Source organism: Acinetobacter sp. YH01022 (genome assembly GCF_013420235.1).
Classification (GTDB): Bacteria; Pseudomonadota; Gammaproteobacteria; order Pseudomonadales; family Moraxellaceae; genus Acinetobacter.
This window is the reverse complement of record NZ_VOYP01000009.1, coordinates 1-106,175: the sequence shown is the minus strand read 5'-3', so window position 1 is coordinate 106,175 and position 106,175 is coordinate 1. Positions and strand designations below refer to the sequence as shown.

The 106,175-nt window shown below is 40.7% G+C and carries 100 protein-coding genes, 5 pseudogenes and 1 riboswitch; of the genes and pseudogenes, 51 read left to right on the top strand and 54 right to left on the bottom strand.

The genetic code is table 11. The annotated features are described in order from the left end of the window. Positions 1-97: transposase domain-containing protein (locus FTT87_RS05030; RefSeq protein WP_004785112.1), on the top strand; the 97-nt coding region annotated here is incomplete at its 5' end. Between the two features lie 336 nt (positions 98-433). Here the strand turns inward: FTT87_RS05030 and FTT87_RS05025 are convergent. From FTT87_RS05025 to FTT87_RS05005, 5 genes are all read right to left on the bottom strand, one after another. Then, positions 434-919 carry a GNAT family N-acetyltransferase gene (locus FTT87_RS05025; RefSeq protein WP_180043951.1) on the bottom strand — a complete coding sequence of 162 codons (486 nt, stop codon included), beginning with the start codon at positions 917-919 and terminating at the stop codon, positions 434-436. A 102-nt stretch (positions 920-1,021) separates the two neighbouring features. After that, complete coding sequence (locus FTT87_RS05020; RefSeq protein ID WP_180081639.1) at positions 1,022-2,221, bottom strand: acyl-CoA dehydrogenase family protein; 1,200 nt, start codon at positions 2,219-2,221, stop codon at positions 1,022-1,024. Positions 2,222-2,245: 24 nt separating this feature from the next. Continuing rightward, entirely contained in the window at positions 2,246-3,532 is a 1,287-nt protein-coding gene (locus FTT87_RS05015) for an acyl-CoA dehydrogenase family protein (protein WP_180081643.1), read from the bottom strand. Between the two features lie 236 nt (positions 3,533-3,768). Beyond that, on the bottom strand, positions 3,769-5,142 hold the full coding sequence (locus FTT87_RS05010) for an AarF/ABC1/UbiB kinase family protein (RefSeq protein WP_180081637.1): 1,374 nt from the start codon (positions 5,140-5,142) through the stop codon (positions 3,769-3,771). A 266-nt stretch (positions 5,143-5,408) separates the two neighbouring features. Then, positions 5,409-5,714, bottom strand: a complete 306-nt coding sequence (locus tag FTT87_RS05005; RefSeq protein ID WP_180081636.1) for a hypothetical protein — start codon at positions 5,712-5,714, stop codon at positions 5,409-5,411. A 201-nt stretch (positions 5,715-5,915) separates the two neighbouring features. Here FTT87_RS05005 and FTT87_RS05000 point away from each other — a divergent pair, with 201 nt between their 5' ends. The 6 genes and pseudogenes from FTT87_RS05000 to FTT87_RS15965 all read left to right on the top strand — a co-directional run bounded on the left by FTT87_RS05000 (position 5,916) and on the right by FTT87_RS15965 (position 11,611). Further along, the gene (locus FTT87_RS05000; RefSeq protein ID WP_180081634.1) at positions 5,916-6,281 is read left to right on the top strand and encodes a lysozyme inhibitor LprI family protein; all 366 of its coding nucleotides are present in this window, start codon (positions 5,916-5,918) and stop codon (positions 6,279-6,281) included. Between the two features lie 103 nt (positions 6,282-6,384). Then, complete coding sequence (gene prmB / locus FTT87_RS04995; RefSeq protein ID WP_180174513.1) at positions 6,385-7,395, top strand: 50S ribosomal protein L3 N(5)-glutamine methyltransferase; 1,011 nt, start codon at positions 6,385-6,387, stop codon at positions 7,393-7,395. A 12-nt stretch (positions 7,396-7,407) separates the two neighbouring features. After that, the gene (gene aroC, locus FTT87_RS04990) at positions 7,408-8,502 is read left to right on the top strand and encodes a chorismate synthase (protein ID WP_180043960.1); all 1,095 of its coding nucleotides are present in this window, start codon (positions 7,408-7,410) and stop codon (positions 8,500-8,502) included. 152 nt (positions 8,503-8,654) lie between these two features. Beyond that, positions 8,655-9,200 carry a GNAT family N-acetyltransferase gene (locus FTT87_RS04985; RefSeq protein ID WP_180043962.1) on the top strand — a complete coding sequence of 182 codons (546 nt, stop codon included), beginning with the start codon at positions 8,655-8,657 and terminating at the stop codon, positions 9,198-9,200. A gap of 175 nt (positions 9,201-9,375) precedes the next feature. Then, positions 9,376-9,465, top strand: a riboswitch (glycine riboswitch). Positions 9,466-9,613: 148 nt separating this feature from the next. Then, positions 9,614-10,857, top strand: a pseudogene (locus tag FTT87_RS04980) (D-amino acid dehydrogenase). A 394-nt stretch (positions 10,858-11,251) separates the two neighbouring features. Beyond that, positions 11,252-11,611, top strand: coding sequence for a hypothetical protein (locus tag FTT87_RS15965; RefSeq protein WP_257221673.1), 360 nt, complete (start codon positions 11,252-11,254; stop codon positions 11,609-11,611). Positions 11,612-11,679: 68 nt separating this feature from the next. Here FTT87_RS15965 and FTT87_RS04970 read toward each other — a convergent pair whose 3' ends face one another. Continuing rightward, complete coding sequence (locus tag FTT87_RS04970; RefSeq protein WP_166171805.1) at positions 11,680-12,330, bottom strand: hypothetical protein; 651 nt, start codon at positions 12,328-12,330, stop codon at positions 11,680-11,682. 99 nt (positions 12,331-12,429) lie between these two features. Between FTT87_RS04970 and ispF the strand changes: the two genes are divergently transcribed. Then, positions 12,430-12,921, top strand: coding sequence for a 2-C-methyl-D-erythritol 2,4-cyclodiphosphate synthase (ispF, locus tag FTT87_RS04965; RefSeq protein WP_086197430.1), 492 nt, complete (start codon positions 12,430-12,432; stop codon positions 12,919-12,921). Here the strand turns inward: ispF and FTT87_RS04960 are convergent. From FTT87_RS04960 to FTT87_RS04950, 3 genes are all read right to left on the bottom strand, one after another. Beyond that, positions 12,909-13,433, bottom strand: coding sequence for a hypothetical protein (locus tag FTT87_RS04960; RefSeq protein WP_180043968.1), 525 nt, complete (start codon positions 13,431-13,433; stop codon positions 12,909-12,911). The genes ispF and FTT87_RS04960 overlap by 13 nt on opposite strands. Before the next feature lie 62 nt (positions 13,434-13,495). After that, the gene (locus FTT87_RS04955) at positions 13,496-14,587 is read right to left on the bottom strand and encodes a 3-deoxy-7-phosphoheptulonate synthase (protein WP_143222737.1); all 1,092 of its coding nucleotides are present in this window, start codon (positions 14,585-14,587) and stop codon (positions 13,496-13,498) included. 127 nt (positions 14,588-14,714) lie between these two features. Continuing rightward, the gene (locus FTT87_RS04950) at positions 14,715-15,605 is read right to left on the bottom strand and encodes a sulfite exporter TauE/SafE family protein (RefSeq protein ID WP_086197427.1); all 891 of its coding nucleotides are present in this window, start codon (positions 15,603-15,605) and stop codon (positions 14,715-14,717) included. A 629-nt stretch (positions 15,606-16,234) separates the two neighbouring features. Here FTT87_RS04950 and lpxB point away from each other — a divergent pair. Beyond that, positions 16,235-17,428, top strand: a complete 1,194-nt coding sequence (gene lpxB / locus FTT87_RS04945) for a lipid-A-disaccharide synthase (protein ID WP_180043970.1) — start codon at positions 16,235-16,237, stop codon at positions 17,426-17,428. Positions 17,429-17,431: 3 nt separating this feature from the next. Here lpxB and FTT87_RS04940 read toward each other — a convergent pair whose 3' ends face one another. Continuing rightward, positions 17,432-18,355: an AraC family transcriptional regulator gene (locus tag FTT87_RS04940; RefSeq protein WP_180043971.1), complete on the bottom strand. Its 924-nt coding sequence runs from the start codon at positions 18,353-18,355 to the stop codon at positions 17,432-17,434. 191 nt (positions 18,356-18,546) lie between these two features. Here FTT87_RS04940 and FTT87_RS04935 point away from each other — a divergent pair, with 191 nt between their 5' ends. From FTT87_RS04935 to ybaK, 3 genes are all read left to right on the top strand, one after another. Continuing rightward, complete coding sequence (locus FTT87_RS04935; protein ID WP_180043974.1) at positions 18,547-19,749, top strand: alkane 1-monooxygenase; 1,203 nt, start codon at positions 18,547-18,549, stop codon at positions 19,747-19,749. Positions 19,750-20,271: 522 nt separating this feature from the next. Beyond that, positions 20,272-20,736, top strand: coding sequence for a MarR family winged helix-turn-helix transcriptional regulator (locus FTT87_RS04930; protein WP_086197423.1), 465 nt, complete (start codon positions 20,272-20,274; stop codon positions 20,734-20,736). Positions 20,737-21,190: 454 nt separating this feature from the next. Continuing rightward, on the top strand, positions 21,191-21,658 hold the full coding sequence (gene ybaK / locus FTT87_RS04925) for a Cys-tRNA(Pro) deacylase (RefSeq protein WP_180043976.1): 468 nt from the start codon (positions 21,191-21,193) through the stop codon (positions 21,656-21,658). Positions 21,659-22,131: 473 nt separating this feature from the next. On the opposite strand, the gene FTT87_RS04920 is transcribed toward ybaK, so the two are convergent. After that, the gene (locus tag FTT87_RS04920; protein ID WP_180044403.1) at positions 22,132-22,314 is read right to left on the bottom strand and encodes a hypothetical protein; all 183 of its coding nucleotides are present in this window, start codon (positions 22,312-22,314) and stop codon (positions 22,132-22,134) included. A gap of 605 nt (positions 22,315-22,919) precedes the next feature. On the opposite strand from FTT87_RS04920, the gene FTT87_RS04915 reads away from it, so the two are divergent. The 11 genes and pseudogenes from FTT87_RS04915 to FTT87_RS04865 all read left to right on the top strand — a co-directional run bounded on the left by FTT87_RS04915 (position 22,920) and on the right by FTT87_RS04865 (position 29,565). Next, the gene (locus FTT87_RS04915) at positions 22,920-23,108 is read left to right on the top strand and encodes a type II toxin-antitoxin system HicA family toxin (protein WP_086197411.1); all 189 of its coding nucleotides are present in this window, start codon (positions 22,920-22,922) and stop codon (positions 23,106-23,108) included. 2 nt (positions 23,109-23,110) lie between these two features. Beyond that, entirely contained in the window at positions 23,111-23,497 is a 387-nt protein-coding gene (locus FTT87_RS04910; RefSeq protein WP_180044405.1) for a type II toxin-antitoxin system HicB family antitoxin, read from the top strand. 56 nt (positions 23,498-23,553) lie between these two features. Next, a complete protein-coding gene (locus tag FTT87_RS04905) occupies positions 23,554-23,730 on the top strand; it encodes a hypothetical protein (RefSeq protein WP_180044407.1) in 177 nt (58 codons plus the stop codon). Beyond that, positions 23,720-24,157: a hypothetical protein gene (locus FTT87_RS04900; protein ID WP_180044409.1), complete on the top strand. Its 438-nt coding sequence runs from the start codon at positions 23,720-23,722 to the stop codon at positions 24,155-24,157. Before FTT87_RS04905 ends, FTT87_RS04900 begins: the two co-directional genes overlap by 11 nt. Next, positions 24,117-24,593 (top strand): annotated as a pseudogene (locus FTT87_RS04895) (putative metallopeptidase); the annotation flags it as partial. The gene FTT87_RS04900 and the pseudogene FTT87_RS04895, both read left to right, overlap by 41 nt. After that, a pseudogene (locus FTT87_RS04890) lies at positions 24,592-25,565 on the top strand (terminase); the annotation flags it as partial. The pseudogenes FTT87_RS04895 and FTT87_RS04890, both read left to right, overlap by 2 nt. A 439-nt stretch (positions 25,566-26,004) precedes the next feature. Then, positions 26,005-26,616, top strand: coding sequence for a 2'-5' RNA ligase family protein (locus FTT87_RS04885; protein ID WP_180081613.1), 612 nt, complete (start codon positions 26,005-26,007; stop codon positions 26,614-26,616). Continuing rightward, positions 26,613-27,131 (top strand): bifunctional adenosylcobinamide kinase/adenosylcobinamide-phosphate guanylyltransferase, encoded by a 519-nt coding sequence (cobU, locus tag FTT87_RS04880; protein ID WP_180044413.1) that lies wholly within the window; start codon positions 26,613-26,615, stop codon positions 27,129-27,131. The genes FTT87_RS04885 and cobU overlap by 4 nt, the downstream gene beginning before the upstream one ends. Beyond that, positions 27,131-28,183: a nicotinate-nucleotide--dimethylbenzimidazole phosphoribosyltransferase gene (gene cobT, locus FTT87_RS04875; RefSeq protein WP_180044415.1), complete on the top strand. Its 1,053-nt coding sequence runs from the start codon at positions 27,131-27,133 to the stop codon at positions 28,181-28,183. Before cobU ends, cobT begins: the two co-directional genes overlap by 1 nt. A 27-nt stretch (positions 28,184-28,210) precedes the next feature. Further along, the gene (locus FTT87_RS04870; RefSeq protein WP_180044417.1) at positions 28,211-28,819 is read left to right on the top strand and encodes a histidine phosphatase family protein; all 609 of its coding nucleotides are present in this window, start codon (positions 28,211-28,213) and stop codon (positions 28,817-28,819) included. Continuing rightward, a complete protein-coding gene (locus FTT87_RS04865) occupies positions 28,816-29,565 on the top strand; it encodes an adenosylcobinamide-GDP ribazoletransferase (RefSeq protein ID WP_180044419.1) in 750 nt (249 codons plus the stop codon). Before FTT87_RS04870 ends, FTT87_RS04865 begins: the two co-directional genes overlap by 4 nt. Before the next feature lie 67 nt (positions 29,566-29,632). Here FTT87_RS04865 and FTT87_RS04860 read toward each other — a convergent pair whose 3' ends face one another. Next, positions 29,633-30,325, bottom strand: a complete 693-nt coding sequence (locus tag FTT87_RS04860; protein WP_180044421.1) for an LrgB family protein — start codon at positions 30,323-30,325, stop codon at positions 29,633-29,635. Between the two features lies 1 nt (position 30,326). Continuing rightward, on the bottom strand, positions 30,327-30,761 hold the full coding sequence (locus tag FTT87_RS04855) for a CidA/LrgA family protein (protein WP_180044423.1): 435 nt from the start codon (positions 30,759-30,761) through the stop codon (positions 30,327-30,329). Between the two features lie 96 nt (positions 30,762-30,857). Between FTT87_RS04855 and FTT87_RS04850 the strand changes: the two genes are divergently transcribed. Then, positions 30,858-31,757 (top strand): LysR family transcriptional regulator, encoded by a 900-nt coding sequence (locus FTT87_RS04850; protein WP_180044425.1) that lies wholly within the window; start codon positions 30,858-30,860, stop codon positions 31,755-31,757. A gap of 284 nt (positions 31,758-32,041) precedes the next feature. Here the strand turns inward: FTT87_RS04850 and FTT87_RS04845 are convergent, their stop codons facing one another. Genes FTT87_RS04845 through tusD form a run of 4 tightly spaced genes read right to left on the bottom strand, consistent with a single transcriptional unit; the run spans position 32,042 to position 33,435 of the window. Then, the gene (locus tag FTT87_RS04845) at positions 32,042-32,353 is read right to left on the bottom strand and encodes a TusE/DsrC/DsvC family sulfur relay protein (RefSeq protein ID WP_180081641.1); all 312 of its coding nucleotides are present in this window, start codon (positions 32,351-32,353) and stop codon (positions 32,042-32,044) included. Between the two features lie 13 nt (positions 32,354-32,366). After that, positions 32,367-32,651 (bottom strand): hypothetical protein, encoded by a 285-nt coding sequence (locus tag FTT87_RS04840; protein WP_180044427.1) that lies wholly within the window; start codon positions 32,649-32,651, stop codon positions 32,367-32,369. A 20-nt stretch (positions 32,652-32,671) separates the two neighbouring features. Continuing rightward, entirely contained in the window at positions 32,672-33,022 is a 351-nt protein-coding gene (locus FTT87_RS04835; RefSeq protein WP_086197063.1) for a hypothetical protein, read from the bottom strand. Between the two features lie 44 nt (positions 33,023-33,066). Continuing rightward, positions 33,067-33,435 (bottom strand): sulfurtransferase complex subunit TusD, encoded by a 369-nt coding sequence (gene tusD / locus FTT87_RS04830; RefSeq protein WP_166171770.1) that lies wholly within the window; start codon positions 33,433-33,435, stop codon positions 33,067-33,069. A gap of 562 nt (positions 33,436-33,997) precedes the next feature. On the opposite strand from tusD, the gene FTT87_RS04825 reads away from it, so the two are divergent. The 6 genes from FTT87_RS04825 to FTT87_RS04800 all read left to right on the top strand — a co-directional run bounded on the left by FTT87_RS04825 (position 33,998) and on the right by FTT87_RS04800 (position 40,073). Further along, positions 33,998-34,456, top strand: coding sequence for a DUF2147 domain-containing protein (locus FTT87_RS04825; protein WP_180044429.1), 459 nt, complete (start codon positions 33,998-34,000; stop codon positions 34,454-34,456). Between the two features lie 446 nt (positions 34,457-34,902). Next, on the top strand, positions 34,903-35,703 hold the full coding sequence (locus FTT87_RS04820; RefSeq protein WP_257230566.1) for an SDR family NAD(P)-dependent oxidoreductase: 801 nt from the start codon (positions 34,903-34,905) through the stop codon (positions 35,701-35,703). A 355-nt stretch (positions 35,704-36,058) separates the two neighbouring features. Beyond that, entirely contained in the window at positions 36,059-37,066 is a 1,008-nt protein-coding gene (locus FTT87_RS04815; RefSeq protein WP_180042601.1) for an SDR family NAD(P)-dependent oxidoreductase, read from the top strand. A gap of 134 nt (positions 37,067-37,200) precedes the next feature. Further along, positions 37,201-38,595 carry a class II fumarate hydratase gene (gene fumC / locus FTT87_RS04810; protein WP_180042600.1) on the top strand — a complete coding sequence of 465 codons (1,395 nt, stop codon included), beginning with the start codon at positions 37,201-37,203 and terminating at the stop codon, positions 38,593-38,595. 101 nt (positions 38,596-38,696) lie between these two features. Then, the gene (locus FTT87_RS04805; protein WP_180042599.1) at positions 38,697-39,188 is read left to right on the top strand and encodes a hypothetical protein; all 492 of its coding nucleotides are present in this window, start codon (positions 38,697-38,699) and stop codon (positions 39,186-39,188) included. Between the two features lie 282 nt (positions 39,189-39,470). Beyond that, positions 39,471-40,073, top strand: a complete 603-nt coding sequence (locus tag FTT87_RS04800; protein ID WP_086196991.1) for a nitroreductase family protein — start codon at positions 39,471-39,473, stop codon at positions 40,071-40,073. A gap of 90 nt (positions 40,074-40,163) precedes the next feature. On the opposite strand, the gene FTT87_RS04795 is transcribed toward FTT87_RS04800, so the two are convergent. Together FTT87_RS04795 and FTT87_RS04790 are read right to left on the bottom strand one after the other, a co-directional pair. Continuing rightward, positions 40,164-41,369 (bottom strand): MFS transporter, encoded by a 1,206-nt coding sequence (locus FTT87_RS04795; RefSeq protein ID WP_180042598.1) that lies wholly within the window; start codon positions 41,367-41,369, stop codon positions 40,164-40,166. Further along, the gene (locus tag FTT87_RS04790) at positions 41,366-41,803 is read right to left on the bottom strand and encodes a MarR family winged helix-turn-helix transcriptional regulator (RefSeq protein WP_180042597.1); all 438 of its coding nucleotides are present in this window, start codon (positions 41,801-41,803) and stop codon (positions 41,366-41,368) included. Before FTT87_RS04790 ends, FTT87_RS04795 begins: the two co-directional genes overlap by 4 nt. A gap of 231 nt (positions 41,804-42,034) precedes the next feature. Here FTT87_RS04790 and FTT87_RS04785 point away from each other — a divergent pair, with 231 nt between their 5' ends. After that, a complete protein-coding gene (locus FTT87_RS04785; protein WP_180042596.1) occupies positions 42,035-42,148 on the top strand; it encodes a DUF2474 domain-containing protein in 114 nt (37 codons plus the stop codon). 127 nt (positions 42,149-42,275) lie between these two features. Here FTT87_RS04785 and FTT87_RS04780 read toward each other — a convergent pair whose 3' ends face one another. Then, positions 42,276-42,830, bottom strand: a complete 555-nt coding sequence (locus FTT87_RS04780; RefSeq protein WP_180174512.1) for a thermonuclease family protein — start codon at positions 42,828-42,830, stop codon at positions 42,276-42,278. A gap of 343 nt (positions 42,831-43,173) precedes the next feature. After that, positions 43,174-44,091: a LysR family transcriptional regulator gene (locus FTT87_RS04775; RefSeq protein ID WP_180174511.1), complete on the bottom strand. Its 918-nt coding sequence runs from the start codon at positions 44,089-44,091 to the stop codon at positions 43,174-43,176. Between the two features lie 93 nt (positions 44,092-44,184). On the opposite strand from FTT87_RS04775, the gene FTT87_RS04770 reads away from it, so the two are divergent. The 6 genes from FTT87_RS04770 to FTT87_RS04745 all read left to right on the top strand — a co-directional run bounded on the left by FTT87_RS04770 (position 44,185) and on the right by FTT87_RS04745 (position 49,724). Further along, positions 44,185-45,429 (top strand): acyl-CoA dehydrogenase family protein, encoded by a 1,245-nt coding sequence (locus tag FTT87_RS04770; RefSeq protein WP_180042593.1) that lies wholly within the window; start codon positions 44,185-44,187, stop codon positions 45,427-45,429. A 122-nt stretch (positions 45,430-45,551) separates the two neighbouring features. Next, positions 45,552-46,673 (top strand): phosphotransferase family protein, encoded by a 1,122-nt coding sequence (locus FTT87_RS04765; RefSeq protein WP_180042592.1) that lies wholly within the window; start codon positions 45,552-45,554, stop codon positions 46,671-46,673. Further along, on the top strand, positions 46,670-47,368 hold the full coding sequence (locus FTT87_RS04760; RefSeq protein WP_180042591.1) for a histidine phosphatase family protein: 699 nt from the start codon (positions 46,670-46,672) through the stop codon (positions 47,366-47,368). The genes FTT87_RS04765 and FTT87_RS04760 overlap by 4 nt, the downstream gene beginning before the upstream one ends. 25 nt (positions 47,369-47,393) lie before the next feature. Beyond that, positions 47,394-48,137 carry an SDR family oxidoreductase gene (locus tag FTT87_RS04755; RefSeq protein ID WP_180042590.1) on the top strand — a complete coding sequence of 248 codons (744 nt, stop codon included), beginning with the start codon at positions 47,394-47,396 and terminating at the stop codon, positions 48,135-48,137. A 252-nt stretch (positions 48,138-48,389) separates the two neighbouring features. After that, positions 48,390-49,100, top strand: a complete 711-nt coding sequence (locus FTT87_RS04750; RefSeq protein WP_180042589.1) for an SGNH/GDSL hydrolase family protein — start codon at positions 48,390-48,392, stop codon at positions 49,098-49,100. 30 nt (positions 49,101-49,130) lie between these two features. Next, entirely contained in the window at positions 49,131-49,724 is a 594-nt protein-coding gene (locus FTT87_RS04745; protein ID WP_180174510.1) for a uracil-DNA glycosylase family protein, read from the top strand. A gap of 176 nt (positions 49,725-49,900) precedes the next feature. Here FTT87_RS04745 and FTT87_RS04740 read toward each other — a convergent pair whose 3' ends face one another. Next, on the bottom strand, positions 49,901-50,338 hold the full coding sequence (locus FTT87_RS04740) for a hypothetical protein (protein WP_180042587.1): 438 nt from the start codon (positions 50,336-50,338) through the stop codon (positions 49,901-49,903). 325 nt (positions 50,339-50,663) lie between these two features. Further along, positions 50,664-52,223 (bottom strand): phospholipase D family protein, encoded by a 1,560-nt coding sequence (locus FTT87_RS04735; RefSeq protein WP_180042586.1) that lies wholly within the window; start codon positions 52,221-52,223, stop codon positions 50,664-50,666. 121 nt (positions 52,224-52,344) lie between these two features. On the opposite strand from FTT87_RS04735, the gene FTT87_RS04730 reads away from it, so the two are divergent. Further along, a complete protein-coding gene (locus FTT87_RS04730) occupies positions 52,345-53,460 on the top strand; it encodes an S-(hydroxymethyl)glutathione dehydrogenase/class III alcohol dehydrogenase (RefSeq protein WP_086196977.1) in 1,116 nt (371 codons plus the stop codon). 80 nt (positions 53,461-53,540) lie between these two features. On the opposite strand, the gene FTT87_RS04725 is transcribed toward FTT87_RS04730, so the two are convergent. After that, positions 53,541-54,746: an amino acid aminotransferase gene (locus tag FTT87_RS04725; protein WP_180082198.1), complete on the bottom strand. Its 1,206-nt coding sequence runs from the start codon at positions 54,744-54,746 to the stop codon at positions 53,541-53,543. Between the two features lie 621 nt (positions 54,747-55,367). Between FTT87_RS04725 and FTT87_RS04720 the strand changes: the two genes are divergently transcribed. After that, the gene (locus tag FTT87_RS04720) at positions 55,368-56,429 is read left to right on the top strand and encodes a 3-deoxy-7-phosphoheptulonate synthase (protein ID WP_180042584.1); all 1,062 of its coding nucleotides are present in this window, start codon (positions 55,368-55,370) and stop codon (positions 56,427-56,429) included. Positions 56,430-56,761: 332 nt separating this feature from the next. Then, on the top strand, positions 56,762-57,958 hold the full coding sequence (locus FTT87_RS04715; protein WP_180042583.1) for a PilT/PilU family type 4a pilus ATPase: 1,197 nt from the start codon (positions 56,762-56,764) through the stop codon (positions 57,956-57,958). A gap of 155 nt (positions 57,959-58,113) precedes the next feature. Here FTT87_RS04715 and gcvH read toward each other — a convergent pair whose 3' ends face one another. From gcvH to plsB, 13 genes and pseudogenes are all read right to left on the bottom strand, one after another. Further along, positions 58,114-58,488 carry a glycine cleavage system protein GcvH gene (gcvH, locus tag FTT87_RS04710; protein WP_086196973.1) on the bottom strand — a complete coding sequence of 125 codons (375 nt, stop codon included), beginning with the start codon at positions 58,486-58,488 and terminating at the stop codon, positions 58,114-58,116. A 71-nt stretch (positions 58,489-58,559) separates the two neighbouring features. Continuing rightward, entirely contained in the window at positions 58,560-59,588 is a 1,029-nt protein-coding gene (locus tag FTT87_RS04705) for an AraC family transcriptional regulator (RefSeq protein WP_180042582.1), read from the bottom strand. A 108-nt stretch (positions 59,589-59,696) separates the two neighbouring features. Next, positions 59,697-60,146, bottom strand: a complete 450-nt coding sequence (locus tag FTT87_RS04700; RefSeq protein WP_180042581.1) for a MaoC family dehydratase — start codon at positions 60,144-60,146, stop codon at positions 59,697-59,699. Continuing rightward, positions 60,146-61,999 (bottom strand): ABC transporter ATP-binding protein, encoded by a 1,854-nt coding sequence (locus FTT87_RS04695; RefSeq protein ID WP_180042580.1) that lies wholly within the window; start codon positions 61,997-61,999, stop codon positions 60,146-60,148. The genes FTT87_RS04700 and FTT87_RS04695 overlap by 1 nt, the downstream gene beginning before the upstream one ends. A 200-nt stretch (positions 62,000-62,199) precedes the next feature. Next, positions 62,200-62,460, bottom strand: a pseudogene (locus tag FTT87_RS04690) (IS5/IS1182 family transposase); the annotation flags it as partial. Positions 62,461-62,574: 114 nt separating this feature from the next. Beyond that, the gene (locus tag FTT87_RS04685) at positions 62,575-63,996 is read right to left on the bottom strand and encodes a deoxyribodipyrimidine photo-lyase (RefSeq protein WP_180174509.1); all 1,422 of its coding nucleotides are present in this window, start codon (positions 63,994-63,996) and stop codon (positions 62,575-62,577) included. Between the two features lie 91 nt (positions 63,997-64,087). Then, entirely contained in the window at positions 64,088-65,344 is a 1,257-nt protein-coding gene (locus FTT87_RS04680) for a mechanosensitive ion channel family protein (protein WP_180174508.1), read from the bottom strand. A gap of 215 nt (positions 65,345-65,559) precedes the next feature. Next, entirely contained in the window at positions 65,560-66,096 is a 537-nt protein-coding gene (locus tag FTT87_RS04675; RefSeq protein ID WP_086196967.1) for a DUF2058 domain-containing protein, read from the bottom strand. Between the two features lie 14 nt (positions 66,097-66,110). Continuing rightward, entirely contained in the window at positions 66,111-66,785 is a 675-nt protein-coding gene (locus tag FTT87_RS04670; RefSeq protein ID WP_180042577.1) for a YoaK family protein, read from the bottom strand. Positions 66,786-66,817: 32 nt separating this feature from the next. After that, positions 66,818-68,011: a serine/threonine transporter SstT gene (gene sstT / locus FTT87_RS04665; protein WP_180042576.1), complete on the bottom strand. Its 1,194-nt coding sequence runs from the start codon at positions 68,009-68,011 to the stop codon at positions 66,818-66,820. A gap of 312 nt (positions 68,012-68,323) precedes the next feature. Next, positions 68,324-70,048 (bottom strand): SulP family inorganic anion transporter, encoded by a 1,725-nt coding sequence (locus FTT87_RS04660; RefSeq protein ID WP_180174507.1) that lies wholly within the window; start codon positions 70,046-70,048, stop codon positions 68,324-68,326. 101 nt (positions 70,049-70,149) lie between these two features. Then, positions 70,150-70,467 (bottom strand): metalloregulator ArsR/SmtB family transcription factor, encoded by a 318-nt coding sequence (locus tag FTT87_RS04655; RefSeq protein WP_086196964.1) that lies wholly within the window; start codon positions 70,465-70,467, stop codon positions 70,150-70,152. Positions 70,468-70,666: 199 nt separating this feature from the next. Further along, on the bottom strand, positions 70,667-73,153 hold the full coding sequence (plsB, locus tag FTT87_RS04650; protein ID WP_180174506.1) for a glycerol-3-phosphate 1-O-acyltransferase PlsB: 2,487 nt from the start codon (positions 73,151-73,153) through the stop codon (positions 70,667-70,669). Positions 73,154-73,419: 266 nt separating this feature from the next. Between plsB and cysK the strand changes: the two genes are divergently transcribed. Together cysK and FTT87_RS04640 are read left to right on the top strand one after the other, a co-directional pair. Further along, a complete protein-coding gene (gene cysK / locus FTT87_RS04645; protein WP_180042573.1) occupies positions 73,420-74,418 on the top strand; it encodes a cysteine synthase A in 999 nt (332 codons plus the stop codon). A gap of 350 nt (positions 74,419-74,768) precedes the next feature. Further along, positions 74,769-75,704 carry a LysR substrate-binding domain-containing protein gene (locus tag FTT87_RS04640; protein ID WP_086196961.1) on the top strand — a complete coding sequence of 312 codons (936 nt, stop codon included), beginning with the start codon at positions 74,769-74,771 and terminating at the stop codon, positions 75,702-75,704. 22 nt (positions 75,705-75,726) lie between these two features. Here the strand turns inward: FTT87_RS04640 and FTT87_RS04635 are convergent, their stop codons facing one another. After that, a complete protein-coding gene (locus FTT87_RS04635; protein ID WP_086196960.1) occupies positions 75,727-76,326 on the bottom strand; it encodes a TetR/AcrR family transcriptional regulator in 600 nt (199 codons plus the stop codon). A gap of 686 nt (positions 76,327-77,012) precedes the next feature. Between FTT87_RS04635 and FTT87_RS04630 the strand changes: the two genes are divergently transcribed. From FTT87_RS04630 to FTT87_RS04605, 6 genes are all read left to right on the top strand, one after another. After that, positions 77,013-78,794, top strand: a complete 1,782-nt coding sequence (locus FTT87_RS04630) for an acyl-CoA dehydrogenase C-terminal domain-containing protein (protein WP_086196959.1) — start codon at positions 77,013-77,015, stop codon at positions 78,792-78,794. Between the two features lie 105 nt (positions 78,795-78,899). Further along, a complete protein-coding gene (locus tag FTT87_RS04625) occupies positions 78,900-80,069 on the top strand; it encodes a thiolase family protein (protein WP_086197079.1) in 1,170 nt (389 codons plus the stop codon). A gap of 119 nt (positions 80,070-80,188) precedes the next feature. Next, positions 80,189-81,688 (top strand): acetyl-CoA hydrolase/transferase family protein, encoded by a 1,500-nt coding sequence (locus FTT87_RS04620; RefSeq protein ID WP_180042572.1) that lies wholly within the window; start codon positions 80,189-80,191, stop codon positions 81,686-81,688. A 226-nt stretch (positions 81,689-81,914) separates the two neighbouring features. After that, on the top strand, positions 81,915-82,256 hold the full coding sequence (locus FTT87_RS04615) for a hypothetical protein (RefSeq protein WP_180042571.1): 342 nt from the start codon (positions 81,915-81,917) through the stop codon (positions 82,254-82,256). 953 nt (positions 82,257-83,209) lie between these two features. After that, complete coding sequence (locus FTT87_RS04610; RefSeq protein ID WP_166170009.1) at positions 83,210-83,710, top strand: pyridoxamine 5'-phosphate oxidase family protein; 501 nt, start codon at positions 83,210-83,212, stop codon at positions 83,708-83,710. 722 nt (positions 83,711-84,432) lie between these two features. After that, positions 84,433-85,623, top strand: a complete 1,191-nt coding sequence (locus tag FTT87_RS04605; protein ID WP_180042570.1) for an MFS transporter — start codon at positions 84,433-84,435, stop codon at positions 85,621-85,623. 89 nt (positions 85,624-85,712) lie between these two features. Here the strand turns inward: FTT87_RS04605 and FTT87_RS04600 are convergent, their stop codons facing one another. The 3 genes from FTT87_RS04600 to FTT87_RS04590 form a co-directional block, all read right to left on the bottom strand. Then, positions 85,713-87,155: a trehalose-6-phosphate synthase gene (locus FTT87_RS04600; protein ID WP_180174505.1), complete on the bottom strand. Its 1,443-nt coding sequence runs from the start codon at positions 87,153-87,155 to the stop codon at positions 85,713-85,715. Then, positions 87,143-87,991 (bottom strand): trehalose-phosphatase, encoded by an 849-nt coding sequence (otsB, locus tag FTT87_RS04595; RefSeq protein WP_180042568.1) that lies wholly within the window; start codon positions 87,989-87,991, stop codon positions 87,143-87,145. The genes FTT87_RS04600 and otsB overlap by 13 nt, the downstream gene beginning before the upstream one ends. Before the next feature lie 942 nt (positions 87,992-88,933). Beyond that, a complete protein-coding gene (locus tag FTT87_RS04590) occupies positions 88,934-89,374 on the bottom strand; it encodes a DUF2147 domain-containing protein (protein WP_180042603.1) in 441 nt (146 codons plus the stop codon). A gap of 583 nt (positions 89,375-89,957) precedes the next feature. On the opposite strand from FTT87_RS04590, the gene FTT87_RS04585 reads away from it, so the two are divergent. Both FTT87_RS04585 and FTT87_RS04580 read left to right on the top strand, forming a co-directional pair. After that, positions 89,958-92,156 carry an OsmC domain/YcaO domain-containing protein gene (locus FTT87_RS04585; RefSeq protein WP_180042567.1) on the top strand — a complete coding sequence of 733 codons (2,199 nt, stop codon included), beginning with the start codon at positions 89,958-89,960 and terminating at the stop codon, positions 92,154-92,156. Positions 92,157-92,733: 577 nt separating this feature from the next. Further along, positions 92,734-93,621, top strand: coding sequence for a DMT family transporter (locus FTT87_RS04580; protein ID WP_180042566.1), 888 nt, complete (start codon positions 92,734-92,736; stop codon positions 93,619-93,621). 71 nt (positions 93,622-93,692) lie between these two features. On the opposite strand, the gene pcaD is transcribed toward FTT87_RS04580, so the two are convergent. The 12 genes from pcaD to FTT87_RS04520 all read right to left on the bottom strand — a co-directional run bounded on the left by pcaD (position 93,693) and on the right by FTT87_RS04520 (position 104,958). Next, positions 93,693-94,472, bottom strand: coding sequence for a 3-oxoadipate enol-lactonase (pcaD, locus tag FTT87_RS04575; RefSeq protein ID WP_086196949.1), 780 nt, complete (start codon positions 94,470-94,472; stop codon positions 93,693-93,695). Between the two features lie 93 nt (positions 94,473-94,565). Beyond that, the gene (gene pcaF / locus FTT87_RS04570) at positions 94,566-95,768 is read right to left on the bottom strand and encodes a 3-oxoadipyl-CoA thiolase (protein WP_180042565.1); all 1,203 of its coding nucleotides are present in this window, start codon (positions 95,766-95,768) and stop codon (positions 94,566-94,568) included. A 183-nt stretch (positions 95,769-95,951) separates the two neighbouring features. Continuing rightward, on the bottom strand, positions 95,952-96,608 hold the full coding sequence (locus tag FTT87_RS04565; protein WP_180042564.1) for a 3-oxoacid CoA-transferase subunit B: 657 nt from the start codon (positions 96,606-96,608) through the stop codon (positions 95,952-95,954). A 19-nt stretch (positions 96,609-96,627) separates the two neighbouring features. Then, positions 96,628-97,299 (bottom strand): 3-oxoacid CoA-transferase subunit A, encoded by a 672-nt coding sequence (locus tag FTT87_RS04560; protein WP_180042563.1) that lies wholly within the window; start codon positions 97,297-97,299, stop codon positions 96,628-96,630. 20 nt (positions 97,300-97,319) lie between these two features. After that, positions 97,320-98,549 (bottom strand): benzoate/H(+) symporter BenE, encoded by a 1,230-nt coding sequence (benE, locus tag FTT87_RS04555; RefSeq protein WP_180042562.1) that lies wholly within the window; start codon positions 98,547-98,549, stop codon positions 97,320-97,322. A 56-nt stretch (positions 98,550-98,605) separates the two neighbouring features. After that, complete coding sequence (gene benD / locus FTT87_RS04550) at positions 98,606-99,391, bottom strand: benzoate diol dehydrogenase BenD (RefSeq protein WP_180042561.1); 786 nt, start codon at positions 99,389-99,391, stop codon at positions 98,606-98,608. A 13-nt stretch (positions 99,392-99,404) separates the two neighbouring features. Beyond that, entirely contained in the window at positions 99,405-100,421 is a 1,017-nt protein-coding gene (gene benC / locus FTT87_RS04545; RefSeq protein ID WP_180042560.1) for a benzoate 1,2-dioxygenase electron transfer component BenC, read from the bottom strand. 87 nt (positions 100,422-100,508) lie between these two features. Next, positions 100,509-101,000 carry a benzoate 1,2-dioxygenase small subunit gene (gene benB, locus FTT87_RS04540; protein WP_180042559.1) on the bottom strand — a complete coding sequence of 164 codons (492 nt, stop codon included), beginning with the start codon at positions 100,998-101,000 and terminating at the stop codon, positions 100,509-100,511. Next, on the bottom strand, positions 100,997-102,379 hold the full coding sequence (gene benA / locus FTT87_RS04535) for a benzoate 1,2-dioxygenase large subunit (RefSeq protein WP_180174504.1): 1,383 nt from the start codon (positions 102,377-102,379) through the stop codon (positions 100,997-100,999). Before benA ends, benB begins: the two co-directional genes overlap by 4 nt. A 95-nt stretch (positions 102,380-102,474) precedes the next feature. Beyond that, on the bottom strand, positions 102,475-103,395 hold the full coding sequence (catA, locus tag FTT87_RS04530; protein WP_180042558.1) for a catechol 1,2-dioxygenase: 921 nt from the start codon (positions 103,393-103,395) through the stop codon (positions 102,475-102,477). Between the two features lie 149 nt (positions 103,396-103,544). Next, complete coding sequence (gene catC, locus FTT87_RS04525) at positions 103,545-103,835, bottom strand: muconolactone Delta-isomerase (protein WP_180081033.1); 291 nt, start codon at positions 103,833-103,835, stop codon at positions 103,545-103,547. Between the two features lie 13 nt (positions 103,836-103,848). Beyond that, entirely contained in the window at positions 103,849-104,958 is a 1,110-nt protein-coding gene (locus FTT87_RS04520; protein WP_086196938.1) for a muconate/chloromuconate family cycloisomerase, read from the bottom strand. Between the two features lie 115 nt (positions 104,959-105,073). Between FTT87_RS04520 and FTT87_RS04515 the strand changes: the two genes are divergently transcribed. Then, entirely contained in the window at positions 105,074-105,985 is a 912-nt protein-coding gene (locus FTT87_RS04515; RefSeq protein WP_166169976.1) for a LysR family transcriptional regulator, read from the top strand. A gap of 70 nt (positions 105,986-106,055) precedes the next feature. Here the strand turns inward: FTT87_RS04515 and FTT87_RS04510 are convergent. Next, a pseudogene (locus FTT87_RS04510) lies at positions 106,056-106,175 on the bottom strand (IS30 family transposase); the annotation flags it as partial.

Genomic DNA, 106,175 nt, shown 5'->3' with positions numbered 1-106,175 from the left:
TGCCTATTTAAGTGATGTGCTGAAAAGGCTGCCGACACATAAAGTGACCCAGATTGAAGAGTTACTGCCACACTGCTGGAAACCTAAATCGAATTAAAAATTGGTATGGGATTCAGCGGACGCTTACGCTTATTCTTGTTAAGGTTTGAAAATACTAAAAAATAAGCCTCATAGCTAGATGATGCCTATTTTATCTTATGAGGGGTGATTAACTTCTGTTTTAGCTTCCTGCTTATATCGTTTATTCTTTTTATTAGGGAAACTTCCTGTTTCCTGATGCTTTTAGCATAAATTTATGACTCAATATGCTGTAGAGGTTAATAAATATTTTCAGTGTAAGTCAAAGTAGACAACAAGATATTAATTAAATCTTAATAACCCTGATGAGTTAAATGAATATGATTTTTTATATAAAACAATAAAATAAGACCGATTATAGCTGTTTTTCCATCCAGATTTCACAGGCATGGCTATGTCCGGTGTTTCCCTTAGGTTGATCTAAATATTGAAAACCTAATTTTTCATAGAGTTTCACTGCTTGCCAAAGTTCCTTGGTGGTTTCCAGATAACATGATTGAAAACCATGCAGCTGTGTAAACTGAAAGGCTTTTGCTAAAAGTTGTTTGGCGAAACCTAAGCCTCGAACTTCAGGTAAAAAGTACATTTTCTGAATTTCTAAAATTGTAGAATCACCCTTTAAAGGTGATAAGCCACCGCCACCCAGAATTTTACCCTGTTGATTTTCAATTACCCAGTATTGGGCATTTGATTGCTGATAAACTGTATATAAATCATCTAAAATAGGATCGGCTACAGCAAAACCAGATTCAGGAGCAAGGCCAAATTCTTTAGAAACTTCACGAATAACCTGTGCAATTTCAGCATTGTCTTGGGGTTGAATAGGTCTGATCTGGTACATAAAACTCAATAAATAAAATAAAAGGAGATTGATTTTTATAACGCGATATCTAATAAAAATCCACCTTTTGTCCGGTTTTACGCGTAGAAAAAAGCGACAAATTTATTTTAATTCACTAGAATTTTTGCCTAACTCACGTCGAGCAATAATCAGTTGCTGAATTTGTTGAGTACCTTCAAAAATATCAAGAATTTTTGAGTCACGTGCCCATTTTTCTAACAATTCCTCTTCGTTATAGCCCACACTTGCTGCAAGTTCGACACATTTTAAAGTAATTTCATTACAGATACGGCCAGCTTTCGCTTTGGAAATGGAGGCTTCACGTGAGTTTGGTTTTTTATTATCTGCCATCCAGGCTGCTTTCATGGTGAGTAAACGAGCAGCTTCCCATTCTGCTTCCATGCGGTAAATCTGCGCAGCAATATGCGAGCTCTGTAGATAGGGAGTCTGGTAATTTTCATCTAACTGATCTTTGAAAATTTCCTTAACTCTTTCCAGAGATGCTTTGGCACATCCTACTGCCATAGCAGCAACCAGTGGGCGGGTATTGTCAAAAGTTTCCATAACGCCAGCAAAACCTTTGGCGACATCAATTTCAGCATGACCCAACAGATTTTCTGCAGGTACACGGCAGTCAATAAAGCTGATCACAGCCGTATCGGATGCTTTGATGCCCAGTTTATGTTCAAGACGTTCTACTTTCATTCCAGGTGTTCCTTTAGGAACGACAAAGGATTTAATTGCAGCACGGCCGAGTTTCTTGTCCAATGTTGCCCAGACTACTACAGCATCGGCACGCTCACCCGAGGTTACGAAAATTTTTTCACCATTTAAGATGTAATGGTCACCGTCTTTTGTCGCTGTAGTTCGAATAGCGGCAGAGTCTGAACCACAGCTGGGTTCCGTAATGGCCATGGCCGCCCATGTGCCTTTAAAGCGCTCCAGCTGTTCATCATTGGCAACAGCAGCAATGGCAGAATTCCCCAAGCCTTGACGCGGCATGCTGAGCAATAAACCGGTATCGCCATAGCACATTTCGATTACGCCAACTACCGTAGACATATTGACGCCATTTTTGTTGCCTGAATCTGCATAGCCACGTTTGCCCACTGCAGCACCGGCATTGATGCCTTCGCCACCATCATTCATGCCACCAATGAGTGAGGCGAACATGTCCAGTTCCTTGGGATAGCTGTGTTCAGCCTTGTCATATTTTCGTGAAATGGGGCGTAGTACATTTAAAGCTGATTCATGGGCTTGATCTATCAACATTTTAAATTTTTTAGGATTTTGTAAATTCATCTGCATCATTCCTTATTGGATAGATTAAGCATGTAAGCCTGAATACAAAATTGCAGTAGCACGTAAATCACGATACCAACGCTCAACTGGATGTTCTTTGGTAAAGCCATGGCCACCCAGAATTTGTACACCATCAGTACCAATTTTCATGGATTTTTCAGCACAAAGTAGACGTGCTAGATAAGCCTCACGATGGAAGGGGTTTCCTGCTTCAGCCAGGCTGGCCGCATTTAAAATCAGCATGCGCATGGCATCAATTTCAATAGCCATATCCGCAATCATAAAGGCGATACTTTGGCGATGTGAAATAGGTTCACTAAATGCAGTACGTTCATTGGCATATTGAATACAGTAAGCTTTGACTGCTTCACATGTGCCAACTGCCATAGCACACCACATTAAGTTTCCCAGATCTAAAAATGCCAGATAATCAAAGTCATCATCACTTAACAGTTCAGCAGGCGTATTATGGAATTTTAAGCTAACGGTTTCGGTTGCCTTTAGACCCATAGCCGGACTTTTTTGAGCCGTAATACTGCGATCACGTTTAACAATAAATACTTCTGGCGAGCCATTGAGCTCAGCATTGACCAGAAACAGATCTGCAGTTTTACCTAAAATCACCAAGGTTTTTTCGCCATTAATATAGTATTGCCCATTGATTGAACTGGCTTGGGTTTTTAATTTCAGTGGATTAAATGCAGGAGTGGCTTCCTGGATGGCAAAGGTGGCGTGTATCTCTGCATCATTTGCAAAGCTGGACAAATAGGTCGCCTGAACTTTTTCAGAACCCCATTGTGTAATGGCATTAATCACGCTAAAGGTTGAAAGTAATCCGGCAGTTAAGCTGAAATCACCTTTGGCCAAATGTTCTGCAACCAAAATATTGCTTAAAATATTTTTTTCGGTGGTCACTCCACCCAAGGTTTCAGGCAAAGCATAATAATTTAGTCCCAAGTCTGTTGCATGTTGCCAAAGCGTTGCAGGAAATTGTTCGTTATTGTCTGCCTGGGCTGCCAGTGGATAAAGCACTTCGGATGCAAACTGCTCCATCGCATCACAGCTCATTTGCTGTTCTTCAGTCAGGCTCAAATCAAAGAGTGATTTCTGCTGATTGGGTAAACGTTGCTTGCTGACTCCGGAACTGGCTTTAAAAACTTTTTGGGTTTTACTTAAAGTTTTAAAACCCATTTTTGAGCTTTGATAGAGAGATTTTTCCAGAAATTTGCGCAGTTTGAGTTGATCAAGTACCTCGCTACCGGCAATTCTGGTAATGAGGGATAGCCCAAGTCCTTGAGCCTTATTTACCATATTGGTCATTTTTGTCATCCATTGGTTTTTGATTCTTTATATTTTTTATGCTGACATGTGAATATGGAAATGACTATGTCATCCCTGACAATTAAAATTGACTTGGATGAACGGTTAAAATGAAGTTTAAATTTGATTAAATAATTGAATATTATGTATTTTATTATAAGTAAAGCTTGGGGTGAAAAATAAAAATTGACTAGAATGACAAGAGATCATTCTAGTCTGTGCACAGCTTATAGAAAATTCGCCACCATTTTCCGTACATTGGTTTTTGCATCAATGACGGTCATGAAGGTATACGCACCAATGAATTTACGGCTAATAAACATAAACTCTTTAGGGGGTACACTGAAATAACGCGATGCCATCGATTTGGAAGCACGTTGCATGACACGGCTATGAAGTTGGCTTTTTTTCCAGTCATAGCGCTGATTTTGATCCATTACGCCTTCGGGCAAGTCTGGATTATTCATTATGCTACTAAAGGCTTCGGTGGCCAATAAAAACACTTTAGCCATATCTGGCTTGATACTTTGCGGAATGGAATCAAAAAATTCATAGCCGGTCATGGCATGAACCATTTCATCGATATTATGATCATAACCGGCTTTAATCAGGTTGCGGGCGACTTTCAGCAAATGTTCATCAAACTGGCGAATTGCCCCGAAATCCAGTAATACAATCTTGTCTTGAGTTTCTACGCCATCTCCCAAACGGACCAGATAATTGCCAAAGTTTGGATCGGTTTGCATTTCGCCCCATTCAAAAATTTCACGAACCGCGATCTCGAGAGAGGCTTCGCCTAACTGGTTGCGACGTTCTTGAGGAAGAGAGAGCATCACAGGGCTGTTGATCGGAACGCCACGCTCAAAAGTCATGCACAGCACTTGATCGGTACAATACTCATCCACAATTTGCGGGACGATATAACGAGGATCATCTTTTAAACGGTCGGCAAAACGGCGAGTGGTCGCGGCTTCAATTTCATAATTGACTTCACGATGCATCATTTCACGAACTTCATCGAACCACTGATCAAATTCACGGGTTTGCGGCACCATACGGGTCAGTTTGAGCATGTTTTTAAACAGGCTCATGTCTGAATCAATGGCATCTGCCACGCCCGGATACTGGATTTTTAATACGATTTCCAAACCATCCGAATTGCGTGTGGCGCGGTGTACCTGGGCTAAAGAGGCGGTGCCCAAAGGTTCACGGTCTACGGTCAAATCATGCAGCTTGGCGCCAAGCTGCTGTTCCAGTTGTTGCTTGATAGCCGGCCAGGCAAGTGCAACGGTCTGATTGTTTAAGGTATTTAAAGCCTGAGTGATTTCTTCAGGTAAAAAATGTTCGCCATACAGGGCCATCATTTGCCCGATTTTTACAATCGAACCTTTTAATTTACCAATTTCAGAAACAAGATAATCGGCTTGTTCTTTCATGGCTTTTTTACGTTTCTTTTCTTTTTCTGCTTCGCTTGAAAATAGGGTAGTTGCACTCGATGCAGCCCAGCGCGTTCCTGCGAGTAATGAGGCTTTAGCGATAGATAAGCGTCGATCCATGGAAGAAGTTTTGAGTTGTTTAAGCTTATCGTTCTGATCTGACATTAAACAAAATCCTTAATCAGCAAGTCGCAGAATATTTAATTGTAGCGGATATTACCGTTTATTCACGTATTAAAAAAGTTCAATGTGCTGAATGGAGAGTAAATATGTTTAATATTTCATTTATTTTCCATGAAAAGTGTCACGGTACTTAGACAAAATAGAATTCAAGTGACACCTGTGCTTTGATCATAGACTCCCGATGAGATTTATCAGGATTAAAGATAGGGATAGGGCAGAAAACCTGCTGCTCAGGGATGAGCTGAGATTTACATCCGAAATTGAATTTTAATATCGCCTTTCTGCTGTAACAATTTTTTATTGTCCTGAATATGTTTAAAAATCATGGCTTGAACCGTGTCATGCTGAAAACCAAGCGCATAACCTTTAACAATAATGATGCTTGGAAAACTAAAAAACAGATATTTTGCATCATCTTCTGACGGGCTGCTATGAATGGCGTGTGCAAGTAAAGTGTGTTGAAAGAATTTTTTTTCCTTCTGTACCTGTGCAGAAACGGTATCATTCCAGTAGTTTTCACGCATTGCCATTAAATTATTGTGTTTGTAGCTCATAACAATAAAAATATTTTGTAGAAAAAGAATTGAAAATATATGGGGATATTTTAGCCAGATTCAATATGCAATATGAATGATTTTTTTTGAGTGGTGGAATAAATGATCGGGTTATAGGAATTTGCACATGATTGATGTAGTATCAAGGGATAAACACAATAATAGTATTTGATATTAAGTCTTTTCAGACACGGGAATATTATGCGATTGGCAATATCAAGTATGCTGAGTCTAGCTGCTTTCTGGTCAAATTCAGTTTTAGCTCAAGGCTATTCTGACGAATATAATAAATGTCTCAACACTTCTTATGGTGAAATTGAAACAGTCAAAAAATGTGTCGACAAAGAACTGAAAAATCAGGGAAAAATTTTAAATAAAGCTTATAAGGGCTATATAAATAAGAATGCGGTTAATCAAACTAGTATCGAGCAACAGCATACACTTTGGCTTAACCGTGTGGATCAAAAATGCTATTTAAAAGTAACGTCTGCCTATATGGCCGTTAAACAATCCAAGTGTGTACTCGAAATGACAATGGAGCGTACTCACTATTACCAGACCAAATAAATTCGCCATAGATATTTGTTTTTAATCTGGTCGAAACATTATAAAACCCCACAAAACAAGGTATCATAAGGCGTTTTAAAAATTGACCTTGGAGATGCCTTAAGTGGATCAACTGACTATTAGCCCTGAACATTTACAGGAAGCCGCTGAAAACCTAAGCACAATTCGCGATTTTATCCGTTTTGGTGTTTCAGCTCTACGTCAATACGATGCACACTTAGGTCAAGGTACAGAAGATTTTTTTGCTGAAAGCTCGGCTTTAGTCCTGCAAACACTGGCATTGGACTGGAATGCCAACCCGGAAATTTTAGATGCGAAATTGTTGCCAAGCGAAAAGGCAGAATTTATCAGCTTGCTGGAGCGTCGTATCAATGAAAAAGTGCCAACCTCTTATTTATTAAATCTGGCTTATTTCTGTGGTAAACCGTTTTATGTTGATGAGCGTGTACTGATTCCACGTTCACCGATTGCAGAATTGATCAATCAGCGTTTTGCACCTTACTGTCTGGATGAACATGGTCAGATGCGTGAAGCCTTGAACAATCTTCCAGAAAATGATCATCCGCAAACACCGCGTCGTATTTTAGACATGTGTACTGGTTCAGGCTGTATTGCAATTGCTCTGGCTTATGCATTCCCGGAATCTGAAGTGGATGCAACGGACATTTCTAGAGAAGCTTTAGAAGTGGCTTCTATTAACGCTGAACATCACAACATGCAATATCAGGTTGCATTGATGGAATCCGACTTATTTGCAAAAATTCCTGCTGAGAATCAATATGATTTAATCGTATCTAATCCTCCGTATGTGGATGCGGAAGATATGGCGGATTTACCTGCAGAATTCTTGCATGAACCTGAGCTTGCACTTGCAGCAGGTCAGGATGGTCTGGATCTGGTGCGTAAAATGCTGGCACAAGCAGCGGATTACCTGACTGAAGATGGCTTGATTGTCATTGAAGTGGGCAACTCTGAATGGGCGATGAAACAGAACTTTAATACTGTAGATTTCCATTGGCTCACTTTCCAGAATGGTGGTTCAGGCATTTTTGCTTTGACAGCAGAGCAGTGCCGTAAATACCGTGATTTATTTGTACAATCTGTTCAAGCATAAGGAGTTGTCAACATGGCAGGTAATAGTATTGGACAACTGTTCCGTGTAACGACTTGCGGTGAATCTCATGGCGTTGGCCTGATGGCGATTGTCGATGGGGTACCACCAGGGATCGAACTGACTGAAGCAGATTTACAAAAAGATTTAGACCGCCGTAAACCGGGGACTTCTAAATTCGCAACCCAGCGTAAAGAACCGGATGAAGTCGAAATCATTTCCGGTGTCTTTGAAGGTAAAACCACAGGTACATCGATTGGTTTACTGATTCGCAATACCGACCAGAAATCGAAAGATTATGGCAATATTGCGCAAACATTCCGCCCAGGTCATGCGGATTACACCTACACGCAAAAGTATGGTTTCCGTGACTATCGTGGTGGTGGTCGCTCAAGCGCGCGTGAAACGGCTATGCGTGTGGCTGCGGGTGCCATTGCCAAGAAATTCCTGTTTGAAAAATTCGGTATTGAAATCCGTGGTCACGTGACCCAGATTGGTACTGAAAAAGCTGAAAAACTGGATTGGAATGAAGTTCCAAATAATCCATTCTTCTGTGGTGATGTGGATGCCGTACCACGTTTTGAAGCTTTAGTGACTTCATTACGTGAACAAGGTACCAGCTGCGGTGCGAAGCTGGAAATTCTTGCCGAGAATGTGCCTGTGGGTTGGGGTGAGCCGGTATTTGACCGTCTGGATGCAGATATTGCGCATGCCATGATGTCTATTAATGCTGTTAAAGGCGTTGAAATTGGTGATGGTTTTGCGGTTGCTGAACAGTTTGGTCATGAATCACGTGATGAATTGACCACAGCTGGCTTTTTGGCAAATCATGCTGGCGGCATTCTGGGTGGAATCTCAAGTGGTCAAACCATTCGTGTTGCAATTGCGCTGAAACCAACTGCAAGTATTACCACTCCGGGTAAAACCATTAATATCGATCGTGAAGATACCGATGTATTGACCAAAGGCCGTCATGACCCGTGTGTAGGCGTGCGTGCAACTCCGATTGCTGAAGCGATGTTTGCCATTGTACTCATGGATCACTTCATGCGTCATCGTGCCCAGAATGCCGATGTAGTTGCGCCGTTTACTCCGATTGAGCCTAAGTGAAGTAAAGTACACTGCTTTGCCCGAATGCAGTAAGTGATCTGCTTTTTATGATTCAATAAAAAAAACCAGACATCAAGTCTGGTTTTTTTATTGCCTGATTTTTTATCTATTATTTGTGGTAATTTCTATGAAACAGAAATTTTTAGAAAACAATGAAAGCATTAAAATATAGACTGGCAAATGCCAATGATGTTGAAGTTCTTGTTGCGTTGATCAATCAGGCCTATCGTACCAATACAGGTTCTAGCTGGACCAGTGAGCAGCATATTATTGCTGGAGACCGGATTAATGCCCAGCAGCTAAAGCAAACCTTGGCACAAGAGAATTTTTATCTGTATATAGCTGAAGTTATAGAAGATGGGCAAATGCATTTAGTGGCATGTATCGGCTTAACTTTTCAGCAGAATAGTGTGGAAATAGGCACTTTTTGTGTAGCTTCAGCTTGGCAAAATCAGGGTATTGGCAAACATGTTTTAAAATATGCTGAGAAAATGGCAGTAGAACACTTTCCTACATTAAGTCATTATGAAATGTGGGTGCTGGATAGCAGAAAAGAGCTGATTCAATATTATGCACGGTGTGGTTATGCTAAAACGCAGTATACTGAACCTTATCCCATTCATGCCAATGTAGGACAACCGTTGATTGATTTGCAATTACAACAGATGTCAAAGTCAGTGCTGAGAGGTATAAGTTAAGCACTCAAAAAAGTACATAACCTTAAAATAATAGCCTAAGCTATATCATTTAACTAAACTGGTTTGAATTTCAAGTATTTGAAAAATATGTCTATTCATAGTGTGATAACAGTGCTTAACAAATAAATGAATTTAGTGCTCGCACATGGTATAAAAATTGCTCATATTAATATAAATAATTATTGCAGGAGAGATGTTCTTCTGTGAACACGCCGAAGGAGCAACGACCCCGGAAACTCTCAGGCAAAAGGACTGTAATAATTTTAAAAATCTGGAGAGAAGCATAGAAAAATATATGCTCACCGAAGGGGATGGTCGGCGTTATTGATTATAACGATGTGATCGAAGCTCTCAGGTAACCATGACAGATGGGGCGCATAGAAATGTAGATCTACATTTCCAAGGAGTGTGCTATGTGTCATATTGTTGTGATTGGATCAGGTATTACGGGTGTTACTACTGCCTACGAGCTCGCCAATTTAGGCTATAAAGTCACGGTTTTGGATAAGCATTTGTATCCTGCCATGGAAACTTCATTTGCCAATGGCGGACAACTTTCTGCCTGTAATGCAGAGGTCTGGAATCAAAAAGCCACCGTACTGAAAGGTATTAAGTGGATGTCCAATAAAAATGCACCATTATTACTCAACCCATCTTTTGATCTGCATAAATATGGCTGGTTAATGGAGTTTCTAGGTAATATTAAACATTATGAAACCAATACTCGTGATACCGTTAAAATAGCACTTTTAGCGCGTGAGCGCTTATTTGCAGTTGCTGAAAAAGAAAATATTCAGTTCAATCTGGAAAAACGCGGCATTTTGCATTTTTACCACACCAAATTAGATTATGAGATCGCCACCAAAGTGAATGACCTGTTGATCAAGGGTGGACTGGAAAGAATGGCAGTTACTCCTGCAGAAATCAAAGCCATAGAACCAAGCTTGAAAGGTGAATATTATGGTGGTTTTTATTGCCCTGGAGACGCGACCGGCGATATCCATAAATTCACCAAAGGTTTGGCTGAAGCCTCTGAAAAGTATGGGGTAAAATACCGTTTGGTATGGAGGTCATGGATGTAAAACACCATAAAAAAGGTGTCACTGTGCTTTACCATGCTAGCAATGAAAATATGCACCTAGATGCAGCTGTGGTGGAATCACTGGAAGCTGATGCCGTGGTGGTTTGTGGTGGTGTGGGAAGCTATCACTTGGCAAATTTACTGGGTGATCGGGTCAATGTCTATCCGGTGAAAGGCTATTCTATTACCTTGAACCTGAATGATGAAGATAGTGTCAAAAATGCGCCGTGGGTGAGCCTGCTGGATGAAAGTGCAAAAATTGTGACTTCACGCTTAGGTGCTGATCGTCTGCGTGTTGCAGGCACGGCTGAGTTTAATGGCTATAACCGGGATATTCGCGCAGACCGTATTCAACCGCTGACAGATTGGGTCAACAAGAATTTCAATATGAGTACTGAAAATGTTGTACCTTGGGCAGGTTTACGTCCGATGATGCCCAACATGATGCCGATGGTCAGTCGAGGTCGCCGTGAACGGATTTTTTATAATACCGGTCATGGTCATTTAGGTTGGACTTTATCTGCAGCGACAGCGGTGATGATTAGTCAGCAAATCGCTTCACAGCATCCTGTTTGATCATATAAAAGCATGGAGTTATTGGCTTCATGCTTTTGAATACATAAAGATTCATTATTCGAATGATGGTATGATAATTTGATTGTTATCACCTTAAAATAATGGATAATTATGAATATTTTTCAAAAATTGTATTAAGTTCAGTTTTAATTGTGGGGATGACAGGGTGTGTTTCTACCCGTGGCTTGGTATCTCTGGAATCACCAGTGAAGCAGATCAATACACAGGAAAGTGGTCTTAAAACTGCGGTTATTAAAATAGTCGAAGATAACGTGTATTTGAAGAAAAGCCCAAACAGGCCAATATTCCTTCGCTTAAAGGTGGATTACAGCAAGCGACAGCCTCAGATAAAGCGAAAGCAATCGCCCGTAAACGTAACGGTTATGGTAAAGCCATGGGGGACATTTTCTTAAGAGATGAAACGGTAGTTTCCGTGTTCGAAAAACGTGTTGAATCTGCTTTGTTGCGCTCAGGTTATAAAGTTGTGCCAGCAGCCCAAGTTCAAAATCCAGATTTGGTGTTAACGGTTAAAGTAAACAAATTCTGGTCGTGGATGCAACCCGGCTTTTCATACATTACCTTGAATACTGAAATTGAAACTGAAATTTATGATGCCAATAGCACTAAACAGCCTATTCGTACGTATACAAAAATATCCAAACCGACTGTAATGGCGACTGACTCACGATGGATTGCAACAATGAATGAAGCTTTAAATGATTATGAAAGCTGTCTGGTCGATCAGTTGAAGTAAAGTAGCCCTTTAAATAAAAAGATAGAGGCATCATACCTCTGTCTTTTTATTTAATAACTTCAATCTTTTTAATCATACAGCCGGTATATACCTGCAAACCGTTCACAGCCTTTTTGTTTGGTTGTAATCGATAAAAGTGCTTTATTAAAATCGAAATGGTATTTGCAATCGTGTTCGTTATCGACAATCTCGCTTTTTTGATCAGCTGTGGTATAGGCTAAAAAAGGAATCGTTTGAGTTTCTAATTTGTTGTTCGGGTTGCGGTAGGCCACGCCCTCAATTTTAATTTTATCTTTGGTCAGTTGATGCACCTGTAAATGTACCGGTTGATGTGCAAATTGACCCTTTTCAAATTTTAAATAATGATTGGTCAAAGTCTGGTTCAATGAGGTATAAAAATTCAGATCTTCAATGCGTATTTCAAATTGCTGCTTATAACAGTCCAGGCTTTTACATTGCTGTAAGCGCTTAAACCATAAACGGTGTGTATCTTCGAGTAAATGTACCGGCGCATCGCTGACTAAAAAAGCCGTGATATAGTGATTAGAGAGTTTTTCTCGTGATTTTGCAAAACTGTCAGCGCAAATATTTTTCATTGAGGCTGTATCAGGCTGTGTACAGTCAATGTCTTGAGCATATACCATGGTTGAGCACAAACAGCCAATACTGAATAATGTGCCTAATGTTTTAATGAGATTAATATCGGTATTCACCAGCATGATCGCTTATAATTTCACTATGTTGCGCTGCTGTAACTATAGCGAAATAGAAAGCGTGAATACAACATCTCAATCATTTATTTCTTAAGGATGCTTAACGTGGTCGCACAAATTCGAATTGGTCAGGGAATGGATGTACACGCCTTTGAAGAAGGTGATTTTGTTACTTTAGCGGGGGTCAAGATTCCACATAACCAAGGCTTAAAAGCCCATTCAGATGGTGATGTGGTATTGCATGCACTTTGTGATGCATTATTGGGGGCATTGGCTCTGGGCGATATCGGACAGCATTTTCCCGACACCGATGCAAAATTTAAGGGAGCAGATAGTCGCGTTCTACTTAAACATGTCTATCAACTGATTTTAGATCGTGGTTATGTGTTAAATAATGCAGATATTACGGTCGCCTGTGAACGTCCAAAACTGGCCAAATATAATCTGGAAATGCGTCAAAGTATTGCAGATGTTCTGGATGTGCATGTTACACAAATTAGCGTTAAAGCCACAACCACAGAAAAATTAGGCTTTACCGGACGTGAAGAAGGTATTTTATCGACTGCAACAGTGTTGATTTCGCATCAGGCAAAATGATCTGGATGGATCAGCGACTGCTGTAGTTCCTGGGTAGCTTTGCGACCTTGCAGTTGTAGGGCTACTGCATGAATTAAGCCGGTCCAGGTTTCATTCGGTTCCCAGATACTGTGCATCAGTTCTTGCGCTGTAGGCATGTCTACATTCATATAATATTGACGGTATAAATACATCAAACAGCTGACATGATGGTTGGTTGCACAGTGAACCCAAACCATCTGTTCTTGTACTAGATGATTGAGCAGGTCCAATACCAGTAAACATTGGTCATCAGAAGGTGTTTCTGCTGAAATGGGCAGCTTAATATAATTTAAGCCTAAATCCAGACAAATTTTATCTTCATGCTCTAAATACTGCACTGCATCGGATAATCCCAGATTCACAATGGTAGTTACGCCGTATTCTTTAATCAGCTTTAGCTGTTCCGCCTTAGGCTGGGCAGAAGTGAATAGATGCTCGTGAATAAACTGGAAATTTTCGATATGACTGAGTGCATGTTCAATTTCATTCATCAGATAAAATTTTTCCTAAGGTTAAAGTAGAAACGCCATCTGGTCAGATGGCGTTTTAGCTCTTAGCGGTTTGGTAAAATGTCTTTCAATGCTTCATGCATATCGAGTAGGGCCTTTTCAGTGGTTTCCCAATCGATACAGCCGTCAGTCACCGATTTGCCATATTCCAGATTGTCCAGATTTTCAGGAATATCCTGACGACCACCTTTCAGATGACTTTCAACCATAATGCCCACAATCGACTTGTTGCCATCCTGAATCTGTTCAGTGATGTTTTTCAGTACCAGCGGTTGCAGGTACGGGTCTTTGTTGGAGTTGGCATGGCTGGCATCAATCATGATTTTGTTGCTGACTTTGGCTTTTGCCAAGGCATTTTCAGCTTCTGCAACAGAACCTGCATCGTAGTTAGGCTTCCCATTACCGCCACGAAGTACTACGTGTGCGTACTGGTTACCACTAGTACGAATGACAGAAACCTGACCCTGATCATTCAGGCCAAGGAAGCTGTGACCATGTTTCACCGACTGCATGGCATTGGTTGCAACGGTCAAGCCGCCATCAGTACCATTTTTAAAGCCTACAGGTGAAGATAAACCTGAAGACATTTCACGGTGCGTCTGGCTTTCAGTGGTACGGGCACCAATTGCTGACCATGAAATCAGGTCTTGATAATATTGTGGCGAGTTTGGATCGAGTGCTTCAGTCGCACATGGCAATCCTTTCTCGTTCAGTTCAACCAAAAGCTGACGACCAATACGCAGACCTTTTTCAATATTGAAAGAGTCATTCATGTCAGGATCATTAATCAAACCTTTCCAGCCTACCGTGGTGCGTGGTTTTTCAAAATAGACACGCATGACGATATAAAGGCTATCTTTAACTTTTTCGCTTAAAACTTTGAGACGATCGGCATATTCATGTGCAGCCACGGTGTCATGAATTGAGCAAGGACCAATGACGACAAACAGGCGTTTGTCTTTACCATCCAAGATATTGCGAATAGTTTCACGGCCTTTAAGGACGGTTTGATAGGCTTGCTCAGTCAAAGGTAACTCTTTTTTTAATTCTGCAGGAGTTACAAGAGGCTGAATGCTTTGTACATTCACGTCGTCGATGTCAGATTGTGTAATAGGTTTTGACTGTAGTGTATTCATTGCCGTCACTGGTTCGATCATACAAAAAATTATTTCATCCCCTGAATATAACACGAATATACATTCACCATGTTATAAAAAAGATCAATATATAGGTCAAAAAAAAGTGATGAATCGTATAGTTAAATTAAACATGTGCAGTTTTTTCAATGCTGATCACTTGTGCGGTAGCCGGTTTCGCCACAGGTTTTGCCTTGACTGGATGCAGCATAAAATTCATACCTAAGGCAAACAAGGTAATGCCCAGAATCTTACGGATAATTTTTTCCGGCAAGCGGGAACTAATCAAAGTACCTACTACAATTGCAGGAATGGAACCAACCAATAACCAGCCAAGCAAGTGTAAATCGACATTACCTGAACTCATGTGCCCAAGTCCTGCAACCAAAGTCAACAATACAGCATGCACCACATCGGAACCAATAATTCGGATCATGGGTAAATTTGGGAACATCAAAACCAGTGCCATAATACCGAATGCACCAGCACCGACTGAAGATAAGGTAACGAATATTCCCAATACAATGCCCATAATCACGATATAAGCACGTTTGTCTTTGGCTTGTAAGTTAACCTTTTCCAGATCCTGCGTCATATCAACAGGTACATCTTTACGCAGCTTGTTAAAAAATTGTTCAATATGACCACGGAATACGATAGAAACACCGGTCAGGGTCAACATAAAGCCTAGGACCATGGTTAAGACAGCTTTATAGCTACTGGATTGGCTGAGATAGTTTTCTAGTACCCAATGCGTTGCAAATGAGGCAGGAATACTGCCTACAGCAAGCCAGATGACAATCGGCCAAACAATATTCATTTTTTTTGCATGAACTAAAGACCCGCAGAATTTTGAAATAGCGGCATATAGCAAGTCTGTTCCAATGGCGATATGTGGTTCGATTCTAAACAGGCTAATCAGGATAGGAGTCATTAAAGAACCGCCACCGACACCTGTAATCCCAACGCAGAAACCAACCAAAACACCTGCTAAAATAAATTCTAATGGACCAAACATGGTTATATGCCAAATATCAAAAACGTGCATATGTTATGACTTTTTCATATAAGTCGTTGTCTTGATTATTGATTTGCTTATTCTAAAAAGAGATAAAGCGGGATTTTATTTTCTTATGTTGTGCGTTAATACTTTTGTCTGATTAAAATTAAATATTGAAAATTCAGCAGGATATGAATTCTTGAAATAGAGATCGGAATAATGGAAGTTGATTATATAGCAGTTCAACTTAGACACTATCTGGGCTACTGTTATGTGATGCATTTTCACAAAAAGTTTCGATAGCCTTTTTTATAGTGGAACTATTCATATAGGTCATATAGTCACAATTTGCAGTCTATTTTTTTCATGAAATATCCATGAAGCGATTTGTCCTTGAAAACCAGAACATTAATGAAAAATATTAGGCTGAAAATAAAATGTTTGTTGATCTATCGCCACTGTGTCTGAAAAGATTTTAGAATTTCCTGCTGAAGCCATGTTTGTATCGAACGCAAATTTTTCCCAACACGGCATTTAAATTTATTGTTTTGCTATAGTTTGAAGAGATTAATGCTTAGTCATGTAAAGATAAAGGACTATGCTAAAATATTAAACTATTCAGCCGCAGGACGTATGGGGAAAAACACTTGCAAAATAGAAAACTAAAAATTGGAATGGTGGTTGGTGAGGTTTCAGGCGATACCCTTGGCGCTAAACTGATCCGTAGTTTTCGTGAGCAAGGCATAGATGCCGAATTTGAAGGCATTGGTGGTCCACAGATGATTGCTGAAGGTTTCAAAAGCTATTATCCGATGGATATTTTATCGGTCATGGGCATTGTGGAAGTTTTAAAAGATCTGAAAAAACTTTTCGCCGTGCGTGATGGTTTAGTTGATATCTGGAGCAAAGAGCCGGTGGATGTCTTTGTCGGGATTGACGCGCCAGATTTTAATTTACGTTTATCTAAAAGTCTGAAACAGAAAAACTTACCGATCAAAACCGTGCAATATGTCAGTCCTTCAGTCTGGGCATGGCGTCAGGGACGGGTACATGGCATCAAAGCCAGTATTGATCTGGTACTGTGTTTATTTCCTTTTGAGAAAACCTTTTATAAAAAATTTGATGTGCCAGCTGCTTTTGTCGGGCATCCATTGGCCAGTCAATTGCCATTGCAAAACCCGCTGATTGAAGCCAAGCAGGAGCTGGGCTTGAATGTGGAACACAAGCACATTGCACTGTTACCGGGGAGTCGTCGTGGTGAAATTGAAAGATTGGGCCCATTGGTACTTGATGCAGCGAAAATCGTTAGTCAGAAACATCCTGAATATATGTTTCTGATTCCAGCTATTAATGAGGCGCGCAAACAGCAGATTGAAGCATTACTGCAACAATATCCTGCTGATTGTGTGGCTAAAGTCTGTTTGCTGGAAAATATCGATACGGAATCGAAAATTGGCCGTCAAGTGATGAATGCTTCCAATATTGTGGCATTGGCTTCGGGAACCGCAACTTTAGAAGCGATGTTGTTACATCGTCCGATGGTGACTTTTTATAAACTAAACTGGCTGACCTATCATTTGGTCAAATTCCTGATCAAGATTCCGTATTATTCGTTGCCGAATATTATTGCCGGGAAAAAGGTCATTCAGGAACTGATTCAGCATGATGCAACGCCAGAAAATCTGGCTGCTGAAATTGAAAAACTGATGAACGTTGAAACTGCACAAATTCAGGCGATGCAGCACATCACCATGCACAAGCAGCTGTTGTCAAGCAATAGTGAAGACCCGGTTCAGGCCATTCTGAATACCTTGAATGCAGGCACATCTGATCAAGCCTGATTTTTACTGGAACTGCTGGCGATATTGGCTCGGAGTTAAATTAAACAGGCGTTTAAAAGTCTGGCTAAACGCCGTTTCGGAAGAATAACCAACACGATGGGCAATTTGCTGTATCGACAATTGTCCTTCGCGTAAATGCTGTGAAGCCAAACGGAAACGGTATTGCTGTAAATAGGCCAATGGTGTTTCTCCTACAATACTGCTAAATAAGGTGGCGAACTTGGAACGCGACATACAACATTGTTCAGCCAGACTTTCTACCGTCCAGGCCTGATCAGGCTTACCGTGAATAGCGGCCAAAGCATTGGCCAGTTCGGTATGTGCCAAAGCCCTGAGCCAGTTATTGGAATCGCTTAACTGGGCAATATAATCGCGTACACATTCAATAAAAAGAATACTGACCAGATGATCGAGAATTTTGTCGCGACCCGGACGAATTTGATAGGCTTCTACGGCCAAAAAATGTAATCCGATTTGTAGCCATTCAGGGGTAGTGCTGCCGGTAATATGCTGAATATGAATATAGTCGGGCAGGGCATTCAGTAAGGGACGTGCCATAATGGTATCAATATGACAGCGGATCGCCAGAATCAGTGCTGGTTCACCGCTGGTACTTCCAAATTCAATGGTTTCTTGCCTTTTTTCATCAAAAAGCCCGGTAATATTAAGTGCTTCAACTAAATTGCTTTTATGACTGCTATGGCAAGAGTGGTTTTGCCCTGATGGGATCAGCACCAGATCACCTGCTTCGACCTGCAGTTGGGTGTGTGGATTCAGTTGAATGGTCATATGGCCCACCAGAACCACATAGCCAATCATGGCATCTTGTTCCTGATAAGCATAAGCCCAGTGACCTTGCGGTTTTAAATAAATATATTCAGATTTATTCAGATGAATATCGTCAAAAATTTTACTTAAGGCATCCATGTCTTATCGTTCTGTCATCATTGAATAAAAATTATAAAATTCTGGATATATGTCAGCATGTGTTTTTAGGTCAAAAATTGGCTAGATATGCCAAGGACGTTTGCATAGTTTTTTTGGACGTTTACAACTGTTCTTGAGGACCTATTTCTAGAAATATAACGTTAGAACAAAAAATAGGGAAGATCGCCAGCATGAATGCACCAGTAAATTTAAATCAAGCCACACTTCAGACCCTGCCTAATGCTTCAGGCTTAGCCCTCGACAAAAAACGTTATTGGTGGCTGCTGAGCCCCGGTTTACCGGTGATCGGTATGGGGATTTTGGCTGGCTATCAGGTTGGTCCTAAAGCCACGAAAAAAATCTTTGCCTTGGGCGGTCCTTTATTACTGCATGTGATTATTCCAACAGTCGACGCTATTGTCGGTAATGACAGTAATAATCCTGATGATGAAGAAATTAAGTCACTTGTAGCAGACCCTTATTATGACCGTATTGTAAAACTGTTTATTCCTTTGCAAATGGCTGCCAACCTTTTTGCCGGTTATGTGGTAACACGTAAAGAAACCTCTTTTCTGGATCAGATACTGCTCGGTATTTCCATGGGCGCGATTAATGGTGTCGGTGTAAACACGGCACATGAACTTTCGCATAGGCCGCATAAAAAGGATCATTATCTTGCCCATGCCACATTAGCACCGCTGTTTTATAATCACTTTCGGGTTGAACATCCTTATGGACACCATAAGCGTGCGGCAATGCCTGAAGATCCTGCTTCTTCGAAAATGGGTGAAACTTTCTATGAGTTTTGGCCAAGAACGGTATTTGGTGGAATTAAATCGTCCATTGAAATTGAAAAGAACCGTTTAAAACGCAAAGGTTTATCTTTCTTTAGCAAGGAAAATGAACTGTTTCAAGGCTGGGCGATGAGTGCCGGTTTTCATGCCAGTATGCTGAAGCTATTTGGTAAAGACGTGATTCCTTATTTGGCCACACAGGCATTTTATGGCATCAGTTTGTTTGAAATTATTAACTATATTGAACATTACGGTTTAATGCGCGATAAAAAGGAAGATGGAACTTATACACGTATCATGCCTGAGCATAGCTGGAACAATAACAATATTACTACCAACCTGTTTTTGTACCAGTTGCAGCGTCATTCCGATCATCATGCCTATCCGACACGACCATTTCAGGCCTTACGTCACTTTGATGAAGCACCTGAATTGCCAAGTGGTTATGCCACCATGTTATTACCAGCTTTAATTCCATCGCTCTGGTTTAAAATGATGGATAAACGTGTATTTGATCATTATAAAGGTGATTTAAATAAAGCCAATATTCATCCAAAACGCCGTGCCAGCATATTCAAGAAGTTCGGTGTGTCTTTATAAAGTATTCTGCGCTGTTCTATTTGGAAATTTTCTATCAATAAGTATATTTAAAAAGCACTTATTTTTACAGAGATAGAAAATTTCCCGTTCTTTTTTGAAGAAAATATATGAATGATATTGATAAAGCCTGGATGTAAAATTCATCATTTTTGTACGTTATGGCGCACAGGAATTTAAGGTGTTTATGGATTAGTGTAATAGATTTTTCCTGTGCCCAAATCATACAGGAACAGGAAGTTCAGCAATAAAAAAATAAATAGAAGTAAAGAAAAAATTCTTAGATCAGCAAGGTGATGTACGATAGGAGTCAGATCTAAGCATCAAATACGAAAAGGCCCGACATGATGTCGGGCTTTTATTTTATACAAATTTTGTAGATTTTTTACACAATTTATGAGAGACTTAATTTTTGAATGAGCAATAAAAATAATTTAATATGTATTGCTAAAAAAAATGACTTTAAATAAAATTTGGAACATTAAAATAATTTAAATTACAACAATAAGTTAGAGGTTTTTTGACATGACAAGAAAATACAGTAAATTTTTTTCTGCAGCATCTGAGTTTAATCTGGATAATTTTCCATACTACTGGATTACTCAAGTACATTCTCAATATGTTCAGAATGTGGATCATGCGTTAAAAAAATATGGTTTAGACAATTCTCGTCGGCGTATCTTGTTGGCTTTAAAGTCCAAGCCCAATGCGAGTGTATCCGAGCTATCCGAGATGCTGATTTTTAAGATGTCGACGACTACGAAAATTATTTATCGTCTAAAAGATGAAGGCTTGGTACATACTTATTGTTGTGAAGACGATGCGCGAATTACCCGTGTCGTTTTAACTCATATGGGCGAGCAAATGGTACAAAAAATTAACGATCTGAGTCATATTGTTTTAGATCAGTCTTTTGAAGGTTTGACCCCGTTGCAAATTGAAAAAATGTTAGACAGTCTTAAACTTATTTTTAGAAATTTAGCTCATTAATTTTAATGTAACCAAAAAGCGTGGATGCAATATCCACGCTTTTTATCAACTGTTGTAGGATCTACTTTTTAAAACTAAAAAAGCATATTTTTAACAGTTTTGATTTAAACCTGAGTATCGCGCTATAGCAGGTTGCTAAGATAAAGCCAGTTTTTCAAATAAAAGTATATGAATTAGAGATAACAAGTAAAGGAAGACCAATACCCAACACCAACATCACAATAACCGCTTGTCTAGTCGACAGTAGAATAGGGAATCACCTCACACTTGCTTAGGCTTAGATTTTAGCTATGTCCATAATTCGATTTTAAAATATAAGTCCTAAAATGATTTTTTAATGTTTTTGTAGAGTCACGTGATTTAAAAGATGAATCTAAAATAGCTTAAGCAATCTAAACATTCGTTTCTAAAGGGCATATAATTTACTTATCTCGTTATTAATATCCTCAAAAAAATGACACCAGCTTGTAAAGTTTTAAAATCCAATAAAATTGAATTTTCTATCCATGAATATGAACACGATGCCAATGCGAAAAGCTTTGGTCTAGAAGCGGCTGAGAAACTGGGGCTCAGCGTTGAAGAAGTCTTTAAAACTTTATTAGTCACCGATGATAAGAACTACTTTGTAGCAGTTTTACCGGTCAATCATCAATTAAATTTAAAGAAAGTGGCAGCGGCTGTAGGCTGTAAAAAATTACAGATGGCTGATCCTAAAAATGCTGAACGTTTAACAGGTTATCTGGTCGGTGGAATTAGCCCGGTTGGACAGAAAAAACGTTTAAAAACAATTATATGTGAGAGTGCTAAAAACCTTAAAACCATGTACGTTAGTGGTGGAAAAAGGGGATTGGATGTTGGGTTAAACCCACAAGATTTAGCACGCGTTTTAGATGCTAAATTTGCTGATATTGTTGATGAATAATCGCATTATTTTAAACTATTAATTTGGGTGATTTTTTACTTGTTACTCACATTATTACTCACTTATTCAATTCCTTCAAAACAACAAAAGCCGCATTAAGCGGCTTTATGATTTGATTCTATATCAAGAATCACTGATTGAACATAAGAGTGAAACCAAAAACGGGCTTTTTTAATATTTGATACATTATTAGTTAATTTTTTATAATATATTGATTTATTTTCTATTATTTAAAATTTTAATTAATTTTTTTCACAGAAAATTCACGAATAAGTATGTATGATGGCAGCCAGAAACAGCTGTAGTTTCTGAATGACCCTCCAAGGTCCTTAGTTTAAGCCCACCAATGTTCTCGAGGTGGGCTTTTTTTTGCATGGTACCTTCACAAATGAGGGGGTCACATTTTTAACAACAAATTATTCCGAAAAGTATTCCAGATTCTAATTATGGCGAATTCGACCTAATTAAAATACTTACTTAAAAAATGGATCGCTATGGATGGATTTTATTTCTAGATAAGTTAAAAGTGCAGCCAAGGCAAGCAAAGCCCCGAGTATTGCAAATAACGTGTCTTTAGAAATGATTGATATAGCAAAGCACCCTAAGCTTGAGATTGCAAGAAGCATTAAAAGTGCCCAAAAAATATACTTTTTCATGGTGGGGTTCTTTATTTTTGAAAATTGTGTGACTAAGATAGCAAAATATAACAAAAGTTTAAATTTTGATTTAAATAAATATCAAATATTAGTTGATATATGTATAATTGTTCACAGAAACTCCTGTAGTTTCTAAATAACTCCCTAAGGTCATTATTTTATAAGCCCACATCGTATTCCCTAAGTGGGCTTTTTTTTGCATGGAGAAAAGTAATGCTCCGATTCTTAATGTGTTTATTTGGCCTACATGGTGCGACTGAAATCGATTACACGGTTGATGATGAAGAAATCAAGGTGTGTCGGGATTGTTTGAAAGAAGTTAAATAAAATAATATTATTTTTAAATATATACAAATCAATAAATTATATTGTAATAAAACTTGAAAGGTAGCGTAATCCAGAGTATTTTAGTTGGAAATTAAGTAAATCTCCACATTATTTACTTAAATTCAGTTTATAACCTGCACCTTCCCCAAGATGCAGGTTTTTTTTTGCTTAAAGTTTTGCCGAACGTATTACGGCACATAAAACCCCGCTACATACTAGATATTGGCGGGGTTTCTTTTTCTATTCCTTATTGAAATAATGTTGTGTATAATTACACAATGAACAGCAAAGACATTATTAAGCGTCTGGAGCAGGAAGGCTGGTACAAGGTTGGCGGTAAAGGCGACCATGAAAAGTATAAGCATCCCGATAAACCCGGTCATGTTGTGGTGCCACATCCACGTAAAGATATGCCGATAGGTACTCTACGCAATATATATAAACAGGCTGGTTGGGAATGGAGGTAAATATGTTATATCCAGTATATGTTCATAAAGATGAAGATGCTGCATACGGTTTAACTTTCCCTGACTTTGAAGGGTGTTTCAGTGCTGCGGATGAAATGCAAGACATCCAGCGCATGGCGCAGGAAGCGGTTGAGGTTCACTTTGATGGTGAAGATATTCCGTTACCTGTACCATCAAGCCCAGAGCGATGGTTAGGTGATGAGAGATTTGAAGGTGGTTTTTGGCTGTTAGTTGATATTGATACGACAAAGGTAAATACCAAGTCTGTTCGTATTAATATCAGTATGCCGGAAGCTTTGGTGAAGCGTATTGATGCTGTGGCCAAGAAACAACACTTAAGCCGTTCGGCATTTTTAGCCAAAAGTGCGGAAATGGCATTGCATCAGTAAAATAAACAATATGACAGACCCAGCCTGAGTGCTGGGTTTTTTATTTTGAGGTACTCATGACAGACAAAGTACAAGCGAAACAAGACTTAGAATTTTGCAGTGCTGAGCTGTCTAAGTATCAAAATCTCAGTCAGGCTGGGTTGACTCGAAATGAGTTACTGGCAATTGACGGCATCATGATTAAGTTGAGAGAGCGTATTAAGAATTTGCGCTTTGCTTTATATGAATCCTGATCAATACAAAGCCTTAACTGATAAAGGCCCACTTAAAAAGAAATCTCGTACCAGACCACTACCCAAAGCCGGTGAAAAATACTTAGAAGCATTCGATCGACTCAAAGAAATCCTTGATCGCATGGAAATTAAATATGAAGAGTATTTTCACTTCAAAAGCACTAAGCATTGGCGGTTTGATTTTCACCTTATTGAATATCGAATGCTGATTGAAATTGCGGGTGGTCCTTGGTCAGGTGGTCGTAAAGGTAAGCTGGCTACAAAAGCCTGGAGCATCGACCGGTATGACCATGCTGAAGAAATGGGATATCGGTTTCAGCAGTTTTTACCTGCAGACATCAATATGGGTCGAGCTACGATGTGGCTGAGAAATTTAAAGGCATCTTATGGACCAGTTCAGACCATTCCCACCATCGAATCTGATTGATCAGGCTGAGGAAGAAGAAGCGATTTTATTAGCGCCCGCCGTGGAATTAAAAGAATGGGTTGTCAAAAACTGGCTGACCCTTGGTGGTGAACTCCATAACCCGGATCATGATCATATTGCTGAGCTACTTCACGACAATGAAGAGTTCCTTGCATTTGCTTGGGCATCATCTGCCGCCGTAGCTAAAAAACGTATGGTGCTGTGGCAATGTGAAAAGGTCATGTTTAACCAAGGCGGATGGAAGCAGGCACGCCAGGAACAGCAGATACGCGACTGGTTCGGTTTCGTACCTCAATATTTGATTACGGTTGATGCTGCATTTTGTGAGCAAGCTTCAGATCGTGAATTTTGTCGTTTGATTGAACATGAGCTTTATCACATTGGTGTTGAGTGCGATGAAGATGGCGAGATCATCTATAGTGATATGACTGCTCTCTACTCCCAATGGTATCGGCGATCGCTTTCACCAGGATCGTTTTAGCGGTCGTTACGCCGTCTTTACCATGCCTTGGAGGGCTAATCCTGATAAGAATTGGCTGGCTGAGCTACATGGAAAATTGATTTTTATCCATGGTATGAAAAGCAAAAGGCCACACTTGATGACGTCGTTTTGGCTCAAGAAGTAGATATTGATTACGCAGCATCGGTTGAAGGCATGCTGATCCCCTCCGCATGGGTTGAAGCTGCTGTTGATTCTCATATTGAGCTCGGTATTCAGCCTTCTGGTGAGCGTAACGGTGCACTGGATGTAGCAGATGAAGGTAAGGATAAAAACTTTTTTGCGGCTCGTCACGGGATTGTATTGCAATACCTGGATACATGGTCAGGCGTTGGTGATGACATTTTTGGTACCACGCAAAAAGCTATCGATGCATGCCTGGATCTAAAACTGAATTTGTTCTTCTACGATGCGGATGGGTTAGGAGCTGGTGTATGCGGTGATGCTCGCGTCATTAATGAGCAAAATCAAGTGAGGGGGATGTCAGAAATTGAGGCTAATCCTTTCCGGGGATCAGGTGCAGTACATAACCCCGAGCAGGAGATGGTTGAGGCGCGTAAAAACGTGGACTTCTTCGCCAATCTTAAAGCCCAGATGTAGTGGTCGCTGCGTCTTCGATTCCAGAATACCTATCGAGCTTTGCAGGACATGCAATATGACCCAGACAGTCTTATTTCACTCTCAACACAAGACATAGATAAGCAAGAGCTTGAACAACTTAAGCGCGAACTTTCACAACCCACCTATAGCAAAAATGGTGCAGGCAAAATTTTAGTGAATAAGCAGCCTGACGGTGTACTGTCACCAAACCGGGCTGACGGCGTGATGATTTGTTTCAGTGATATTAGAGAGCGGAAAAGAAAGAAACCTGCAGGTGCGGGTAAGTACCAGCTCTTTCTCTCTAGATGACTGTAAATGGTGAACAATTCTTTTGTCGTAAGGCTCGACATTGTAATCACCCAGTAAAACAATATTATTTATAGTTTCACTTTCACTTTCACTTTCACTTTCACTTTCACTTTCACTTTCACTTTCTACATCGACACGAAGCCTTTCTGTGATAGAACTAATTGGAAGATATACATCTCTGAGACGACTAGGCCAATGTGGAGTAAAAATCAACGCAGAACAACAGGCGGAGCTAAAGGAAATCGTCGATCGACGTGCCCAAGGCGAACATAGACTTTATGCCGAAATGTGGTCGCATCAGGAATATGCTTGAAGAACTGAATAAATTTCAGCATAGGCTGAATATTGTTAAGCCAATGCTTTATTTAATTGCATCAAATTCATGGTTAAATAAGGTGATTGAATTTAATGTGAATTTTATGTGTTTCTAAAGCCTGCAATGCCAGTTGTGCCCACGCTTGCACAGGACTATCCTGAGTGGCATAAGGGGCGCACGGATTATTCACTCTGGTATCTGGAAATCCAGTCGCCTGAATTGCTGCTCTATTTAGACCATTTACGTCAGCATTTTTCTGACCTACTGTTTACGCCCAATACGCGCCAGTTTCATATCACCTTGTTTATTTGCGGTTTTTTGACCACTCACCAGCAGGTTTGGGATGACGATTTTAGCCAGCAACGATTACAACGGCAAATTGAACTTTTAAACCGGGAAAAAAAATCTTCATTTAAATTGAAGACAAGGAACTTAAATAGTTTTGAAAGCGCACTTTTTATTGAAATTGAGGATATTGAAGGAAGCCTGGCCGAGGTTCGTCAACAGTTATATACCTGTTCAGCAGAAGTCGCAGCGTTGCAATATTGTCCTCATATCACTTTGGGTCTGTATAAAGACAAAATCAATAGTGATGCAGTGTTTGAGCGCATGCAAAATATTTCACAGCAGCAATTTGAATTTCAGGCCGAGCAATTAACTTTTGGGACCTATCATGCCCAAACCTTGCAGGGGCCATTAACACCATACCATCAAGTTATTTTGGGTGAGGCATGATTCAACTCATTTTAGGCGGCGCGCGTTCCGGCAAAAGTCGTCTTGCGGAACAAGCCGCAAAAGATTCAGGTTTACCAGTCAGTTATATTGCAACGGCTCAAGCTTTAGATACGGAAATGCAGGAACGGATTTATCATCATCAAATGCAGCGTCCTGCCCATTGGCAGCTGATTGAAGAGCCTTTCTCACTGGCAGAGCGATTGCAGCAAATTGACGCAGCAAATCAGCTGATCCTGGTCGATTGCCTGACGCTATGGATGACTAATCTGTTAATGCATGAAGATGAAAATCTGCAAGCTGTAGAATGTGAAAAATTACTGGATGTGCTGCCAAGTTTGCAATCACAAATCATTTTGGTGAGCAATGAAACTGGATTGGGCGTTGTTCCCATGGGTGAGATCAGCCGCAAGTTTGTAGATGAATCTGGCCGCTTACATCAGCAGCTTGGACAGCTTGCCGATAAGGTGATTTTTTGTGTAGCTGGTTTTCCCATGATTTTAAAAGGAGAGAAATAATGAACTGGTGGTTAGATGCGTGTAAAACGCCAAGTGCAGAAGCCCGACTGCAGGCTGCAGAGCGTCAATTACAGTTAACCAAACCAACCGGTTCACTTTCTGAACTGGAAAATGTTGCAATTCAGTTGGCCTGTTTGCAAAACAATCAGCGCCCGAACATTGATAAACCGTGGATTACCATTTTTGCCGGTGACCATGGCGTGATGGAAGAAAACATTTCAGCCTATCCGCAAGCGGTAACTCGCCAAATGCTGCAAAATTTCACCAGCGGTGGAGCCTGTATTAGCGTAATTGCCAAGGAATACAATGCCAGACTGCAAGTGATTGACTGTGGTTCAGTCGGTGATGCCTATGAATATGCAGGCGTTGAACGTTATTGCATTATCCCGGGTACGGCCAACTTTGCCAAACAAGTGGCCATGACTGAAGCACAATGTATAGAAGCTTTAAATCTTGGTCGTAAAAGTGTAGATGAGGCAGTTGCAGAGGGTGCTTCAATCTATGTGGCTGGGGAAATGGGTATTGGCAATACCTGTTCTGCTTCTGCTGTCGCCTGTTTTTTGCTGAATGAGCCTGCTGAGCAACTGACCGGTGTAGGGACAGGGATCGGTGAAGAACAGCTCAACCATAAGAAAAATGTCATTAACCGTGCGATAGCATTACACCAGGAATATGTAGGCGATGATGCATTTAAAGCCTTGTGCGCCGTGGGTGGACTGGAAGTGGCTGCAATGGCCGGTGCTTATATTCGCTGTGCACAACTGGGTTTGCCTATGGTGGTTGATGGTTTTATCACCACAGCATCTGCATTAGTCGCCGTACGATTAAATCCGGCTGTACGTGACTGGATGCTGTTTGGACATCAGTCTGCTGAATACGGTCATCAACGTTTATTGCAAGAACTGAATGCCAACCCTTTGCTGAAACTGAATTTACGCCTGGGCGAAGGCAGTGGTGCCGGGGCAGCTTTAGGAATCATCAAGTTAGCATGCAGCCTGCATAACAATATGGCAACTTTTGCCGAAGCCGCCGTGACAGGTGAAAAAGTTTAATCTGTCTAGATTTAAGGATGATTTAAGATGTACAGGATTGATTTGCTGCGTCATGGCGAGACCGAGCTGAGTCATACTTTGCGTGGTTCAACTGATGACGCCTTGACGGATTCAGGCTGGCAGCAAATGCAACAAACGGTAGATCAATTCTTAAAAAATAATTCACCTAACCCCTGGGATATTGTGTTTAGTTCGCCTTTGCAGCGCTGTGCTTTATTTGCAGATGAAATTGCCAGCAATTTAAAGCTTGAACTTATTCTAGATCGAAATTTGCAGGAAATGCATTTTGGCGATTGGGAAGCTGTTTCTACGCAAGAGATCTATGAAAAGCAGCCGGATGTATTGGCGCAGTTCTGGGAAACTCCAACCCGATTTAGTCCACCCAATGCAGAAACAATGCAGCAGTTTCAGCAGCGTATTTTACATGCGCTGCAACAAATTCAGGGTTCCATGCAGCACAATCAATTTGCACATGCAATGGTGGTCACGCATGGTGGGGTGATTAAACTGTTAAAATGTCTGGCATTCAATCAACCCTTGGACAATATTTTAAAAATGTCTGCTGAACTGGGGCAATTCAATCATTTCATTCTACATGATGATTTAAGCATTGAATATGTGGAGCAATCAGCATGACGCCATTTTTTATTGCACTGCAGTTTTTAACGATATTTCCAGTTCAATTAAAACAGATGCCGAGCAAACAGCAAAATGCTCAATCTTTGCTGTTTTATCCTGTGATTGGACTGATTATTGGCCTGATTTTATTTGCACTTGCCCATCTTTTACAGGCGATCCCCGTTATTTTATTAAGTAGTGTGATTTTAGTGCTATGGATTTGGCTGACAGGCGGGTTGCATCTGGATGGTCTGGCTGATACTGCTGATGCCTGGGTTGGTGGTTTTGGTGATCCTGAACGTACCTTAGCTATTATGAAAGACCCGAGCTGTGGGCCAATAGGGGTGCTGAGTTTAATCATTCTATGCCTAATAAAATGGTCGGCACTGTATGTATTATTGGAACAGCAATACTATTCAGCCCTGATTTTATTTCCGCTATTGGGTCGTTTAGCGCCGTTATTTTTATTTTTAACCACCCCTTATGTGCGCCAAAAAGGTTTAGGCACTTCAATTGCAGAATTTATTCCGAAAACTGCCGCCATTATTGTATGTGTATTAAGTTTACTAACATCAGTGTATTGGGGATGGGCTGGAATGCTGTGTGCTTTATCTATGCTAGGTACATTGCTTTATTTAAGGTATAAATTTATCCAGCGTATTGGGGGAATTACCGGTGATACGGTAGGGGCGAGTATTGAAATTTGCGAGGCGGTGAGTCTTTTGAGTTTTATTGTAGCGAGTTTTTATTTAACCATTCCATGATTAAAAAGAGGAAGTGAGCAGCCTGATCACCTCAACAGCATCACTTCCGTATCATGGGCATTATCACTTATAAATAAGTCACGACCATGGAAATAATTGCCGGTCCCAGCAGCACCATAAATACCCCTGCAAGTACCATGGTCAAACAGGCCACCACACCTTCCTCACGATGGCGCATAAAGGCTTTACTGGTACCAAAACCATGTGCCGCATTCCCAAAAGACGCGCCTTGAGCAAAGCGTGAATTGAGTTTGAGTGCCAGTAGAAGCATATCTCCCATCGCTACACCCGCAATCCCGGTAATCATGGTAAATAAAATCACCAGTTCAACCGAACCGCCTATATGGGAAGTGAGTTCCATGGCAAAGGGCGTAGAAATGGAACGGGCCATTAAACTGTAAGACGTGGCCTGGTCAAAATGAAATAATCTTGCCAGATAAAATGCGCTGATCACACCGGCAATCATGCCCACCACAATGCCTAAACCAATCGACAAGGCATGTGCTGTAATGACTTTGCGATATTCATAAATCGGAATGGCAAAGGCAATGGTCGCAGGTCCCAACATCCAGATCAGCCATTGATTTTCCACCATATAGCTATCATAGGAAATATTGAACGCCAGCATCAATATCACCAGAATAAGAGGCACAAAAATACCGGGTGCCAACAGCATGTAGGGATATTTTTTATGCAGTTTTTTAGCCAGTACATAACAGATGAGTGTCCCGAGAAAACATATAAGCGCAGTCAGGTTCATATTATTTTCCCTGTTCTAACAGGTGTCGGGATTGTGATTTATGCTTTAAACGGGCTTCCAGTTTAAAACCGAAATATACGCTATAGGCTGTAGCCAGCATCACACAGAAAGTGCCGATCACGACTGATAAAATCAGTTGCCAGCCTTGGGTCAAAAGCAGGTCTTTATATTTAATGATGCCGACTACACAGGGAATAAATAACAACACCAGTTCACCGAGAATAAAATCTGAACCTGTTTTAATCCATTGCAGTTTAAACAGGCCACTCAGTAAAGCCATTAACACCAGTAACAGGCCAATAACTCCGGCAGAAACCGGTAAATTGAGCGCATGTTGTATCAGTGAGGAAATCCACCAGATGAAGATCAGCAGACTGAGCTGTAATACCACCTGAGTAATATAAATTGATGGAGCAGAACGTGAAGAAGTAGACATAATCAGAAAATATAAAAACTTGCAGGTATTTTAAATTTGACCATGTGTTCATATTATGAATAATAAAAAAAATATTATGCATAAATGGAATGATAGGTGGATATTAAGAGTCTGAGCGTATTCGTTAAAATCGTGCAATTGCAAAGTTTTACCCGAACAGCAGAGGAGATGTGTGTGACCCAGCCCACCATCAGTAAGACCATACATCACCTGGAACAGGAAATTGGTGTGGCTTTATTTCATAAGGGAGAAGCCGGGCGTAAAAGGGATGTTGCCTTAACCTATACTGGTGAACAAGTGTATCAACATGCTTTGGTCATACTGGAACAACAGCAACGTATTTTTGAAACAGTGGCTAAAATCCGGCAGCTCAAACAGGGCAAATTAACCCTAGGTTTACCGCCATTAGGTTCAGTTTTACTCAGTAGTTTAATTGCCAAGTTTCACAAGCAATATCCACATATCGAATTAAGTTTTCTGGAAGTCGGTGCAGCTGCGATTGAAGATGCCATTTTGGCGAAAAAAGTCGATGTTGGCATTTTATTGGGACATTTAAAACCGGTACTGAGCGGTATTCCTATTATGGATTCGCCCTTATGTTTGCTTTCTCGAAAAGATACCCAGTGGAAGGATCGACAAACCGTAAAATTGATTGAATTAAAAGAAGAGTCTTTTTTGCTTTATGATGATTCCTTCACTTTAAACAATATGATTATTCAGGCAGCGAATTACGTCGGTTTTGAACCGCATGTGGTTTGTAAAAGTAGCCAATGGGACTTTATTGCCAAAATGGTCGAGTCGGATGTCGGGATTGCTTTGTTACCAAAAATTTACTGTGAACAGCTGGATCAGGAGAAATTTAACATCAGCCTGCTGGAAAGCCCGCATCTGAACTGGACGCTGAGCATGGCCTGGAATACCACCGTTGCCATGAACCCTGCAACACGGGCATGGTTAAAAATTATTGAGGAAAATCGGGATAAAATTCACTTTTAAAAAAACTTGGTTGGCAGTCGACTGTAAAAAACAGGGTTTGGATGCAGACTGAATCCCTTTTTAATGTCTATGGCACATTGGGCAGATCAATGGATGAATGAAGATTTAGGACAGCCGATGCAATATATGTATAAAAGATGTGGTCATAAAGTGATCCCGTGACGGGTATGTTCTGAGTGTCATGAAACGCTGCATGCCAGGCAGGTTAAAGTTGAACTGACGTGAGATGAATACGACTATCGGGAACAGCACAAAATATCATCCTAAATCTTTTCCTTCAGGATTTATAGACAATTCGGCGGTTTAGGAATGCCTGCCAGACGGCTTAAATGACGTGCTACCAGACCGGTCTTAAATTGCTCTTGCAAGACGGCATTATTGATATCGGCACTGACGGTTTTCATCAGGAATTTGATCAGTGGGCGTGTTGCCGGTGAATGTCCAAACTGTTGATAGAACTGGCGTACTGCATGCAAAACTTCAAAATGCCACGCTGTAAGTTGTAGCTCCAGAGAGTTTGCCAACTCTTGAGCCACCGTTTCATTCCAAATGGTGTAATCGATTAAGTGACCATCTTGATCGAGTTCTAAATTCATCATAAATCTCAAATTAGTTCAAGCGAATACAGCGGGTATAGTTGAGGCAAATATCTGCAAATTCTGCATAAGAAATCAGCTGTAAATTTTTGGTTGTTTGTCCCGCCAGGATTTCCGCATCGGTGTCCAGTACATACACCTTGTCCAATGGTTGCAGAAATGGATGCTGTAGTTGCAGGACCGATTCCCCCATCATCACAACCGTATCTTCAGGGCTATAAACCTGTTGCAATTTGCTCAAAACATTCGGGGTTGCTGAAAAAGTACTTTGCACCAAATATAAGCTTTTATTCGACATAATCAGTTTACTCTTCAACTTTACCAGTACAATACAAAATCAAAACTTTGAATGAAATCAGGATTTAACTCAACAAATTCAATATCCTGTTGAGCATTGGCTACAAAGTGTGAATGTTGATGTTTGTTTTCAATCAAAATCGGGCTAAGGTCATAAAATTCAAAGCTATCGACCATATTGGATGCCACTTTAAAGGCATGTTTAAGCTGATCAAATGGCAGTTCGGCATTGAGTAAACTTAAGGCTGCATCTTGCAGTAAAACTTTCACTTCACAGCCAAAAGTTGCCAGTACCATCGTGGCAGACAGGCTTTCATGCACCTGCAGATTGGCCAGATTGGCTTGGGTCAGAATAACGAGTACAGATTTCACACAATTTACCTTTTAAAAGCAACAAATACCAAAAAAATATCGTCTTAGAATTGAATCAGACGTTGTGTTGACTGTACTGCATCGGCAAGTTCACCCAGACCAACCAGTTCAAAGCCTTGCGCAAGATTGTGTTGGCTAATTTGATGTCGTTTGGCATTTTCTTCATCGCTAATACCACGCGCCAACGCAGCACTCACGCATACCGGTAAGCGAATCGCCAGTTTCTGCCATTCTTCGGTCAAGTTACGCTGATCATCCGGAACCCATTGCAAGGCATTTGCTACAGCAACACCGTCCTGATAGAAGAACACGCGAAATGGCTGGTTTTTAGCGTGCAAGGCCTGAGCAAGACCCAAGGCATGCCAGGCATAGATCGAGGTTGGAGCGGAGGTAATTAGTAATAAGGTACTCATCGAAATTCACTTGAAGAATGCCCAATCCAATATTGATGCATCCAAACTTCATAAGAAAAGGGTAGTATACAATGATTTTAGGTGGTATCTAAAGAATTCAGAACTTAATGTTAAAATTATTTCAAAAATAATTATTTAAAAACAATGATTTAATTGGGTTTGTTAAAGTTAAAAATCATAAAACCTATTTTTTTATCTGCATGAAATTCCCTATATTCCCTTCCTTTTTTCATATTATTGGTAAAATAAAAAGTAATTTGAACCAGATCTACACCAATGCTGGCCTTTTCAAAAGAAAACCCATCACTGGGATGGGTTGGGTAGCGTTACTTCATTATTACATGTCATGGTTTTCTTTGATTTTGGCTTGATAGTAAGGTAAGTGAACGTTGTAAAAATGATGATATCTTGATTTTAATCTTTGATTAATTTTGGGAATAGCTAGCAGATATATATTTAAATCTAATGAAATTAATGTCTTAATAGAAAAATAATTGTTATACTCTCGCCAATTTTGAGCACAGCCGTGCTTATTTATTTCTTTGAATTGTAAATACTTTTTATGAACCGTAAATTTTTTGCTGCTACTGCATTATTTTTTGGGCTAATCAATCCATTAGCCGCTATGCCATTCGATCCGTTAATTGGCACTTGGAAAGTTATTGATGATCGTACTGGTTATTATGTTTCAGACATCGTGATTCGCAAGAATTCTAAAACACAACAGTACAGTGCTGTCATTACTAAAAATCGATCTTTACCTGGTGTTGCAAATTCTGAAGTATGTAGCAAATGCCAAGGTGAACTGAAGAATCAGCCAATTTTTGGAATGGAAGCTCTTAAAGGTCTGGTTGCTGATACTAGCAATAAACAATTTAACAAGGGTATTTGGATTAATACGCAGGATGGACGTGTATATGATATTGATGCCAGTTTAAATGCTGCTGGAGACCAAATGAAAGTCAATGGTAAAGCTAAAAGTGCCAATGTAACTAGCATCATGACTTGGAAGAAGCTCTGATATAATTCTCAAGTGATTATTTTTATTTGTAAATAAATTATAAGCAAGAATAGGCAAAAGAAACCCATCACAGGGATGGGTTTTGGGAATTAGTGCTACTTAGTTATTACAGGTCTTACCTTCGAATCCGACCTTGCCTATAAAATAGCGAAAGTTTATTTCAGAAATAAGAAACCCACCGAAGTGGGTCTGTGCGATCAAATACTATCCGTAGTATTTGATCATTAAAGTATGCTTAATATATTACTATTTTATTTAAGCTTGTTTAACAACTAGGCGTATAGAATTTTGGGTGGTGTTTCAAAAAGTATGCTGGCGTTAAACAAACTCATTTTTAGTTCAATATAGAGAATGTGCTGTATGACTTTAGTTAGATCAATATACATAAAAATATGTTGAACTCATGCAGAATAGTATTATAGACCCAGTCTCAACAAAGAATTGAGATGCTGAACATTACAAAGTCTTGCGACTTACGCTTAAAATTAGAAATGGAAAAAATTATGTCAAATAAATTCAATAATAAAGTGGTCTTAGTTACTGGAGCTGGTTCTGGTATTGGCAAAAGTACCGCTATGCTTTTGGCCCAACAGGGCGCAAGTGTGGTGGTTTCAGATATTAACATGGAAACTGTTCATAAAGTTGCTAATGAGATCATATCTTTAGGTGGGAAAGCTGTAGCAAATAAAGCCAATATAGCTGAGCCTGAAGATATGAAAGCAGTGGTTGAATTTGCTGTTAGTACATATGGTGCACTGCATTTAGCATTTAATAATGCGGGAATTCTGGGGGAACTTAACCCAACTGCAGAATTGAGCATTGATGGGTGGCATCGTGTGCTTGATGTTAATCTAAATGGGGTATTTTATAGCATGCGCTATGAGATTCCTGCAATATTGGCTGCTGGAGGTGGAGCGATTGTTAATACCTCTTCAATTGCAGGCTTAATCGGGTTTAAAAATATTCCTGGTTATGTGGCTGCAAAGCATGCTATTACCGGATTAACAAAAGCAGCGGCATTGGAATATGCGGATCAAGGTATTCGCATTAATTCGGTACATCCAGGTTATATTAAAACGCCTTTAAGTGCTGAAATTGATGAGGGAGAGATGGTGAAATTACATCCGATTGGTCGAGCAGGCAATCCGGAAGAAGTTGCTCAGGTCGTTGCCTTTCTGCTTTCTGATGATGCTTCATTTGTGACTGGCAGTCAGTATGTGGTCGATGGTGCATATACTTCACAATAAAAAACAACAAAGATGGCTATGTGTGTCTAGTTGTTTGGCTAGGATCATGTCTTATCGTGTGTTCTATGTAAAAGTATTCCCATGGTTTCATTTTTATTCCTCTTGATGAGTTTTACCATTCATTGAATAAGTTTTTTATTTTTTTCATAAACAATATACAGTTCATAGCCATAACTGCAACACATGCAATATTCCAAATCTTTAAGATGGTGTGATAGTGCTCTTGCAGATTAGCCGACTCAAGAGAATTTTGAGTCGGTTTTTTGCTTTTAATATCTGTGGATAAGTTGTTGTAAACACCAAGATTACACCAATAAGTTGCAAGGTACTGATTATTATAAGGAGTATCTATACAATGATTTTAGTGACGGGTGGTTTAGGCTTTATAGGCTCACATATTGCGTTAAGCCTGATGGCTCATGGACAAGAAGTCATCATTGTTGATAATTTATCCAATGCAACTTTACAAACCTTAGAACGACTTGAATACATTTCCGGCATGTATGTGCCTTTTGTCAAAATTGACATCCGAAATACACCCGCCTTAAACAAAGTTTTTGAACAATATTCTGTAGAAGCCGTCATTCACACCGCTGGTTTTAAATCGATAGAAGAATCTGCGCTTAAACCGTTGGAATATTATAACGATAATGTCAGTTGTATTATGAGTTTGCTGCGATCTATGCAGCGTACAGGCATTCGAACCTTAATTCACTTATCCAGTCTGGCAGTCTATGGTCAGTCCAGCTTAATTCTGAGCGAAGATACGCCATTTAATTATTCCTACCCCAATCCCTATATCAAATCGCAGCAGATGACGGAAGAAATTATCCGTGATACCGCACTGACCGACAACGAATGGAAAATTGCCATTTTAAGACTATGCAACATTGCCGGTGCTTTTGAACATGGCGTGCTTGGAGAATTTGTGGCGCCATTGCCGAAAAATATTATTCCACTGGCTTTACAGGTTGCAGCGAAAAAACGTGATTATATTGAACTGCGACAGCAAGCCCAAACCCTGGACCGTACCGTTGAGCGCAGCTTTTTGCATGTATTGGATTGCTGTGATGCCATTTTAGCGACTCTACAATGGTTAAGGACTCAGCCTTATACCTGTGATGCCTTTAATATTGCAGGACAAAATATGTCCATTCGAGCCTTGCTCAGTGAAGTTTCAAAAGTCACCCAGACTGAAATCAAAACCATGGATGTGCCGTTTTATACTTATGCTGAATTGGATCAGGTGGGGGCGACCTCAGGCAAAGCCCATGAAATTTTAAAATGGCAACCTAAGCGCAGCATTACCCAAATTATTGAAGATGCCTGGCGTTTTTATCAACAAACACTGAAGGGAAATTAAAGCAGCTGAGAAACAAAGTGAATAATGTAAATAATAATCATTTACAATTATAATATGTTTGATTAAGATCAGTAAATATGTCAAAACTATTGAATTGGTTTAAATCATAAAACGACATCGATATGAGGTGGAGAATGCAAACACGTATTGAACATGACACTATGGGCGAGGTAGAAGTTCCAAGTGAAGCAATGTGGGGTGCGCAGACACAGCGTAGTTTGCAAAACTTTAAGATTGGTCAAGAACGTTTACCCCGACCGATGATTCGGGCGATGGGCTTGGTCAAAAAAGCGGCCGCCATGACCAATGCCGAGTTAGGTCAAATTCCTCATGAATTGTCACATTATATTGTCAATGCTGCAGAAGAGGTGATTTCTGGAAAGTGGGATAGTCAATTTCCACTGGTGGTGTGGCAAACAGGTTCAGGTACGCAAAGTAATATGAACTGTAATGAAGTCATTGCTAATATTGCCAACCAGAGACTGGGTAATCCTTTGGGTTCTCAAAAGCCGGTTCACCCCAATGACCATGTCAATCGTGCACAATCGACCAATGATTCTTTTCCGACAGCCATCCATGTGGCTGCAAGCCTGCAAATCTATGAATTGCTGATTCCTGCCGTACAACGTTTACGCGATACTCTAGAGGCTAAATCGCAAGAATTTTCCGACATTGTCAAAATTGGCCGTACCCATTTACAGGATGCAACACCCTTAACGCTCGGGCAAGAATTTAGTGGCTATGTGTCACAACTGGATCATGCCTTAAAACGTTTGCATTATGCCTTACTGGGTTTATATGAATTGCCTTTGGGGGGCACAGCAGTTGGAACAGGTTTAAATGCACATCCGGAGTATGCAGTAAAAGCTGCAGCACAGTTAGCTAATTTAACCGGTTTGCCATTTGTAACGGCTCCGAATAAATTTGAAGCTTTAGCTGCGCGTGATGCTGCGGTATTTGCCTCTGGGGCTTTAAAGACGTTGGCAGTGAGTTTAAATAAAATTGCCAATGATATTCGCTGGTTGGCCAGTGGTCCGCGCTGCGGTTTTGGTGAAATCCGTATTCCTGAAAATGAGCCAGGTTCAAGCATTATGCCCGGCAAGGTCAATCCAACCCAAAGTGAAGCCATGACCATGGTGGTGGCACAGGTGCTGGGGAATGATACGACTATTAATGTCGCCGGAGCTTCGGGCAACTTCGAGCTGAATGTGTTTATGCCGGTCATTGCATTTAACCTGTTGCAATCGATTCAACTGTTGGGCGATGCATGTAACAGCTTTAATGATCATTGTGCCGTTGGCATTGAGCCCAACCGCGAAAAAATTGATCATTTCCTGCATAATTCACTGATGTTAGTCACTGCTTTAAATCCGGTGATTGGTTATGAAAATGCTGCTAAAGTGGCAAAAACAGCATATAAGGAAGGCAAAACCTTAAAACAGGTCGCGGTCGAATTGAACCTGGTCACTGCCGAACAGTTTGATGCCGTGGTAATTCCGGAAAATATGGTTTCACCTAATGTGAAATAGCCATCTAAAAGTTGGAACAGCTATCAATTGATCATCAGTGGTTTTTATCTGGGGCATATATGCGTACAATAGTCCTAGAAATTAACTGCTGATGATTGATTATGCTTGACGTTTATTTAACAGATGTTCAGAGAAAGGTTCAATTTAAGGATTATCCGGGTGAGCATCCTGTTAAATTTATTTTGAATTTTAAAAAGATTTTTCCGAGTGTGATGGAATTATTGCTTCCGGTTCTGCCTGGCGATGAAAATCTGGATGAAATGACCTGGGAATCGACCACTGAAGATTTTGAATTGTTCAAATTATTACTCAGCGGCTGGGGCGTGATTGAATTACGTTTAAATGCGATTTCTCAATTTAAAAATAAAAACTATGCCGATCAGCTAGTCAAAACTGCGCAGCAAAAGCGTAAAGAGTTTGCGAAAAACAACCATCAATTGAAAACTGTAGAACTCGATTATCTGTTTATGCACGAAATTCATGCACTGATTGATGCAGAACTGGTTGAAATTGGTGAAAAATTCTATTTACCCACACTGCGTGATTTGTGGAAACACAAAGTTCCGCAAAATGTGTTAAATGCCAAATTCTAGAACAGCATAAAATACGATAACAATCCTCCAAATATTGGGGGATTTTTTATGCCAGTTTTAGCTGTAAAAAGATAAACTTAAGCTATTTAAATGCATCTATATAAAAAATTAAAGATTTAATTATCAATAAAATGTACTAGAAATTGGAATTATTATTGCATATGGTAAGACAGCAATACATTTACCTAAATATTGTTATAAAAGTAGATATTTCACATTTTATTAACAGTGAGGGTAGATTGTTTCAAATTTTCGCGAAGAAATATCACAGGATTTCATTGAATGTCAAATCAGTTTTTAGATTTAATTAAGAAACGCCGTACCATTTATGCAGTCGGTAAAAATGTAGAGCAAAGCCCAGAGTATTTAACTGATTTGATTAAACATGCGATCAAACAGAGTCCATCCTCTTTTAATTCGCAGTCTTCACGTGCCGTGATTTTGTTTAATGCCGAGCACGAAAAATTTTGGAATTTTGTCAAAGAAAAACTCAAGTCTTATGCCAAAGATGAAGAAAGTGCAGCAAAAACCAGTGCCAAAATGGACAGTTTTGCCGCAGGTGTGGGTACCGTTTTATTCTTTGAAGACATGGATGTGATTAAAGGTCTGCAAGAGCAGTTCCCGTCTTACGCAGAGAATTTCCCGATCTGGGCAGAGCACTCAACAGCCATTGCCCAGTTCGCAACTTGGACCGCCTTACATACTGAAGGTTTAGGCGCTTCACTTCAGCACTATAACCCGATCGTGGATGAACAGGTACATGCTGAATGGGAAATTCCAGCCTCCTGGAAACTGCGTGCCCAGCTGGTGTTTGGTTCAGTAGAAGGTGAAGCCAAAGATAAAGCTTATATAGATGATGCAACACGTTTTAAGGTATTTAAGTAATTCATAATTTTTCGAAATCCCCTTTATAAAAGGGGATTTCATATATTTTAGCCAATGGTTTTAATTTTTCCTGGCGGTATTGGAAAATGATTAAGCAGCTTTAATGGCTTTACTTTTCACTTTATGTCCATGTAATACATAGTAGAAACCAATACAGATCAAAGCTGCAATCGCGCTATACATATACAGCTGCGCATAATTTATATAATCCAGCGCCCTACCAATAAAATAAGGGCCAAAGCCGAGTCCTGCATCGAGGAAGATGAAGAAGGTCGAGGTAGCAAAGCCCATACGATCCAGCGAGGTACTTTTCACAGCAACAGTCTGACAAACTGACTGAATGTTGCCATAGCCCAGACCGAGCAAGCCTGCACAAAGTAACAAGGTCATCGGACTATGGGCCTGACTGAGCAGATACAAGGCCAATGCCATAATGATAAATGCGGGATACATAATGATATTTTCACCTTTACGATCCATCAGTGGGCCGGTAAATGGACGTGAAAATAAAATCGCAATCGCATACATTAAGAAGAAGAAAGAAGCTGTTTCAACCAGATCAATTTCTTTGGCATAGAAATTAATAAAGGATAAAACCCCAGAATAACAAATCGATGTCAATAACATGATGATCGAGATCGGCAAGGCTTTCATTTCAATAAACTGGGAAATGAAACTCGGTTTTTTCACATTGACTTGAGTTTCAATGGTTTTGGGGTGTTGTGGCAAATTAGGTACTTCAATCAGCAAAGCCACGATTAAACAGCTCATAGCGACCATGCTAGATAAGGCAAAAATCGCAGTATAGCCGACGTGCAACATCATCCAGATGGCCAGAAACGGGCCAATCGCAGTACCCAATGTACTGCTCATACTGTAGTAACCAATCCCTTCACCGCGACGGGTCGGCGGTAAAATCTGCGCGATGATGGTACCCAATACAGTCGATGCCATACCCATCATAAAACCATGCATGAAACGAACACTCAGCAAGGCAGTGACATTCATCGGAATAAAATAGAATCCTGAAAAAATCAAAAATCCAATTAAACCCACAATCATGGTGGTTTTGCGGCCAAAACGTTCCAGAAACTGACCAACAAATAAACGACCAATCAGGGTACCGACAATGAACAAACCGGAAATCAGACCGGCCTGAGCCGTGGTTGCATCCATTTCAGCAACTGCGTAGCCGACAATGACCACCACCAGCAGATAAAAGGTCAGGACCAGCTGAAAGTTAATGGCACTGACAAGAATAAAATTTCTTGTCCATAAGGGCGTATGTTCACTCATGACTGGCTACCTTTCATCTCTTGCAGATGCTCCATAAGTTGATGCAGGGTATTTAGCGTACTATTTTGCGCAGCTTGATCTAAGGGCAATAACAGTCGTTGTTCAAACAGGTCCAGTTTTTCAGAGCACGCGGAAAAAAGTTGTTGACCTTTAATGCTTAGAATCAGTTTCTTTTGCCGTTTATCATCAGTGTCGACCTGATCCAAAACCTCTAGTTGTATTAATGCATGAATACGTTTTGCAATCGAAGGTTTGGAAACATTCAGGTATTCAGCAATGTCAATAGAGGTACAGCCTTGCTTAAGCTGTATGACATACAGTACCTGCCACAATGAATAATTCAGCTGATGTGGAAGCAAAATGGTATTGATTTCATCACTCATTAAACGCGCACAGCGCAGTAATGAAGCACGAAAGTTAAGTCGATTTGGCATAATAGTTAGCTAGGGTAACTAAATTGAGATAACTTTACGCCTGTTGAGTTGATTGTTCAAGTATTAGTCAGGGAGCAAGAATGATTTATTCTGAAAATGACAGAATCATATTAAGGCACTTCAATTCTCAGTAATAAGTTACATTTCAAAATTATTTATACCGGTTTGTCTTACTGGGTGTTCCGCGACAAAGTCCGCATTGGTGATGAAGGCTATCATTAAGGAGTAAATATGAAACTTTCACAGATGCAGTGGTTTATTGTGTTGTTGCTAGGCGGATTTTTTGCTTTAGCATTGATGGCCGGGGCATTCCGGCTACTTGTTCAACTGGCTTATTATCTTTAATTGTTGATAATAAATTTTAAAGTGGTTTGTTTTAAACAAGCCACTTTATTTTTTAACCCACCAGCGTAATCAATGAAATCAAACTCAAATCTATATTTGAAGATGATTATTTGTCTATTCTAGAATTCTATTTATTTCGCTTACGATAAACACTAGGGCGTACCGGATGCGAATTTTTCCATAAGCCTTTTTTCTGCTTCTTGGCCTGAAGTTGTAGAGCTAACCATTTCTGTTTTTGCGTCGGGTTTTTAATATATTCCTCATACACCCATGCCGCGCCGCGTTTGACCAGTTCCTGATTGATATTTCGTCTAAAACGGTAAATGACGCCAACGCAGCGCCCATAGCGATCGACATCGGTAATCTCGACACGGACCAGTTTGTAATACACCATTTTTTTAACCAGACGCTGAGATTCCTTGCCATAGGTTTGTGTTGATTCGGGAGCATCAATATAGGCAAAACGCAGTTTGGTTTCTGAGCGACGCAAGTTATAGCGCGTACAGGTGATGGTATCGCCATCACTCACCGCAATGACTTTGCACCAGTATTTTTTTCCTTTTTTAAACGGTTTAAATACATCGGTAAGGAAAGCGTGAATTTTGCGGAAGATAAAAAACAGCACTGCACAAAGCAGCATGCCCAAGATAATGAGCCAAACAGGGGAGAGATTTGCCAACATAGATAAAATTTGTGGAATCTGACTTGAAAATACCAGTCCAGATTCAACAATAAAAAGATAAAAAATGAGCTGCTATATTAATGGAAATTCTCAAAAATAATGGCTTGAGAAATAGTCAAATAGCATTAAAAGCCTTGCCAGTTCAACATTTCGGTTATTTATTCAGTAAAAGGTGATATCTGCATAAAAAATCATTCAGATCCATAACAAATACTCAAAATAGCCTAAGCATTTATCTTTTACTATGCAAAAAATGAGTCATAAAACGCTTCGTTTCTAAGATGGTAGCTGTTGATTGTACTTATAAATAGCCTAAGCAAAATAATAGATCTATTAAAATAGCCTAAGCAAAAATTTTAATTATTTCTCTGCGCAAAAATTGATGACGCGAATTATCTTCCAAATCTTTATGCCAATACATTCCCAAAGTAATTAGCGGCAAGTCCACAGGCACTGTAAAAATATTTAATGTAGTAGAAAGTTGTAAATGACTAAGCAAATTTTGAGGAATAGTTAAAACGGATTGATGGTTTTGTAGCAAAATCTGTAAAGCCGTTGAGTAATGTTGGCAACGTAAAAAAATCTGTCGCGACAGTTGTTTGCGGTTTAAATATATATCTTCAACCAAAACTCCAGTTCGGCGTGATGAAACTCCAATATGTGGAGCAGCGAGATAAAGCTGTTCTGTCATTTCAGGTTGCTGTGTACATACCACAAATTGATCTTGTACCAGTTTCTGAAATTGAATTTTCTCACCGAAGTTTTGTTCCAGATCAATGACAAAGTCTATTTGCTGGGTGGCGAGGTCTGTGACAAGCGTTTTACGGTCTAATTTGCTACTGAAAAATTGAATCTCTAGATTTAAGCCCTGAAAATGCTGAACCAGTTTAGGAAAAATCATTGGTTCTATTTCATCATGCACCGCAATTCTTAAGCTTTGCACCATACGGGGTTCAAAATGCTGCTTTTGCATTGAAATGTTTTGAATAGCGAACAGTGCATTTTTAATGATGGGATAAATTTCCTCGGCAAATGAAGTAGGCAACATTTTATTGCCGGCACGTGCAAATAAATCATCCTGTAAATGTTGTCTTAAACGCTGTAAGGCATGGCTGGCAGCAGATTGGCTGATACACAAAATCTGTGCAGCCCTAGAAATGCTTTTTTGTTCATAAACTGCAATAAATAACGGATATAAGTTAATGTCTATGCGATGAAAAACACTCAGATCAATCGCGGCTTTATTATGAATACTGTTCATAGTGTTATATTGAATTAAATCATTTTATTCATAATAGTTTTCGGGTTATGTTGTTGTAAAGATCAGATAATATATATTTTGAGGGAATTGGCCATGTTTGAGTTATCAACACGTGCACAAGATTATATTGAAAGAACAAAAACGTTCATTAAGGAAGAAATTGAACCGGTTGAAACCGAGTTTTGGAATGATGTCCATGAGCTCAATCAAGGGGGAGACTGGACAACATGGCAATGGCCCACTCAACTTGAAATATTAAAAAATAAGGCCAAGGCAGTGGGTCTTTGGAATATGTTTTTGCCATGTCCAGAATTGGGGCAAGGCTTATCAGTTCAGGAATATGCACACATTGCCGAACTTTCCGGTCGTAGCTTGCTTGCACCAACGGTCTTTAACTGTAATGCACCAGACAGTGGCAATATGGAGGTGTTGTGGCGCTATGGTTCTGAAGAACAAAAACAGCAATGGCTCATACCATTATTGGAAGGCAAAATTCGTTCCGTATTTTGTATGACTGAACCTGCTGTGGCATCTTCTGATGCCACCAATATGCAGGCTACGGCGGTGATCGACGGTGAGGAAATTGTGTTAAACGGTCGCAAATGGTGGTCGTCAGGTTTGGGCGATCCCAATGCAAAAATCATCATTTTTATGGCGCATACGCCTGATGAAAGCAAAGACCGTCATCATCAACATTCCATGGTTTTGGTTCCTGTAGATACTGCGGGCGTAACAATTGAACGCATGCTGCCTGTATTTGGGGATTATGATGCACCGCATGGACACGGCGAAATTAGCTTTAACAATGTCCGTGTACCAGTGGCCAATTTTATTGGTGGTGCAGGTCAGGGTTTTGAAATTGCGCAAGGCCGTTTAGGGCCAGGTCGTATTCATCATTGTATGCGTTGTATCGGTGCAGCAGAAAAATCTTTAGAGTTGATGATTGATCGTGGTATGAGTCGTACTGCTTTTGGCAAAGAAATTTTAAAGCTGGGTGGCAATCTGGAACGTGTTGCAGAAGCACGGGTAGCCATTGACCAGGCACGATTACTTACACTTTATGCTGCTTACAAAATGGATACTTTAGGTAATATGGCAGCATTGACTGAAATCTCAGCAATTAAAGTGGTTGCACCAAGCGTACTGGAAAAAGTGGTAGATATGGCCATACAGATACACGGTGGTGCAGGTGTTTCTCGTGATACACCTCTAACAGGATTCTTTGCTCAGGCTCGAAGCTTACGTTTGGCCGATGGCCCAGATGAAGTGCATAAAGGCATGATTGCTAAACTTGAACTGGCAAAACGCGGTTACAGTTCAGGTCGGAAAAAAGATTAATTACATAAATAGTTGAGGCTGCTTATCACTTGCCTGAAAATTTTGCTGTTTATGAGAAATTAAACGGGTATAAATAAGTAAGCGATGAAGTGTTATAACATTGATGATTTAGGGAAATAACAATGTCAGTGATTGATGTAGGTGGGAAGGTTCGTCAAGGCGAAGAGCTAGATGTCATTGCTGTTGAGAATTGGCTCAAAGCACAAGGAACTGATTTACAGGGTCAAGCCGAAGTTACACAATATTCAGGTGGAGCGTCCAACTGGACTTATCGTTTGAAATACGACAATACAGACTTGATTTTACGCCGTCCTCCAAAAGGAACCAAAGCCAAATCTGCGCACGACATGGCACGTGAATACAATGTGCAAAAAAATTTGGCACCATTCTATCCTGTACTGCCTGAAATGGTGGCGCTCTGTCAGGATGAATCGGTGATTGGCTGTGATTTCTATGTCATGCAACGTGTGGAAGGCATTATTCCACGTGCTAATTTACCCAAAGAGCTCAACTTTAATGAAGCTCAGGTCCGTGAATTGTGCATCAATGTCATTGATAAATTGATTGAGTTGCATCAAGTTCCTTATCAGGGTACAGAACTGGAAAAGCTCGGCAAGGGCGAAGGCTATTGTCGTCGTCAGGTAGAAGGCTGGGATGCCCGCTATGAAAAAGCCAAAACCCTAAATGTACCGTCTTTTAAATATGTCCGAAACTGGCTAAAAGACAATATCCCTGCCGATTCAAAAACCTGTGTCATTCATAATGACTGGCGTTTTGATAATGTAATTTTAGATCCGAAGCATCCGACACAAGTGATTGGCGTTCTAGACTGGGAAATGGCAACCCTCGGCGATCCTTTAATGGATTTGGGTTCAGCCCTCGCGTATTGGGTTGAAGAAAGAGACAATCAAATTTTTAAAGCCACGCGTCGTCAGCCCACCAATTTAAAAGGTATGTTCACGCGTCAGGAAGTGGTGGATTATTATTTGCAAAAAACTGGCTTGCAAACAGAGAACTGGACCTTTTATGAAGTGTTCGGCATTTTCCGTTTAGCCGTAATTGCACAACAAATCTATTACCGCTACTACCACAAACAAACCAATAATCCAGCCTTTAAGGATTTCTGGGTTGTGATCCATGCCTTGCATATTCGTGCGCTTAAATTAATTGGCCTACAAAAACTTGAGGCCAATGAACTGGCACAAAAATATATCGCGAAATTTAAGGAATTGATGCCAACATGACCACAATTTATCTGATTCGTCACGGGCAAGCCTCTTTTGGGGCTGAAAGTTATGACCAACTTTCTCCCAACGGTGAATTACAGGCGAAATTATTAGGGCAATACTTTGACCAGATTCTAAAAGAGGCACCTTATGTGGTGTCAGGTTCGATGCAGCGGCATCAACAGACGGCCAATCTTGCTTTAGAACAATGTTTTCCTGAAGCTGAAATTCAGATCGACAGTGCATGGAATGAGTTCAATCACCAGCAGGTTTTTGCCAAGTACGAGCCACGTTTTAACGAGCCACATCTTTTAAAACAGGATGTCTCCAAGGAAGATAATCCGCGTGCTTATTTGGCTAAAATTTTTGAAGGGGCAATCGAGCGCTGGACAGGTGGTGACTATCATCATGAATATGATGAATCCTGGCCGCATTTTAAAAACCGGGTAGAAACCGCATTGCAAAATTTATGCGATGAACTGGCTAAAACCAAACCGCGTTATGCCGTGGTGTTTACTTCTGGTGGGGTGATTTCCGTGGCTGCAGGAAAATTACTCGAACTCAATGCCAATCGGACTTTTGCCTTAAACTGGGCAATCGCCAATACCAGCATGACCACATTGCGTCTGGTGGGAAATGAACCGCAATTACTGAGCTTGAACGAACATCATTTTATTAAGGCCGAAGATTCCAAATTACTGACCTGGATCTGATTAAAAAAATAGCAAAGGAAAAAACATGGCAAAAACAATTTTAATTACCGGCGCAAGTTCAGGGATTGGTGCAGGTATGGCACGCGAATTTGCACAAAAGGGTTATAACCTTGCCATCTGTGCGCGTCGTCTGGAGCGTCTGGAAACATTAAAGCAAGATCTCGAAAGCAAGTACGGCGTAAAAGTCATTGCAAAAACCTTAGATGTGACCCATTACGATCAGGTGTTTGAAGTGTTCCGTGCGTTTAAGCAGGAATTTGGCTCAATCGACCGTATTATTGTCAATGCCGGTGTGGGTGAAGGTCGCCGGATTGGTAAAGGTAATTTTGAAATTAACAAGGCAACAGTAGAAACCAACTTCATTTCAGCCTTGGCGCAATGTGAAGCCGCGGTGGAAATTTTCCGTGCGCAAAATGCAGGTCATCTGGTGATGATTTCATCCATGAGTGCGATGCGCGGCATGCCGAAACATTTAACCGCGTATGGAGCCAGTAAGGCAGGAGTTGCGCATTTGGCTGAAGGCATCCGTGCTGAGCTGATTGATACTCCGATTAAAGTCACTACCATTTTCCCGGGTTATATCCGTACAGAACTGAATGAAGGTGCGAAAAAATTGCCTTTTGAAGTAGATGAAAAAACCGGTTCACATTTACTGGTCAAGGCCATTGAAAAAGCACCAGTTAAAGCTTATGTACCACAGTGGCCCTGGTTACCTTTAGGCTTGGCCATGAAAGTATTGCCACTGAAACTGGTCAATAAGTTGGGTTAATTTTAGGATTCTAAAAAGCTCATTCAATGGGCTTTTTTTATACGCTGGAAAACATTGTAAAACTAAGCTCGATAAAAAATAACATCATCAGCAGATTCAGCAGATATCGACCACCCTCAACCCTAGATTATTACTGACCTGATGTAGCACATTCACTATTTAATTAGATGAAACTTATTGTAATTTAAGTCAATGTTTCTCATCCCGTAAACTTCTATATTGATACAGATATCATCGTGAATTTTATCTTGTATGCTGTTAAAAATTTCAACCATCGTTCTGATTCCATCCTTGATTATTCAAGGCAATGCCGTTAAGAAAAATACTCTACGTTTAGCAGAACCAGAAGGACAACGTCAGGGGACAGTTGGAACTGGAAAAATGCTGTCTATTTTAATTTTAGGAGATTCGGCTGCGGCTGGAGTTGGTGTTGCAACTCAGGAAGATGCTTTACTCGGTGCAGTGCTGAAGCAGTTAAAAGATGGCTATGAAATCAGTTATCAACTTGAAGCTACCACTGGTCATACCAGCGGACAAGTGATTCAGACGGTAAAGAATATGCCCAATCAACACTTCGATGTGGTGATTACCTCAGTCGGTGTAAATGACATTACCAAACTGAACTCACCTAAAGACTGGATTAAAAAGCAGCAACAACTGTATGCGGAAATCAACCAGAAATTCACGCCTGAATTAATTATTGCATCTGGCGTGCCACCGATGAACATGTTTCCTGCATTACCTCATCCACTGGCCTGGTTATTTGGACAATATGCCAAAGGCATGAATAAAAATCTTGCCAAATTTGTTCGGCAGAACGGCAATATGCAATGGATTGAATATGATTTGCAACATTTTAAAAGCCTCAATCTGGAAATGGCAAAGGATGGTTTTCATCCCAGCAAGGAAATTTATACACTTTGGGGCAAACAGGTAGCAGATAAAATCCGTCAAATGTTTTAAATTAAACTGAATACGGATAAATAGACTGTTATGAGCACCGAACTAAATATTGAAACCCATCCACTAGAACCTTTTTTACCCCCAAATGCTAGATTGCTGATGATGGGTAGCTTTCCACCACCTAAAGTCCGCTGGAAAATGGAGTTTTATTATCCAAATTATCAAAATGACATGTGGAAAATTTTTGGTTTGGCATTCTTTGACAATAAAGAACACTTTTTAGATATTGCCAATAAAAACTTCAAGGAACAGCAGATCCGTGATTTTTTAATGGAAAAAGGCATCGCAATTTTTGATACGGCGTACCAAATTATCCGTTTAAAAGGCAATGCTTCGGATAAATTTCTGCACATTGCTCAAGCAACTGATTTAAACAAGCTGCTACAGCAGATTCCTGAGTGTAATAGCATCATGACCACCGGAGATAAAGCAACCGATACCTTGATGCTTTCAATGCCAGAACATACTGAAAAACCGTTAATTGGTCATGCCTCAAAAACCTACTTTGCGGAACGTGAATTGACTTTATACCGGATGCCATCTTCATCCCGTGCCTATCCACTTACTTTGGAGAAAAAGGCCGAAGCCTACACTCAGTTATTTAAAGAAATAGGCTTACTATAAGTAAGTTAAATAAATTAAGAGTTAATTAAACGCATCCAAGGATGCTGAATGTATTTCGTCCATTTTAGGCTGTGCTGGAAAAAGTTTTTGATATCTTTACGAATGTCATCGAAAACTTTTCAAATGATAAATAGATTTAAAAAGGAATTTAAGTGATTCAGAGTAGGCCAGAAAAGTTATCCATCATATTGGACATAGTCCCATAAATTTAAACGGGATTTAATCTCTTTACGGATATTCGGCAACATTGGCAGCAGGGTTCCGTCAATCCACAGGCTTAAGGCCTGAGCAGAAATCACCTGCTGATTGGCATCTATAATTTTTGCGCCTTTGACCATCACCAGAGTTTCTTCACTCGCTGCGGTTTCAATGCCTTTAAACAGGACTTGTAGTTCAAAACCGGTATCCTGAATCAGCCATTCCAGTTCCAGCTGCACATTTTGATTGGATTTTAAAACAGCCTGACCTTCAATCATTTCGGAGTCGGACTGACAATCGTGCTCCACACGAACTTTTGCTAAAAACCAGCCCTGAGCACCTAAATCATCCAGTGTTTTATAGGGTGTTAAAATATCACTTAAATTAAATTGACGGCTTAAATCAAAAAATTGCATTGCAGAAGATCACGATTGGGAGAAAGTTGAGTTAAAAACTCGAAAAATGGCATGTTAAATCAAATTAAGAAACGAGTAAAATCATTGTGCTGATTGATCTAAAATATATATAAGTAACATTTAATTTCTTATAAGTCTTTGCAGAAATATTCATTAGGGAAGTGCCCAGTCTGATAGATGAGACAAGCCAGATTATAGACTTGCAGCTTTTATTAAGGCGGGTTGTGTTGATTCATGAGCACAATATGATCTCGTGCTGATCTTCCAGTACTCGATGATTTAGAAAGACAAGGCCTGTGTGTGTTTTAATGTAATTAATTTGTCATTACATCATCCATTCAATGGGGAAGTATGACACCGCTTGCATGCTAAAACGCTGAAATCTGGTCGATTGGGGATCATGTGAATACTCTGTGCGAGTTCCATCTTTATGATGCTCTATCCAAATCACTTCACCTTGTGGATTAAGTTTCAATTCATAGGCAATAAGCGGTAAGTATTTATCTAAAGAGTCGGAAATTTGTTGTTGTAAGATAGTGGATTCGACCATCAGTCCTACTTCGCTATTTAAATTGGCGGAACGAGGATCAAAATTGGCAGAACCAATAAACACCATGCCATCTATATCCAAAAACTTGGCATGCAAACTGGAGGCATTTTTCCCCTTAGCTGGAATGACATTACCTGTCATCACTTCATACCAGGTCCGTTTATTGCGTTCGATATAGGGCTTAAATTCATATAGTTTTATCCCGTTTTTCAGTAAATCATGGCGATATTGTCTATAAAAGGCATGGACCAAAGGAACGTCATTGGCAAGGAATGAATTGGTCAGCACTCGAACATTCACGTTGTTTTGGGCTAAACTGGTTAAATAATCCCTGCCTTTTTTTGTGGGGACAAAATAGGCAGAGACCAGCTCCAGATACTGTTCAGGTTTTCCCACAAGCTGCATTATTTGACGGTAAATCAGTTGATTATCCGATGCCTGAGCGCGAATTTTATCGGGTGAATCTGCGACAAAATGTGCTTTTGCCCAGTTAATCGGACGATCTTTTAGATGTTCAGTGATCTGTTTTTCAGCCAGTTCAATCCGCCTTTTTAGCTGGTCTTTTTGTAAGGCAGTCAGCTCATAATATCGACGTAATTTGGCAAGCTGTTCTGGACGACTTTTACCCAACAGCAGGGGTATAGGATAACTTAAATCATCACTCCAAAAGTCCTGAAATACTTTGTTGGCATGCTTCACCGCAGTGCCATAAAACAAAATGTCCATATCGGTAAACTGGAAAGACTCACTGGCTTCAAAGTATTCACGGCTAATGTTGCGGCCACCGGTCACCGCTATGGCACCATCGGCAATAATCAGCTTGTTATGCATACGGCGATTAATTTGCTTGAAACGAAAAACATAATCAAACACGCGCAGTTTTCTGGCTCTAAAGGTATAAGGATTAAAGATTTTAATTTCAAAATTGGGATGCTGTGCCAGTTGTTTTAAGGTTGCATCGAGTTGAGAACCGTTCTGGTCATCAATCAACAAACGGATTTTGACCCCACGATCAGCGGCTTTGAGCAATTCAGCCAGCATCAGATGGCCAATCGAGTCATCTTCCCAGATGTAATACTGCAAATCGATATTATATTGTGCTTTATTAATCAGATGCAGCCTTGAAGCAATACTGATAAAAGCATCATCTAAAGCAAGATAGGCGGTGAGGCCCTGGTTAATTTGTGTATCTACATTGGAACCGTTTAACCAGTGCTCGGCATGCACCTGAATGGGAGACTGCTTTTTGGATTCATTCATCGGCAAACTGCACCCCGTCATTGTAAAAATTGTAACAGCAAACATGACAGCATGCATGGATGGTCTAATCTGCATAATTGTTATGAAGTCATAAAGTTATAAGTACATATTATCATCATGTTATAGGTTGAATCCGACAATAAAAAGAGGTTACTGTAGCTCATCTGTTAAAGAACCCAAAAAGGATAAATTATTCATGAAATCACGTGCTGCAGTCGCATTTGGTCCAGGTCAACCGCTCCAAATTGTTGAAATTGATGTTGCTCCGCCAAAAGCAGGTGAGGTTTTGGTAAAAATTAGCCATACCGGTGTATGTCATACCGATGCCTTTACGTTATCGGGTGATGATCCTGAAGGCGTGTTTCCTGCAGTATTGGGCCATGAAGGCGCTGGTGTGGTGGTCGAAGTTGGTGAAGGCGTAACCAGCGTAAAACCGGGTGATCACGTTATTCCACTGTATACTGCAGAATGTGGTGAATGTTTATTCTGTAAATCGGGTAAAACCAACCTCTGTGTAGCGGTTCGTGCAACTCAAGGTAAGGGTTTGATGCCAGATGGCACCACACGTTTTTCTTATAATGGTCAGCCGATTTACCACTATATGGGTTGCTCAACTTTCAGTGAATATACCGTGGTCGCTGAAGTCTCTTTGGCAAAAATTAACCCTGAAGCGAATCATGAGCATGTGTGTCTGCTGGGTTGTGGCGTAACCACAGGTTTAGGTGCAGTAAAAAATACCGCCAAGGTTCAGGAAGGAGATACCGTCGCTGTATTTGGTCTGGGCGGTATTGGTCTGGCTGTGGTGCAAGGTGCCAAAAAAGCCAAAGCCAGCCGTATTATTGCTATTGATACCAATCCTGAAAAATTCAAACTGGCTGAACAGTTTGGCGCGACAGAATTTTTAAATCCAAAAGATTATGACAAACCGATTCAGGAAGTGATTGTTGAAAAAACCGGTTGGGGTGTAGATCATTCTTTTGAATGTATTGGCAATACCAATGTGATGCGTTCTGCACTGGAATGTGCTCACCGTGGTTGGGGACAATCCATCATTATTGGGGTAGCCGGTGCTGGTCAGGAAATTTCAACCCGTCCATTCCAGCTGGTCACCGGCCGTACCTGGAAAGGCACCGCTTTTGGTGGAGTGAAAGGCCGTTCACAATTGCCAGGTATGGTAGAAGAAGCAATGAAAGGAGATATTCAGCTTGAACCTTTTGTTACTCATACCATGGGACTGGAAAAAATTAACGAAGCCTTTGAGTTAATGCATGATGGTAAATCGATTCGTACCGTGATCCATTTTGAAGACTAAACATTCTCAAATAAAAACGAAATAAAAAACGGGCAGATTGCCCGTTTTTTTTATATCAGCCTAAAGAAATTCGGTCCAAATTAAGCAGTGGCTTTAATGACTTCAGCAATCGATTCCGCCACATAATCAATATTGCTTAAATTCAGACCCGCAACACACATACGGCCACTACGCACCAGATAAATGCCGTATTGATCTTTGAGAATATCGACCTGTTCAGCACTCAGCCCGGTATAGCTAAACATGCCTTGCTGTTTGACCAGATAGCTAAAATCTCGTTCCGGTAAGGCCAGGCTCAGTTTATCTTTTAAAATGTGACGCATTTGAATAATACGTTCTCGCATTTCTTGCAGTTCAGCTTGCCACTGTGCAGTCAGATCAGCATCATTCAGCACATTATCCACCAACAATGCACCGGTCGTAGGTGGGCTTGAGTAAATACGGCGTACTGTTGCCTTTAATTGTCCTAACACTTTTTGTGCAGTGGCTTGATCATCACAAACAAATGTCAGACCGCCTACACGTTCACCATACAGCGAGAAAATTTTAGAGAATGAATTGCTGACAATAAAGTTCATTCCAGCCTGATCGAGTGCGCGAATCGCATAGGCATCTTCTTCTAGTCCTTGACCAAAACCTTGATAGGCAATATCCAAGAAGGGAATCAGATCCTGTTGTTTTAGTACAGCAATCACCTGATCCCATTCAGCAGGTGTCAAGTCTGCACCCGTCGGGTTATGGCAACATGGATGTAATAACACAATACTTTTTGCCGGTAGCTGGCTCAACTTTTCTAGCATCGCTGGCACATTGACGCCATTGGTTGCTGCATCAAAATAAGGGTAGAAGTGCGAGTGAATACCAGCACCATTAAAAATGGCAATATGATTTTCCCAAGTCGGTTGGCTAACCCAAACATCAGATTCAGGAAAATATTTTTTCAGAAAATCCGCACCAACTTTAAGCGCGCCAGAACCGCCTAAGGTCTGGATGGTCACCGCGCGTCCATCACGGCGCGCCGGACTATTTTCTCCCAATACCAGCGCTTGAGTAGCCTGATTATAAGGTTTTAAGCCATCCATCGGTAAATACAGCTTAACCTGTTCATTGCTTGTTTCAATATTCTTATACGCTGCTTTGACCGCTTCAAGTTGAGGCACAATATTGTCTTCATTGTAATAAAGCCCAATACTTAAATTCACTTTTTGTGTCCGTTCATCTTTAGCAAATTCTTCCATTAAAGAAAGAATCGGATCACCTGCATACGCATCAACATGTTGGAACATGAATACATCCTTCGTTATATGGAGTAAAACAAATCAAGCCTTCGGTATAGAATACATTTTATCTTTTAATGCCAATGGATGGTCTTTTATTTTGATAGAAACTGCTCAGCAGTTGAAATATTAAAAAATTATCTAAAGCACGTTAACAATAGAAAAGGATTAGATTTTAAGTTAGAAGCCAAGTTTTATTTGTAAACAATGTATAAGTAAAAGTTTAATGATTGATGTAGTTTTATTTTAAATAAAACTATTGTCAAATATGGCAATACAGCGTATTTTAATTTCAAGATACATACTTTTTTGAAGAAATAAAGATGTTAAAGCAACCTGTACTCTCAAACGCGACTTATTACTTTTGGCAATTTAGATAATTGCCTGAATGCGTTCGGGCAAGAAAAGGTTGCCCACCAAGTTTATAACCTGATCGGGCAACCCTGATCAGGTTTTTTTATATCTTATTTTTTATATTTTGGGAGTTTAGACATGCAAACATTAAATTATTCATACTTTAGCAATTTTTATTGGTTTTACTTTAGTCAATTGATGACTCTTCACACGCAATCCATTAGACCCATAACGCTCAAATAAAAGATTGGACTGAATAGTCCCCAGGAAAGACCAATGAATGCTTTAAATACTGCTTTACAACAAACTCAAACAACTGCAAAAGAAACCATTTTAACTTTGCCTCACCAATTGAAGGCACAATTGCCATTATCGAATAAATTGGCGCAACAAATTGCTGCGCAGCGTCAAACCATTGAAAATATATTGGCAGGCAAGGACCATCGTTTGATGGTGGTGACAGGCCCATGTTCGATTCACGATCCCGTGGCTGTACTTGAATATGCGCATAAATTACAACAATTACAAAGCCAGGTGTCAGATCAGATTTTCCTGGTGATGCGTGCCTATATTGAAAAACCGCGTACCACCATAGGCTGGAAAGGCTTCCTCTATGACCCAAATTTAGACGGCTCATCCAATATGCAATTGGGACTAGAAAAATCACGTGAGTTGTATCTACAAATTATTGAAATAGGTTTGCCGATTGCTTCGGAAATATTAAGCCCAATGGCGACTGCGTATTTCGATGATTTACTGGCATGGGGTGCTATTGGTGCACGGACCAGTGAATCTCAGATTCATCGTGAAATTTCCAGTCATATGCCATACAGCATCGGTTTCAAAAATGGCACCGATGGCTCCATTCAAATTGCACTGGATGCTATTCAATCTGCATCACATCCACATCAATTCCTGGGTCTGGGCCAATCCGGTTTACCGTGTATTTTAGAGTCGCAGGGCAATCCAAAAGCACATTTAATTTTACGCGGTGCAAATTCAGGTCCCAATTACCAGCTGGCGGAAATTGAAAAGATCAAAGAAAAATGCAAAGGTGAATTACCGGCTTTGGTGATTGACTGCAGTCATGGCAATAGCCACAAAGATCCGCTTTTACAGCCCGAAGTACTGCGTACCATTGTGGCAGAACGCAAGCAAAATCATGTTCGAGGCGTAATGCTGGAAAGTCATCTTGTCGATGGTCAGCAAAAGATTTCTTGTGAGATGACTTATGGTCAGTCTGTAACAGATGGCTGTCTGGGTTGGGACAAAACCCTGCAACTTTTGCTGGAGGTAGCAGATTCACTACGTGTTTCACAGTTAAAACGTAGCGCCTGATTTTCTATAAAAAGTTTATCGATGATCAATAATCTATAAATAATGTTGTGATAAAGCCCCTGAATTTAGGGGCTTTTTTCTTGTATAGATCTATTTTTGTTATCTGGTTAATTTTAAACCACGCGTTTATTGATGGTGTATGCAATTTCTATTCATACTTTTAACCAGTTAAAAATAACAAAGTTGAGTACTTTACTATGTTTATGCACAATAGGGAAAAATAGTAATCAATAAAACATGAATTGTTTCTTCACGACTGAGATAAGCATTTAAATAAATTAAACCAATTTCAGTATGCGTGGATCATAGAAACAATTCTCATCGGGGAATATATGTATAGTACGGAATTACTGGAAGAAGCACGTAAAATGATGTTCCATATGCTGACTAAGGTGGTGGAATATGGCGGCTCAGATTTATTTATTTCAGCAGATTTTCCACCGAGTATTAAACATCAGGGCTTAATGAAACCGCTTGGCCAGCAGGCATTGACTGCCGACAAGACCAAGTTGTTTGCCTATAGTTTAATGAATGAAAAACAGAGGCATGAGTTTGAAACCGAGCTGGAATGTAATTTTGCCATTAGTGTTCCCAATGTTTCGCGCTTTCGTGTCAATGTATTCCAGCAGCAATTACATGTAGGGATGGTAATACGAACCATTACCGCAGAAATTCCAAATTTTGACCAGTTAAAGCTTCCCGAGTCCTTAAAGCATGTGATGATGGCAAAACGCGGTCTGATACTTGTGGTCGGTGCTACCGGCTCGGGTAAATCGACTTCTTTAGCCGCCATGATTGATCATCGTAATGAAAATTCTGCCGGGCACATTATTACCGTGGAAGATCCGGTGGAATATGTGCATAAGCATAAGAAATCGATGATTACCCACCGCGAAGTCGGCGTGGATAGTCATTCATGGCACAATGCCTTGAAGAACACCTTGCGTCAGGCACCGGATGTTATTTTAATTGGTGAAATCCGTGATACCGAAACCATGGAACATGCCATTGCCTTTGCCGAAACCGGACATTTATGTTTAGGTACTTTACATGCCAATAATGCCAATCAGGCGCTGGATCGAATTATCAACTTTTTCCCGGAAGAACGTCGCAATCAATTGTTGATGGATTTATCTTCCAATATGAAGGCGATTATTTCACAGCGTTTGGTGCGTACTGAAGATGGACGTGGACGTCGTGCAGCTATTGAAATTTTGCTGAATACACCTTTAATTGGAGATAATATCCTGAAAGGCCAGTTTCATGAACTCAAAGAAATCATGAAAAAATCCCGTGAATTGGGCATGCAAACTTTCGATCAGGCTTTATATGATTTATATAATGAGGGTGCGATCAGTTATGAAGAAGCATTGCGTAATGCCGACTCCATGAATGAATTGCGCTTGCAGATTAAATTGAAAAGTAACCGACAGGATCAAACGGTTCCAGGTTCAGCTGCATCATTCAGTATGCTGCAAGATAAAGATCCGGAAGAGAATCAAGCTAAGACAGGCCCGGAAACACCTTAATCATAAATGTCTTAAGTCAGATACTTTTTTATTAAAAAATTTGAGCTTTCTTTTTCAATTTGCTTTTTCAAAGATTATTTTTTTAAAGAGTACTGCATTTTTCTGACGATAAAAAAAATCAGCCATACAGGCTGATTTTTTTATTTAAAGCAGTATTACAAACCTGCTTCATATTCACTACTGGAAAGCAGTTTCTCTACATCCGCCATGTTGTCTGGCTTGATTTTATAAATCCAGCCTTTGCCATAAGGGTCATCATTGACAAAATCAGGATCATCTTCAAGTGCTGAGTTTACTTCAACCACTTCACCTGAAACAGGTGCATGAATATCAGAAGCCGTTTTCACCGATTCAACTACGCCTGCCTGTTCACCGGCAGTGATTTTCTGACCCACTTCTGGCGCTTCAACATAGACCAGGTCGCCCAAAGCATCTTGTGCATGGTCGGAAATCCCAGTAATAACCAGATCACCTTCAATTTTGACCCATTCGTGTGTACTTGCGTACTTTAACTCTGAAGGGTGATTCATGGATGACTCCTTTAAAATATTCAAATCATTTTTGCCATGTTTTATACATGTTTTTTGATAAAAACAAAAGTTTATAGATAAGGATCTTTACGCCAATTGCTTGGACTACGCCCACTCCAACGCTTAAATGCACGGCTGAAATTGGCGACATCGCTATAACCAATTTCATCGGCAATCTGCTCAAGCGTGTAATCAGTACGTGACAGCAGGGAAGTGGCATGCCGATAACGTACTTCATCTACCAATGTAGAAAATGAGGTGCCTTCGGCTGCCAGTTGACGTTTTAAAGTGCGATCCGACATATGCAGCCGATCTGCCACATTTTCAATACTTAAATAATGCTGTTCAGAATTGGTCAAAATGTCACGCACCCGCATGGCTAGGCGGCGACGTTCGCCCAAGGCAGACAGTTCCGCTTCACACTGGTTAATCGCAATCTGGCTGGCAATTGGGTCAGCATTGACCATTTTCAAGCTCAGATATTTTTTATCAAAACTGCTTAATAGATGTGGCTGTTCGAAACGGAACTGATGCGATGGAAATTTTGCCATGTAACGTTCAAAACCGGACGGTTTGGGAAAATCAAAATCAATCTCCCCGGACAGGTCCTCACAACCGGTCAGGGCTTTGGCCATGGTAATAATGCCAAAGGTCAGGGCAATGGCAATTTCAGTACGTAAGGGTTCAATATCAAAATCACACTGCAACTGTAAGGTCGCTTTTTCACCAAAGGTGGAAAAATAAAGTTGTAAAAATGGCATACGTAGCTGGATAAACCGGTTCGCCAGTATCAGGGCATCAGTAATGTCATGTGCCGTCATAATGGCATAACCAATAAAACCATGAATCGAGATACGCATCTGGGTGCCCAAATGGAAACCCAGTGTCGGCTCGCCAGTTAAACGTAGTGCATGCTTGACCAGTTCATTGGCAACTGGTGTCGGAATACGAAAGTTGGGGTCTGCCAACTGTTCACTGTTTAAATGAAATGGGGTGAAGAGTGCTTCAGCAGTGTAACCCCAACGGGATACCACATCTAACAGCAGCAGTCCATAAACACCCGGTATGCCTTGATCCTGTCTTGGAGAAATCGTTTTCATGCGCCATCCATTGCATTCATTCGTTTTTCTATTTGTAGATGCCATATTGGTATGAGTTGAAACAGTATTCGATTAAAATTGTTGGACAATATTTTTAAAGCCTGAAAATTATTCAGGCTGAACATCTTTTTTAAAGACCACAATTTTAGTGGTTGAAATAAGTAATACATCATGGTTCTGATTGAATGCCTGAGTCACATAACTGACTATAGCTCGGTCATTTTTACTTTTTGATGGCGTAATTGCCACAATTTCGATCTCGACATGAATCTTATCGCCAGGACGGGTCGGACGCGGCCAGCGCAGGCTGGACTCTGAACCAATCAAACCATAAGCGACCGGAAAACACTCAGTCCATAAACGCATGGTAACTGCACAGGTGTGCCAGCCACTGGCAGCAATGCCCTGAAAAACAGGATGTGCTTTGGCCTCATGTTCATCAGTATGAAAAACTTGAGGATCATAAGCATGTGCAAACTGTTTGATTTCTTCTAAGGTCATTTCATATTCACGGCTAATGAAACGATCACCCACTTTTATATCTTCTAAATACAGCATCAATACATATCCTTTTTCTTCAATGCCTGTTGTTCGATTAAAAAACTGCCCGTCTGTCTTTGCCACAAATGTGCATAAATACCACCCAGCGCAACCAGTTCTTCATGCGTGCCTTGCTCTACAATGTTACCTTCATCCAGCACAATCAAACGGTCCATTTGTGCAATGGTGGATAGTCGATGGGCAATCGCAATCACGGTTTTACCTTGCATCAATTCATCCAGACTGGATTGAATTGCCGCCTCTACTTCAGAATCTAAGGCACTGGTGGCTTCGTCTAAAATCAGAATTGGCGCATCTTTTAAAAACACCCGGGCAATGGCGATACGCTGGCGTTGACCACCCGATAGTTTAACACCGCGTTCCCCCACATAGGCTTCATAGCCAGTTTTGCCACGCAAATCAGTGAGCTGTGGAATAAAATCTTCCGCCTTGGCTTTGCGCACGGCTTCAAACATCTCTTCATCTGTTGCATCGGGACGGCCATATTTAATATTTTCAGCCACGGTACGATGTAACAAAGAGGTATCCTGAGTTACAAAAGCAATATTTTTACGCAAACTGTCCTGAGTCACATCTTGAATATTTTGACCATCGATCGAAATACGACCTTGGTTAATATTATAAAAATGCAATAACAGTTGAATCAGGGTCGATTTTCCTGCACCAGAGCGGCCGACAATGCCAATTTTTTCTCCCGGTTTAATGGTTAAATTAAAATGATCAATCACATTTTTATTTTGATAAGCAAAGCTGACATCTTCAAATTTAATTTCACCATGCTGTACCTGTAAAGGTTGCGCATCCGGTTTGTCCTGAATGTGAATTGGACGCCCCAAGGTTTTCATACCATCCTGAATGGTTCCGACATTTTCGAACAGTGCAGATGACTGCCACATCATAAATTCGGCAATACTGTTGAGTTTTAAAATCATGGCGGTCGTTGCAGCAATAATACCGAGTTCGGCCTGACCGTTGATCCATAACCAGATGGCGGTACCTAAAACGCCACCATATAAAACCACACTGAGTAAATTGATGCTGATCTCATACTGTGTGCCCAGGCGCATTTGCTTATATACCGTGATCATGAAATCTTGCATGGATGCTTTGGCATATTTACTTTCACGGCCAGCGTGAGCGAATAATTTCACAGTTTGAATGTTGGTATAGGCATCTGTAACACGACCGGTCATCACTGCACGGGCATCGGCCTGCTGGCTTGAAATCTGGCTTAAACGTGGAATAAAAAAGCAGGCAGCACAAATAAACAGTACCAGCCAAAGCAGCAGAGGCAAAATCAGTAGTGGAGAAATTGCCCCCAGAACCAGACTGATCGTGACAAAGTAGATCAGAACATAGGCAAGCATATCACCCAAAATCACCCAGAATTCACGTACCGCCAGTGAAGTCTGCATTACTTTGGCAGATAAACGTCCGGCAAAGTCATTGTGAAAAAAGTCTAGACTTTGCTGTAACAGTAAATTATGGAAACGCCAGCGTAAACGCATGGGAAACGTACTATATAAAATTTGATGTTTGATAATAGACTGCATATTGGCAAATAAGATATTGGCCAGCAGAATGCAGCTCAAGATCGTAAGATTTTGGCTATGTTCAGCCAAAAAAGTGTCTGGTTGACTCTTGCTTAGCCAGTTCACCAAATCACCGATTTTAGAATAAAGAAAGGCTTCAAAACTTGCAGCAGCTGCAGTAAAGAGCACCAGCAACAATAAATAAGTGCGCACACCTTGAGCGGCTTGCCAGACAAAAGGGAAAAAACGGGTAGGAAGTGGTTCGTTTAAACCTTTGGATGGATAAGGGTCGACGAGTTTTTCAAACCACTGCAACATGCGAATTTCCTTGAGTAAATGGCTGTTAGGCTGAATATTATTGCAACTTTAATAGTATAAATAATAATTTAATGAATATCTAAAAGTCTGATTAAATCAGTAAACTTTTCATTTTAACGGCTTTGTTACATAAATATTTAAAAGCTGAATTTACTCCAAATCATTAAAATTTAGGAGATCACTTGGGTATGAGGTCTACCTCACTCGGTAAATTTGTTCAGTACAGCCACACATACATGAATTTCATTAACCTGGCTTTGAAAATGTCTTGAAGTTAATTGATCACCTAACAATTTGATACAGTGCATTTTGGCGTCAGCTAAACTTCGTCGATGATAGCCCGACCATTTTTTTCAGAAAGTTCTACCTGAGAAACACTGCTTCGCAAGATTAATGGTTTGAATTAATTCATTTCGATCAATTGAACTGATTTTAGAATCTTTCTAGGGCTTGGCATTCTTTTAGGTGGATTCTCCTTGGCACCTTAGAGCAGCATTCAACTGAAACGATTTGTAGATTGCAGTAGTTTTGGGTCTCGCCCTGATTGAGCAGGGCGATTCTTTAATATTTCCAAGTCAGATTGCCTTAAACGCCTCTATAGCACGCTTGCGCGATAAGCTTAAATCCACAATTGCCCGTGGGTAATTTAATTTTCGCACCTGTGGGTAAGCATAAGGATCATGGATTTTTTTTGCATCCAGATGCGCCAGTTCCGGTACCCATGTGCGGATATAATCGCCATTTGGATCAAACTTTTGCGATTGGGTGATAGGGTTGAAGATTCGAAAATAGGGTACTGCATCGGTTCCCGTTGAAGCACACCACTGCCAGCCTCCATTGTTGGCTGCCAAATTGCCATCAATTAAATGCTGCATGAACCATTTTTCACCCAGACGCCAGTCAATCAGCAGGTTCTTGGTCAAGAACATTGCTGTAATCATACGAACCCGATTATGCATCCAGCCCGTTTGCAGCATTTGACGCATACCCGCATCTACAATCGGGATTCCGGTCTGACCTTGTTGCCAAGCATGCAGGTCTTGTTCAGCGTTACGCCATTGAACCTTTTGAGTATTACTTTTAAAAGGCTGATGTTTAGAAACGGCAGGAAATTGATAAAGAATATGTTGATAAAACTCTCGCCACAACAATTCATCTAGCCAGGTTTGTTGTCCCGCATTGTCTATATGAAAATGACCATTTTGTTTTCTAAACACGGCTTGTAAGCACTGCCTGATTGAAACTGTACCGATATTTAAATAAGCAGACAATCGGCTGGTTGAATTAAGATCAGGAAAATCCCGTTCCTGTTGATACTGCTGTATTTTAGAGTCAACAAAATGATTCAAAATATTCAGAGCATAGTCTTCCGTCACAGGCCAAAGCTGCTGTAACTGATCTGATGCAGAGCTTTGCATATAGGTTAATGCACTGATTTTTGTATTTTCTGATTCCAGGTTCAGCTCTATTTTTTCCTGCTTTGCGACTGCTGGATAACATTGCGGTAGGCCAATGCCAAGTAATTCATAACAGCATTTTTTAAACGCACTAAACACCTGATAAGGCTGATTAGATTTATTTGTGATTGAACCGACAGGAAAAATCGTCTGGTCATGATAAAGCTCAAACGGGATCTGATGATTCTCCAGTTTTTTTTGCGTCTGAGCATCGCGTTTTAATTCATTCACTCCAATTTCAATATTGGCATGTACAGCGTCAATACCAAGTCGCAGACAAAGCTGTAGCATCTCGTTGGGGACATCTTTCCATAAAGGAATGTGCTTGATCAGCAGTGGAATATTTAGCTGATTGAGCTGTGATTTTAGCGTTTCCAGTTGACGTAAATAAAATATTTGTTTGGCAGGGCTGTCATCATGTTGTTGCGATTGCTCAGGTGAGAGAATCACCAAGGCAACACAGTTTCCAGATTGAGCTGCATGCCAAAGTGCAGCATGGTCTTGTATACGCAAGTCCTGTCGAAACCATATTAATTGCATGAACGGGGGATGCCTTATTTTCAGTTAAATCATTCAAGTACAAATAAGAATAATAGCAATACGTTTTAACTATTGCATCAGCCCGTTTGTTTTAAAGTTCAGCTTGATCTGCTGAACGTGCCGTGAATTGCCTGAAATCAGCACCGGATGGTGCCTGATAGACTCTTAAACCAAATTCCGGGACAATTGCAATCAAATGATCAAAGATATCAGACTGTATCGCCTCATAATCTTTCCATACTGTCGTATTTGCAAAAGCATAAATTTCCAGGGGCAAACCTTCACTGGTCGGCTGTAATTGTCGAATAATCAGCGATTGATTTTGCGCGATACCTGAATGCTGTTTTAAGTAAAACTCAACATAGGCGCGGAAGGTACCTAAATTGGTTAAACGGCGCTGATTGTATAAAGATTGGTTCGATAGTTGCTGGTTAAAGCTTTCCAGCTCATCATGTTTGCTATTTAAATATTGATCCAGCAATAAAAAATCTTTTAGTTTTTGCTGCTCATCTGGTGTCATAAAATGCACACTACTTTGATCAATAAAGATGGACCTTTTGATGCGGCGCACTCCAGCATACGCCATACCGCGCCAGTTTTTAAAAGTATCTGTTACCAGCTTATTGGTTGGAATAGTGGTTAGGGTTTTGTCAAAATTTTGCACGGTAATGGTATGTAATGACATATCAATGACATCACCGTCGGCATTCAGTGAAGGCATTTCTATCCAGTCACCAATTCGCACCATGTCATAAGATGAAATTTGTACTGATGCTACCAGGGAGAGAATGGTATTTTGAAATATCAACATCAATACTGCTGCCATGGCACCAAAACCTGCCAGCAAGGTAAAGACATCTTTTTTGAGGAAAGTACCTAAAATCATCAAGCCGCAGACAATAAAGATAATCAGCTTAACCAGCTGTAAATAACCTTTAATCGGTTTGTTTTTTGATTTAGGATTACGTTGATAAACCAGATTGAAAATACTTAAAAATTCACTGATGGCTAAAGCAAGAGTGAGAAAAATAAAAGCCTGTGCCGCCATCTGAATCAAAACAGTTACTTTTTCTGAAAGATGCGGAACAGTGACAATACCGTTCATAATCACAATCGCTGGCACAATGTTTGAAACCCGGCGGATAACACTATGCTGGGCAAAAATGTCCTGATTGACAAATTTCATCTTGGAAATCAGTTGGCGGATACCACGAACCACTACTTGCTTGGCAATAAAATTTGCCAGGAATGCCAGTAAAATTAAAATACTGAGAGAGGTGAACATTTCTAGCCATGGATAGTGATCTGACCAGTCCTGAATATTTTGTATGAATGCCAATTGTTCCAAAAACTTACCTTGAATTTTTTAAATTATGGAATAGTGTATAGCGTTATTTTTTTGATTATTATAAAGATAACGTTTTATATACACGAACTCAAATAAAATTCACCAGCTGGGCTGATGCTGAAATTACTTAATTTCTTATCATTATTCTGTTCTTGTTATCTATGCCAATACGAATACTGGCATAGTGAATTCCTTCAATAATTGATGAGCTGGACTTACCACATTAAATCATCTGGAATGACGTAGGCTGCATATGGATCGTCTTCATCGGTGGTCTGTTCATTCTTTTCAGAATTGTTGACAATAATGAAGCCTTCCATCTTGTCGTTAATGCGCTCTGCCAAGGCTTTAGGCAAAACGGCATAACTATCTGCTTCTTTGGCAATAATGAGTGAACCTGCAACCAGCGCATTGTAAATCTGCTGATTGAGATAAATCTTTTTGACTTTATTGTCATCAATAAACTGGTAGGCCACTTCGCCATCGGTATCTTTAATTTTGTGCTGATTGATCATTTGCACAATGGCAGCTTTTAATTCTTTACCCTGTAACAGGCGTTTTTTTTCTAAATCCAGCGCCTGATCGCGAGCCAGCTTTTCTTGCTGGTCTTGAGCAATTTTGGCCTTTAATTCAGCTTCATTGCTTTGTCCGGTACGTTGCTCATGTACGGCCTGTTTTGACAGTTTTTTAGCCTTTTTATTATCGACTAAACCCGCTTTTAACAATTGAGCCTGTAATGCATTTTTGACCATAATAAATTCCGATATTACTCTTGAGTCTGCCGATAACGATAATAAATAACCCAATAAATCAAGCTAAGTGTCCAGCTTAACATCACTGGGACAAGGTAGGCATGCAATTTTAAATAAGGATAAATCACGCTGGCAAGTAGACCGCCAATGAAAAATCCAAATAAAATGAGCAAGTGCAGAATAATACGTCTACGTTCTACTTTTAGTCCCCGTAACCTGTAGCCTAAAGCCAAGCCTAAATCGGTCAAAACACCCGATAAGTGGGTTGTACGAATAATCGTACCTTTATAATGACTGACCATAGCATTCTGGATACCCATGGCACCACATGCCCAAAGTAAGGCATAACGCGGGAAATAGGGAAGTAAAAGCCAACATAACAGGATAAAAAAAGCCACCAGACTTAAGGGCAAACCGTAGCGGTGTCCTAACTTAAACTGACTATTTCCTAGTATAAATCCACTATAAAATGAGCCAATGACATAGCATAGAATAACCAGGATTAAGTAAAGGATGTGTTCAGGTTCCCACTTGAGTAAAGCCATGGCCAACATGCTGACATTTCCGGTCATATGGGAAACGGACTGATGCAGCACGGTCACCAGTCCGAGAACGTTAATCATTCCTGCATTGACTGCAAGAAAAAAAGCCCCTAATTGAACCCAGAGCGGTAAAGTTTGAAAAGGCATAACGTCACAAAAAAAACTTAATAATGACTATCTTAATCCAAACCGCGGTCAACGGCAGCAGTAAATAGCACATCTGTTGAAGAATTTAATGCAGTTTCTGTTGAATCCTGCAATACGCTAATCACCATACCAATAGCTACCACTTGCATGGCGACATCTGAACTGATCCCAAACAGGCCACAAGCGACAGGAATCAGCAATAAAGATCCCCCGGCAACACCGGAAGCACCACAGGCTGAAATGGTTGCCAGTACCGATAAAACCAGCATGGTGGTGAAATCCACCGAAATACCCAGTGTATTTACAGTGGCTAAGGTGAGGACGGTAATGGTAACAGCAGCCCCCGCCATATTAATCGTTGCTCCTAAAGGAATGGCAACGCTGGCTGTAGATTCAGCAACACCTAAACGTTTGGCCAAATCCAGATTCACAGGAATATTGGCTGCCGAACTGCGAGTAAAAAACGCCGTAATGCCACTTTCGCGTAAACATTGAAAAACCAGTGGATAGGGATTTGCACGGGTCACAAAGGCCACCATCATTGGATTGACTACCAATGCCACAAACAACATGGTGCCAATCAATACTGCTAACAATTGTGCATAGCTCTCAAACGTACTTAATCCAGCTTCTGCAAAGGTCACGGCAACCAGACCAAAAATACCCACTGGGGCAAAATTGATGACTAAACGGATCACGGTATTTACGGCATTTGCAGCATCGGTGAGCAATACTTTTGTTGAGTCATGGGCATGACGGAATGCAACCCCCAAAGCAACAGCCCAGGCCAAAATACCAATAAAGTTGGCTTCACTAATCGCAACCACAGGATTGGCCACAAAACTTAAAAGCAGGTTTTTTAAGATTTCAATCAGACTACCGGGTGGTTGCAAGTCTGCATTTGCGGGAATATCCAAAAACAAGGTACTTGGAAAAATGATACTGGCAATTACGGCACTTAATGCAGCCAGTAACATTCCAATTGCATACATTAGTATGATGGGTTTAATTTTCGCGCTATGTCCGACTTTAAAATTAGCAATAGAGGCTAAAACCAGCACAAAAACTAAAATGGGCGCAACAGATTTAAGTGCTTTAATAAACAGGTCACCTAACAGGCTTAAATAAGGAGCCAGATTCGGGAACAAAACAGCAACACCAATACCGAGAATAATGGCGATAATAATTCGGGAGACTAAACTCAAACGCATTAAAGCAGAAAACATAAAGGTGCCTTGTTACAAATACGAGGACTAAAAAATCACAAAAATATTCGGCATTTTATACCTAAAAGTGATATTGCTAAAAAGTAATTTCCATATAAAAACTAACTGCTTATTTTTAAAGTTGATATTTTTAGTTTTTCATTAATTTTTTGCCATATTTTTTAAATATTCAAATAATACAAATGCTTCCGATTATTCTGCTGTGTTGTATTCTGTTAAAAGATTCTATTTTCAAGCTCTTAATAAAATATCAAAGGCAGTCTCAAAAAACCACAGCAGAAATTGAGTGAGATCATTTATATCTGATTTGTCTTAAAATACTTCCGGGGAAAGTTCTTGCATGGCCTGAAAATGCGAAAGATAAATCCGGCCACTTAAGTGATGCAGCAGTTTTGAATGTTGTAATTTATCCATTACGGGGCCCTTAATTTCGGAAAAATTCAGTTTGATGTCCAGTTTATTGAGTTCAGCATTGAGGTCTTCCAGCATTTCCAGCGCGCTCAGATCGATGGCACTAATACTGGAGCAGTTAATGACCACATGCTCTAAATCCGTGTACTGACTCATGGCATTAATCAGGAAACCTTTAAAGGTATTGGCATTTAGAAAGGTCAGGTTTTCATCTATCCGCATGGATAGGACTGTGTCTGACGTCAGCACCTGATGACGCTGTATATTTCTAAAATGCTGGGTTCCTTCAACCAGACCAATGACAGCAATATGCGGACGGCTGATCCGCCACAGCAGCAGAATAAAGGTAGAAACAATACCCAGTAGCAAACCAGTCGAGATATCGATGCAGAGCACACCAAAGAAGGTAATCCACATGGCAATACCATCAGCTTTGGAATAACGCCAGGTTTCAATAAAGGGCTTGAAATCAACCAGTTTCCAGATGGAAACAATAATGGTTGCTGCCAGAATGCCTAAAGGCAGGTCACGGAAAAAACCGGTAAAATAAAGACTGACCACCACAATAAGCAGAGATGAAATGACCCCTGCCAGCGGAGTTTTGGCACCGGCATCTGCATTGACCACCGTGCGCGATAAGCTTCCGGTAACCGGAAATGCTGAACTGAGACCGGCACTTAAATTGGATAAACCTAACGCGATCAGTTCCTGGTTACTGTTCAAATGACTGCGTTGCTGTAGGGCAGTCGCTTGAGCAATAGATAAAGACTCGACAAAGCTGATCATGGCGATCATTGCTGCACCGGGCAACAAGGTAATGACCAAATCCAGATTCCAGTAGGGCATGCTCAGCGGGGGGAAACCTGAAGGGATTTCTCCTACTGTTTTAATGCCTACGGCTTTTAAATCCAGAAAATAGACTGCAGCAATTGAAATGACCACCAAACTTAAAGGCAAGGCTTTCGTCAGAAATGCCGTCGACCCTATTCGGCTTTGCACAGCATTGGACTGTAAAACTCTAGGGAAATAAATCAGAAAAATGAGCGCAAGCATGCCAAACATCAAAGAGGCGAAATTGCTGTATCTCACATATTGCCAAACGCTGACTACAAACTCAGGGATATTATTGGCCTTTAAAGGTACATCGACCAGAAATTTGAATTGACCCAAAGCAATCAGCAGCGCAGAGGCAATAATAAAACTCTTGATGACCGGATGACTAATCAGCTGAATCAGAAAGCCAAATCGAAATATCCCGAGCAATAAGGAAATGACACCCACCATTACTGCAAGCAGGCAGGCTGCCTGTATATAAACCGGCGAGCCAACCTCAAATAAGGGATTGAGTGTCGCGAAAGTCATCATGGAAATAATCGCGACCGGGCCAATAGAAAGCGTAGGACTGCTCCCGACCATGGCGTAAATGATCATGGGTAAAATACTGGCATACAGTCCCGTAATGGGCGGTAGTCCTGCCAGCATGGCATAGGCCATACCTTGCGGAACCAGCATTGCGATGACAATTAGGGCTGAAAGAAGGTCAGATTTAAACTTGGCGTGGTTGTAGGTACGCAGCCAGCGCCAAGCCGGTAATAGCGCCGTTAAGCGAGAATTTAAATCTGACATATCTAAAGCTAAATCACTATTTTAGATATATTATGCATAAAAAATGCTAAGAAGTCTTATCAGGACGATTACATCTTCTCAATTTTCTTTTATTTATATGATTAAATTAAATTTTTAGGACAATAGAGTTGATATAGGGTATTGAGGACCTGAACCAGTTTTTCATCTTTAATGGAATAAAAAATCTGTTTTCCATCACGACGTGTAGTCACCATATCGCTTTTACGTAGCATCATCAGTTGCTGTGATAAGGTAGGCTGGCTTATTTTTGTCGTCTGTTCTATTTGGGAGACATTTAATTCTTGTTTGGCAAGATGACATAAAATAAGTAAACGATCTGTATTGGCTAATGATTTTAATATTGTGACAACAACATCAATAGACTCATGCATAGAAGCAATTTCAAGATCGGTGTTCATACAGCATTTCCATACTACGCAACAGTAACTTAGGCAGTATACTGCCTGATTAATCTCATATAGGATGAAAATGTAACATTTTCAATGGTTTTTTATGAAAGTAATTATCAGATATTCTTATATCCATTAAAATAAGGCATTTAATCCAGATTAAATGCCTGATAGCAATGCAAAATATGATTCATCAATTTTTATGGGTCTATTTAAATCCTTTTAATTCTTTTTCATTAAAATGCACGGCTTCAGTGATTGCCTGACGCGTTTCAGGATTATACCAGTTAAAAATTGCAGACATTTTTTCTTCAAAATCATCGCTAATGACAAAATGATTTTCTTGAGTACTGAGCAGACTTTTTTCTTTTAATATAGCAATAAAGCTTTTTAATGTGGCGCTGTCAAAATAATAACCGGCCTGAATCTTTTTGGTTTGTGACAGTTTGTTTAGTACCGCTTTACCCATTTTCTCCAGTTCTTTCAGGCTCAGTGCTTGCAACGAAGCATATTGCTGAAGTAATGTAGCAATCATAGTCATGTTATTTAGGCTAGAAGCAGACAAATGGGCCAATGTTACAAACTGGTTTTGCATGTGTTCATCGGCTGGGATAGAAAGGGTTTGATCCTGACGAACAATCCAGCCTAAATGTTCTAAACCATCTATAATGATTGTGATTTCTTTTTCTAATTCATCCATAGACCATTTTAAGAAAAATTCTTCTTTAAAATAGGGATAAATATTTTTAAGGGTGTCGGTTAAATAACGTGTAGAGATTTTTTTATACGAATGCACCAGCATTGCAATTAATGCCGGTAAAATAAAACAGTGTAGAATATTATTACTAAAATAACTTAATAGAATTTTTTGACTTTCGGCAACGCGTACCCAGTTTTGGTTATTTTGGCTGAAGATTTCAACCTGTTTTAATTTTGCAGCATATTGAATAATCTCTGTGCTCGATAATTCTGTCATGATCATTTTTGCATCATATTTCATTATTTTTAATAAATGACGATATTGATCAATTTTACCGATTAAATCATGTTCAGTTAAAGCGTGATTATCTGCATTCAATAAAATAAGTGAAATTAAAGAGATGGGATTAATTACCACTGCTTTATTAATATTTTCCAAAATAGAATTTGCAACTTGGTTCACGGTTTGAATCACAGGCTGGGGTAATTCATCATGAATGTCGAGTTTAATATCCCTGGCTTGATGTTCAGCTAAAACCTGATCCAGAAAAACCGGTTCCCCAAAATTGACATGCACCTGGCCAAAGACTTTTTCAATTTTACGGACTGAACTCAAGATGCCCCAGATCGATTCGGCTTCTTTTGGTTTGCCATTTAGTTCATTTAAATAAGAGGTGCCTTCAATCAGTTTTTCATAACCAAAATAAGTGGGAATAAAGGCAATCGGCTTGGTTGCACCACGTAAATGGCTTTGTACCGTCATCGACAGCATGCCTTTTTTCGGTGGTAACAGCAGACCAGTCCGTGAACGGCCGCCTTCAATAAAGTATTCCAAAGGGGTGTTACGCGACAATAAACTATGTAAATATTCTTTAAAAACAGAGGTATATAACTCATTTCCGCTAAATGTGCGACGGATGAAATAAGCACCGCCACCACGCATGATCTGACCGACCACAGGCAGGTTGAGGTTAATGCCTGCCGCAATATGCGGAACCATCAAGCCGCGGTTAAAAATCACATAAGACAGCAATAAATAGTCAATATGACTGCGATGGCATGGGGTATAGACAATTTCGTAATCTTTGGCCAGCTCGCGAACGGTATCGAAATTATGCACTTCAATTCCATCATAAAGTTGCGTCCAGAGTTTGGTCAGCGCCAGTTCGGCAAAACGTAGGGTAGAATAGGAAAAGTCCGAAACCACTTCGGTTAAATAGCCTTTGGCACGGTTCTCTGCTTCGAACATGCTGATTTTGTTGTCAATACTTTCTTTACGAATGGCATCTTGCACCGTTTCGGTTTTCATTAACTTGTTAATGAGATTACGGCGGTCGGATAAGTCGGGACCTAAAATGGCTTCTTTGTATTTATTGAAATTGCTATTAAGTTCCTTGACCACAGAATGTGCCGGGGAAAAGTTTGGATATTCAATTTTAGATTTTTCTATAGCTGCTCTTAGGGAAATGGGTTTGTGAAATTCAATATAGTTTTCACGGCTATATAAAGAAATATTCAAGGCCTGCTTTAATTTGGATGGTGTCGCCCAGGCATCGGCAAATAAGGCTTTAAACCAGGAGTCTTCATATTCGGGTGAGCGGCCCCATAAAACCGTCACCGGAACCAGTTCTATTTCGTATTCGGGATATTTTTCCAGAGCTTCAATCAGCCGAATGAGCTTGGCCGAATAATGATAGGTTTGATTTTGTGAGTTAGGTAGGTTTAAAGCCAGAATAGAATCATCTTCCTGCAACTCCTGAATGCTGAAAGGTGTAAAAACAGAAGGCAGTTGGCGTGCTTTGGCTTCAGTATCAATCAGGACCGTGTTGCTTAAGGATGCATCTTGTAATACATAGCAAATTATTTTTTTATCTGTTTGATATTCTAAGGTTTTTTTTAATTTTTCAGTATTACCCAAGACTTGAGGAGTCACAATTTTATCTAAAATTTTCTGTGTAAATTGTCGATAGAACCGGCTATAACTCTTATGAGACATGTGATTCCCTAAATCAGTTTTCATTTGCTGGATATTGTGTGCAATTGCATGAATAAATACAAACTTTATTGATGACAATTACGTCATTTAAGTGGTAACTCTTTGGTCAATATTACAAGCTTATCGGTTTAAAAAGCATTGTTTTTTAGATTGAAATCACAACTTAAGTTGAATAAGCATAGCAATAGAAAAACTTATATTGAAGGTCTAAATGGCTTATGATGAGCGCATGACTTTAAAATCAAAAGACAGCTCAAGGAGTTAAAATGAGTACTGATTCTGCTTTTCCAGCACCGAACAATTTAGCCATAGCGGTTTATAGTGATAATGCTGAAGCGATTGGCAATACACCTTTAATTCGTATTAATCGTGCCATTTCATCCGATGCAACCGTATTGGCAAAAGTTGAAAGCCGTAATCCGGCATTCTCGGTGAAATGCCGGGTAGGTGCCGCTTTAATTGTAGATGCTGAAGAAAAAGGTTTGCTTAAACCGGGCATGCATATTGTCGAGCCAACCAGTGGTAATACCGGTATTGCACTGGCATTTGTTGCAGCTGCCAAAGGTTATGACATTACCTTAACCATGCCTGCAAGCATGAGTGTTGAGCGCCGTAAGGTGCTGAAGGCTTTTGGTGCAAATCTGGTACTGACTGAACCGGCCAAAGGCATGAAAGGTGCGGTCGATGAAGCAGTACGTTTAGCCACGGAACAACCGGATGTGTATTTTTTACCGCAACAGTTTGAAAACCCGGCCAACCCGAAAATCCATGAACAGACCACAGGCCCCGAAATTTGGGAAGCTACTGGCGGTAAAGTCGATATCCTAGTGTCTGGCGTCGGTACGGGTGGCACCATTTCCGGTATTTCACGTTATTTTGAACAGGTAAAAAATCAGCCGCTTTATTCGGTTGCTGTGGAACCTGCGGAATCACCGATTATTGGTCAGACGAAACGTGGCGAGCCATTGACTCCGGGACCGCATAAAATTCAGGGCATTGGCGCCAACTTTATTCCGAAAAACCTGGATCTGGATTTAGTGGATGAAGTCATTGCTATTGAAAGTGATACAGCTATTGAATGGGCACGCAAAACAGCAACCCATGACGGTATTCTGGTGGGTATTTCAAGTGGTGCAGCCATGGCAGCCGCAGCTCAATTGGCAGCACGTCCTGAAAATGCCGGTAAAAACATTGTGGTAATTTTACCGGATGCCGGTGAGCGCTATTTATCTTCAGTATTGTTTGAAGATATTTCAGCAGATTAATTGCTCACACGTTAAGGTTTGACTTAAATTTGAGGCAGTCAGGTTTAAGTCAAACCGTTTGAGTGATTTGCTTCTTTAGACCTCTTTCATCCATCCCTTTGATTTTTCTTACACAGACTTGAAATACATTTCAATTCTGCTTACGGAGAAAAATAAAAAGAGGGTGTCAACCATGATGAAAGCGGTCTGTTATGTTATTTTGATTTTTATTGATAGAATTTATTTTATAAGCTTCAGCCAAAGCTTATTCGTATGGCATGCTATTTCGGTATAAATGGACATTGGAAATAGCACTCAAAAGGCAGATGATGTATTGCCTCTACAAATTAAAGATTTAGGGATTTGAATCGGTGTTTGAGCTCGACTGTAAATTACTCAGCGTTTTTCTTTATATTTATAAATATAAAAGTGTTTCTGTCGCGGCTGAATATCTGGCCATGAGTCAGCCCACAGTCAGTAATATCCTGAATAAAATTCGTCAGCATTATAATGACCCGCTTTTCTTAAGAATCGGCAATGAAATGGTGCCGACTGAACTGTCGAAACAGCTGTTTCCACTGGTCAGTGAAGCCTTAAGTAAAGTTGAAATCATCAATAATTTCACCGTTGATTTTGACCAGACTACTTCACAGCAGAAATTTACTATTGCCATGACCGATGTGTCGCATTTGGTGTTATTGCCTAAAATTTCCCAATATTTAAAACAGCATGCTTCAAATATTCGTTTAAATGTTCGCGCCATTACTTCTGAAACCAGTTATCAAATGGCCAATGGAGAAATTGATCTGGCGATTGGTTTTTTACCCCATCTGGAAAATGGTTTTTATCAGCAAAAACTGTTTGAGCAATATTATGTGGTGATTGCATCCAAAAACCATCCGCGGCTGAGCGAAAACAGTCTAAGCACTGAACAATATATCAATGAACCCCATATCGATATTGATGCCGGAATGGGGCATTATCATATTGAAAATGAATTGTTAAATTTAGAACTGAAACGTAATATCTTGATGCGCTTGCCCAGTTATCTGGGCGTTGGGCTAGTGGTACAGGAAACCGATGCAATTGCGACCGTACCTTATTATTTAAGTGAAGTGTTATTGTCGCGCGGCAATTTACAGATCTTTGATGCACCGATTACTTTCCCCACCTATGCAGTCAAGCAATATTGGCATATGTCCTGCCATCACAAGACCAGCCATCAATGGCTGCGGCAGATGTGTTATGAATTGTTCTCGAAAATGAATGACCTGGATGACCCTATGCATAAAATCATTCATCAATAATTGATTTATTGAAACCCGGACATCAAGAAATTTTATCCGGGGTCATTAAGGCCTGGTTAATATACAGTTTAATCAGGCGTTCACGTGAACCAATGGCTTTCTGGTAATGGGTTGAATTGAGCAACAAGGAAGCACCATAGGTGACCGTCCAGATATAAGACAAATAGTCGCGAATCGACATGGCACTATTGAAGGATTTTAGATATTCGTCGGTCATGTCCTTAATTTCAATAATCCGCTCTTCACGTACCCGATAAAGCTGTTCAAATAATTCTTTCAGCTTGCGTTCATTATTGGTTAAGCGTTCTTCAATCACATGCAATAAAATGGTCCGGTTGGAATTTAACATGTTGTAGAGCATGTACTGTGAAACATAGGTTTTAATATTATTTTTATATTTTTTTGAAATTTCCAATAATCTTTTTTCATTCAAGATGATCAGTTCTAAATAGAGCTGATTCTTGCTTTTAAAATGTTTATAAATGGTCCCTTTGGCAATATCCAGCTCACACGCAAGTTCTGCCAGGGTAATGTCCTGATTATTATCCAGCAACAGTGTTTCTGCCATGGCTAAAATTTTCTCTTTGCGTAATTGAAAATTTTGTTGGCGTACCGTATTCATCGCAAGTCCCAGAAAGACATAAAAAAAGCCAATTTAAAATATACCGATATCAAGCCTATGACAACCCAACTAATGTCTGATATGAGCTAAAAACAAAGCACTGCTTTGTTTTTAGCATAAGAAAATAAAAAGCACTTTTTTGTTTTAATGCAAGAGAGGCAATATAAACTGATGGTTAACGAAGCACATTAAATCAGCTTAGATTTGCAATTGCATAGCACAAAATAAAAGTCAATCAGTGAGAACCTGAGAGGTCAATAATCATCAATAAAATTCCAATTACCGCATAATTATTTTATTGTCTTTTTGCGTTGAAAAAAGGGATTAACCCATAAAACGCAAAGAGCAGATATGCTGATTTAACCGTATTTCATTCACATATTTAAGCTTAGGCTTGATGGTGAGTGGTTCAGTTTAAAGTGATTTACAGAAACCATGTTTTATTCGTTGCTCATAATAGTAATGATGAAATGATTCTGAGCACTCGAGCTGATGAGTAAAGTTTTTAAACCTGATTCTCGCTACATTCATTTTTTTCTTCATGGATGTTGCAAACTGCGCGAATGGTCAAATTTTACTTAGAGAGATGTATGTGAGAATAAATCCGTTATTTCAGTATAGGTTCTTACAACTTTAAAAAGCACTTCACTATTTTTAATGCGAAGTCTTCACATAAGGAAAGCAATATGCCTATTTATAACGCACCCCTTAAAGACATGGAATTTATTTTAAATGATGTATTTAAGGCAGATGAATTCTGGCAGGGTAATGAAAACCTCGCTCATTTAGATATGGCAACGGCGAATGCGATTTTAGAGGAAATGGCCAAGTTTTCTAAAAACGTCATCCTTGATCTAAACCGCAGCAGTGATGAAGAAGGCGGCGCACAGTTTAATAATGGCGTGGTGACTACACCTAAAGGTTTTAAAGAAGCATTTAAACAGTTTGCCGAAGGTGGCTGGGTAGGTCTGGGGGCACCTGAAGAATGGGGCGGTCAGGGCATGCCTAAAATGCTGACGGTACTGGCTGATGAAATGATCTGGAGTACGAACCCCTCATTTATGCTCTACCCATTACTGACTGTGGGTGCAGGTATGGCGATTAATGACCGTGCTTCCCAAGAACAAAAAGAGACTTATCTACCAAAATTCTACACTGGTGAATGGTCAGGTACCATGTGTCTGACAGAACCGCATTCTGGTACAGATCTCGGACTGATCAAAACCAAAGCAGAACCGAATGAAGATGGCTCTTTCAATATTACCGGTACAAAAATCTTTATTACCAGTGGTGAACACGACCTGTCTGAAAACATCATTCACCTAGTTCTGGCAAAAACACCCAATGCACCAGCTGGCTCACGTGGTATTTCCTTATTCATCGTGCCGAAATTCCATGTCAATGCAGATGGATCGGTGGGTGAACGTAATGCCGTATCTGCCGGTTCTATCGAACATAAGATGGGGATTAAGGGATCTGCGACTTGCGTGATGAACTTTGATGGTGCCAAAGGTTATATCGTGGGTAAGGAAAATGAAGGTCTGGCGGCCATGTTCGTGATGATGAACTACGAACGCTTATCTATGGGGATCCAAGGGATTGGCGCGGCTGAGTTTGCCTACCAGAATGCTGCACAATATGCCACAGACCGTTTGCAGGGCCGTTCGGCAACCGGTGCAAAAGCGCCTGAAAAACCAGCCGATTCTATTTTAGTGCATGGCGATGTGCGTCGTATGTTGCTGAATGCTCGTGCCAACAATGAAGCATCACGTGCTTTTGCGGTTTATGTGGGACAACAGCTCGACATTACCAAATACTCCACCGATGCAGAAGCAGTACGTAAAGCGAATGACCGTGTTGCATTGCTTACCCCAATTGCAAAAGCTTATCTAACCGACAAGGCACTTGATTCAAGCCTGGAAGCACAAATGGTGTTTGGTGGTCACGGTTATATTCGTGAATGGGGCATGGAACAATGTATTCGTGACTTGCGTATTTCCCAAATTTACGAAGGCACCAACGGCGTTCAGGCGATTGACCTGATTGGCCGTAAGACCATCAAATGCGGTGGTGCATACCTTGCTGAATACATTGTGGAAATTCGTGAGTTTGCACAAGCTTTAGATGATGCCTTGCCAATTAAAGCCGCTACATTAAATGTGTGTACACAGGTTGAAGACATTACCGCTTTCATTGTGGATCAGGCAAAAACGGCGCCAGAGTTATCTAATGCTGTAGCAGTGGATTACTTGCATGTAGTGGGATTACTCAGTTTTGTCTATATGTATGCGCGTATTAGCCAGGCCGCTCAACCAAAAGCGGAAGCGTTCTTCCAGAACAAACTGGTGTTAGCGCAGTATTATGTAGCCAAAGTTTTACCTGACCTGGCTGCACGTGTACAACGTATTCAAGCCGGTCCCGATGTAGTGATGCAGTTACCAGAGGAATACTTTACTGCCCAATCTTAAGTTTGGCACGATGCTTTAATACAGGGTTTAATAAAGATGGAAATGACATGAGCTGAAGGTATAGCTCATGTCACACAACAAGATTGATAAATTAGGATGGAAAAAATGATTGTTATTGTAAATGGTGTTCGTACAGCAATGGGTGGCTTCCAAGGAGCACTGTCTCCATGTACAGCACCAGATTTAGGTGCAGCAGCTATTAAAGAAGCTATAGCGCGTTCGGGCTTGCAACCCACAGATATTAATGAAGTAATTTTTGGCTGTGTACTTCCGGCCGGTTTAAAACAGGGTCCGGCACGCCAAGCCATGCGTCAGGCAGGTTTACCTGACAGTACGGGTGCAACTACTATTAATAAAATTTGTGGTTCAGGCATGAAAGCGGTGATGCAGGCTGCTGATGCTATTAAAGCCGGTTCTGCTGAAATTGTAGTTGCAGGCGGTATGGAATCGATGAGTAATGCACCATATCTACTGGACAAGGCGCGTTCCGGTTATCGTATGGGACATGGCAAAATCACCGATCATATGTTTCAGGAAGGTCTGGAAGATGCTGAAACCGGTCTTTCTATGGGTATTCTTGCACAAGAAATGGCAGATAAAAAAGGTTATACCCGCGAACAGCAAGATGCCTTTGCAATCAGCTCGTTGAATAAAGCGGTCACTGCCATCAACAATGGTTATTTTAAAGAAGAAATCGTGCCTGTAACCGTGTCTTCACGTAAAGGTGATGTAGTTGTTGAGCAAGACGAACAACCGCTGAATGCCAAGGCCGATAAAATTCCAACTTTACGTCCTGCATTTAAAAAAGATGGCACCATTACTGCCGCCAATTCCAGTTCGATTTCAGATGGTGCATCGGCTTTAGTGCTGACTTCAGAGGAAATTGCGGCGCAACGGGGCTTAAAACCACTGGCAAAAATTGTCGCTTATGGCTCCAACTCACAACATCCTACAGAATTCAGTATTGCACCAGTCGGTGCGATTGAAAAAGTATTGAAAAAAGCCGGCTGGAATGCTCAGGAGGTTGATCTTTGGGAAATCAATGAAGCATTTGCCATGGTGGCGATGGCTGCGATAGATGCGTTCAATCTGGATGAAGCAAAAGTGAATATCAATGGTGGTGCTTGTGCATTGGGTCATCCACTCGGTTCATCAGGTTCACGTATTATCGTGACTTTAGTACATGCCCTAAAACGTACCGGTGGTAAAAAAGGCATTGCCAGTTTATGTATTGGTGGTGGTGAAGCAACTGCTGTTGCAGTCGAGCTGATCTAAAAAGTCTCTATCAGCGTAGAGCGATAAGTAACGAATTAGAATTTAATAAGCAATAACAACCACCATTCCAGCACGCCGGGATGGTGAAAAACAATATGTTTATTTTTGAGATTTTTATTATGAATGGTTTAGATCGCATTCGCTTAGTCTCCCTTCGCGACAAAGTTATGTCTGCTGAACAAGCGATTAAATTGATTCAAGACGGTGCTGTAGTCGGTTTAAGTGGTTTTGGTGGTGCAGGTGAGGCAAAAGCAGTACCGTTGGCGCTGGCTGAACATGCCAAAGAGCATCCCTTGAAAATTACCCTGGCGACAGGTGCCAGCCTGGGCAATAAAATTGATGGCCGTTTAAATGAAGCTCATGCAATTGAGCGCCGTTATCCTTATCAGGCTGATCCCGGTCTGCGTAAATCCATCAATGCTGGTGAGGTGATGTATATCGATCAGCATTTGTCTGAAATGGCCGATAACATCCGTCATCACAACTTGCCGTCGATTAATGTCGCGGTGATTGCAGCAACGGCGATTACTGAAGATGGGCAGATTATTCCAACCGGTTCATGCGGTAACTCGGCCAACTTTGTGGAAATGGCAGATCATGTGATTGTCGAAATTGACAATACCATTAATCCGGTGCTGGAAGGCGTACATGACATTTATGTACCGAAAGCCCGTCCGAACCGCGCACCGATTCCGTTGATTCATGTGGGTGACCGGATTGGTACCGTAGGAATTCAGGTCAGTCCGGAAAAAATTTCAGCGATTGTGCTGAATGACATTCCTGATACCTCTTTTAACATGGATGAACCGGATGAGGATACTTTGGCTATTGCCAAACATCTGATTCAGTTCTTTGAAGGCGAAGTGGCAGCTGGACGTTTACCGGAAAATCTGGGCCCATTACAGTCTGGAGTCGGTTCGATTGCCAATGCGGTTTTTTCAGGTTTTGAACATTCCAATTTTCATGACTTGGAAATGTATTCGGAAGTGTTACAGGACTGTACCTTTGAGTTGATTGATTCAGGTAAAATGACCTTTGCTTCAGGTTGTTCAATGACCTTGTCAGATTCTTGTGCACAACATGTGATGCAGAATTTTGAACAATACAAAGACAAGATTGTGCTGCGTCCGCAGGAAATTTCCAATAATCCTGAAATCATTCGCCGTTTGGGGATTATTGCCATCAATACCGCACTGGAGTTTGATATTTACGGAAACGTCAATTCTACCCATGTCACCGGCACTAAAATGATGAATGGTATCGGTGGTTCAGGTGATTTTACCCGGCATGCCCATATAGCAATTTTTGTGACCAAATCGGTCGCCAAAGGTGGGGCTATTTCATCTGTAGTTCCAATGGTTAGCCATACTGACCATACCGATCATGATGTTGATATTTTGGTGACAGAAAACGGTCTGGCAGATTTACGCGGTCTGGCTCCGCGTGAGCGTGCCCGCAAGATTATCGATTTATGTGCGCATCCTGATTATCGCGATGAACTGAATGATTATTTTGAACGTGCTTGCCAGCATGGTGGACAAACCCCACATCTTCTTGAAGAAGCCTTGTCTTGGCATGCAACATTTGAAGAGACTGGAAACATGCATAAAACTGCATAAAGATAGCTAAATGTATAAAACAAAACCCATCTTATGATGGGTTTTTTAATTTCTAATCTAATTCTAAATTAAGTTTTTATGAATGAAATGTGGAGAGAGTTTTCAAAAAAATGACGAAGACAAGACAGACTCATTACGGCTGAAACGCTTTGCCTACAAGATCTCGCTTAACCCTCAGAGGGTTCTTTTTATAATGACCGCGTCGTAACATTCAAGGTCTTAAGTTTTGAGATATCTTCAATATTTTTCAGGAATCTCATTAGCACTGTTGTTAACTGCTTGTACTACTGAAGCACCGGATTATCAGGGGAACTGGAAAAACACCCTGGAAAATCCAAAACTGGAAAATATCCTAGTCATTTCCAAGAATGGTGACAATTATTTCATTACCAATACTATTAAAGATAAAGCGACGGGTAAAACTGAAAAGAAAAATCCTGTACCTGCCTCAGTGGGCAAGAATGGTTTTCTTGAGGTCAATGCTGGTGCGGCTATGGTTGATTTTGCGATTGATGAGAAAACCGGCAATCTGGTGGGTTCAGGCTCGGTCTATAAGAAAGCAAAATAATCATATACACCTACGTCTACAGAAGATGTCATGAATATGAATGATTCATGACATTTTTTAGCTGAAAAAAATTAATAAGGCTTCAAAATCTTTAATGAAATATTCTACGTTCGCTCGAATTTCATCTATTTCATGCGCTGAATACTGATCAACGATGGCAATAACAATGATGCCTATGTTATTGAGAAAGGGGAAACGGTGAAAAACAGGGCAGGTGCTGTAATATACTTATAGCCATCACTGGGAGAAAAATGGCATTGTCTTGAGGGTAACCGTTTAATCCAACATTTTACAATTACAGATTTTTGGCCAAACCATCGTCAAAATTACCGTGTGACCTTTAATGAACCGGATCAGGTCAAAAATTTGTAAGACCAAAAACTAAGGGAACAATTTGGTGCAACAGCCTAATACCAAGATATGAACATTGAGTTCAAAAACGGGTTGATTCTACTAAAATGTCTCATCTTTTTATCTGGGATTTTTTATTTTTCAGAAATCATTCATTTTATTTTTTGGCATAGTTCCTGCTGTATTTAAATCACCATATTTATAGAGGAGAGCCATTCATTTGATCACTCAACAACAAGTATCGGTTAATTCAGTATGTATAAAAAACTGTACATACACTATAAAATAAAAGACATCAATAACTAAACCAAACTTAGTTTAAAGCAAGTTTCAAACGGCCCCGAGTGAGTTACAAGGGGCTTCTTTTTGCCTATATCTCATTTTTATTCTTATTTATCTCAAGAATCTGAAAACCTTTCCAGCTGAATGTAACAGAATTGGTCTTCGTTAATTCTTTTGATCATTGCTAACAGCTTTTATTATGCAAATGTATAAAATCAGTTAGATAGGATATTAAAACTGGAAAATATAATTAATCTTGAACAGAAGTTAAGCACAAAATTAGAGAGTTTATTTATTAGGTCTATTGCAGGAGAATAATGATGACAGATAATCAAGATCGTGAAAAATTATGGGAACTGATTAAAGAGATACGATTTTCAATGATCAGTCATAGTACTGAATCCCAGGAAATCCATGCACAACCCATGACTATGCTTAATTCTGAACGCATGAATGAAAGCCAGAACCTTTACTTTATTTTGAAAAATACCAATGATCTGGTGAATGCGATTGAATCTGGACGTAATCAGATTGGATTGTCCTTCGCTAAACCTTCAGATAGCATTTATGTGTCAATTAGTGCACATGCACATATCAGTACAAACTCAGCCCTGATTGATGAACTGTGGAACTCATCGGCTGAAAACTGGTTCGAAGGAAGAGATGATCCGAGTGTACGGGTTCTGGTTGCGGAAGCCGTCAGTGCCGAGTATTGGAATGTCACAGACAATAAAATGACCCAACTGTTTAAGGTGATGAAAGGAAGTCTTACCGGTAAAACGGATGAGCCCCATGCAGAGCATAAAAAAATGAATCTGTAGAAGGTTAAGATTGTCTCATTGAAGATCATTATTCTAAAAATAAATAAAATCTTGAAGTTTAAAAACCGGCTCTGTAGCGTAAAACTATAGGGCTTTTTTATCGGGTCATCGAGATAGTTGAATGATCATTTTACTTTTCAAAGGAAAGTTGAAATAGAGCCACTTCCTCATAAAAATGACTCGACAGGATTGCTGAAAAACGAACTAAAGCTAGCCTCATGCACTGAGGTAGAGGTCTGCTATGAAATTAAAATATTGAATCTTTGGCAGATTTCTGTAGTTAGTCATATATCTTATAAAAATATTAATGAATAACCATTTTAAATTTGGCTTTTCCTCTAAATAATTGCCATAAAAATCTTCGATGGAAAAGATCAGATAATCTTGAGAAAATTTTTATAATTATTTCAATGATATGATTATTTAGTGGAAATTTTAAAAAACATAAAATATTGTTTTATATTAATTTATTTTAAAATAATTGAAGTTTTAAATTATTTGTTGTTCTTTTACCTAAAGAGATTAGATATTTGCAGCAGTTACAAAATATTTTTTAAAACTCCTAAAAAATCGGCTTGATTTGCTCTTTTTTTGTGTATAATTTCGCCAAATTAAAACCCTGGTTGATTTATAGAAAATATCTATAATTCTTCCGGGGTTTTTCTCTGGAAATTATCCTGAAAGGGACGGCCAAAAAACCTATTTCTTGTGGTGGCACACATATGTTTTTAACTAAAACAGCACATCTGGATCATGCAACTCAGCACTCTGCACAGCGCTTATCTACATTACTGAGCTTCTTTAGTTTAGGTCTCAGTACAGCAGCATGGGCTCCGCTGATTCCTTATGCACAGCAGCGACTTCATTTGAATCATGCCGATTTTGGTACCTTATTGCTATGTATCGGTGCAGGTTCCATGCTGGCAATGCCTGCAACAGGTTTACTGATCCAGAAAGTGGGGTGTCGTGCCATTATTTCCGTAGCCGTTTTATTGTTGCTCATGGTTTTACCCACCTTTGCCTTAAGCAGTAGTATTTTGATCATGGCCATTGCTTTGTTCCTGTTTGGTACAGCTGCGGGTAGCCTGGGTGTGGCAATTAATTTACAAGCTGTGATTGTGGAAAAAAACAGTGCCAAAAGCATGATGTCGCAGTTTCATGGCATGTGTAGTTTAGGTGGTCTGGCCGGAGTCATGACTGTTACTGCCTTACTTGCAGCGGGTGTGAGCCCCTTGATGAGTGCTTTGGCAATTTGTCTTTTATTGATGGTTTTGAGCGTCATGGCTGTGCCTAACAGTTTAGCGGTCATTGAAAAGGAAGCAAAAAACGATACTACTGAAGTTGAAAGCAAGACCAAAAAATTCCCCAGTCCGTTAATCATTTTAATGGGTCTGGTGTGTTTTATTGCTTTTCTTTCAGAAGGTTCGGCAATGGATTGGAGCGGAATTTATCTGATCAATGAATACGGCGTAAAACCTGCTTTAGCTGGTCTGGCGTATACCTGCTTTGCAATTGCCATGACTTCGGGGCGTTTTGCAGGTCATTATTTAATTAAGGCTCTGGGTGAAAAAAATATCATCATCTACAGTGCAGTTTGTGCAGCGCTTGGACTGTTTACGGTGGTGGTTGCTCCACACTGGATTGTGGTTTTATTAGGCTATGCTTTACTGGGCTGGGGTTGTTCGAATATTGTTCCGGTGATGTTTTCACGTGTGGGCCGTCAAAGTGTCATGTCTAAAGCAGCCGCATTGTCATGTGTCTCTACCATGGCGTATACAGGCTCTTTATTGGGACCTGCTTTGGTTGGGATTAGCAGTGAAATGATGGGCTTGTCTGTCGTCTTTGGGTTTATTGCGACTTTGCTTTTAACCATTGCTTTTTTAAACCGTTTTACTCAGGTCAAAGCTTCTTAATATCTTGATTTAATTTATTAAAATAGAACGAGCATATTCAAGAGTTGATATGCTCGTTTTTTATCACTAAAAAATATAAAATTCTTGTTTTAAATACTTAATAATTCGCAATTTTCTGACAAGATTTTTTTAGTCAATGAGGGGAGGATATTCACTTTTTCAGCGCCTTTCAGATCGGCTAAAAATGCATTACGCCAGTCATTGATATCAAAACTTTTTAAGCCATTCATTAATTGCTGATAACGTTCCAAACGTTCCGATTTTGCCATGGTTAAGGCTTTTTTTAATGCATGAATCATGCTGCTGCAATTTTCAGGATCGACCATTAATGCTTCAGACATCTGTGCTGCTGCACCGGTATATTTTGAAAGAATTAGTACTCCCGGATTTTCCGGGTCCTGGGCCGCGATAAACTCTTTGGCTACCAGATTCATCCCGTCACGCAAAGAATTTACCCAGCAAATATTGGCTTGCCGATAAATTTTCATTAATACATCATGTGAAATGGTGGCATGGGTGCAGTTAATCGGTAACCAGTCATCTTGAGAAAATTCCTGATTAATCAAATCCACCTTGGACTGTAAATGCTCAAATAAATCTTTATACGCGGCAATTTCCATACGGCAGGGACAGGCAATTTGTATGTCGGTAAGATGCTTATGGTATTCAGGATTGCTCTGTAAAAATGCTTCCAGGGCATTAAACCGTTCGATTAACCCTTTGGAATAATCAATGCGATCGACACTAATAATGGTTTGCTGATCACTTAGACTCTCAAATTCAAATATAGTGGAAGTATTTTCATCTTTTTGCTCGGCGACTTTTTGTATCAGTTCGGGGTTAACCCCAATCGGATAACATTGCACAGTGACCTGATGATGATTAAAGCTCAACATGTGAGTATTGATAGGCTGAGTAGCCAGATAATGACTGCACACTTGCATACATTGCTGCTGGTCATGTTCAGTTTGTAAACCCACAACATCATACTGGCAAAGGTCTTGAATCAATGATTGTGCGGTAGGAATTAAATTCCAGATCTTTAGGCCAGCAAAGGGAATATGCAGGAAAAATCCAATTCTATTTTTCATGCCCATTTCCCGACAATAACGCGCCACACTTAAAAAATGGTAATCATGTACCCAGATCAAATCGTCGGGCTCGGCCATTTGTTTGAGCTGTCTGGCGAATAGCTGATTAACCTGTTGATAGGTCGTGTATTGCTGAGCTTGGTATTCAATTAAATCGGCGCGATCATGCATTGCTGGCCATAAAGTATTATTGGCAAAATCACAGTAATAGTTTTGGTACTGCTCTTCAGTTAAAGGACATGTAACGTATTCCACATCTTTATATTCAGTTTGATTAAAGAGCGGCTCTTGATGGTTGGCGATTTTTTCACCATTCCAACCTAGCCAGATTCCACCAATATCAGCAAGTGCATCTTGCAAGGCCACGGCTAATCCCCCAGCGGTAGATTTATCGGGATTGGGTAAACTGACACGGTTCGATAATACGATTAATCTAGACATGCTTTTTCTCCCTCTGATACTTGAGACAGTCTCAAACAATGTTCTTCTAAGAATTGTGAAAATAAATCAAGAAAATCAGTAACATCTTCAATATTTTTTAGTCGGTAATGCGCCTGGGTAGGTTCTGGTCCAACTTTTATACTGATACCTTCTAACTGATTGATAACTTTGAAGCCAGATTCGTCGGTTTTGTCATCCCCAATGAAAATAGCGAATACATCATTAAGATTTAAATACTCCAACATCGTTTGAATCGCTTGTCCCTTATCTGCCTGTTGAGGGAGCAATTCAAATACATATTTCCCTTCATTTATTTTCAGTTCTGGGTAGGTTTCTAGAGTTTCTTCAGTAATTTGTTTTGCAATATCAGCAAGTTCAGGATGTTGACGATAATGTATGGCAACAGAATAGGTTTTGTTTTCAATCAACAATTGAGGATAGGGCTGACAGCGTTTTAGAATATCGTCTTGTAATGAAGAAAAATGAATTGCATTTGTAGCAATACTGAATTGAGTGTCGTCATCGATTTTTATTTCCAGGCCATGCGTACCTGCTATGGGCATTTTTAAAGGAAACAGGAGTTTTGAGGCAACCTTGACTGAACGACCGGTAAGAAAGATGATCAAAACATTCAAATGACTTAACTGCTGTAAAGTATTTAAGGTGGTGAATGAAATAAAACTTTGAGAGGGATCAGGATGAAATTCTGAGATTGTTCCATCAATATCCAGAAATAAACAATACTTTTTATCTCGGGATAAATAAGGAATTATAAATTGTAGCAAGTTATGAGCATAATGTTGATCGGAGTGATAATAAGAACTTGAGTCACACATATTTACTGCCTATTAGTTATTTGATTCATTCATAAATATCATTAAAAAAATAATTGAGGGATAAAAATATTATTAAAGCTACATAGAATAAATAAATTTTACATAGTTTATGCTTATTTTATTTTTGTCTAATTTGAAATATGTACCTGAGTGAGATTAAAAAAATATAGATTTTAAGGTGTTAGAATGTAGATAAAGTCTCATTCCAAGTATTTTTTTACATTTAAAATCCGATTAAAAATACTTGCAAAATCAGCCAAAAAATAAATTGTAATTATTGATATTTAATGAATATATAGTTAAAAAATAAGGTATTAAACTTGCTAATTAAATATTTTTGCATAACATGGTTACATTTTATATAACTTTGATTACACGAATGTACATTGACGTATATTTGTCACAATGCAATATTTTTTCTATGAAAAAATATTGCATTTATAATTCAAGTGGATATTCACTTGGAGTGTTTATTAGACATGATCTTGAAATGATATTTAAAAAGATTAATAACGTCATCTTCTTGATTATAAATTTGAATTGAAAATTATTATCCTTTTTTAAGGAGGAAGTATAAGCCTTATTGTTATCGATTATCCTTGTAAGCAAAAAATGATTTATTAATTTCTTTAGTTTGTAGAAAATTTAACCATAATTACTTTATAAAAAATATTGTTATAGAATTTAATTTGTAATTTGGTTAAATCAATCTAAAAATATTTATATAGGTGGATAAGCATGAATATGCAAAATGAATTATGTACTCTGGAACAAATTTATAATTTTTTACTTATGCGTCCTTATTTTCATAAGAACACCCAGTTCGAGAAGTTAAAAGAATTTTTTTATGAAATCCATGGCGGTTTTTTTGAAGTTAAAAATTCTTATAGCAATTAAAAGCGACTGATTAAAGTCGCTTTTAATTGATTCAATCTGATGTTGTTAATGGATACGTACCCAAGTCTGGCTTCGACCAAGGGCAGATATACCAATGTAGCCTCGACCATTTAAAGTTTTGCCATCTTCAGAGAGTTTGGCATTAAAGCTATAAGTTTTACCATTTTTAGGATCGGTAATTTTTCCGCCATCATAGCTATTGTTCCCCGCTTTTTTCAGTCCAGATACGATCTGTACGCCTTGAAGCGGTTTATTATAAAATTTACCCTTACACTTGGTACATTTTTCTCCTTCAGTGCCTTCCAATACATCTACAATCTTTGCTGAAAGCACACCCTTCGATGTTTCAGTAAATTGAACCACAGATAAGGGTTTCTTGGTCACATCATCAATCGTTTTCCATTTGCTTCCATGTAAGGGGTCGGCAGCCAGAGCCAGTGTGGAAACGAGCGACAGTCCGATTATGCTTAGCGTTGTTTTTATCATCATTTGACCTCAACTGATTTGAGTAAACCTTTTTTGTAGAAATGCTTGAAGTCGTAGTTCGAGTTCAGACTTCTAACAGGCACAAAATGCAGGTTTGCAGTTTGTAGCTAAAATCTTATTAAAAGATTTGGTATCTATTGTGGAAATTTTTATGAGCTTATGTGTGGAACCCTTTAATTCAGTGTAATTTTTATTTTCTTTTTCTACATAATTTGATTGAAATTTACTTTATTTCACAATTCATGATGAAGCTCCACATGATGTCTAGTCGTGACTTATACCTGAGTAAGACCTACATATTTAGTAAAGTGTCTGGAAATATTGTCTTGATACTGCCAGATCTAAGTTGTCCTATTTTAAGCATTTCTAATGAATAGGCGACAACAGCAGACAAAAGTTATCAATCAGGCAAAATCCCTCTATAATACCGTCCATCATTTCTAGGGTCAGTCGTTTGCTTTGTTATACGAATGACGCTAGTCACACTATTTTTTAAGTCAGTTTCTTATCTGTAATTCGGCTTATATTTTATTTTCTGGTTTTTATGTGTTGCACTGACACATAAGAATATTTAGGTGCTCGCATGGAAATTAAGGTCAATTATCTTGACAACCTTCGACAAGAAGCCAAGTTCGATGATTTCACGGTAATCGCCGATCAACCCATCCGCTATAAAGGTGACGGTTCAGCGCCGGGTCCCTTCGACTATTTTCTCGCATCATCTGCATTATGTGCCGCTTACTTTGTAAAGGTGTACTGTGCAGCGCGTGACATTCCAACCGATAATATCCGTTTGTCGCAAAACAATATTGTCGACCCGGAAAACCGTTACAAGCAGATTTTTAAAATTCAGGTTGAATTACCGGCTGATATTTCCGAAAAAGACCGCCAAGGTATTTTGCGCTCCATTGATCGCTGTACGGTAAAGAAAGTGATTCAAACTGGTCCGGAATTCGTAATCGAAGAAGTGGAAAGTATTGATGCCGATGCTCAAGCTTTGCTGATGCCGAGCTTGACTTCGGAAAGCAGTACTTATATTCCGGGTAAAGACCTGCCATTAGAAGAAACCATCGCCAATATGTCCGGCATTATGGCGAATCTGGGCATGAAGATTGAAATCGCATCATGGCGCAACATTGTACCGAATGTGTGGTCTTTACATATTCGTGATGCACAATCGCCGATGTGCTTTACCAACGGTAAAGGTTCGACCAAAGAAAGTGCTTTGGCTTCCGCTTTGGGCGAATTCATTGAACGATTGAACTGTAATTTCTTCTATAACGACCAGTTCTGGGGGCAAGAAATTGCCAATGCTGAATTTGTGCATTACCCGGATGAAAAATGGTTCCAGCCAGGTCCAAATGGGGAATTGCCAAAAGAAATTCTGGATGAATACACTTTAGAAATTTATAACCCTGAAGATGAACTGCTCGGCACACATTTGTATGATACCAACTCGGGCAATACTGCGCGTGGTATCTGTTCATTGCCATTTGTGCGTCATTCTGATGGTGAAACAGTTTATTTCCCATCCAACCTGATCGAAAACCTGTATCTTTCCAATGGTATGAGTGCGGGGAATACCTTGGCCGAAGCCCAGGTCCAGTGTTTATCTGAAATTTTTGAACGTGCCGTTAAACGCGAAATTTTAGAAGGTGAGCTTGCACTTCCGGATGTGCCTGAACATGTACTGGCAAAATATCCAAAAATTGTTGAAGGGATCAAAGGTCTGGAAGAGCAAGGCTTTCCGGTACTGGTTAAAGATGCGTCTTTAGGCGGCCAGTATCCGGTAATGTGTGTGACTTTGATGAACCCACGTACCGGTGGTGTATTTGCCTCTTTTGGTGCACATCCGAACTTTGAAGTCGCTTTGGAACGGAGTTTGACTGAACTGCTCCAAGGTCGCAGTTTTGAAGGCCTGAATGATCTGCCTAAACCGACATTCAGCAGTAACGCGGTAACCGAGCCGAATAACTTTGTCGAGCACTTTATTGATTCCAGCGGTGTCGTGTCATGGCGTTTCTTTAGTACCCAGTCTGACTACGCGTTTGTAGAGTGGGACTTTACCAACCAAGGTCAAAACTCCAATGCTGAAGAAGCGGCAATGTTGTTCGGCATTCTGGAAGATATGGGCAAGGAAGTGTACATGGCCGTGTACGAGCATTTAGGTGCAACCGCTTGCCGTATTTTAGTACCGGGTTATTCGGAAATTTATCTGGTTGAAGATTTAATCTGGGATAACACCAACAAAGCCTTATTGTTCCGTGAAGATATCCTTAACTTGCACCGTTTGGATGAAGACCAGCTGGTCGCTCTGGTTGAACGTCTAGAAGATGTTGAAGTAGATGATTACACTGAAATTAGTACCTTGATTGGTATCGAGTTTGACGACAATACGGTATGGGGCCAGCTCACCATTCTGGAATTAAAACTGCTGATTTATATAGCTTTGCAAGAGTTTGAAGAAGCCAAAGAGCTGGTGGAAACTTTCCTGCAATACAATACCAATACCGTTGAGCGTGGCTTGTTCTATCAGTGTATGAATGTAGTGCTCGAAGTAGAACTTAACGATGACATGGATCTGAATGATTACGAAGCCAATTTCCGCCGTATGTTTGGTGATGAGCGTATGGATGCGGTGATCGGCTCGATGGACGGCAGTATCCGCTTCTATGGTTTAACTGAAACCAGCATGAAGCTTGAAGGTTTGGACCGTCATTTACGTCTGATCGATAGCTACAAAAAACTGCATGCAGCACGGGGCAAAACTTTGTCAAAGTAAACTCTTATTGAGGAGGACTCAGGTTTTCCTCTAATGCGAATATAAGCAAGAAAACGGTTTGTTCATAATGAATAAGCCGTTTTTTATTTTGAAAACCGCTTCAATTATTTCCTGATGTTTTTTTAAATTAACTTTTATGGGATAGAGAGGTGTAGATGAACCATTGGTAGTATTCCTGGTCTCTAACAAAATATTTATCCTTTGGGTTGATTTCAGATCATCATAAGCAACTTTTATCTACTAAATACAGATTCATCCTTATATTTTCAAGTCATGTTTCAAGTCTAAATGAAGTCCTCGAATTGAAAGTGTTAAGCCGCTGCAAATAAAATTTTAGCAGCCTATAAAGGCTGTAAAAAGTAAGTAAATATATGAAATTATTAGTATTAACTATAAGCCTGATAAGCTGTTTAAGATTATTTTTTTGAAACTAAAAATAGCCAGTGCTTAATATTTTTTTATGGTTCAGGGTATCAAGCCAAACTTTGCGCTATCAAAGCCCATCCCATTTTTAATTAGTCATGCCTTCGACTAGAGCATAGAATGAGTTCACTTTTGTTGTACTGGCGTTAGGCATATGGCAGTAAGCTGGATTTTCTTCACTTTAATGGCAGCATTTATGCAGGCCTGGCGTAATGCCTTTCAAAAACAGCTGAGTACTACAGTCGATGTCTGGGGAGTCACGCTGGCTCGGTTTATTTTTGGATTGCCATTTGCTGCTCTTTACCTCGGCAGTCTGTATTATTTCAAGCCGGTTGAAAATATCGTCCACTTCACGCCAAAGTTCTGGGTCTACATTGTGATTGCAGCTTCTAGCCAGATTTTAGCCACTGCATTGATGGTACAGCTGTTTAAGCAAAAAAATTACGCGATTGGGGTAGGGCTGGCTAAAAGTGAAGCGATACTGGCCGCGATTATTGGCGTAACTTTTCTGGCTGACCATTTGTCCTTTCTGGCCTGGATTGGGGTGGCACTGGGTGGTTATGCGGTATTTTTGCTGAGTAAAGGCCAGCAGATAGCAGGGTTCTCAGCCAAAACACTGGCTATTGGCATCGGAAGCGGTTTAAGTTTTGCCATTACTTCACTACTGGTACGAGAAGCCAGTTTAGAGCTCACAAATTTACCAAATTTACACCGTGCAGGATGGGTATTACTGCTGGTGATCAGTTTCCAGTGTATCAGTATGCTGCTTTATCTGGGGCTGTTTAGTCGCCGTACTTTAATTGCCATGTGGCAACGTCTGGGCCTAACTTTTAAGGTAAGTGTGTGCAGTTTTATGGCATCGCTCGGCTGGTTTACTGCCATGAGCATGATGAGTGTACCGGTGGTGAAAACCTTAGGCCAAATCGAGATTCTGTTTAGTATGCTGATCTCGGCGTATTTTTTTAAAGATAAATTGGCCCGCTCGGAACATTGGGGATTGGTCTTGGTGGTGATTGCTGCAATTTTAGTGATCTGGGCCTGATGCGAGAAAAAGATGGAAAAGATAAAAAGCCACTTCGAAAAGTGGCTTTTTTACTCTTGCTCTGTGCTTTTTTAAGCTGCAATAAATTTTTGCACCGCCTGATTAAAGGCTTCAGGTTGCTCTACATTGGAAATATGCGAGGCATTGATTTCAAACAGCTGACTATGGGCAATACGTTCTTGCATGAACTGACCATCAGCCACTGTAGTTACCGGATCTTGCTGACCTGCTATTACCAGTACCGGCACAGGAATATCTTTCAGCTGTTCACGTAAATCCGCTTTAGCCAAAGCTTCACAACAGCTTGCATAACCTTCGCTGCTGCCAGCTTCCAAGTCGTTTTGAAGATTTTCAACTACTGTTGGGTTGCTTTGGATAAAGGGTTCGGTAAACCAGCGTGATGCTGCGGTAGAAGCGATTGGTTGTAGGCCTTGTTCACGTACCAATGCGGCACGCTCATTCCAGGCCTGTTCCTGACCAATTTTGGCTGCGGTGTTGCAGACAATCACGTGGCTAAAGCGTTGTGGATAATGAATAGCGAGCCATTGACCGGTTAAACCACCCATTGAAATACCGCAGAATGCAGCTTTTTCAATTTTTAAATGATCAAGCAGGTTGATAACATCTTGACCCAGTTGATCAAGGCTATAAGGACCTTGTGGCGCAGATGAAGCCCCATGACCACGGGTGTCATAGCAAATCACAAAATAATCCTGTTTGAAGTGATTAAATTGTTTTTGCCACATCCCATAATTGGTGCCGAGTGAATTAGAAAAAATCAAGGCTGGGTTGGCTGCATCACCAAAAGTCTGGTAATTGATCTGGGCATCGTTAGATGTAAAAGTTGGCATTAAAATCCCTCCCGACCTCCCTTTCTTGCATTTGATTCAAAGCAGTACTTTGAATCTACATTCAGGGAGGAGGTTTATATTTTTAATAGTCTGTTAGACACGTTCAATAATCAAAGCGATGCCTTGACCGACACCAATACACATTGAGCAAAGAGCGTATTTACCGCCAGTCTGTTCAAGCTGGTTGAGTGCAGTCGTCACAAGACGTGCGCCAGATGCACCGAGTGGATGACCCAAAGCAATCGCACCACCGTTTGGATTGACTTTCTCTGAACCATCTTCAATGCCCAAGTCACGGGTACATGCCAAAGCTTGTGCTGCAAAAGCCTCATTCAGTTCAATCACGTCCATCTGTTCAATAGTCAAACCTGTTTGTGCCAATAATTTCTTGATGGCAGGTGCAGGACCAAAGCCCATAATGCGTGGTTCAACACCCACGACGGTTGAGCCAATAATTTTGGCACGTGGTTTTAAGCCGTGTTGAGCAACTGCTTCGTCAGATGCAATTAATAGGGCAGCCGCACCATCATTGATCCCGGAAGCATTACCTGCAGTTACGGTACCATCGGCTTTCACGACTGGCTTGAGTTTTGCCAAAGCTTCTGGTGTTGTTGCACGTGGATGTTCGTCTTTATCCACTACAACAGCATCGCCTTTACGTTGTGGAATCACCACAGGAATAATTTCTTTGGCAAAGAAACCACGTGCTTGTGCTGCCGCTGTACGTTGCTGGCTGGTTAAAGCAAACTGGTCCTGATCTGCACGGTTAATATTGAACTGTTCCGCCAGGTTTTCAGCAGTTTGCGGCATGGTTTCTACGCTGTACATTTCTTTCAGTTTCGGGTTAATGAAACGCCAGCCCATGGTGGTGTCTTCAATTTTTTGACTACGACCATAGGCAGATTCAGATTTACCCATCACAAATGGCGCACGACTCATTGACTCGACACCGCCGGCAATAATCAGTTCAGCTTCGCCCGCTTTGATGGTGCGCGCAGCCATAGCAATGGCATCCAGGGATGAACCGCAAAGACGGTTAATCGTCGTTGCTGGAACCTGGTAAGGCAGGCCTGCAAGCAGGGAGGACATACGCCCCACGTTACGGTTATCTTCACCGGCCTGGTTGGCACAGCCATAAATCACGTCATCAACCTGTTCCCAGTTCACCGATGGATTGCGTTCCATTAAAGCTTTGATTGGAAGTGCACCCAAGTCATCGGTACGAACAGGAGCCAGTCCACCGGCATAACGGCCGAATGGGGTACGGATGGCATCTACGATATAGGCATTTTTCATTGTGTATTTCTCACATATTTAAAAGAAGAAAACTTCTCCCTTTTTTAAAGGGTGAGAAGCATTGCTTCGCAAGGGAGGGATTTAATGAAGTAGTTTTATTCCTCAAATCCTCCCTAAATCCCTCCTGAACATGTTTTAAAGCACTGCTTTAAAAACTAAGTGCAAGAAAGGAGGGACTTCCCCTTAATTTGATTGAGTCGCATCAATCAGTTTGGCACTGGTCATCGACTGCAATTCTTCAAATGACAGACCTTCGACTTTCTCAATCACTTTCATGCCGTCGCTTGTTACATCAATCACACACAAATCGGTATAGATCCGGTCGACACATTTCAGGCCAGTCGCAGGGTAAGCCAACTCAGCGACGATTTTTGGCTCGCCTTTTTTAGTCACATGATCGGTGGTAATGAATACTTTTTTCGCACCAACGGCTAAGTCCATTGCACCGCCTACCGCAGGAATCGCATCCGGTGCACCAGTATGCCAGTTAGCCAAGTCACCATTTTCTGCGACCTGGAAAGCACCGAGTACGGCGATGTCCAGGTGACCACCACGCATCATGGCGAATGAATCACCGTGATGAAAGAAGGCACCACCTTCAAGTAAAGTCACAAATTCTTTACCAGCATTGATCAGTTCAGGATCACGGTCTTCTTCAGCAGGAGGAGGACCGAAAGCCAACAGGCCATTTTCAGAGTGCAAGAATACGTCTTTGTCTGAAGGCAGGTAGCTGGAAATTTTGGTGGGTAAGCCAATGCCGAGGTTGACATAGGCGCCATCAGGAATATCTTGTGCCACACGTTCAGCGATCTGGTCACGGGTCAGTTTGCTATAGCTCATGGTTTCTCTCCGATACCGATTATTGTGCAGGTTTAACTTGAACAACGTGTTGAACAAAAATTCCCGGGGTGATGATGTGTTCAGGATCCAGTGCACCCAGTTCAACCACTTCAGCAACCTGAGCAATAGTCACATCAGCAGCCATGGCCATGATCGGACCGAAGTTACGCGCAGATTTACGGTACACCAGGTTGCCCCAACGGTCGCCTTTATGCGCCTTGATTAAGGCAAAATCCGCCTTGATCGGGTTTTCTAAAACGAAGTCTTTGCCTTCATAGTTCAGGGTCGGTTTGCCTTCAGCCAGCAATGTTCCGAAACCTGTAGGTGTATAGATTGGACCCAAGCCCATACCAGCAGCTTGAATACGGCAAGCCAGGTTACCTTGAGGAACCAGTTCCAGTTCGATTTTGCCGGCACGGTAAAGTTCGTCAAACACCCAAGAGTCAGACTGACGCGGGAAAGAACAGATGATCTTGCGCACAGCACCGGTCTTTAAAAGTTTGGCCAGGCCGTAATCGCCATTACCAGCGTTGTTATTTACAATAGCCAGATCTTTGATGCCAAGCTCAATCAGGCCATCGATTAGCTCTGCCGGCTGACCCGCTGTACCAAAACCGCCAATCATGATGGTCGAACCATCTTTAATTTGAGAGAGGACTTCCGTTAATGAAGCCACGCTTTTATCGATCATAATCGTTCCTAACGCTAAAATTATTTAGTTTCAGTTTGGGAGAGGGAAACAGTGTTGGACACTGCGGGACCTGTTTTGGGTTTGCTTAATAAAAGATGGGCGACGAGACCGATACAAATGCCCCAAAACACCGAACTCAATCCGAGGAAATGCATACCGGATGCCGTAGCTAAAAAAGTGATTAAGGCTGCATCACGTTCGCTTTCATCTTTCATGGCCACTGAAACATTGGTGGCAATGGCACCCAATAGGGCAAGGCCTGCAAGCGCTGCCACCAGTTCTTTCGGCAGCAGGCTGAACAGCATGACAATACTGCCGGCAAATAAACCGCCTAAAATGTAAAACACACCATTGGCGATTCCTGCGATATACCGTTTATCTTTAAGTTCATGTGCATCCTTACCCATACACAAAGCAGCGGTAATAGATGCCAAAACAATGGTGATGCCACCCACGCAAGCCACAGCAAGCGATGCAATACTGGTGGTAGTGATAATCGGTTTTGCAGGTGTGTCATAACCACTGAGTTTCATAATTGCCATGCCAGGCAAAAACTGCCCGCTAAGGCTGACCAAGATTAGTGGAATCGCCAGATTCAGCATGCCATTGATTGACCATTCAGGGTTAATCCACTGCGGAATGGCAAGACTGAAATCGACAGTGACTGGATTCATTTTGCCGAGGATTAAACTGAGTAAAACTCCTGCAAACAGTACCCAAACCATGCTGTAGCGTGGACTTACGCGCTTGGATACTAAAAAAACCAGTAGCATGCCAAACACGATCAAAGGCATGCTGTTTGTAGCAGTGAACAGTCCCAAGCCAAATTGAAATAAAATTCCGGCCATCATGCCCGCTGCAATGGATTGGGGAATCCATTTCAACAGCTTGTCGAAATAGCCTGTCAAACCAATAAAAAGAATCACCAAAGCAGCCGTGATATAGGCAGCGACCGCTTCATTTAATGAAATATTGGGGAAGAGCGTGACCAACAATGCCGTGCCGGGCGCTGACCAGGCAGTGATGACCGGGACTTTGTACTTGATTGATAAAAAAATCCCTGCAACTGCTGCACCAATGGAGATGCCCCAGATCCATGAAATCATCATGCTGGGGTCAACGTTGGCTTTTTGTGCCGCCTGGAAAAAGATGATCAACGGCCCGGAATAGGAAATCAGCACGGCTAGAAATCCTGCAACCGTTGCTGACACAGACCAGTCATCTTTTAAGCTTTTAAACAGGGTCGTCATTGCTACTGCCTCCATGCTGATAAATCAATGATCCTGTACCACGCCTATAATCAGGATTAGCCCTGATCACCACCACCAACAGGAACTACCGTTCCTGTCATATAAGAGGATTCGTCAGATGCCAGGAAAGTGATGGCATTGACTTGTTCCTGAATCGTGCCATAGCGTCCCAGGAAGGTACGGTCAATGGTTTGATCAACCACTTGCTGCATCCATTCTTTTTCAGATTCAGTCAGTGGGTTGGCATTGCGCGGTACTTTACGTGGAGGGGCTTCTGTTCCACCAGTTGCCACCGCATTGACACGAATACCATCTTTGGCATGTTCAAAGGCGAGGGAAGCGGTTAAACCATTCACACCACCTTTTGAAGCCGAATAAGGCACACGGTTAATACCACGTGTTGCAATTGAAGAGACGTTGACAATGGTACCTTGCTGATTCTTGATCATTTCAGGCAACACTGCGCGGCAGCACCACATGGTTGGAAACAGTGAACGATTCACTTCCTTGATAATTTCTTCTTCAGAAAATTCTTCAAAGGGTTTCATCCAGATGGCACCACCGACGTTGTTGATGAGCACATCAACACGGCCATAGGTCTCAATTGCTTGGGCAACCACAGATTCTGCACCTGCAAAGGTTTCCAGGTTAGCCTTGACGATAATTGCATCACCTTCTTGTGCTTCAATTTCCGCTAATGTCTCATCGACGTAATCAGATATATCTGCTAGAACAACTTGAGCACCTTCGCTAGCCACTTGTAGCGCTACACCGCGACCGATGCCTTGAGCGGCACCTGTCACGATCACAACTTTGTTTTCAAATCTTTTTGCGCGATTCATTTGATTCTCCAACTTAGTTTGCAGAGAATTTTTCGAACAGGAAGTTTGCTGGTTTAACACCTTCAGCTTCTAACCAGCCACGAACCGCTTCGACCATAAGGACTGGACCACATAAGTAGATGTCTACGTCACCACCGTTTAACCATTCATTATCAATATGGCCTGTGACATAACCTTTACGCTCATGTGCAGATTCCGGGTTTGCCACAACGGTACGGTATTCGAACCATGGTAATTTCGCCTGAAGTTCGTTAAGGCGCTCTAATGCAACCAGGTCAAAGTCGTTGGTTACACCAAATACCAGACGTACAGGCTGTTCTGAACCTTTTTCTTCCAGAACGGATAACATGGACAAGAATGGTGCAATACCTGTACCACCTGCCAGCATCACGACAGGGCGTGCAACATTACGTAAATAGAAGCTACCGAAAGGACCTGTAAAAGTCATTTTGTCGCCCACTTTAGCCGTTTGGCTCAGGAAGCTGCTCATTTTGCCGTTCGGAACGTTACGAACAACGAAACCGGTTTTACGGTCACCCGGTTTAGAGCTGAAAGAGTAAGAGCGGGTTTCAGATGTACCAGGAATACCGACATTGACATATTGGCCTGCCAGGAAATTAATTTCTAGCTCAGCAGCGTCAAGTTCGATTTCAAAAGTAATCGTTGATTCAGAGAGGTTCTCAACAGAAGTTAGAGTACCTTGATAAGTATGAATTTGAGTTTTACAAACATCAGAAGTTGCCTGAATCTGGAATACAGCATCAGACGTCGGGTGGCACTGGCAAGCCAGTACATAGCCTTCAGCCGCTTCTTCAGGTGTTAAAGCATCTTCGATATAAGTTTCTTCCGGCATATCATAAGTGCCTGATTCACAAAATGCACGACACGTACCACATGCACCATCACGGCAATCTAGCGGAATATTGATCTTTTGGCGATATGCTGCGTCAGAAAGAGTTTCACCGTCAACAACAGTAATAAAACGCGTTACGCCATCTTCAAATTGAAGTGCAACATTATGGTTTGACATGGCAAGTATCCTACAAATGAGTTAAAACATCAGGTGGCCCGGGCCAACATTCCATTGGGCCAAGGCCGGTTTTTAAATCTAATCAGCTTAGATGTGGTAAACATCAATAACTTGGTTGATATAGTCGTTTTTCAGTACCACGTACTTGTTCAGGATTTTTGGCTGTTCGCCAGAGAAATCGATCACATAACGCGACATACCGAAGTAGCTGTAGTTTTTCTTGTAACGGAAACTCAAAGTATTCCAGTTAAAACGTACAGTCACCTGGTCACCGTTTTGTTCCACAATTTCAATGTTGCTGATGTTGTGGCTGGTACGGGTATCCGGCATGGTTGCTGAAGAACGTTCAGTCTTGATACGGAATACACGGTCTTCCAAACCTTGACGGTCCGGATAGAAAATCAGGGAGATTTCAGACTGAGGATCTTCGGTCAAGGTGTCATTGTCATCCCAGGCTGGCATCCAGAACTGTGCATTCGGAGCGTAGCACGCTAACCAGTTATCCCATTGCTCGTCGTCCAGGAAGCGCGCTTCGCGGTAAAGGAATTGAGCAATATTTTCTAAAGTAATCGCGCTCATGCTTGTTCTCCTGCAGCAGCAATCTCTTTTTCAGCAGCAATTGCTTTTTTCATCAGTTTCAACCAGAACTCGTGTTGAGCCAGGTATAGACCTTCGTCTTCAGTTTTAACGCCAGAAAGTTTTGGTTTTAAACCGATTTCATTGGCAGCCTCATCTGGACCTTGGATCCAGTGTTTAGAACCGCGGCTCATATCATTCCATTCAAGCGCGATACCCTGGTAGCCTGCTTGACATGCGCGGAATTCTTCCAGGTCATCCGGAGTTGCCATACCAGACGCGTTGAAGAAGTCTTCGTATTGACGGATACGACGTGCACGTGCTTCAGGTGCTTCACCTTTAGGCGCGATACAGTAGATGGTTACTTCAGTCTTATCGACAGAGATCGGGCGCAGTACACGGATTTGTGAACCGAACTGATCCATGAAGTAAACGTTTGGATAGATACACAGGTTACGAGAACGCTCGATCATCCATTTCGCCATGGCTGCACCGTATTTCTCGGTGTATTCGTCTTTTTTCGGGAAGTTTGGACGGTCTTCCGGGTTTGCCCATTGCGTCCAAAGGAGCATGTGGCCATTTTCGAAACCGTAAGAACCACCGCCTTGTTTACCCCAAGAACCAGCACTCATCGCACGGATGTTGTCGCCGCCTTGTTTTTCTTTGCGTTGCTGAGTTGTCGCAGCATAGTTCCAGTGAACTGCAGAAACGTGATAACCATCAGCACCGTTTTCAGCAGTCAGTTTCCAGTTACCTTCGTAGGTATAGGTAGACGTACCACGCAGAACTTCAAGACCTTCTTCAGACTGACCAACGATCATGTCGATGATTTTAGTTGCTTCACCAAGATATTCTTCAAGAGAAGGAACGTCTGGATTCAAGCTACCGAACAGGAAGCCTTTGTAGTTTTCAAAACGTGCAACTTTTTTCAGGTCGTGTGAACCTTCTTTGTTGAAGCAGTCAGAATAACCGGCATCAGAAGGATCTTTAACTTTTAACAACTTACCAGAGTTGTTGAATGTCCAGCCGTGGAAAGGGCAGGTATAAGTTGCTTTGTTACCGCGTTTGTAACGGCAAAGCTCTGCACCACGGTGTGAACAGGCATTGATCATGGCATTCAGTTCGCCATTACGGTTACGCGCAATGATGATTGGCTGACGGCCAATGTTCGTGGTGTAGTAATCGTTGATATTCGGAATTTGGCTTTCATGTGCCAAGTAAACCCAATTGCCTTCAAAGATATATTTCATCTCTAAGTCAAATAAGGCTTCATCAGTAAATACTGAACGATGGAGTTTGAATTCACCTGTTTCATAATTTTCAACAAGTAATTCATCGATACGATCTAGATGGCTGGTATTGATTACAGGAATACGTGGCATGTCCGTTCTCCGACTTTCCAAATTTTAGGGAAGTCACCACAGCGCTTCATTGCCCTTCTTTGGGGAATGAAGCGTTGCAGTTCCTTGTTTGCTAATTAAGCGCTTGCGCGACGACGTTCAACTTCAGTAGAAGGTGCACCTTCTTTGTCTTTTTGAAGTACAACGTCGAACTGGATATGTTTGAAAGGACCTTTCAAGCCGCGACGCGCAATTTCAGCTTCGTCAGTAACGTCAACCGCAGTTGCTACCAGACCTTCGCGAGTACCGAATGCGAAGTCATCCCAAAGGTATTTGTCGCCTTCGATGTTGAACTGAGTTGTCAACTTGCGGTGACCTGGTGCAGAGATAAAGTAATGCACGTGTGCAGGACGCTGACCGTGACGAGAAAGCTTGTTCAACATGTGTTGTAACGGACCTTCAGGGTTCAAACCGTAACCTACAGGCATAGTGGTTTGCGCAGTGTAGTTACCGTTTTCATCACTCAGGATGGTACGACGAAGGTTGAAGTGCGACTGAGATTTGTCGAAGTAAGAGTAGTTACCGTTGCTGTTGGCATGCCACATTTCTACTTTAGCACCAGAAAGAACTTCACCATCAGTGTCAGTTACTTTACCTTCGATGATAAGTGTCGGGATTTTACCTTCTTCAGTACCATCGTCCATGCGAGCGAAACCTGTTGATTCAGGTGCACCAGCAACATATAGAGGGCCTTCGATTGTACGTGGTGTACCACCCGTTAAACCTGCTTTTGCATCAGCTTCATCAGCACGCAAGTCCAGGAAGTGTTCCAGGCCGATTGCTGAACCTAACAGTGCAAACTCATCAGCTTTTGCCATGTCGATCAGCGCTTCTACACCTTTCCAAACTTCAGACTGGCTCAGATCAAGATCTTCAATGGCTTGGTAAAAGTCTGTAACCAGACGAACAACAACTTGTTGTAAACGGGCATCTACTGGACCTTCAGAAGTGTCTACGTTACAAGCTTTAACTACATTTTCAATGGTTTGACGATCCATTTTATTACTCCTTGGAGGGGTGCTTTGGTGGCGAATATCTCTGCTTAAAGAGATAGATGGCTGCCACTTTCCTTGTTTGCTACTTGGTATGTTAAATATGTTTTTTTGTGAAACTGGAACAAAGGTTTATTCCAGTTTTCAGGGTTAAATCAGGTGTCATCTTCACGAACAGATGAGGGGTGACGGTTTAATGCCATCACTTCAATGTTCATGTAAGGGTAGAGTGGAAGACCCTGTAAAATGTCATGCAGTTCTTCATTGCTCTCGACATCAAAAATACTGATGTTTGAGTATTGGCCAGTAATGCGCCAGATATGACGCCATTTGCCTTGACGCTGCAATTCCTGTGAATAAACCTTTTCAACGGCTTTAATTTCATTGGCCTGTTCAACGGGCATATCACGTGGAATATTTACATCCATACGTACATGGAAAAGCATGGGTTTCTCCTGATTACTGACGACGCAAGTTGTCAATCTTGTTTTCATCCAGCTCAATACCCAGACCTGGACCGTTCGGAATCTCAAGTTCAAAGTTCTGATAGTTGAGCGGGGTTTTCAAAATATTTTCGGTAAGCAGCAATGGACCAAACAGTTCGGTTCCATACGCCAGATTTTCAAAGGTAGAGAAGACATGAGCAGAGGCAATCGTACCCACCGGGCCTTCCAGCATGGTGCCGCCGTACAGGTCGATACCTGCCAGTTTAGCGACTTTTCCAACCTCACAGCCTTCAACCAAACCGCCTGATTGGGCCACTTTTACTGCAAAAACTGATGCACCATTGTTACGTGCAATTTGATAAGCTGAGTGAGGACCCATCAAGGATTCATCCGCCATGATGGCCACATCAAAACGGCGAGTCAGGCGTCGCATTGCATCCAGATTGTCAATTGCACATGGCTGTTCAATCAGATCAACACCACCATCTTGTAACAACTGAATACCCTTGATCGCTTCAAGCTCAGACCAGGCACGGTTTACATCGACACGAATCGAGATGTCTTTGCCCAAGGCTTTCTTGATCGCCAGTACATGTTCAACATCTTCTTCAACCGGGCGTGAACCAATTTTCAGTTTGAACACATTGTGGCGTTTTGCCTCAATCATTTTCTGCGCTTCAGCAATATCTTTCTCGGTATTACCTGAAGCCAATACCCAAAGTACCGGAATACTGTTTCGTAAACGTCCACCTAATACTTCACTGAGTGGCAGGTTGAGACGTTGTGCCTTAATATCCAGTAGGGCAGTCTGAATGGCACATTTGGCAAAGCGGTTGCCATTAATATTTTTTTTGATTACCTGTAATGTTTGTGCAACATTTAAACCGGATAATGTTTTTAAAAGCGGTGCGAAATAAGTATCAATATTAACTTTGACACTTTCCGGGCTTTCTTCACCATAGCCTAATCCACCAATAGTGGTTGCTTCGCCCCAGCCTACATAACCATCTTCTGTGGTAATTTTAACCAACACCAGTGTCTGGGTTTGCATGGTTGCGACAGCCATCTTGTGGGGACGGATGGTTGGAATTTCCACCAGCAACGTTTCTATAGACTTATACATCTTTAAAATTCTCGATCTTGCTTTATGCCTGTCTTGTGATATACCTTAAAGGAATAGTTTTAATTGGTCGAAGATCAATTTTGCATTTTTTTATACTTTAAAGGTATTTTTAACTATGGAACTTAGACATTTACGCTACTTCGTTGCAGTGGTTGAAGAGCAAAGTTTTACCAAAGCGGCTGAAAAACTCTTTATTGCTCAACCTCCTTTAAGCCGACAGATCCAAAATTTAGAGCAAGAGCTAGATATTCAGCTGTTTGAGCGGGGTAGTCGTCCACTTAAGACTACGGAAGCAGGACAATTTTTTTATCAGCATGCGGTTAAACTTTTGTCTAATGCTGAAGAAATAAAATCGATGACGAAACGTATCGGGATTGCCGATCGGACCATTACCATTGGTTTTGTCGGTTCTTTATTATTCGGTTTGCTATCGCGCATTATGTTTCTTTTTAAACAGCAGCATCCTTATCTCAAGATTGAAATGATGGAAATGAATACCTATGAGCAGATTCAGGCGCTTAAAGAAGGAAAGATTGATGTCGGCTTTGGCCGTTTAAGAATTTCCGACCCTGCGATTAAACGTGTACTACTTCGTGAAGAGCCTCTTGTCGCGGCAGTGCATGCCAGCCATCCTTTAGGACAGCGTTCTGGTGTGAACCTGTCGGAACTGGTAGATCACCAGTTATTCTTGTATCCCAATACCGGTAAGGCCAATTTTGCCAGTCAGGTCCGTGGTATATTTTCCGAGTATGGACTGGAACCCAAAAATGTTCGTGAAGTACGTGAACTGCAGCTTGCACTCGGTTTTGTTGCAGCAGGAGAGGGCATTTGCCTGGTGCCGGAAAGTGCCAAAAACATTAAATTGGCGCATTTAAACTTTATTCCTATATTAGACAGTTTTGCGGTGAGTCCAGTCTTCATGGCCATTCGTAATATGGATGAAAGTGAATACATCCAGTTCCTGTTTGATGCGGTATATCAGGTTTATGACCTGGAAGCGGTGCAATATGATCGTGCCGTGTTCTGATCAGGCACAGTAAAAAACAACCCTAAAAACCTTAAATATAGAAAATTTCTCCAAATAATGAGAGGCGGATTCAAGCGGCAAGTGCAACAGTATAAAAACCAGCCATAACTTCACTCGGTGTATGCCAACCTAGTGTTTTTCTAGGACGATGGTTGAGTGCAAATTCTATCTGCTCTATTTGTTCGTTTAA

Excerpts from the sequence above, each read along its gene's own strand:
- FTT87_RS05025 (WP_180043951.1), bottom strand. The coding sequence starts at position 919 with ATGTACCAGATCAGACCTATTCAACCCCAAGACAATGCTGAAATTGCA.
- FTT87_RS05020 (WP_180081639.1), bottom strand. The coding sequence starts at position 2,221 with ATGAATTTACAAAATCCTAAAAAATTTAAAATGTTGATAGATCAAGCC.
- FTT87_RS05015 (WP_180081643.1), bottom strand. The coding sequence starts at position 3,532 with ATGGTAAATAAGGCTCAAGGACTTGGGCTATCCCTCATTACCAGAATT.
- FTT87_RS05010 (WP_180081637.1), bottom strand. The coding sequence starts at position 5,142 with ATGTCAGATCAGAACGATAAGCTTAAACAACTCAAAACTTCTTCCATG.
- FTT87_RS05005 (WP_180081636.1), bottom strand. The coding sequence starts at position 5,714 with ATGAGCTACAAACACAATAATTTAATGGCAATGCGTGAAAACTACTGG.
- FTT87_RS05000 (WP_180081634.1), top strand. The coding sequence starts at position 5,916 with ATGCGATTGGCAATATCAAGTATGCTGAGTCTAGCTGCTTTCTGGTCA.
- aroC (WP_180043960.1), top strand. The coding sequence starts at position 7,408 with ATGGCAGGTAATAGTATTGGACAACTGTTCCGTGTAACGACTTGCGGT.
- FTT87_RS04985 (WP_180043962.1), top strand. The coding sequence starts at position 8,655 with ATGAAAGCATTAAAATATAGACTGGCAAATGCCAATGATGTTGAAGTT.
- FTT87_RS15965 (WP_257221673.1), top strand. The coding sequence starts at position 11,252 with ATGGGGGACATTTTCTTAAGAGATGAAACGGTAGTTTCCGTGTTCGAA.
- FTT87_RS04970 (WP_166171805.1), bottom strand. The coding sequence starts at position 12,330 with ATGCTGGTGAATACCGATATTAATCTCATTAAAACATTAGGCACATTA.
- FTT87_RS04960 (WP_180043968.1), bottom strand. The coding sequence starts at position 13,433 with ATGAATGAAATTGAACATGCACTCAGTCATATCGAAAATTTCCAGTTT.
- FTT87_RS04955 (WP_143222737.1), bottom strand. The coding sequence starts at position 14,587 with ATGAATACACTACAGTCAAAACCTATTACACAATCTGACATCGACGAC.
- FTT87_RS04950 (WP_086197427.1), bottom strand. The coding sequence starts at position 15,605 with ATGTTTGGTCCATTAGAATTTATTTTAGCAGGTGTTTTGGTTGGTTTC.
- FTT87_RS04940 (WP_180043971.1), bottom strand. The coding sequence starts at position 18,355 with ATGGATGCCTTAAGTAAAATTTTTGACGATATTCATCTGAATAAATCT.
- FTT87_RS04935 (WP_180043974.1), top strand. The coding sequence starts at position 18,547 with ATGAATGCACCAGTAAATTTAAATCAAGCCACACTTCAGACCCTGCCT.
- FTT87_RS04930 (WP_086197423.1), top strand. The coding sequence starts at position 20,272 with ATGACAAGAAAATACAGTAAATTTTTTTCTGCAGCATCTGAGTTTAAT.
- ybaK (WP_180043976.1), top strand. The coding sequence starts at position 21,191 with ATGACACCAGCTTGTAAAGTTTTAAAATCCAATAAAATTGAATTTTCT.
- FTT87_RS04920 (WP_180044403.1), bottom strand. The coding sequence starts at position 22,314 with ATGAAAAAGTATATTTTTTGGGCACTTTTAATGCTTCTTGCAATCTCA.
- FTT87_RS04915 (WP_086197411.1), top strand. The coding sequence starts at position 22,920 with ATGAACAGCAAAGACATTATTAAGCGTCTGGAGCAGGAAGGCTGGTAC.
- FTT87_RS04910 (WP_180044405.1), top strand. The coding sequence starts at position 23,111 with ATGTTATATCCAGTATATGTTCATAAAGATGAAGATGCTGCATACGGT.
- FTT87_RS04905 (WP_180044407.1), top strand. The coding sequence starts at position 23,554 with ATGACAGACAAAGTACAAGCGAAACAAGACTTAGAATTTTGCAGTGCT.
- FTT87_RS04900 (WP_180044409.1), top strand. The coding sequence starts at position 23,720 with ATGAATCCTGATCAATACAAAGCCTTAACTGATAAAGGCCCACTTAAA.
- FTT87_RS04885 (WP_180081613.1), top strand. The coding sequence starts at position 26,005 with ATGCCAGTTGTGCCCACGCTTGCACAGGACTATCCTGAGTGGCATAAG.
- cobU (WP_180044413.1), top strand. The coding sequence starts at position 26,613 with ATGATTCAACTCATTTTAGGCGGCGCGCGTTCCGGCAAAAGTCGTCTT.
- cobT (WP_180044415.1), top strand. The coding sequence starts at position 27,131 with ATGAACTGGTGGTTAGATGCGTGTAAAACGCCAAGTGCAGAAGCCCGA.
- FTT87_RS04870 (WP_180044417.1), top strand. The coding sequence starts at position 28,211 with ATGTACAGGATTGATTTGCTGCGTCATGGCGAGACCGAGCTGAGTCAT.
- FTT87_RS04865 (WP_180044419.1), top strand. The coding sequence starts at position 28,816 with ATGACGCCATTTTTTATTGCACTGCAGTTTTTAACGATATTTCCAGTT.
- FTT87_RS04860 (WP_180044421.1), bottom strand. The coding sequence starts at position 30,325 with ATGAACCTGACTGCGCTTATATGTTTTCTCGGGACACTCATCTGTTAT.
- FTT87_RS04855 (WP_180044423.1), bottom strand. The coding sequence starts at position 30,761 with ATGTCTACTTCTTCACGTTCTGCTCCATCAATTTATATTACTCAGGTG.
- FTT87_RS04845 (WP_180081641.1), bottom strand. The coding sequence starts at position 32,353 with ATGAATTTAGAACTCGATCAAGATGGTCACTTAATCGATTACACCATT.
- FTT87_RS04840 (WP_180044427.1), bottom strand. The coding sequence starts at position 32,651 with ATGTCGAATAAAAGCTTATATTTGGTGCAAAGTACTTTTTCAGCAACC.
- tusD (WP_166171770.1), bottom strand. The coding sequence starts at position 33,435 with ATGAGTACCTTATTACTAATTACCTCCGCTCCAACCTCGATCTATGCC.
- FTT87_RS04825 (WP_180044429.1), top strand. The coding sequence starts at position 33,998 with ATGAACCGTAAATTTTTTGCTGCTACTGCATTATTTTTTGGGCTAATC.
- FTT87_RS04820 (WP_257230566.1), top strand. The coding sequence starts at position 34,903 with ATGCTGAACATTACAAAGTCTTGCGACTTACGCTTAAAATTAGAAATG.
- FTT87_RS04815 (WP_180042601.1), top strand. The coding sequence starts at position 36,059 with ATGATTTTAGTGACGGGTGGTTTAGGCTTTATAGGCTCACATATTGCG.
- fumC (WP_180042600.1), top strand. The coding sequence starts at position 37,201 with ATGCAAACACGTATTGAACATGACACTATGGGCGAGGTAGAAGTTCCA.
- FTT87_RS04805 (WP_180042599.1), top strand. The coding sequence starts at position 38,697 with ATGCTTGACGTTTATTTAACAGATGTTCAGAGAAAGGTTCAATTTAAG.
- FTT87_RS04800 (WP_086196991.1), top strand. The coding sequence starts at position 39,471 with ATGTCAAATCAGTTTTTAGATTTAATTAAGAAACGCCGTACCATTTAT.
- FTT87_RS04795 (WP_180042598.1), bottom strand. The coding sequence starts at position 41,369 with ATGAGTGAACATACGCCCTTATGGACAAGAAATTTTATTCTTGTCAGT.
- FTT87_RS04790 (WP_180042597.1), bottom strand. The coding sequence starts at position 41,803 with ATGCCAAATCGACTTAACTTTCGTGCTTCATTACTGCGCTGTGCGCGT.
- FTT87_RS04785 (WP_180042596.1), top strand. The coding sequence starts at position 42,035 with ATGAAACTTTCACAGATGCAGTGGTTTATTGTGTTGTTGCTAGGCGGA.
- FTT87_RS04780 (WP_180174512.1), bottom strand. The coding sequence starts at position 42,830 with ATGTTGGCAAATCTCTCCCCTGTTTGGCTCATTATCTTGGGCATGCTG.
- FTT87_RS04775 (WP_180174511.1), bottom strand. The coding sequence starts at position 44,091 with ATGAACAGTATTCATAATAAAGCCGCGATTGATCTGAGTGTTTTTCAT.
- FTT87_RS04770 (WP_180042593.1), top strand. The coding sequence starts at position 44,185 with ATGTTTGAGTTATCAACACGTGCACAAGATTATATTGAAAGAACAAAA.
- FTT87_RS04765 (WP_180042592.1), top strand. The coding sequence starts at position 45,552 with ATGTCAGTGATTGATGTAGGTGGGAAGGTTCGTCAAGGCGAAGAGCTA.
- FTT87_RS04760 (WP_180042591.1), top strand. The coding sequence starts at position 46,670 with ATGACCACAATTTATCTGATTCGTCACGGGCAAGCCTCTTTTGGGGCT.
- FTT87_RS04755 (WP_180042590.1), top strand. The coding sequence starts at position 47,394 with ATGGCAAAAACAATTTTAATTACCGGCGCAAGTTCAGGGATTGGTGCA.
- FTT87_RS04750 (WP_180042589.1), top strand. The coding sequence starts at position 48,390 with ATGCTGTTAAAAATTTCAACCATCGTTCTGATTCCATCCTTGATTATT.
- FTT87_RS04745 (WP_180174510.1), top strand. The coding sequence starts at position 49,131 with ATGAGCACCGAACTAAATATTGAAACCCATCCACTAGAACCTTTTTTA.
- FTT87_RS04740 (WP_180042587.1), bottom strand. The coding sequence starts at position 50,338 with ATGCAATTTTTTGATTTAAGCCGTCAATTTAATTTAAGTGATATTTTA.
- FTT87_RS04735 (WP_180042586.1), bottom strand. The coding sequence starts at position 52,223 with ATGCAGATTAGACCATCCATGCATGCTGTCATGTTTGCTGTTACAATT.
- FTT87_RS04730 (WP_086196977.1), top strand. The coding sequence starts at position 52,345 with ATGAAATCACGTGCTGCAGTCGCATTTGGTCCAGGTCAACCGCTCCAA.
- FTT87_RS04725 (WP_180082198.1), bottom strand. The coding sequence starts at position 54,746 with ATGTTCCAACATGTTGATGCGTATGCAGGTGATCCGATTCTTTCTTTA.
- FTT87_RS04720 (WP_180042584.1), top strand. The coding sequence starts at position 55,368 with ATGAATGCTTTAAATACTGCTTTACAACAAACTCAAACAACTGCAAAA.
- FTT87_RS04715 (WP_180042583.1), top strand. The coding sequence starts at position 56,762 with ATGTATAGTACGGAATTACTGGAAGAAGCACGTAAAATGATGTTCCAT.
- gcvH (WP_086196973.1), bottom strand. The coding sequence starts at position 58,488 with ATGAATCACCCTTCAGAGTTAAAGTACGCAAGTACACACGAATGGGTC.
- FTT87_RS04705 (WP_180042582.1), bottom strand. The coding sequence starts at position 59,588 with ATGAAAACGATTTCTCCAAGACAGGATCAAGGCATACCGGGTGTTTAT.
- FTT87_RS04700 (WP_180042581.1), bottom strand. The coding sequence starts at position 60,146 with ATGCTGTATTTAGAAGATATAAAAGTGGGTGATCGTTTCATTAGCCGT.
- FTT87_RS04695 (WP_180042580.1), bottom strand. The coding sequence starts at position 61,999 with ATGTTGCAGTGGTTTGAAAAACTCGTCGACCCTTATCCATCCAAAGGT.
- FTT87_RS04685 (WP_180174509.1), bottom strand. The coding sequence starts at position 63,996 with ATGCAATTAATATGGTTTCGACAGGACTTGCGTATACAAGACCATGCT.
- FTT87_RS04675 (WP_086196967.1), bottom strand. The coding sequence starts at position 66,096 with ATGGTCAAAAATGCATTACAGGCTCAATTGTTAAAAGCGGGTTTAGTC.
- FTT87_RS04670 (WP_180042577.1), bottom strand. The coding sequence starts at position 66,785 with ATGCCTTTTCAAACTTTACCGCTCTGGGTTCAATTAGGGGCTTTTTTT.
- sstT (WP_180042576.1), bottom strand. The coding sequence starts at position 68,011 with ATGTTTTCTGCTTTAATGCGTTTGAGTTTAGTCTCCCGAATTATTATC.
- FTT87_RS04660 (WP_180174507.1), bottom strand. The coding sequence starts at position 70,048 with ATGTCAGATTTAAATTCTCGCTTAACGGCGCTATTACCGGCTTGGCGC.
- FTT87_RS04655 (WP_086196964.1), bottom strand. The coding sequence starts at position 70,467 with ATGAACACCGATCTTGAAATTGCTTCTATGCATGAGTCTATTGATGTT.
- plsB (WP_180174506.1), bottom strand. The coding sequence starts at position 73,153 with ATGTCTCATAAGAGTTATAGCCGGTTCTATCGACAATTTACACAGAAA.
- cysK (WP_180042573.1), top strand. The coding sequence starts at position 73,420 with ATGAGTACTGATTCTGCTTTTCCAGCACCGAACAATTTAGCCATAGCG.
- FTT87_RS04635 (WP_086196960.1), bottom strand. The coding sequence starts at position 76,326 with ATGAATACGGTACGCCAACAAAATTTTCAATTACGCAAAGAGAAAATT.
- FTT87_RS04630 (WP_086196959.1), top strand. The coding sequence starts at position 77,013 with ATGCCTATTTATAACGCACCCCTTAAAGACATGGAATTTATTTTAAAT.
- FTT87_RS04625 (WP_086197079.1), top strand. The coding sequence starts at position 78,900 with ATGATTGTTATTGTAAATGGTGTTCGTACAGCAATGGGTGGCTTCCAA.
- FTT87_RS04620 (WP_180042572.1), top strand. The coding sequence starts at position 80,189 with ATGAATGGTTTAGATCGCATTCGCTTAGTCTCCCTTCGCGACAAAGTT.
- FTT87_RS04610 (WP_166170009.1), top strand. The coding sequence starts at position 83,210 with ATGACAGATAATCAAGATCGTGAAAAATTATGGGAACTGATTAAAGAG.
- FTT87_RS04605 (WP_180042570.1), top strand. The coding sequence starts at position 84,433 with ATGTTTTTAACTAAAACAGCACATCTGGATCATGCAACTCAGCACTCT.
- FTT87_RS04600 (WP_180174505.1), bottom strand. The coding sequence starts at position 87,155 with ATGTCTAGATTAATCGTATTATCGAACCGTGTCAGTTTACCCAATCCC.
- otsB (WP_180042568.1), bottom strand. The coding sequence starts at position 87,991 with ATGTGTGACTCAAGTTCTTATTATCACTCCGATCAACATTATGCTCAT.
- FTT87_RS04590 (WP_180042603.1), bottom strand. The coding sequence starts at position 89,374 with ATGATAAAAACAACGCTAAGCATAATCGGACTGTCGCTCGTTTCCACA.
- FTT87_RS04585 (WP_180042567.1), top strand. The coding sequence starts at position 89,958 with ATGGAAATTAAGGTCAATTATCTTGACAACCTTCGACAAGAAGCCAAG.
- FTT87_RS04580 (WP_180042566.1), top strand. The coding sequence starts at position 92,734 with ATGGCAGTAAGCTGGATTTTCTTCACTTTAATGGCAGCATTTATGCAG.
- pcaD (WP_086196949.1), bottom strand. The coding sequence starts at position 94,472 with ATGCCAACTTTTACATCTAACGATGCCCAGATCAATTACCAGACTTTT.
- pcaF (WP_180042565.1), bottom strand. The coding sequence starts at position 95,768 with ATGAAAAATGCCTATATCGTAGATGCCATCCGTACCCCATTCGGCCGT.
- FTT87_RS04565 (WP_180042564.1), bottom strand. The coding sequence starts at position 96,608 with ATGAGCTATAGCAAACTGACCCGTGACCAGATCGCTGAACGTGTGGCA.
- FTT87_RS04560 (WP_180042563.1), bottom strand. The coding sequence starts at position 97,299 with ATGATCGATAAAAGCGTGGCTTCATTAACGGAAGTCCTCTCTCAAATT.
- benE (WP_180042562.1), bottom strand. The coding sequence starts at position 98,549 with ATGACGACCCTGTTTAAAAGCTTAAAAGATGACTGGTCTGTGTCAGCA.
- benD (WP_180042561.1), bottom strand. The coding sequence starts at position 99,391 with ATGAATCGCGCAAAAAGATTTGAAAACAAAGTTGTGATCGTGACAGGT.
- benC (WP_180042560.1), bottom strand. The coding sequence starts at position 100,421 with ATGTCAAACCATAATGTTGCACTTCAATTTGAAGATGGCGTAACGCGT.
- benB (WP_180042559.1), bottom strand. The coding sequence starts at position 101,000 with ATGAGCGCGATTACTTTAGAAAATATTGCTCAATTCCTTTACCGCGAA.
- benA (WP_180174504.1), bottom strand. The coding sequence starts at position 102,379 with ATGCCACGTATTCCTGTAATCAATACCAGCCATCTAGATCGTATCGAT.
- catA (WP_180042558.1), bottom strand. The coding sequence starts at position 103,395 with ATGGATCGTCAAACCATTGAAAATGTAGTTAAAGCTTGTAACGTAGAC.
- catC (WP_180081033.1), bottom strand. The coding sequence starts at position 103,835 with ATGCTTTTCCATGTACGTATGGATGTAAATATTCCACGTGATATGCCC.
- FTT87_RS04520 (WP_086196938.1), bottom strand. The coding sequence starts at position 104,958 with ATGTATAAGTCTATAGAAACGTTGCTGGTGGAAATTCCAACCATCCGT.
- FTT87_RS04515 (WP_166169976.1), top strand. The coding sequence starts at position 105,074 with ATGGAACTTAGACATTTACGCTACTTCGTTGCAGTGGTTGAAGAGCAA.